Here is a 115343-nt window from a genome sequence, read left to right on the forward strand (position 1 = left end):
CCCAGTAGGTGTAGGTGCGCGTAAATCAGCAACAAAATCTGTAATCGTGAAATCTGTCTCATGGCCAATCGCAGAAATAATCGGAATTGTAGATTGAAAAACGGCCCTTACAACTGGTTCCTCATTAAAAGCCCAAAGGTCTTCAATTGAGCCTCCTCCTCTTCCTACAATAAGTACATCAATATCTTGACGATTATTGGCAGTCTGAATCGCTTCAACGATTGATTTTCCTGATTGCATTCCTTGCACGAGGGCAGGAAGTAAGAGGATTTCTCCCATAGGATAGCGTCTTTTGATGGTTGTGATGATATCTCGGACTGCTGCACCAGTAGGAGAAGTAATGATCCCGATTTTTTGGGGATAAGGTGGAATAGGCTTTTTATGAGAAGATTGAAATAGCCCTTCTTTGTCTAATTTTTCTTTCAGCTGCTCATAAGCAAGAAATAATTCCCCGATCCCATCCGGTAACATCTCTTGTACATAAATTTGATATTGACCCGATTGTTCATATACCGAGATATTCCCTTTTAGCAACACATGCATCCCATTTTCCGGAGCAAATTTCATGGCCTTAGCCGACCTCGAAAACATAACAGCTCCGATTCTTGCTTGATCATCTTTTAATGTAAAATATAAATGCCCGCTTGTATGTTTTTTAAAATTCGAAATCTCACCTTTTACAAAAACAGTCATTAAGTGGGGGTCTGCATCAAATTTTCTTTTTATGTATTTCGTTAAGGCTTGGACAGATAAATAGGACGGATTTTTCATTTCTTCACCTTCTACCAACAAGAAAAGCTGCACTCCAGTAGTCTGGATGACAGCTTTTCTCTTCACTTATTTCTATTCTACTCGTTTTTATTTTAAATTGCGATGATTTATTTTATTTTTTGCCGATTTCACGGTGTTATATAATAACATTGTAATGGTCATAGGACCAACACCACCTGGAACTGGTGTAATAAATCCAGCTTGATCGGAAACATCTGCAAAATCAACATCCCCACATAATTTTCCATTTTCATCGCGGTTCATTCCTACATCAATAACAGTAGCGCCTTCTTTCACATATTCAGATGTGATCATTTTTGCTTTTCCAATCGCGGCTACCAAAATATCTGCTTCTCTTGTATAGGAAGCAAGATCCTTTGTTTTGGAATGACAATAGGTTACAGTTGCGTTTTCGTTTAATAGTAACTGCCCCATTGGCTTACCTACAATATTACTTCTACCAACAATAACCGCATGCTTTCCGGAAATGGAAATGCCCTCGTATTTTAACATTTCCAAAATGCCAAAAGGTGTGCATGGAAAAAATGTATCTTGACCCGTCATCATTTTACCAATATTCACAGGATGAAAGCCATCAACATCTTTTTCTGAAGAAATCGTCTCAATTACTTTTGTTTCTGAGATATGCTTAGGAAGTGGCAATTGGACGAGGATACCATGAATATCATCACGATTGTTTAATTCCTCAATCTGATTCAATAACTCATTTTCCGTTACATAATCTGGAAGCTCAATTAGGATTGATTCTATTCCGATTGCTTTACAGCTTTTTTGTTTGTTTGTCACGTAGGTACGAGAGGCTTGATTATCTCCCACTAAGATTACGGCAAGACCAGGTTTGACCCCTGCTTCCACTAATTGATTTACTTCAATTTGCAGGTTTTTGCGTGTTTCCGCAGCTATTTTTTTTCCATCAATCAAATTGGCTGTCATCTTCTTTCCCCCTGAAGATTTTATCTCATTTGTTTCTTTTCGCTTTAGATAAGATTCCGTTAATAAATTTGCCTGAATGGTCGTCCCCAAAAATTTTCGCAATTTCAATGGCTTCATTGATCGCCACATTTTCCGGCACTTCATCATTAAATAAAAGCTCATACATCCCAATTCGTAAAATAGTAATGTCTACTTTGGCAAGACGATCTAACGTCCAATTTTCCAAATGCTTTTGAATTTCAGCGTCAATTTCTGGTAGATGTTGAATCGTCCCTTCTACCAATTGCTGCAAAAAAGAATCTTTCCGTTCTTCTCCCAGCACATTTTCAATTGCCTCTTCCGCTTCTATTCCGCTTATATTCATTTGAAACAAAGCTTGTAATGCTTTCTCGCGTGCAGTTCTTCTTTTCATGTAATATAAAATCTCCTTTAGGCCCGCAGGTTGCGGGTCAAAACGGCATTGCCACAGGATGTGGGTCAGAACAGCGTTGCGACGTACAGGGGCAGGCGAAGCACCAGGATGGTCCGTTTTGAGCCTGCCGCCAGGACGGCGCGCGCTTAGCTGTTCATCCTTAATTGCAGCCCTACATTATTGTTCTTCAAAATCAGTCTCTTGATCCGCTTTTTGCGTTTCAAATGTAACACCAACAATATGAATATTGACTTCTTTTGCTTCTAAAGCTGTCATATTGTAAAGTGTTTGTTTGATATTGTCTTGTACTTTTTGGGCAACCGTCGGAATCGACACACCAAAATCCATTAGGCAGAAAACATCCACTTTAATTCCCTCATCTGTTAATTCTACTCGAATGCCTTTTCCGTGATTTTTCTTCCCTAGTTTCTCAACAACACCGCTAGCAAAATTCCCTCGCATTTGAGCAATTCCATCCACTTCTGATGCAGCAATCCCTGCGATCACTTCAATTACTTCTGGAGCGATTTCAATTTTACCATGACTTTTTTCCTCATCTTGAATCATTTCCAACATATTCATTGTTTCTTCCATGCTTTGCACCTCCAATTATTTTGGACCCATTACATCATGGATTTCCAGAAACTTCGTATTAAAATCCCCATTTACAAATGTTTCATTCTCCAATAAATTTATATGAAATGGGATTGTGGTTTTAATTCCTTCAATCACAAATTCTTCTAGGGCACGCTTCATTTTTGCAATTGCTTCTTCACGAGTTTTCCCATAAGAAATAACCTTTGCTACCATTGAATCATAGTATGGCGGAATTGTATAGCCAGGATATACACCAGAATCTACCCTTACCCCTGGTCCGCCTGGGGGTAGATACATTTCAATCCGACCTGCAGACGGCATAAAGTTCTTTTCGGGGTTTTCTGCATTAATTCTACATTCTATCGACCAACCACGAAATTCAACATCTTCCTGTTTCACACGAAGTTTTTCCCCTGATGCTACACGAATTTGTTCTTTAATCAAGTCGATGCCCGTAACCATTTCTGTCACAGGATGCTCCACCTGAATTCTCGTATTCATCTCCATGAAATAAAATTCCTGGCTTCCACGGTCATAAATAAATTCAATCGTACCTGCTCCTGTATACTCTACCGCTTTTGCGGCTTGAACAGCAGCCTGCCCCATCTTCTCTCTTGTTTCCGCATTAATAGCTGGAGATGGTGTTTCCTCTAATAATTTTTGCAATCTCCGTTGGATGGAACAATCTCTTTCACCAAGATGAATGACATTCCCGAACTGATCTGCCAAAACTTGAATTTCTACATGTCGGAAATCCTCTATATATTTTTCTAAATAAACTCCTGGATCGCCAAAGGCTGTCTCAGCTTCTTGTCTTGTAATTTTAATTCCCTTGACTAATTCATCCTCCGTACGCGCCACACGGATACCTTTTCCGCCTCCTCCAGCCGTTGCTTTAATAATGACCGGATAGCCCATTTCATTTGCTAGATCAACAGCATCCTCAATATCCTCAATTATACCACGAGAGCCTGGAACAATGGGTACACCAGCTTCTTTCATAGTTTCTCGAGCTACATCTTTTGTTCCCATTTTAGAGATCGCATCTGGGCTTGGCCCAACAAATATAATATTGCATACACGGCATAATTCAGCGAAATCTGCATTTTCAGCTAAAAAGCCGTAACCTGGGTGGATGGCATCACAGCCTGTTAATTTTGCAACCCCAACAACATTTAATGTATTTAAATAACTATCTTTAGAGGCATTTGGTCCTACACAATAGGCTTCATCAGCAAGCTGGACATGGAGAGACTCTTGGTCTGCTTCAGAATAAACAGCAACCGTCTCAATATCCATTTCCTTGCAAGCTCGAATAATTCTTACAGCAATCTCGCCTCTATTAGCGATTAATAATTTCTTTATCATAGACCATACTCCTTACTTTTGCTTGACCAAGAATAATGGTTGACCATATTCAACCAATTGACCATCCTTGACAAGGATCTCAACGATTTCACCTTCAACTTCAGCTTCAATTTCATTAAATAACTTCATTGCTTCTACGATACAAACAACCGAATCTTCATTAACTGTTGAACCTACTTCAACATAAGCAGGAGTATCAGGAGAAGATGCCCGATAGAAAGTTCCTACCATTGGAGAAACAATTTTATGATACTGGTCTGATTGAACTTGTGAAGAATTTTCTTGTTCACTATTTGGTTGAGCTGTTACTTCCGTTGCTGGTGCAGGAGTAGATGGCTGAGCAACAACTGCGGAAGCGGGATGAATAGGTTGTGCCTGAACCGGTTGAATACTGGATCGTTTTTTCAATTCTACTTTAGAACCTTCATGTTTATACACAAATTCTTCTATAGAGGATTGATCAATTAGTTTGATAATCTCACGAATTTCTTCTATTTTTAACATAATGACACTCCTTAAAATTTATGAGTAGCTACTAATATCATAATATAATACCTAATAAAAATTCAATCCTTCCTTCCCTATTCTTAAAAAAACATTAAAGTGCCTGTTCAAAAAGGAGGATAAAAAGGACCAAGTCGGCTAAAGGCGCTGACGTCCTGTCAGCAACGCCGACACTAGTACATCCTGTACGTCGAAAGTTCGAGACGGCGCAGCCTTCGAGCAGCAGAATGTATGCATTTAGATACATGAGCAGCGGAGAAGCAAGCCAACGAAGAAATTCGCAGTGTCATTTTTACCGGACTTTTTGAACATCCTCTGAAAAAAGAAATGGGACGGATGGGATTCTCCCCTCCGTCCTCGGCTTATTTTGTATCAAATTCGATTTTTGGCACATAATTCGTGCTAATTTCATCTCTTACAACTTTAAGGATACTTACAGCGTCTTTCTTTGAATGCTCTTCTGCTTTTACCAAAATATTTACTGTTTGATCTTCTATCTTAACCAATGCATCACTGTATCCTAATCCTTTTATACTTGTTTCAATAATCTGTTCCTTTGCCGCCAGTTCATCAATTTTTTCCATTTCATCATACAATTTATTTTTTTCATCTGCTGTTAATTCTTTCTCACCTAATTGGCTTTGCAAGCCCAGTTTTTGCTCGCTACGTTTATCTTGCAAATCCATGCGGATCGCTTCATAAACATCATCACCGGCTGCTTGAGTCATAATTTCTAAATCTTTACCACTCATTTGGTCGCTAGTATTTTCTGCATCCTTTTTGCCATTTGCTGCTAAATCATTGGATGGTGGGTCCTGTAAAACATAATAGACTGATAATACGACCACAAGACTTAACATTGTTAATAGCCAAACTGTTTGCTTTTTCAAAAGCATTAAGATTCCCCCTTAGATTTTTTTGGAATAACTGCAACTTTATGAACAGGAACATTTAAAGATTTTGTCACAGCCTCTCGAATCCACTTTTTCACTTGTATATTTTCTGCCCCTTCCGCAACAACCAAAACACCTTGAATATCCGGCTTTTGTGTCTCTGAGGTCAGAGGTGTTTCTTTATCCCCGTTTTGAATAATGACAATCTCGTCTTCTTTCGATTGATCTTCTACTTGCCTTGTTCCCCCATTTGTATCCTCTTCTTTCGTCGTCTGATTTCTTAAAACTGTATTTTTCTCGTATACTTTTCTTTCAGTTGCAGATACATTGATAAAAACAGTTGTACTGCCAACCCCCACAATCGATTCTAACGCCTCTTTTAACCGCTGCTCATATTGATCTTCAAATAATTTCATCCCTTCATTTGATTCCGATTGATTAGATCCAAATGTCTCAGAGCTTTCATCAGAGGCTGTTTTATCTAAAACGGCTGCTGGTTGTTCATCTACATCATTTTTCCATATGTTGCCCATAACCATAAATAAAGCTCCTAAGGCAAGTAATATGAGAAGATAAGAAGTTTTTCCGCCGTTTTTTCCGGGAGGCTTTAGTTTAAGCTTCTCTAGTTTTTCCTTTATCCATTGAAAAGGATGATTATGATTCCCCATCTTTTGCTGGTTCCTCCCCCGAAACAATTTCAATGCTCTCTTCAGGAATTTCCCATCGTTCAGACAGTAGTGTTTTGATTTCACTATTTTGATGACTGCTCTCTTTCGGCTTTTCTTCCTTTGTATTAATCACAATCGGTTCTACAATCTCTATTTCATTTTCGGAAGGGGCTACATGAACCAACACGTGATTGATCTGTTCTTCTGGTTGATCCATATTGGCATCGGCAGAGATTTGAATGTTCTTAATTACAACTTGATAATGATCCATCAACTCCTTTTCCACTTCCTTTTTCATTTGGACAGCCATCTGCTCTAATGTATATGCATGTTGTGAGGCTTGTATCTCTATTTTTTTCTTTTCTAGCAAATTTCCTGTAGATTGTTCACTTGCTTCTATCTTTGTCGTAAAAGAAGCCAATACTTTTTCATAATCACTTGATAGTAATTGAAATAAGGGAGTCATAATGATCGAAATCAGTAGCAATCCTGTCACAAGTTTCACATATTTCCGCATATTATTTGCTGGTAACAGCATGTCAATAATCATGGCTAGAAGCAGGAATATAATGATATTAAGAATCCAACCTTTTATAAATTCCATATCTATCCCCTTTCAAGTGCGTGTTCAAAAAGGAGGATAAAAAGGACCCGTCGGCTAAAGGTGCTGACGTCCTGTCAGCAACGCCGACACTAGCACATCCTGTGCATCGAAAGTTCGAGGCGGCGCAGTTTCGAGCACAAGGAAAGCTTCCCTGAATCCGCATCGCACGAAGGAAAAGTGGTTTTCTTTTCCGAGGAGCTGACTTGTACAGGATGTACTGACTTCTGCGTTGCCCACAGGACGTGGGCAGGGTTAGCAGAAGAACTTTTATCCTGATACATGAGCAGAGAAGAAACAAGCCAACGAAGAAATTCGCAGAGTCATTTTTACCGGACTTTTTGAACATCCCCTTTCTATCGAACCATCATCGTAATATTGCCAGATGTAATAATAATCGTCACACTAATAAAAAACATGAAAGAAACGATAGCTAGTGACGCAAAAACATAAATCATACTATTGCTTACAGCGTTTAAACAAGCAATGACTGGTCCATCGCCAAGAGGTTGCAATAACGCTGCAGTAAGTTTGTAGATAAATGATATAATTAATATTTTCATAGCTGGAAAAGCAGCAATCAACAGCACAATGATCACTCCTGCAATCCCAACGGTGTTTTTTAATAAGACAGAGGCCGACAGCACCGTATCAGCTGCGTCTGTGAACATTTTCCCTACAACCGGAACGAAATTGCCTGTCACAAACTTAGCTGTTTTAATCGCCACCCCATCGGCAACCGCAGAAGCTGCCCCTTGTAAGGACATCACGCCTAGCAAAATCGTAATAAAAGCGCCTAGCAATCCAACACTCGCTTTCTTGAGTAAGCCAGCTAATTGGGATACTTTTATTTCTCCATTCAATGCATTGGCGATACTTAATAACGTAGAAAGAAATAGTAATGGTAAAACACCGTTTTTAATAATCAAACTGCTAATATTGACTAAAAAGACAAGGATTGGATGATAAAAACCTGAGGACGTAACTCCTCCAGAAGAGGCAATTAAGGCTAGTAAAAGTGGTAATAAAGCCAAAATAAATTGACTCATATGATCAATTGCCTCGATTGCATATTCACTTGCTACCCGAAAACTATTTAGTGCGATGATGATAAGAACCATAAAAATAATGGAATAGGCAACCTTACTGACAGCACCTTGTTCAAAGGCATTATGGAGAGACTGTAAAAACACACTAAAAATAGTCAAAAGCATAAGGGTACCTAAAAGTTTTAAATTCAACGATATTTCTTGAATGATAAAGGCGATAATGCCGTTAACCCAGGCTTGTATCGAGGAAGACCCATCCCCTTTTACAAATTCAATAAGTGTCCCTCTTTTACTTTCTGGTAAATAATTCCCGTAATCCTCAACAACCTTGTCCCAGTATTGATTTAATTCTTCTAGTCCCAAGTCATCCATGTAACGATCTAAAGTACTCTCTTTTTCACTTTCTACAGGTTGTCCCTCTTGGGCGCTGACTTGACCTGGGCCAATCAACAGCAGCATAAAGAATAAGCAGATGATCCCATGCCGGAATTTCATCTATTTCCACTCCGTTCCACAACGCATTTTAGGCAGGCATTAGAGCAAGGATTGTTTCAATTAGAACTGTTAAAATTGGCACTGCCATCGCTAATATTAATATTTTTCCAGCTAATTCTACCTTTGCCGCAAGAGAACCTAGACCAGCATCTTTGCTAATATGGGAGGTGAATTCCGCGATATACGCAATGCCAATTATTTTCAAAATTGTTTTTACATACATAGAATTCACATTGGCATTGGCTGCAAGCGTATCGATCATCATAATAATTTTCTGAATTTGATCAACGAGAAATAGAAATATTCCTGTTCCTGTAAATAATATAAGTAAAAAAGCAAAACCAGGCTTTTGCTCCTTGATCGCTAATACAAGAAATGTTGTAATCAGGGCAATCCCCGCAATTTGCAACATAACAATGACGGACTCCCCCTATCACTGAAATAAAAATACGGAACGGATTTTCTGAAAAAGCCCGTCAACGATTGTGACAACCATAAATAAAATATAAATAAAACCAAAAAGGGTGACCCACTGGGCATATTCTTTTTTCCCCACTTGGTCAAGGATCGTATGCAAAAAAGCAACAACGATGCCTACTCCAGCAATTTTGAAGATGACATCTACCTCTATGCCCATTCTTACAACCTCCTATTTATTTAAAGCGTAGGAATCGCGTGTGACGTTTGAAAACATGTAGGCGTTTTATACCAGCAAAATAATGATCAGAATTCCAATCAAAACCCCTAAATTCCTTGCCATTTTTTCGTAAATCTTTTGTTTTTCCCTTGCTTCCTTCTCTTCTCTTCCCAAATGATTCAATGTTAGGATAATCTGTTTTTGTTGAGATTCACGATCATGCTTCCCAAGATTAGCACCGAATTGTTGAAGGATTTCAAATTCATTTTGTTTTAATTCTGTTTGTTTCCATGTTTCTTTTAATGCTGCCTCCCATGCTTGGTATACGGTTATTTCCTCCTTCGTAAGGAAGTGGGCGAATTTTGCGTAATGATCAGAAACGGGATTTGGTAACTGGTTTGATATTTTCATGCATGCCTCTCCCAGTGGTGTATGACCATACATGATCTCAGTCTCTAACGTCTCAAGGGAAGCTGCGAACAATTGTAATTGTTTGGGCCTCTCACTTAACCTTCTTGCTATTTCAAACCCGATAAATGTTGTGGCACCTAGGATTAAGAGAGAGCCGATTATTTTAAACATGATGGACCAACTCTTTATTTTTAATTGGCTGTCCATTTGTATCCTTAATGGCTGCAATCGTTCCAGGGCCGTTTATACGAGACAATTCGATAAAGCGTTCAAATACCTGCGAATCAATAATCTCTTGCAGCAATGGTCTTTTCCTCACTTCCTCAAAGGAATTTCCATGTGTTGTCATCATTAAGGCGATCCCAGCATTGACCGCTTCCATAATGGCTAATCGATCTTCCTCTCGACCAATTTCGTCGACAACTAATACATTTGGACTCATGGCACGTATGAGCATCATCATCCCCTCTGCTTTAGGACATGCATCTAGCACATCTACCCTTTGACCAAATTGAAGTTGAGGAATCCCATGCACACAACCAGCAATTTCTGATCGTTCATCAACGATGCCAACTTTTGCAGAGGCAATCTTTAGGTGAGAAGAACCTGTAGAGATCATGCGAGCTATATCCCTTAATAATGTCGTCTTTCCCGTCTGCGGTGCGCCAATAATCATGGTGTTTTTCCAGTTTTCTTGATACAAAAATGGTAAATATTTCTCTGCAATTCCAATCTTTTCTCTTGCGATGCGAATATTAAATGAGGCTAGGTGGCGGATCGCCTTCACATGACTGTTTTCAAGAATGACCTTCCCAGCCAAACCAATTCGATGGCCGCCATCAATGGTGACATACCCTTTTTTTAATTCTTCATCAAGCGTATAAAATGAATGGTTTGCTAGCTTGGCAATAAATTGCTCCGCATCTTCTTTTGTAAATATATAGGAAAGAAAATGAGGTTTCCCTTTTGCCGCTATTTCCACTTGTCTGCCAATCCGCAATCTAATTTCTTCTATCTCATCCCATATTTGACTAGGAAGTTGTGTGATCAAATCACTGATTCGGCGAGGCATCATTTGCAACACAGCTCTCATATGTTCCTCCCCCTCTATCAATCCTCTAACTAATATGTATTCAGCTTGTCTCTAAATATGAAATAACCTATTAGAAAAAAGCAAAAAAACGACTCTACATTCATATTTCGAATGTCAGAGTCGTTTTTTACTGCTCAGTTTATTCTGTTTAACAATCAGAAGTATTTTCGGCGCCCTCGAAAATAGTTCGTTTATGCTCGTGAGACATAACTTGCATCAGCTGTATTAATAACTAAACGGTCTCCTGAATTAACAAAGAAAGGAACTTGTACCGTTAGCCCCGTTTCTAATGTCGCTGGTTTCGAACCACCAGAGGCTGTATCTCCTTTTATACCTGGTTCTGTTTCAGTTACCTCAAGTTCGACGGTATTCGGTAAATCAACACCTAAAGTCTCCCCTTGGTACATGATAATATGAACTTCCATATTTTCTTTCAAAAATTGTAATTCATATTCAATTTGTGCTTCTGGTAATTCAATTTGTTCATATGTTTCATTATCCATAAAAACATGCATATCACCATTTGCATAAAGGTATTGCATTGTTTTATTATCAATTTGTGCCCTTTCGACCTTTTCACCGGCACGGAATGTCTTTTCTTGGATCGCGCCAGTTCGCAAATTCCTTAGCTTGGATCTTACAAAGGCCGCTCCTTTGCCTGGTTTTACGTGTTGGAAGTCAATCACACGCCAGATTCCTCCATCTGTTTCAATTGTAAGCCCTGTACGAAAATCATTTACTGAGATCATCTTTATTCCTCCAAGTTCCCATTAAAGTATAATTAAATCTTTCGTTGAATGAGTCAGTGTTTCATTTCCTTTATCGGTGATGAGTGTATCATCCTCGATACGCACCCCACCAACATTTGGCAAATAGATCCCCGGCTCTACGGTCACAACCATACCAGGTTGCAGTTTGATTTTAGAGCGTTTTGAAAGGCTGGGTCCTTCATGAACCTCTAATCCAATCCCATGACCGAGAGAATGCCCAAAATAGTCGCCATACCCTTTTTCCGTGATATAATCTCTAGCAATCGCATCCGCTTCGATCCCGGTCATGCCCGGTTTAATTTGTTCCATTGCTCGTAATTGCGCTTCAAGGGTCACATCATAAATTTCTTTTAAAGTAGTAGATGGCTCTCCTACTGCAATGGTACGGGTAATATCGGACACATACCCTTTATGAAGGGCACCGTAATCCATTGTCACGAAATCTCCCACTTCAATCTCTTTATCACTGGCAACACCATGTGGCATGGAAGATCTTTTTCCGGAAGCAACAATGATATCAAAGGATGACGAGGTGGCTCCACATTTTCTCATAAAAAACTCTAATTCATTCGACACTTCCAATTCAGTTTTTCCAGGTTCTATAAAATCAAGAATATGTTTGAAGGCTGCATCTGCTATATCAGCTGCTTCTTTAATCTTAGCGATTTCATCATTCGTCTTTATTAACCGCATTTCCTCCATCAAATTCGAAACAGGGACAAATTCTGCTGCGACAGCTTGATTGTATTTAGTCCAAGTAGAATAAGACATATAATCTTGTTCGAATCCTAATTTTATGATTCCTAACTCTTTTACCTTCTTCGCTACCTCATCCATGATCGGACCAGAGTGGATAGATACTTCATATTCCTGCGCTTGATTTTGAGCCTGTTCTGCATACCGAAAATCAGTAATAAATATAGCTCGGTCCTGTGAAATTAAAGCCAAACCGGCTGTTCCCGTGAAGTTGGTCATATAACGCACATTATATGGACTTGTTACAAACATTCCGTCAATTCCCAATGATTGGAAAGATGAACGGATTTTATCCAACTTACTCATTTTATCCTCTCCCTTGTATGTATTGCTTTAAAGCGAGAAGAGCTAATTCATAACCATATAGGCCAAAACCTGTAATTTGTCCGATTGAAACAGGGGCCGTTACGGATTTACTCCTAAACTCCTCCCTAGCGTAAACGTTCGAGATATGCACTTCGATAACAGGCAAATCAATGGCGGCAATTCCATCTCTTAAGGCAATACTATAATGCGTGAAGGCGCCTGGATTCATAATAATGCCCGCATACCCTTTTTTCGTTGCCTCATGCAATTCATCAAGAAGTGCTCCCTCATAATTAGATTGGAAGAGATCGACTTCCACTTCCTCTTTCTGACACAGATGATGAAGGTTTTTTTCCAATTGCTCTAATGAATCTTTCCCATAAATACCGGGTTCTCTTTTCCCCAACATATTTAAATTTGGGCCATTTAAAACAAGTATTTTCATTTTTCTCACACCCTAAAGCCAGAATCCTTTGCAAAAACATTCTACCATAAAAAGCCAACTAGCACCTAGTTAGAGTGTATAAAGTTCAATGTGATTCAGCATTCTGCCAATACTGCTGTTCATTGTACTCATATGAAATCGAATAGCCAATAAAAATTCCATACAAAATAAAAAAACTGGCTTCTGTTAAAATAGTGATTAGATTATATTTCATAATGAACTGAATGGTTGGAATAACTGGATAAAGCACAAAAAAAATAAGAAAAAAAAGGATTGCTCCATAAACCCCGCCCCAAATAATCGATTTTTTCTTTTTCAACAAAGTATAATAAATCAATGCAACAAGTATTGAAATAAAACCATAAATCAAACAAGATATCACAACACCAAGCCACCCGCCCTTCCAACTCCCCTTAAAAATGACTAAGATAAATGATGGCTTAATCTCGGTAAGATTAAAGTAATGGGCAGCAAAGCATAATAAAGCACCTCCCGCGCCTGCAACAAATCCTGTAAACACCGATAATTGAGTCAATGACATCGTATATTGATTGTTATATTCTTTATTTTCCACGATTTTCACCTCATCCATATCTTGCCCATTTCCAGCCTTTAAAATTATATCTGGTGAATTTTTTGTTTTTTTAGTAAGATATAGGTAAAGGATTGTTTAAGTAACAGGTTTCGGTGAAAAATGAAATTACATTTATTCTATTAATGGTTCATAATGGTATATTTGGTTTTCTTTTTGGGAATACTTTTCTATACTCCCGAGGAGGTGGCATTCTTGACCATACGGAATTGTTTGTTTGGAGGAATTATTATTTCCGCGCTGATTGGGTTAGGTACCTGGTTATATTATAATCCGGCAAGTCTGTTCCTTCAGCTGTTTTTTATGGTTTTAATCGCAGGCATTATTTTGCTAGTCATTCGACTATTTATGGGAAGAAAACAAGGCTACAAGGAAAGTAGATCCTTTGCAAAAGCAGCGAAGCTATCCAAGAAACGTTACCAGCAACCGCGAAAAAATGTTTATGTGAATACATCTGCTAAACGTCCGCTTCGCAAACGATCAACTGCCCATTTGACAGTAATCGAAGGGAAAAAGAATAAGAAAAAAGATCGTGCTATTTTTTGACTCTCTGTATTTAATAAGTCCATTTTTTTAGAAATTCTTTTGCTCTCATACGCCCTGTCTCAATTAGGGCGTCTTTTTTTTGACCAGATAGAGTAAACTCTGTCGTTAATCCATCTTCTAACGGAATAAAAATAATGTTCTTCTCATGTCTCCTTGAAATATAGCGCGCATCATGAACATCTTTCATCGTACTAAATAAAGCCTCAAATAATGATAAAGCATTTTTTATTTCTCTTTTTGGTTGTTCTTCTGCTTTATAGCTTAATTTAATGCCAATGATGGGACGCTTTTTCTTCCCTTTATCTTCATCAAACAACCAGATCGGAAAATTACTTAATACCCCTCCATCAACAATGATACTTTTCCCGGACAAGGAACGTAATTTCACAGGTTCAAAGAAGAAGGGAAGTCCACAACTCATTCTCACAGCCCTGGCAATAGGAAATGTTTCTTTTGGAATACCCAATCCCTCTAAATCATCTGGTAGCACTAGTAGCTTTCCTGCTGATAAATCGGATGCAATCAGTTTTAATTTCCCCTTAGGTAAATCTGAAAAAGTATACACCCCTTTATCCGCCAGTTTTTCGCGAATCCATTCCTCCAATGCTTTCCCTTGGTACAGGCCCATCCTCCAATATAGGCATAGCCATTTCGAGATAGGAAAGGGAATGAAGGTCTTTTTTTGATCTAAAAAAACGGAGATCTTTGTCTCATGCATAATTTTTAAAATTTCTTTGCTTGTATAACCAGCAGCTATAAAAGCTGCCATGATCGCCCCAGCACTTGTGCCCGCCAATCTATTGAAGCTGATGCCTTTTTCTTCTAAGACTTCATAAGCACCTAACAGGGCAAACCCCTTAATCCCACCACCTGAAAAGACGCCATCCACATCCATTCTTACCCCTCCCGCAGACAGTCTTTTTACTATTTTAAGGGACAAAAGGATATTTAGAACATAATACAAGCAGGAAATTAATCCATAAATAATGGACTTGCTCCTAATCGACGTTTTTACAATTTCCTTTAATTTCATGCAACATGAGGGCCTTTCTTCAGCAATTAAAAAATCCCAAATGCAAATTGATTTGGGATTTTTTTATGGTCTAGGAAATTATAAAATTCTCGACTTGTGGATAACTGTTTACGTTACGGTTTGACATCCAGCTCCAGCGCCCAGCGACTAGCAAACTTTCGGTGGCTTCCTACGATAAGTCAACATCGATTCACCCTTCGGGTTCATCGTGTTTCCTTTATCTCGTCAGGCCCCTAAAAAGTTTGTACGTCGCTAAACGGGCGCTTGCGCTTTTGTTCCATATAGCATCTGTAATCTTATAAGCCACATTTTAATTGAGCATTACAATTGTCGCATGTGTTGCAGCCGCCAATATCCTTTACATTTCCTTTCCGGCATACGGGACATGTGTCTCCAACCTCAGATCCAAATGTAACACTTGTTGAGCGGAGGTCTTGAATCGTATCTACCAGGACAACCGGTTCGCTGAATTGTAGTTGTTCAGTCGTTTCTGCTTTACTATCTTCTGCCTTCAAAGTAAGAACCTGTGAATCACGACTTCCATCCACATAGACTGTTCCACCTTTGGCTCCCCCTCGATAGAGTCGCTCATACACCTTTTGTACTTGTTCGACCGAATATCCTTTTGGTGCATTCACAGTTTTAGAAATAGAGCTATCAATCCAGCGTTGGATGACACATTGTACATCTGCATGAGCTTCAGGTGCTAGGCTCATCGATGTGACAAACCATTCTGGTAAATTGTCGGGATCCGTATCAGGATTGGCTTGCAAATATTCTTCCACAATATCTGCTTTTACCTCAATAAATTTACCAAGACGGCCACTACGGTAATAGGTAAAGGAGAAGTAAGGTTCTAAACCTGTACTTACGCCAACCATGGTTCCAGTGGATCCGGTAGGCGCAACAGTTAGTAGGTGTGAGTTACGAATACCGTATTCTAAAATATCTTCCCTTATATCCTCTGGCATCCGTTTCATATAACCCGTTTGAATAAAGGCTTGACGTAATTGATTCGCTTCTTCCTCTGTCTCCCCTTGTAAGAATGGGAAGCTTCCTTTTTCTTTGGCAATTTCAATCGATTCTCGATAAGCTTCTGTCGCAATCGTTTCAAATACTTGATCAACTAATTTGTTTCCTTCAGCTGATCCATATTCTTTTTCACAATAGATTAAGAGATCGGCAAGTCCCATGACTCCAAGACCGACACGTCTTTCGCCAAGTGCTTGGGTTTTATTGTCTTCCAAGAAATATGGGGTTGCATTAATCACATTATCTTGCATGCGCACGCCGATTTTTACCGTTTGTTTCAGTTTTTCAAAATCAACAGTTTTCTTCTCTTTATCAGCCATATTCGCAAGATTGACAGCAGCTAAATTGCAGACAGAATATGGTGCGAGCGGTTGTTCTCCACACGGATTTGTAGCAACAACTTTTTGTCCATATGCTTTCGCATTGGTCATGTCATTGGCATTATCGATGAAGAAAATGCCCGGTTCCGCTGAATAGGTGGCACAAATATTAATTAAATTCCACAATTCTTTTGCTTTGATTTTTCGGTATGTACGTACTTTATGACCTAGTTTTTCCCATTCACGTACATCCCCAACATTATGCCACTCTTCATTATAAATCTTCATGGCTTCTTCATCGTAATTTTCAACATCTGGGAAACGGAGCTCATATTCATCATCTGCATCAACTGCATCCATAAATTCTTTCGTTAAACAAACAGAAATATTAGCTCCTGTTAAAAACTCCGAGTTATGCACAGAATAAGTGCCACCTTCGTTTAACTTTTCCTCAGCTTCACGAAAAATAGACTCATCAAAGCCGCCGTATCCAGGCATATTACGATAGTTTAGAATTCCTTGGTACATCGCTTCTTCTGTTTGGGTTAAAGGAGTAAATTTCAATTTATCTTTCGCATGTTTTTTAATGATAGGGTCGTCCGTATTTTCAATCAAAAATCTTAAAATTCTTGGGTTTTGCATTTTGGAAATGATAAATTCAATAATATCAGGGTGCCAGTCGGCCAACATGATCATTTGAGCTCCACGTCTTGATCCACCTTGTTCAACTAAATGTGTAAGCTTTGCAATGTCATCGAGCCATGAAACTGATCCGGAAGATTTCCCGTTGACGCCACGAGCAAGTGTATTCCGCGGTCTTAGTGTGGATCCATTCGTACCAACTCCGCCACCCCTACTCATGATCTCCATTACTTGCTTACGGTGCTCAGAAATACCTTCTCTGGAATCTGGAACAAACGGCATTACGTAACAATTAAAGTAGGTCACATCTGTTCCAGAACCTGCTCCATACAGCACCCGTCCTGCTGGGATAAAATTTAAGCTTGAAAGCTCTTGATAAAACTTTTCAAACCATTCCTGTCTTTTTTCGGCTGTCTTTTCTACCGCAGCTAATCCGTTAGCATTTCTTTTGGCAATTTGTTCATAAAAAACTTCTAACGGTTTTTCGATGACATCAAGCGGACGAACAATAATTCCTGTCTTTCTCTCTTCTGCTTCGTCTAAAGAATTACGAAATTCTTCTTCTACAAGGACTTGCGCAGTATTCTCTTCCCAATCAATCGATTGGATAAAACCTAAACCTCTTGCCGGAAATTTCGGATCGTCCTTAATTGTTAAAACAATAAAGTCACCGGCTGCCAATGTTAATTTTTCTGTATCCTTGAAAGCATACCGATCAATCATAACGAGGCGAGATACTCCCTTATGTGTGATCTTCATGTCTGCTGTAATGGGAAATACCTGGTCGAACTGTCGAATATCCTGATTCAATCTTTCAATATCCAAATCTGAATATTGTTGGAAAGCTATTGCCATTTAACAAACTCCTCTCTACATCCTAAGAAATACTCAAATTCCCTATAAAACAATCACTATTAACACTATATATTGTTTCTAGTCTATTATCGACCACAATATATTGTAAATCAAGTGAAAAGACTTTGCCTTTTGTCAAATACAAAAATGAGGGATATCGTGAGAAAAACAAAGATTCTCCATGAAAATAACTAAAAAAACGACAATTTTGGACATTTTTACTTTAGTGCTTGTTTATTCCTCAACCTTGTTAAAATTTCCCACGATTCATATAAAAGTTTTGATAAAGGCCGCATTGAATAATATAATAAAAAATAGGCTTGTTTACCAGAGGGGGGAAGAAAAAAATTGACAGCTTTATACACATTACTTGTTATTCTAGGGATTATCATCATATTTTCCCTGTATAATTTTTTTCATCAAAAGAAAATTTTAAACACACTTTCAGAAGATGAATTTCGTTCAGGTTATCGAAAAGCACAGCTCATCGATGTACGGGAACCAAATGAATTTGATGCCGGCCATATTTTAGGGGCTCGCAATATCCCTATTTCACAATTAAAAAATAGAATGAAAGAAATTCGTCCTGATAAGCCTGTATATCTTTACTGCCAAAGTGGAATGCGCAGTGGGAGAGCCGGGCAAATGCTATACAAAAAGGGATACAAGCAGCTTTACCAACTACAAGGTGGATTTAAAAAATGGACAGGGAAAATAAAAACAACTAAGAAATATAACAGCTAATTCAAACACCGCAGATCACTTGATGTTCTGCGGTGTTTTTTAAAATCTTTTAGTAGAGTAGAACGTTGTGAAGTAAAAAAAAACAGCCGAGGATCTTGATCAACGATTTTGTTTCCCCTTCAGTCTCTCCCTTCACCCTTATTCGCCAAATATATAATTATTTTTTTGGACATACTAACTAATACAAGATACGTGTTCAAGTATCAATTTTATTCCCATCAATGTTTCATTGATTTGTAGGAGGTACTTATGTCCGTCAAAATACAATTCGACCAAAATTGGAAAAAAGGTTTTGTGGAAAGACTAGAAAAGGATGGTCCTTGGGCCAATTTAGAGCTATTTAAACTAGCGGTGAAAACCGAGAAGCATTTAACAATTCCTACTTTTGAAGGATTAGTTGCACCAAAATATTTACAGCAATTAACTCCATTACCCCATCAACTAGAAACCGCTCAACAAGTAGTTGAAAATATGAATGGAAAGGCGATTTTGGCTGATGAAGTGGGATTAGGGAAAACAATCGAAGCTGGATTGATTTTAAAGGAATATATGATCAGAGGCTTAGTAAAAAAAGCTCTAATTCTAGTACCAGCCTCTCTTGTTTCTCAGTGGGTTAGCGAATTGAACGAAAAATTTCATATACCAGCCGTTCCCCAAAAGAAAAGTTATGTATGGGAGCAATTTTCTGTCGTCGTATCCTCGATTGATACGGCTAAACGCAGCCCCCATCAAGAAATAATCGCTGAACAAAATTACGATCTTATTGTGATCGATGAAGCCCATAAATTAAAGAATCCTAAAACGAAAAACTATCAATTTGTCCAGTCCCTTAAGAAAAAGTTTTGTCTTTTATTAACGGCTACACCGATTCAAAATAGAATTGAAGAAATTTTTCATCTCGTCTCCTTACTAAAGCCTGGGCATTTAGGATCGGAAAGCGGCTTCTTAGACCAATATAAAAATAAAAAAACATCACTTCAAGACGATGAATATTTAAAAGAGTTAGTGAATAAAGTGATGATCCGAAATAGAAGAGGTGAAACAGGAGTAGAATGGCCGGAGCGTCATGTAGAAAGTATTTTGATCAATTTTTCAAAAGAGGAAAAGGCATTATATCAAGCCATCGATACACTGAAAAATGCTGAAGACGGGTTCGTTGCGCATGGATTCTCCCTTCTTACCCTTAAAAGAGAAGCATGCAGTAGTAGAGAAGCTGTGTTTATGACCTTAAAAAATATGTTTAATAAAATCGAAAATCCTTCTCCAGCTATTGTAGAGAAGATTAATTTTGTTAAGCAAAAAATAGATGGGGTTCAACAAAACTCGAAAGCTGAAAAAGCTTTAGAATTAATTCAAACGATCAATGATAAGGTCATCATCTTTACAGAATACCGCGCAACTCAATTATATTTACAATGGTTCTTGCAAAAAAATGGCATTCGTTCTGTTCCTTTCAGAGGTGGGTTTAAACGCGGTAAGAAAGATTGGATGCGCGAACTGTTTAAGAATCATGCTCAAGTGCTGATCGCAACAGAAGCGGGTGGAGAAGGAATCAATTTACAATTTTGCTCGCACATTATTAATTTCGATTTACCTTGGAATCCGATGCGACTTGAACAACGAATTGGGCGAATTCACCGTTTAGGACAAGAAAATAATGTTCACATCTACAATTTCTCGATCAAGGGTACAATCGAAGAACATATTTTAAAACTTCTTTATGAAAAAATAAATTTATTTGAACGAATTGTCGGGGAGTTAGATGAAATTCTCACCAGATTTGACCATTTAAATATGGAGGAATATGTAAAAGATATTTTTCAAACATCTCATTCTGAAGGTGAAATGAAAATAAAAATGGAGAACCTCTCGTCCATCATCCAGTTCGCTGATTCAATAAGAAAGGATGGAGAAAACATTGCAGCAGAGTGAAATTCACGATTATCTCGAAACTTTTTTTACAGAAAATGATTGCCAAATTGAAAAAAATGAATCAGGGTATATAACCGTACAACTTACCATTGACATGGATAAAGCGTTGATGAACCGCCCTTTTTACTGGACTTATTTAGAAAAAACTGGTGGGACACCGAATCCAATGAAAATTCATTTAATCACGGATCCAAAACAAGCACCAGAAGATGTAAAAGGCGAGGTGATTCATTTCGGTGCTCCACGTTTGCATCAGCTCTTCGCAATCACGAAGCAAAGGGCTGGGTTCATACGCCTTTATGAAAATCCCGCTAAAGGAAATATAGATAGGCAGATCCCCTTACACCCGTGGTTAATGCTGAACATTAAAATCTCTTATGAATGTGACAGAAAGAAAGATATTTTAAGATCGCTTGGATTAAATTTAATTAATGGCGTTATGATCGACCATTTTTTCGATAAAATGGACCAGACAGATCTCCAGCCAAAAATTCCTGACTATTGCTTTACGGTTTCCCCGATCATTAAACCAGAAAGTGGCTTAAAAAGAATGGAGACCTATCTAGAAAAAGAACTTCATTCGTCAGACCATACGTGGGCTGAAGAGGCAAAATTACGTTGGGCACAAGATCTAGATCTGCTCGATCATTTCTACGAAGACCAGGAAGAGAAACCCGAAACCTATGAAGTTGAAAAAAAGGCACTTCAGGATCAATACGAGCCGATAATAAAAGTCGAAATTATTAACGGGGGCATTTTTTATTTAAACGCTCTTTCTTAAGAAAAAATGACCAACGGATAAAAAGTTTGTCAATGCTTAGGTTATTTTAAATCCATCGGTTAAGTTTTTCAAAAAAGATAGACCCCCTCTTGATCGTAGAAGGGGTCTATCTTTTAAATATCATCCGAATCGAATAAGGCATTAAACCGAACCATTGATATAATTTTGGTGGACTCGACTCTTTACGCTTCAGCCTTATTTGTTTACGCTCCGCTTTCGGTCGTTCAAAATGTTTAATAAAGGTTTCCGTCATATACCTCATATAATCATCAAACGACATGGCTTTCACCTTTTCTTTACAATTTAGGAAATAGTTGGGAAAACAACTTCCTTTGTAAAGTATAACCAAGTGAGTTAGTAAACATTCATTTCTTTTAGAATAGTCTGGGCTACCTCTTCAATAGATAAGTCAGTTGTATCCACCACAGAAGATGCGCATTCCAAGTAATAAGGCAGTCTAGTTTGATACATATATGTGACCTCTTCTAGACTCTTGTTTTGAATAAGTGGTCTACCGCTATCCAATCCAACACGTTCAACAATCGACTGAGGATGAGCCTGCAGGAAAATAGTTTTCCCTTTTTTTAATACATCCCGATTGGCTTCTTTTAAGATGATCCCTCCTCCCGTCGTGATGATAACAGCCTCTTGCGATAACTCTACTAAAACTTCAGATTCAATCCTTCGAAAATGCCCCTCTCCACACTTGTCGAAAATTTGCGGAATCGCCATCTTCATCTTTCTCTCAATTTCTTGATCGGTATCCACCACGGAACATCCGCAAATTTCAGCTAATTTTTCGCCAACGGAGGTCTTCCCAGCCCCCATGAATCCAATTAAAAATAGTGGTTCTTTTATGTCCAAATTGAAGTTCCCCCTTGTTACACTCTCCTCTAAAGCTATTTTATCATTAATTTTTCTGTATTTTGCATTTGGGGTTCATTTTGTTGAATTATTTCCTTTATTTCTCTTTGATAAAAGGATTGGATTTCGTTTATATATCCCCACTCCGCTACATAAATATGAACCATTTCACCGATAAAAATTAAAACAAGCGCACTAACGAGCATAACAAGTGGATAAATGGCTCCTTTTTCTTGCTTTAAAATGACCCTTCCTCCTTGATGGCAAATCTCGATTCATCCATTATTCCATCCAAAAATTCAACCTGAATAAGCACTTCTTCTTCATTCAATATAAATTCAATACTATGAATTTCTTGAAGTACAATTTCATGGCCAAGTTTATTCACTTTTCTACGCAATGATTGACCATATGGCTCATAGGTAATCACTTGATTTCTCTTTTCTAAGATGAGGCTTGTTTTCGCATTTAATTTCATGACATTGATTTGCTCAGCTTCTTCTAGCTCCTTCCGCAACCCGATAATAAATAAATTCCATTCATAATCTTGATCCGTCTCCAAAAGGCGATCTAACGTATGAATCGTTTGAAAAATGAATGGCATTATCGACATAATTAAAGTAATGAGCATTATTGAAAATAGGGTTTCTAATAAGGTAAAGCCAGATTGCTTACTCAACACATTTTTGATGATCTTCATAACGAAAGCACGCTCTCCTGTTTTCAGCATTTTCTTCATAAAATAATTCATACTGAATTCCTTGGCTCAATCTTGTTTGTTTCAAAGGATATTTCGATACTGGATATTGCTCTACATATTCATATAAAAGTCGGTATCCAATCATTTCTTTTTTCCCATCAGACAACTTATTCATCATTGAAAAGACGATAGGAAATAAAGTTATACAGATTAAAAGAAGAAAGGAAAGGGAGAGAAGCCCTTCCAAAAAGCTAAAACCTCTCTCATTCTTCAATGATAAAACGCCCCTTCCCAATATAAAATTTCAACTTGATCGCATGCTGATTTTGCCGAAAAATAATGGTGCCAAAATTAGAGACATTTCCATCAGCATTAATCACAAAGCTTGCGATATTACTCTCTTGAATATAAATCGTTGAGGGGAAGCTTCTCTGCAATAATGTTTCGCTAGAATGAAGATCCGTAACCTTATATTCTTTCTTTATTGGTGAGAACTGGACCTGAACTTTCTCCCTTCTGTTTACGGCATAAGCATGAGCATAATATAGATCTGCTTCAAGTTGGGTAATAAATAACTTTTTCTGTATCATGTCTGAAAATGATTGATACGTGAAAATACTAAATAACAATATGATTGATACAACGGATAAAACTATCAGCATCTCCAACAAGGTAAAGCCTTTACTTGAGCGAAAATATTTCACGACTCTGGCTTCTTGATTGGCTGTACTTTTCCATTTACAATTTCCAATTTACTGCCATCTGGACAAGCTACTTGTTCTGATTCAAGATAGCCCGCCTTGTCAAGCTCTTGAAAGTCCTTTGGATATTGATTTTTCTCCATATGATAAGCCTGCACCTGACCTTGCAGCATAGATACCAAAGCTTCACAGCCTTTTCCATGAATATTTTTATTATGCTTAGTGACATTTGGTAAAGTAATGAGCAATATCACGGAGATGACAAGTAAAACGATCAGCATTTCGATTAATGTAAATCCCTTTTGATTCCGAATATATTTCATCATACTGGTCTCCCTCTTCCATTAAATAGAATCCATCATTTGAAACATTGGAAAAAAAATCGACATATAAATCACTGCAACCATTAGTCCGATCAAGATAAATATCAATGGTTGAATAATCGACATAAAGCGCAACATTTTCTCTTCTAATATCTCTGTACAAATTTGGCTATAATAAAGTAATTCACTGCCCAATCGATTATTTCTTTCCCCATGGGCAACAATGATGACCATTTCATTCGCAATAAAATCCAGCTTAGAAAGCGCATTAGGAAAAGAGCTTCCTAAAATCAGTTCCTTTTTCAAATATTCTCCAACCTCTTGCATAAGCGGGCGAAAGTTTTGGGTTTCCATCATCTTGATAATTTCATTTAAGGAATGCCCACTTTGGAATAGTAAGCTCCATTCTCTTGCAAGAAAAATTGTTTGGTATAGTTTGTAGAAAGATTGGTAAAAAGGAATGGAAGATTGGAGTGCCGCTATTTCAATGGCTGTTCTTTTGTGAAAATATCTTTTCATACATAAAAAGATTAGAAAACAAAAACAAATAGAAATAACGAAATATATGGGGATATGGTCAACCAGATGAAGGATGATTTGTGTAATCCCATTTGGTTGAAAGCCAATTGTACGATAGAGAAGTTGAAACTGTGGTAATAGTACGGTTTTTAAAATAAATGTTACAAACAACAAAGCAAAGATTAATAAACATGGATATTGAATTAACTTCAATAATTTTTTCTGTTGCTGTTCTTTTTTCAGTAAATACCTCCCGCTCTCCTGAAAAGATTTTGCAAGAAATCCGTGTCTTTCCGCAAAATAAATCGTTGCACATGCTTGATTATCAAAACCATGCTGGTTGAAAACCTCGTGGATGGCATTGCCTTCTTGTAAATCTTTCATCATGGATGCAAAAAGTGAGCGCTGTTTCTCTTGAATATTCATAAAGAATTGAAAGACTTCTGCAAAGGTATAGCCATTTTCCAGCATATCACTCGCTCTAATAAAAAATTGTCCTTGATCTTTTATCGATATTTTTTTCATCGATAATCCACTTTTCATATTCCTCATCTGAAATATAGCCAAGCGCAACCCCTTTCGCAATAAGTTTTGGTAAAGATAATGGCGGAGAGAAAAGCTCTCCTCCTTTTAATTCTTTCATGGCCGCTTGTAAGGATCGACTGTGTAAAAGTTCATAAACCCCTGTTCTCTTCGATACTTGGGAACGAATGCAATATTTAGAACACGCAAATCCACAGAAAGGACATCTTAACTTTACTAATCTTTGGGACGTAACAGCGAGTAAAGTCTGCTCTAAATCATGATGTTTTACACCAAATTCTATTAAGCGATACAAAGCCCCCTTTGCATCTCGCGTATGCATAGTCGAAAGAACTAAGTGACCTGTCATAGCCGCTCGTATGGCAATAAACGCTGTTTCCGCATCACGAATTTCTCCTATTAAAATCACATCAGGGTCATGTCTTAAAACGGCCTTCAAGCCATTATGAAAACTCATCCCTGCTTTTTCATTCACTTGAACTTGAACAAAATGATCATTTTGTTGCTCAACAGGATCTTCCAATGAAATAACCCGCCGATTCAATTGTTTAGAACAATAATCAGCTAACGAAAACATGGACGTGGATTTCCCACTCCCAGTCGGTCCAGTGAATAAAATTAAACCATGTGCTTGTGTCATAAAATTTTGCAAGATCTGGATACTTTTTGGAAATAGGGATAATTTTTGATGAGAAAGGGTTTTTTTATGATGAAGGATGCGGATAACAATACTTTCTTTTGCCTTTGCGGTAGGTAAAGTGGAAATTCTCAATGAAGTCAAAATTCCGGAGAAATAAGCTTGTAGTGAACCACTTTGCGGCTTTCTTTTTTCGCCGATATCCATGGAAGCTAAAAATTTTAAATGAGAAATGAATCTTTCTCCCATTTGAATCGGTATTTTTTTATACGATGTCAAGATACCATGGATCCGAAATTGCACCAAATAATCCTTTGAACGAGGCAGAACATGAATATCTGTAGCCTGATAATACAAAGCTTGTGATAACAAGGAGTCTGCAATTTTCTCAATGCTCATTTTTCAATAAAACACCACCTTCCATACCTTTCTCTAACTAACAGATTCGACACGTTTCCTTTTTTTCCTGCATAAATTCGAAAAAATTTTTTAAAAAATAAAATCCAATCGACAAAGGATGATCTCGACCTTTCTAAGGTATACTATCTTTAAGTCGGAAGATGAAGAATCTCACCTATTTGACACAAAGTTACCCAGCTCATATATTTACATTTCAGTCGATCTTCCTATATAATAAGGTATTGATGGATGAACGCTAAAAAGGAGGGAATACATATGGATCGCATGTATAGAGTATTAGGTTTTTGGACCGGTATATTTGCCATTATGCTGTATCTTGGTGATATGGAAAAAACGGCATTATTATTCTTGGGACAAACTGGATTTTTTGTTCTTCTTAGTTACTTAAAATTATCTGAACGTATGTATATGTATGTATTCGCCGCATATTTAACCGTATTTATGTGCGGATTTACATACTATACCTTATTCCTAATGCCTCCTGGTGGTGGATTAGGGTAACCTAAAAAAGACTGCAATCTATATAAGAATGCAGTCTTTTTTATGATAATGGAAAATTTCTTTATGCACTAAAGAAAGGGATTTTCCCTTTTTTCATCCCGAATGGTTGTGGTTGGTCCATGACCAGGGAATACTTTCGTTTCCTCCGGCATTGTTAACAATTTGTTTTGAATACTTAACAGTAATTGACTATGACTCCCCCCTGGTAAATCCGTTCTACCTATACCTCCAGCAAATAAAGTATCCCCTGCGACAACGGCTTGAACCTCTTTTATATAATAAGAAAGACTTCCTGGCGAATGACCAGGTGTATGGAATAGCTCAAAGGAGAATGCGCCTATCTTCAATTCCCCTTCCTCTGTAATAAGATGTTCTGCTGGCTGTGCAGTGATGTCTTCCCCGAAACGACCCGAACCGTTCAAAGATGGATTAGATAACCATTCTCCCTCTAATTCGTGAAGGTAGACGGGGAGTTTCCACTGTCGTTTAACGTGATCAACAGCTCCGATGTGATCAAAGTGTGCATGGGTTAAAAGTATGGCCAATGGTTTGAGCTGTTGTTCTTCTAAATAATGATTTAATTCTTCACCTTGACTACCAGGATCAAATATAATGCATTCTTTATTGTCATTTACAAGAAGATAGCAATTTGTTTGTAATGGCCCTAGTGGGATCTGGATCCATTTCAATATTCTTCGCCCCTTTATTTTTTGGATATATATACTGAATGAGTTTGTTCATCCACGTATATACTATTCATAACATAGCTTTCAAAGAAGTGTCACTTTTATCGCTCGACAAATCCACAAAAAAGCTATAAAATAGATGTGAGTATGAGTAGTCAATACATAAAAAATGGAATGGTCCTACAGAAAGGAGTTTCTTATACATGGGTACAGCTATTATCTTTTTGTTAGTTGCATTATTAGCCGTTTTCGCAGTCATTAGTGCCTTGAAAAACAAGAATATCCTTGGATTTTTATTCGGTTTTGGAACTTTAGTTGTTTTTGGTTTTTTCGCGATTGCAACCCTTATCCATCTTCCTGATTCTTTACCTAAGTAAAATGAATAAGAGCAATAAAAAGGTGCAGGATTGATGTCCTGCACCTTTTTATTTTACTGTTATTATTTTTTTACTCTCTTCTTTTTCTGCTAAAGGGGATAGTACCAGCCTATCTCCCGTTTCTAAGTTGATTACTTCTTCCAGTTGGTAGCCGTATAAACATAACTTCCCATTAGGCGAGCAAGAAATTGGCTTATTTTCCATGTGATCAAACATTACTTCTGCATTTTGCTTTTGGAGGTCGTATGCAATAAGTTGAAAGCCTTCAGCATACGTATCGGCACTTCCATGATGTTTTGGTACAAACGTGAGAAATACCTTTTCCGTCTCGAGATAATCATAGTAAGGTATTAACCAATCTGAATACTGCGTTAAGTTAGGTACCTGAATAGAAGGAACCATTTCCTCTAACGACGAGTCATAAAACTGGTACTCCATTTGTTCAGAATCCACACCAGCAACATCGATTGCCATCAGCACATTTGAAAAAACATCAAATCGATACAGATGATCGATAAGAGTTTCTTTTTCCTTTGGATTGGTTAGAGATTGTTTAACAAGGGGAGCGAAAACGTTTGGCTTCTCTGGATCCCATTCTTGTACTAGAATATGGTCTTCTCCAAACCACTTGATAAAGGGTTCCATTCCTTCCCTTTTCTGAATAGAATGATCACCAATATCAAATTGTAAACTTTCATAAGACCAATCTTCGAAAAATGCTGTCATCATCACCAAATCGGAGTTTTCTTCATTCCATTCTGCAGCAATCTCATATGAATCAACGGATGTGGAAAATTTAACATTTCCTACTAAATCGATGAAATAAAGCTTTGCAGAATGTGAATTTTGTGAAGTATGTATAAGAAGTAGCTCTTTGTCGTAATGAATTAAACAATCGTTGAAAGGAGATTGAGAAGTAAAAATCACTTTCGATTTTCCCTCATAAAGCTGATAAGTTGCTAATTGATAAGTACCTTTGTGCACAAATGAATATATAATCGTTTGATCATCAATCCAACCATATATTTTTTCAAATTCGTCACCAGCGTCTAATTGAAGTGGAGTGGGATTTGGTCTTTCACCCTCATTTTCTCCAGCTTTAGGAGGAAGGTCTTTTTCAACTTCTGGAGAAACAAAATCACTCTGCAACAAAGTACAGCCCGTTAATACCATAAATATAAGTAACATCATGAATATCAAAAAAAGTCTTTTCCGCACTTCCACTCCCCCTCCTTCTTTCTAAAAAACTCCCACAACACCAGTTGGGGAGTTGAAAATTATATCCGATTCTATTAATAGTCATCTTCATAAAATCGTAATAAATCACCATTAATAATACTATCGGAGTAACCCAAATCTTTGCTTGCCTTTTCTTTGTATGGTTCACAGAAAGTCTCTTCAACAGGTTCTTCCGTTTCTTTGGAATAACAAGTATTTCTCGTATATACGTATTCACTTGTAATAAAGCTACCATCCCTAAATACAATAAAATCGCGATGGTCAGGTGACAATAGATCACTCCCAAAAGCAATATCATTTTTTGAATGAATCCCCATTAAATGAAGGAGTGTCGGTTTTAAGTCAATTTGGCCGCCTATTTTCGAGATGGTTTTTCCTTTTCCTTGATCTGTAACGCCTGGGATATGAATATACAATGGAACTTGTTGCAACTGGGCACTCACATATGGCGTTACCTCTTTTCCTAAATACTGTTCCATTGCTTCATTATGATTTTCCGAAATCCCATAATGATCCCCGTACATCACAATAATGGAATTTTCATATAAACCTTCTTCTTTGAGTTGCTGAAAAAAGTGACGTAAGGCTTCATCCATGTAACGAACAGTTTGGAAATAACGATTCAATGTTCCACTTTTCGAATCGTATTCATCAATAAATTTGTCTTCTTCATCCAATTTAAATGGATGGTGATTCGTTAAGGTAATCATTTTCGTATAAAATGGTTGTTCCATTGTACTCATTAGATCGACAGATTGCTCAAAGAATGGGATATCCTTCATGCCCCAACCAACAGAATTATCCGGCGTAATGTCATAATCCTGTGCTGAATAAAAGTAATCATATCCGATCGACTCATACATAATATCACGATTCCAAAAACTTTTATTATTCGCATGCATCGTTGATGTGTAATATCCTTTGTCACCGAGTTTACCTGCCAATGAATTCAATTTATTACCGGAATGGGTGAAAAATACGGCTCCACGTCCTAAAGGATACAGAGAGTTTTCTAACAAAAATTCCGAATCAGATGTTTTCCCTTGCCCGGTTTGGTGGTAAAACTGATCAAAATAATAACTATCTTCCATTAGTTCATTTAAAAATGGAGTAACCATTTCACCGTTCATCTCTTGATTAATCACAAAGTTTTGTAGTGATTCTAGTGAAATAACAATCAAATTACGATCTTCCGCAATCCCAAACATCTCAGGATCTGGTTTCACATATTTCGCATTCACATGGTTTTCGATATCCACTAATTGACTTCCATCTGCCATTGCTCTTTGTGCAGAAGATTTTGATTGTAAAAAGATGTCATATAAATGATAGTTATATGTTCCTAAATTTTTCACTAACATTTCTCTATCAAAAGTTCTTGTAAGAAGCTGTGGACGTTCTGCTTCTGCAAGGCCGATATTGAGAAATAATACCGCTGCTGAAATAAGAAAATAGGCACGACGACTTGATTTTTTTACAGGGGTAAATTCTGCATATTTTCGGTAATAGCGAGTAAGATAATAGACAATCGCGACATCTAAAAAGTAAAGAAAATCGTACCAATGGATTTCGGTTGCAGCACTATCACCCAAATCAGCAAAATTATTCGTTTGGAACAAAACCGGTAAAGTTAGGAAATCCGTAAAGAAACGATAAAAAGCAACATTCGCATATAAAATAAAGCTAAGAATAAGACTTGTTAACACAATATAACGTGATTTACCTTTTTCCGTTTTAAAAAATAGCGAGAGACCGAATATGAATAACAAAAAGCTAATCGGATTAATCAATAAAATAATCTCTTGCATGAAGTTTTCAATCGTAATGGAAAAACTTGTTTTATAAACAATATATGTTTTGATCCAGAGCAAAAAGGCAGCTATTACTGGAAGCAATATATTGGCCTTTTTCAACTTACTCACTTTCGTTAACCTCCCTAAAGATTCCAACTCTTGTTTTCCGAATATTGGAAACTTCCACATCTTTCACTATTATCATTGTTTTACTGTGAATAAAGCAATCATAGAAGACACAAAATTAGTTTCGTCCCTTCTTTGTCAATACAACACCTTATTAAAAAGCATCATAAATCTACTTACTCCTATATAGACGTTTTTAATGCTAAAAAGTTTCACCTAAAATCTCATTTTCCTCATTATTCATATTTTAGACATATATAGAGCAACATGACGTCGCAGATTGAACCGTAGTTCGATCCTTAGTTAGTATATTTTACTTTATATATACACATGTTTATAGCAAACAGGAAGGGCGAGAATGTATTCATCTCGCCCTTTATACAATCTTCATATATTTAATCTTTTTGTTACAATAGTCATTTATTAGTTGATCAATAGTTTATAACCTATCAAATTTTGTTTGCAGCTAACCACCCTGCGCCAACAATACCGGCATCGTTTCCAAGTTGTGCTAGAACAATATCAGTTGACTGAGCGACCGGTTTAAATGCATAGCGAACAAATGCCTGCTTAATTTCATTAATTAGGAAATCCCCTGCTTTTGAGACACCGCCACCAACGACAATCCTTTCCGGATTAAAGACACTACCGATATTTGCAAGTGCTAGCCCTAAATGATCCGCTAATTCCTCAACTGTTTCCTTAGCTAAAGCATCTCCTGCTTTTGCAGCGTCAAATATGTCTTTTGCAGAGATATCGCTATTTGCTTGTAGCTTCTCTTTTAGAACAGATTCTCCTTCGTATATAGCTAAATGATCTTTTGCGGTTCGGACGATTCCTGTGGCGGATGCGACTGTTTCTAGACAACCCGTTTTGCCACAATTGCACATATAGCCATTTCTTGGTACAGATGTAATATGGCCGATTTCACCAGCAGCCCCATTCGCACCGTGAATAATGTCCCCTTTGACAATCACACCGCCACCAACGCCTGTGCCAAGTGTAATACAAATTAAATCCTTTGCACCAGCTCCTGCTCCCTTCCACATTTCACCAAGAGCAGCGGCATTCGCATCATTTTCGATCACAACGGGAACATTTAAGGCTGTTTGCATAAGGTCACGGAGCGGAAAATTGTCTTTCCAGCCAATATTGACAGCCCCATCCAGAATTCCCTTTTCTATATCAACAGGGCCGGGGGCACCAACACCTGCTGCCTTTAAAGCTTCATAAGGAATTTGCAGCTCAGCTAATTTTTCTGAAATTGCCTTTTTTACATCAGTAAAGATCCCTTTTCCACCATCTGTTTTATCGGTAGGGATTTCCCATTTTGTGAGGATGTCCCCTTCCTTTGAAATAAACGCTAACTTAATTGTGGTACCACCGATATCAATTCCTGCTAAAATCTCGTTCATTTTAATCCCCTACTTTTCATTCTTTTCTTTTTTTCTTGAACCCTTTCGTTTCTTATCACCAATAAGGCGTCATGCATCTCCTCCTTGGTAATAAGACCCGACAAATATAGTTCCTTTATTTCTGTTTCCATCATTTCCATATCAAGCATTCGGTCACCCATATAAAGAAAATGACCAAATCTCTTTAACAATTGTTGAACATCATAAAATGTTTTCATTCTTCATCCCATCATTATAGTGTTCAAAAAGGAGGATAAAAAGGACCCGTCGGCTAAGGGCGCTGACGTCCTGTCAGCAACGCCGACACTAGCACATCCTGTGCGTCGGAAGTTCGAGGCGGTACAGCTTCGAGCACAAGGGAAGCTTCTCTGAATCCGCATCGCACGCCGGAAAAGCGATTTTCTTTTCCAAGGAGCGGACTTGTACAGGATGTACTGACTTCCGTGTTGCCCACAGGACGTGGGCGCTTTTAACGGAAGATCTTTATCACCTGATACATGAGCACAAGGAAAGCTTCCCCGAATCCGCATCGCACGCCGGAAAAGTGGTTTTCTTTTCCAAGCAGCGTAGAAGCAAGCCAACGAAGAAATTCGAAGTGTCATTTTTACCGGACTTTTTGAACGTCCTCTATTAATAAATAACATGATAGCCGTAGTATAACATGAAACTGGTCAAGAGCCCTAGTATTATCATGAAAGTTATCTGGTTTTTCACTTTTTTATTGTTCGGAAGGTGAACAAGACCAGCTGCAAAAAATCCTCCGACTAGCCCACCAATATGTCCATGATAATCAATTCCCGGTACAATGAAACCAAATATTAAATTGAGACCAATTAAAAACAGGACATTTTTGCCAATCGTGCGAAAGAATAATTGCGGAAAAGCAAAACCAACATAAAGCAAAGCCCCGAAGCAACCGAAAATCGCGCCACTTGCGCCAGCAGCTAAGTTTTGATTTAATACAAAACTAAAAAGCGTTCCCATAAAACCGGAAAATAAGTAAATCCAGATAAAGCGAACTCTGCCAAAAATCCGCTCAACGGCTGTTCCTAAATAATAAAGAGCAAGTGTATTCATCAGCAAATGCAGAACACCAATATGAAGAAAAATCGGCGTGATCAAGCGCCACCACTCCCCCTGAATAATAAGAGGAGAAAATTTAGCTCCGTAGTGAATCAAAGTCTCGGGGTTGGTACTCCCGCCATGCAGTTCTAAAAAAATAAACATCAGCACCTGTATCATAATCAATATATATGTAAATAAAGGAGAAGATGCAGAAAAAAATTGTTGATCCGCTTTCTCCTGTTGAGATGCCTTATTCAGAACGGCTTGTGCTAAAAGAAGTACATTTGCCTCTTGATAGTTGTCTATTAACCGCACGTCTGGCTTCTTTCCGATAAAACCTGCTAATTTGCTTGTTGAAACATCAAGGTCTTCTCTAGTCATAAATAAGGTTGATACCTTTGTTTTTCCATTTGTTTCTTGATCGTGGAGTAACTCACCAACCGGTGGATATTCCGTTATATATAGATTTACTATATTTAATTTTCTAGTAAATAAATGTTTCCTAAGCCTCTCTCCTTGCTCTGCAGCCTGCTGTTGATCACGATGGAAGCGGTTAGACCAAGCCATATTCGAAAGAACGAGCCGAATAATGCGAGCTGAATGATTTTGGCTATTTTCGAACCACATTTCTGTATGATTTTTATTGATCCGCATCAAACGATAGTCACATTCATTCATAAAGAAATAGGCCAATTGCCAAAACAAAAAATGCTCTCGTCCAGTCAAACCGTTTTCCCTTCTTTCATCTAACCTTAGATACTTTTTCTTAACTTTTACTATATCAGAAATAAAAAGAAGTGAACAATTTTTAAAAATAAAGCCAGCCATACAAGGCCAGCACAAAAATGTTTTGCTTTAACTAGACAATTTCATCCAAAGATTCATCGCTAGATTTCTAAAATAACGGTTATATCTGATCGTATGGATAATCTTTTCTCGAAATCGAATGATAATCGCAGCAAGTATAAAGACAGCACAAAAGCGAAATAACGCATTCATCATGATAATCCCTCCTCAGGCATTATCATGCGATGAAACCTCGTTTTTATTCTTTATTTACACAATCGATCAGCGCACTTTCCGTGACAATTTTTTGCACGGGCAGATCATATGGCTCAGTTGGTATTTTTTCTTTTATTTGATTGGTAAAGGCCAGGGCTATCGTATAACCTTGATAATCACTTAGAAAGCGGTCATAAAAGCCTCCTCCAAAACCAAGACGATCACCTTTCATTGTAAATATCAGCCCGGGCACAATTAATAAATCGATCTCTGATTTCGGAAAAAGTCTTGTTTCTTTTGTAATCGGTTCATATAGATTAGAGTATCCCTTTTCCATTTGTAAAAAGGTTTTGATTTGATAAAACGACATTTCCTTTTGAATAGGGCTACTCTTGGGAATCGTGACTACTTTCCCCTGTCTCCAAGCCATACGAATAATCGACCATGTGTCAATTTCAGGAAAGCGTGATACCGTGATACCTATCGTTTGCGCATTTTTCCATTCCGTTGTTTGATATAATCGTTCGCCAATTTGAAAGGATCGTTGCGCATACTGCAAGGAATCTAACTCCCGTAAGTCCTGCATCATTTTCCTTCTTAATATTTTTTTCTCCATACATTATCACCTATTAGCATGAATCTTCCATCCTTCGATAAAAAAACGCCAGGATCACTGGATATCCAATGGTTCTGACGTTTTTTACCAACAATTATTTTGTTTCCCTGTGCAAAGTAACACGTTTTTCTCTGGGACAATATTTTTTCAACTCAAGACGGTCAGGGTTATTACGCTTGTTTTTTGTTGAAATATAATTACGCTCACTGCATTCTGTGCAAGCTAATGTGATATTAACGCGCATGTCTTTCCCTCCAAACTAAGTACATTCTCACTGTCCATACGACTTTTATATAATAGCACTAAAACCTGAGAAATTCCAGTTTCATTTTAGCAAAGTTTTGATTTTTATGGGGCAGTAGCTCTTTTTTCGAGCTAATTTTGTTCAAGATTAAGGGAGGTGAATTTAAGAAATGGAGGATTTTGTCGATATATGGTATAAATAGAACAAAGAATTAGTTGAGGTGAATTATGCATACCTTGGTCATTATTTTACTTTCTCTATCTATCCTACTCTTCCTCATCTCGCTGTTTCAGCCTGATCGAACAAAGGCATTGGAAAAAGAGCTGGAACAATTATCGATGAAGCTTTTACAAGAAAATTATTTACTTAAAAAAAGGGTGAAGGTATTAGAAGAAGAATTGCTAACGCCAGATTTCCAAGAATCTTTCTCTATGAAGGAACCCAGCAATAAACCGAATGAAATATTGAAAAACCAAGTGATTGCCCTGTACCATCAAGGACTAAACCTTGGGCAAATTTCGAAGCAATCCTCTCTACCGATCAACAAGGTTCAGCAGATTATTTCAACCTATGAGTCAAGCTTAGGAGGAGATCAGCGTGGATAAAAGAGGAACGAGAGGAATAGCCATCGGCCTCCTCCTATCAGCGATCTGTTTATTCGGTTTCCAATATTTTAATCCTGAAACAAATGAGCGAGCAAAACCTAGTAATCCATCGAACAAGACGGACCACAATTCAGCTGAGCTTGAAAGGTTACAAAATGATGTGGAGGATTGGCAAACAAAATATGAAGAACTAGAAAAAAAGCAAATGAGCGAAGGGAAAAAAGAACAACCTGAAACATCCAAAGAGCAACCAACAAGTTTTGAATTAACCATTAAAGAAGGTATGTCTTCTAAGGAAATCAGCGACCAATTAGAAGCAGCGGGAATCGTAAACGACTCTGAGGATTTCAATGATTTTTTAGAAGCAAAAGAATTGCAAACCAAAATTCGCACTGGTACCTATAAAATGGATAAGAATATGTCCTATCAGGAAATTTCAGATATCCTGACGAAGTAAAAATAGGCGTTAACACAGAAGAAGCCTGTCACCACAAAAGTGGATGGCAGGCTTCCTTTTATTTCTCTCTTTCCTTTTGTAGATCGAAATAGGCTTTCATTACACGTTTTCCGATATCAGAATTAATTTTATTCTCAGGGCCACCATCCAAATAGGCGGAAGGAACAATAATCGACATCGCAATTTCTGGGTTTTCATATGGAGCATAAGCGACTAAGGATAAATTCCATACACCTTGACCCTGGTCAAATGTTTCCGCAGTCCCGGTTTTAGCAGCAATGCGAAGGTTTTTATACTCTCCTGATCCTAGCGCTGTTCCGGTTCCTCCACTGGAATGGACAACCCTCCAAAAACCTTCTTGCACACTTTTAATTTCATTATCTGTTGCATCGATGCGGTTTAAAACTTTAGGTTGAATCTCTTGGGCAATTGGCCCAAGTTTTTCATCCTCATTCCCTGGTTCTCGGATTTCTTTGACAATATGTGGTTGCATTCGATAGCCACCATTGGCAATCGTTGACACATATTGAGCAAGCTGCAAATTAGTAAAAGTATCAAATTGCCCAATAGCGAAGTCAAGAGCTTTACCCGCTTCATTATTTTTGGGATCTCCCTTATACCCTGGCATTTCTCCCGGCAAATCAATGCCGGTCATGGCACCGAGTCCAAATTGGCTAAAATAATAGCGCATCTTTTCAAAAGCCTTATACTTATCAATACCAAGGTAATCACCACGTTGATATTGATATCCACCAATAAGCATTGCCGTTTTAAACATATATACGTTCGATGATTTCATTAAGGCCGTTTTTTCATCCATAGATTGATTACAACAACCATTATTAAACCAAGAACTCTTTCTTGTCCCATCTTTAAAAACTATTGGTTCATCATATATCCATTTACCCGGGGAATTAACACCTGTCATAAATCCTGTTAACACCGTTGCACCTTTCACCGCAGATCCCGGTACATAAGCCGTTGTGAAATTACCGGAAGCAAAGTCGCGAAATACATATTTCTTTTCATCTTCATCATATACATATTGCTTCCCAGACAGGGCCAGTATCTCACCTGTGTAAGGATCCATTAAGGTAACAAATGCCCGATCTAATAAATGGGTTCCGTATTTTGCTTTTGTTTTTCTTAATTCTTCTTCAATAATTTGATCGACCTTTTGCTGTAATTCCATATCCGTTGTGAGTACAAGGTCTTTGCCACGTGCTCCTTCTGAGACAAGTTCTGTTTCCAAGATTTGTCCGGATTTGGTCACGTTTTTGACTTTTTCTTTTTGTCCTTGTAAGACATCTTCATACTGTAATTCCAAATAACTTTTGCCAACCCGATCACTCCGGCTATAGCCATGAGCTTCATAGTAATCTAATTGTTCTGCGGGTAGGCCGTTGTTAACATTTCCTAAAATCGTACGTAATGTATCCTCAAATGGATAGGTTCTTTCCCAATCCATCGTTGTGTCTACTCCAGGAAGCGAGTTTAAGTTTTCACTTACGCGCGCAAATTCCTCAAGCGAAACATCCTTATTTTTGACAATTTGCCGATCAAGCGCATACCCCTTCGTAAATTCCCGATAAATGGCCAATACTTCCAAATCATCATCGGAAAGCATCTCCAAATCTTTTTCTGTCACTCGTTCCCTTTGTAATTTGGCTGCTTCGTCTTCCTTTAAATCTCCCCATTCTTTCTCCGACAACTTCGCCTTTGCCTCATCAGGATGAAGTAAGATCCAAAAATCAATCTTATCTCTTTCCGTAATTTTATCGGTTTTTTGCTCAATTAATTTAGCTAATTTCTGTGCCGTTTTTAGTGTTTCTTCTTGGTCAAACTTTTTCGGAGCTGTGTATGTAATGGCTCTTTCTGCTTGATTCTCAACCACTGGCCGATGATCCCGATCATAGATTAAGCCTCTTGGTACACTTGTTTTAACCGTTACATCTTCTGTTCGATCTAGCTCTCGTTTGGCATCTTCTCCATGAACAATTTGGACATACCCTAGACGAAATATTAACGCAGCAAAGAGAATAAAGACAGCAAAGAACAATAAATTAATCCGAAGTGGAATATGTGTCTTTTTCTTCTTATTCTTTCCCAACTGATCCAACCCTTCCCCTTATAATTTCTCCCTTTATTGTAAAAGAAAAATGCAAGAGAAGCCAGCTTTAAATGATTCAAAGTCTTTTTTGAACATCCTCTTTTAGTTTAATTCCAGTTTCTGTAAAAGCAAGGCGGCCAAGGTATGACCAATTCCAAATATTAACAGCAAAGCTGGAATGGCAGTCGTCGGATTGATCAAGTTTATCGCAATGATAAAGAGGATAATCGAGATGACTCTTCCTGAATTTAAAAATAATTCTTTGACAACGACATATTCAATTCGCATTTCTGCAGCATCCCGACTTTTTCCGATCACATCATAAGTGATAGAAGAATAAGGAACAAGCATTAATGGATAAGCGATTCCGATGACCACTCCATAAATAAGTAATCGAATATAAGTGGGATCGTTAAAGATTAAAAAAATTGCGGCATATAAGATCACACCACCAACCATCATCACTTTCTTTCTTTTGTCCTTTTTTATAAATTTTGTCGCAATCGAATACATAATAAAAGCGGTCCCAGCGTGAATCATCCCGTAAGTGCCTAAAGCTAATTCATTCTTCGTTGCAATAAAGAGATAGACCGATATGACAAATACGAAAGTACCTTCTCGAATGCCTTGCAATAAATGAGCATTTGTAATAAGTTTCCAGTTCTTATTTCGTTTCCTTTCCTGAAACACTTTGACAAATAAATACTGACCAGAAGAAGGTCGTCGCTGCAGGAAAAAACTTGTCACCACTGCCGCCGAAAATAACACTAGGGAAATCGCAAATATAATGGTGTAACCTGTATTCGATGTAAAGCGAGTAATAATAAAACCAGCCGTAATCGGGCCAATGATTCCTCCTGAAGAAGATAAGGCCCCCATAAAGCCATTAAAGAAATCTCTCGTTTCCGGCTCTGTAATTTCAAATGTTAATACATTAAATGCTAACCAATAGAAGCCATAGCCAATCCCCAGTAGGCCGCCTAAAACGACTAAATAATCATCCGCTTTTTCTCCAAAAAATAAAACAGCGATAAAAAATAACGCTAAGAAAATCACGCCAATCCGTAATACAATCACTCGATCGATCTTTTTCGCCAATCTTCCAGCTAACAAAAAAGTGATGGGTTGCATGACAACAACTGCAAGATTATATATCGCCAAATCCAGATAACTTCCTGATTGCTTCCACAAATAAACATTCACAAAAGTATTGGACAGCGCGATACTAAGTGAATATAAGCCACCTACAACTAATAACAGAATTAAGTCTTTGGTTATGTCCATTCCGTTATAAAGGTTTTTGAGTTTCAACATAGAAGAACTCCCCTTTTCTTCTTCTTAGCTTTGGTGAAGAAAAGAGAATTATACTTTAAAAATTAGAGAACTTTTTCTTCTTTTCAGATGCAATTACAATAAAAAGCTGCCGAGATCAACTCGACAGCTTTTTACGTAACGAAATTATTTATCCCGCATTAACTGGCAGTAAGATTCCTTCTTCGTCAATTTAAGTTTAGTAAGAATTGTCAGTGAAGGATCAACTGCCAGTAAATGCCCGATTCGTTCAGGCCTGCAGGACGCAGGTCACAAAGGCGTTGCAACAGGATGTTGCGAATTTAGCCTTTGATCCTTCCTTTTCGGCGGGAATTGATAAAGCCCCCACCGATTGAAGTTTCACTTTATTTTGCCGCATCATATTGTTTTTGAACAGCATCCCAATTGACAACATTCCAGAATGCGCTCATATACTCGGGGCGACGATTTTGATATTTTAGATAGTAGGCATGCTCCCATACATCAAGGCCCAAGAGTGGTTTTTTACCTTCCATTAGTGGATTGTCTTGATTAGGTGTGCTCGTAATTTCAAGTTCACCATTATTGACTACAAGCCAAGCCCAACCAGAACCAAAACGGCCAGCACCAGCTGCTTGGAAGTCTTCTTTGAATTTATCGAAGCTGCCAAATTTGCTATTTATCGCTTCAGCTAAAGAGCCTGTTGGTTCTCCACCACCATCAGGAGACATTAGTGTCCAGAACAATGAATGGTTTGCATGACCACCACCATTATTTCTCACAGCTGTACGAATGGATTCAGGAACTGAATCAAGATCTGAAATTAAATCTTCAACAGATTTGCTTGCTAAATCCTCATGCCCTTCAAGTGCTTTATTCAAATTCGTCACATATGTGTTATGGTGCTTCGTATGGTGAATGTTCATTGTTTCCTTATCAATATGCGGCTCCAATGCATCATATCCATAAGGTAATTGCGGTAATTCGTATCCCATTCATAATTCCTCCCTATGTAATATTTTGAATCATATTGTGATTCAAGGTTTCCAATTTAAGGTTATCAAAACCGGAAACCGGATTCAATTAATTTGCTCATAATTTTTTCACAATCCTTTTTCTTGAATACTGCAGCAATCCCGATGATAATATCTTTAGTAATGAAAGAAAAAGAAATGAGCGTGACTTTAATGAGAAAAATATCCATTTATAGCTTATTTTATAAATCCATTTATTCCTTCAAGGATTTAGCAAAATTTCGTTTTCTCGATATTGGGAAAACAATCAAATATGTTTTTGTACTAGCCATTATTTATTTTTTGCCTGCCATTATTAAACTATTACTAATTGATCGAGATTTTTCTCATTTGACTACGAATTTTGATAAGGGGAGTTTAGTGATCATCATCCCTATCTACCTTATTTTTACCTACGTTCTCTATTCTGGTCTACTCTTTATAAAAATATCTTTTTTAGCATGGATTGCTAGTTTGCTGGCAAAGGGGGTAAAACGGACGTTACCTTATCGAAATGCTTGGCGATTGACGGCTTTTAGTATAACCCTGCCAACAATCCTATTCGGCTTATTCCCATTATTTAGGATTGATATTCCGTTTGGGATTTTGTATGATCTTGCCGTTTCTTTGATTTATATCACGTTAGCGATATTCAAAATGCCTCGGCCAAAAAAATAATCATAACCTTACCCTTTCTATCATAAAGTGAATTAAGATGATAGAAAGGGTTTTGCGCAATGAAAAAAATAATCGCTTTATTCACTAGTCTTGTTATTTTATATAGTGTCTATCATGACTTAACGGTCGGGGTACTGCCCGCTCTGTCTGCCAACTCCACAGAACAAGAAGAGTCATCTGGTCCTATCAAAGAAGAAAATGATTTGTTTACGAAAAAAATAAAGCCAGGGGATACCGTTCTCTCGATATTAGAAGCACATCAGCAAGGCCCCCTGCCTGTAGCTATCGAGCAAATTGTGGCCGATTTCGAACGTTTGAACAATGGCGTAAAGCCTGAACAAATTCAAATGGGAGAAACCTATAAATTTCCGATCTATCTTAAAGAAACAGATTAAATCAGCGAAGAATGTTGTCAAATAGACTAAAAGATTGCTACAATGGAGTGGTAAGAGTTTTTACAGTTGTAAATAGGTTTATTTATTTTTCTGATGTAAAAGGAGAGAAGAACCCTTGGGTGAAATTATACATCGTACGAAAACACGCCCCGTCAAAGTTGGAAATTTAACAATCGGTGGCGCTGACCAAGTCATTATTCAAAGTATGACCACAACCAAAACACATGATGTTGAGGCAACTGTACGCGAAATTAATCGTTTGGAAGAAGCCGGCTGCCAAATTGTGCGTGTCGCTTGCCCGGACGAACGAGCAGCAAATGCCATTTCTGAAATCAAAAAGAGAATTAATATTCCACTTGTTGTGGATATTCATTTTGATTATCGCCTTGCCCTGAAAGCCATTGAAGGTGGGGCTGATAAAATCCGGATCAATCCTGGGAATATCGGGAAACGGGAAAGAGTTGAGGCTGTTGTTAAAGCCGCTAAAGAAAAAGGGATCCCAATCCGCATCGGTGTCAATGCGGGAAGTCTTGAAAGAAATATTTTAAAAAAATATGGATATCCCACTGCTGATGGGATGGTTGAAAGTGCCCTTCACCATATTAAAATATTAGAAGATCTTGATTTTCATGATATTATCGTTTCCATGAAAGCCTCTGATGTGAATTTAGCGATTGAGGCCTATGAAAAAGCAGCGCAAGCCTTTGACTATCCTTTACATCTTGGTATTACCGAGAGTGGAACCTTATTTGCAGGAACAGTCAAAAGTGCAGCTGGTCTTGGAGCCATTCTAAGTAAGGGAATCGGAAACACATTAAGAGTCTCCCTAAGTGCTGATCCAGTTGAAGAAGTAAAAGTAGCGAGAGAATTATTAAAATCTTTCGGCCTGATTGCGAATGCTGCCACATTAGTTTCTTGTCCAACTTGCGGTAGAATCGAAATCGACCTTATCAAAATCGCGAATGAGGTCGAGGAGTATTTACAAACCATTAAGGCTCCTATCAAGGTCTCTGTATTAGGTTGTGCTGTCAATGGTCCTGGTGAGGCGAAAGAAGCTGATATCGGCATTGCCGGCGCACGTGGCGAGGGACTGCTCTTTAAAAAAGGGAAGACCGTAAGAAAAGTACCTGAAGCTACAATGGTCGATGAATTGAAAAAAGAAATTGATAAAATGGCCGAAGAATATTATAAGAAACAAGAAGAAGAAAATCAAAAAAACACAGCTGATCTTGAGGTGAAAGAGGGTGTCTAAAGACAGCCTCTTTCTTAACACAAGAACAAAAGCGCAAGCGCCCGTTTAGCGACGTACAAACTTTTTAGGGGCCTGACGAGATAAAGGAAACACGATGAACCCGAAGGGTGAATCGATGTTGACTTATCGTAGGAAGGCACCGAAAGTTTGCTAGTCGCTGGGCGCTGGAGCTGGATGTCAAACCGTAACGTAAACAGTTATCCACTAGTCGAGAATTTTATAATTTCCTAGACCACAAGGAATATCACTTGGATAAATGGAAGGAGATTTCATGAAGAAAAGATTTGGTATAGATATAGATGGAACCGTTACATGTCCAACATCACTCATTCCTCATATTAATAATGCGTTTCAATTAAATATTACATTGGATGATCTTACAGAATATGAACTTACGGATTGTTTGCCTTTACCGAAAGAAGCTGTTTATGAATGGTATATAAAAACAGAAGCAGATATATGTGCTCAGTCCCCCCTTGCGGATGGGGCAAAATCTGTTTTAACCGATTGGTTTCAAGCACATGAGTTATATTTTATTAGTGCTCGCCGTCATCAAGTGATGGACGTAACAAAGTCATGGTTTCTTGAGCAGGAAATTGATTTTCATCATATTGAATTGATTGGCTCTCATGATAAAGTGAGCACAGCGAAAAAATACCATGTGGACTTATTTTTCGAAGATAAGCACGATAATGCGGTCGCGATCTCGGAGGAGCTCGATATCCCTGTTATCTTATTTGACACACCGTATAATCGCAAACCCATACCCGAAAAAGTAATTCGTGTACAGAATTGGCAAGAAGCGAAAAACTGGGTTGATCAATGGCTTGCTTTGAATAATGAAAGTAATATCATTCCATCGCTTTAACATCGCAAAAAGGTTTAGCTTCAGTTAAAAACTTGAGCTAAACCTTTTTGTATGTTTATCACACACATTTCGGGCATTTACCATAGATCTCAAATTTATGGTCAGCGACTTCAAATCCATTTAAATCTTCTGTGACAAAATCCATCGGACAAGCTTCAATGGCTTTGGTTCTACCGCATTTCATACAAATAAAATGATGATGGTGATCATGCGTAGCACAAGTGTAGCGAAAATGCTTTTCACCACTCAATTCTGTTGCTTCAAGAATTCCTAGTTGATGAAACAAAGACAGATTGCGATAGATCGTATCAAAGCTGAGCTGCGGAAAATCTTCCTGCATCTCAGATAATACCTCTCTTGCTGTTAAATATTTATTATGATCCGCAAAAATGTTCAGCATATGCTCCCGTTTGTCCGTTATTTTATAGCCTTTATTTTTCAACATGTCAATCGCTTCGGTCACATTCATGCCCTCTCACCTCTTACATTCCATAATACACCTTTTGTACGCAGACGTTTTAACAGAATGGTGATAAGTAAAATAAAAATAGATAAAACAACAATCGTTCCACCAGGTGCCAGATCCAAATAATAGGCACTGATTAAACCTCCGATAACAGAAATTTCCCCGAATAGAATGGATAGCCAAATCGTTTGCTTAAATCCCCTCGCAATCCGCATGCTTGCCGCAACCGGAAGGGTCATTAGAGCCGAAACAAGTAAGATTCCCACGATCCGCATCGAAGCCGCAATCACCAGGGCTGTCATCAACATAAAGAGAAAATGGAGAAATTTCGCTGGTATCCCCGCTACTTTCGCATGTTCTTCATCAAAGGATAATAAAAACCATTCTTTATACAAAAGTATAATGATTATTCCTACGAAAATGGCAATCCCTAAAATAAGGTATAAATCCATCCTTGAAACAGCACTAACACTCCCAAATAAATAACTAAATAAATCGGTATTAAATCCATCCGCTAGTGAAATAAAAATCACACTAACGCCGATTCCGCCAGACATAATAATGGGAATGGCTAGTTCCTGATAATGCTTATAAACGAGGCGCAGTCGCTCAATCAAAAGCGAGCCGATGACGGAAAAACCAATCCCAAAATAAAGAGGATTCATTCCAGCAAAAGGAAGGAATGTTTTGCTGAAAAATAAGCTTGTTGCAATTCCCGCTAGTGTCACATGGCTTAATGCATCCGCGATTAAGGATAATCTTCTCACCACAATAAATGTTCCTAATAACGGGGCAATGAAACCAATTAACAAACCCGTTATAAAGGTATTACGCAAAAACTCATATTGAAAGATCGCCTCGATCATACTTTTGCACCTTCTTGCTCATGAGAATGATCGTGGAATAATACATGCACATCATGATTGTAAATAGCGGACAAATCATCCGAATTGAACTTTTCAAACTCTCCTACATCCCCATGAAAATGCAACGTTTTATTTAAACAAGCAACATGGGTTACTTTATCCGTCATCGTCCCAATATCATGGGTGACTAAGATTAAGGTGATCCCTTGTTCTTGATTTAATTTAACTAACATATCATAGAAGGAACGAACATTTCTCTCGTCAACGCCGACTGTTGGTTCATCCAGTATAAGAACATCCGGTTTTGACACTAAGGCTCTAGCAATAAAAACGCGTTGTTGCTGTCCACCTGATAACTCACCTATATTTCGTCGAATAAATTTCTCCATACCAACAGCTTCAATCGTTTCTAGAATCAATTTTCTGTGGCGATCTTTTAAAACGCGAAATAAACCGAGTTTCCCTGTTAATCCACTTGCAACAACTTCAAACACAGTGGCAGGAAATCCGCTATTAAAGGAATTGGCTTTTTGGGAAACAAAGCCAATTCGATTCCAGTCTTTAAATTTCTCTACCGGCTCATGAAAAAGCGATATTTCTCCTGCTTGCGGCTTGATTAGCCCAAGGATTAATTTTAATAAAGTCGATTTTCCCGATCCATTTGGCCCCACTAATCCTAGAAAAGCCCCTTTTTGAACAGATAGATTAATTTGATCTAATACCCATTCACGTTCATAACGAAAGCTTACGTTTTTTATATCAATCACTGACTCAGTCATCTTTTACATCCTTTTCTCAATAAGAATCATTCCGATTTACCATACGAAGTATACCATAATTTTATTCTATTTGTAAACAAAGTTTCTTCTAAGCTAACATATTAGAATTCTTCCAAGACAAAAAAATACGAAATTATTTTTAACAGATTTACGTTTTGGTAAACAGGCACATTTGTCGTGATAAAACATACATAATTTATGGGGAGTGATGAACTTGAAAATGATAAAAAATATGGTTAATTTTAAGGTGAATATGATTACGAGTGAAGAATTACTAAAATATGCAAAACAATTTAATTTTGAGGTGTCAAAAGATGAGGCAGAAAAGATTGCCACTTATTTAAGGGGGAAAAACTTAGATATTTTCGATGATCGAATTCGCTCACAAATTATTCGCGAGGTTGCCAAAATTTCAGGCCCAAAAACAGCAAAAGAATTAAATAAATTATTTATTCAATTTACAAAGTAAGGAACAAAAGCGCAAGCGCCTGTTCAGCGATGTACAAATTTAAAGACTTCTGACGAGATAAAGGAAACACGGCGACGAAGGAGCCGATGTTGACTTATCGTAGGAAGAAGGCGTAAATTTGCTAGTCGCTAGGCGCTGGAGCTGGATGTCAACCGCGACATAAACAACGTATACACAAGCTAGAATTTTATAGTTTCCTAAAGCATAAAAATAAGGTATGTCCCTACTGATTCCAGAGACATACCCTCTTTTTTAATCTGCCATGATTTCTTCTAACAATCGCTCATTAAATTCTCCACTTTTGATCATGCTAATTTCATGTTTATAAGGCGCCTTTTTATTTTTCTTATCTGTCCCTACATAAGGTGTTTCTAAAATTTTAGGGATCTCCTTAAGTTGTGGATGCGTAATAACATAATGGAGGGCATCAAAACCAATATGACCGAAGCCGATATTTTCATGCCGGTCTTTTCGTGCACCACACTCATTTTTACTATCATTAATGTGCAATACTTTGATACGGTCAATTCCAATAACGCGATCAAATTCTTCCAATACTCCATCAAAATCATCGACAATATCATACCCCGCATCATGAGTATGGCAAGTATCAAAGCAAACCGAAAGTTTATCATTTAAGCGCACGCCATCGAAAATTCTCGCCAATTCATCGAAAGAACGACCACACTCAGAACCTTTTCCAGCCATTGTTTCAAGCGCAATTTGGACATTCTGATCAGCTGTTAATACTTCATTCAGTCCTTCAATGATCTTCTGAATTCCTTTCTCTGCCCCTTCTCCCACATGGGCGCCCGGGTGTAAAACAATTTGTTTGGCTCCAATTGCTTCAGTTCTGTCAATTTCAGAACGGAGAAAATTGACACCTAATTCAAATGTTTCCGGTTTTATGCTATTACCAATATTAATAATATAAGGTGCGTGAACAATGATTTCTTCTATTCCATGCTCCTTCATATGGGCTTGTCCCGCTTCGATGTTTAATTCTTCAATCTTTTTTCTTCTTGTATTTTGTGGAGCCCCGGTATAAATCATAAAGGTGTTGGCTCCATAAGAAACGGCTTCTTCACTTGAAGCAAGTAACATTTTCTTCCCACTCATTGATACATGTGATCCAATTTTCAACATACCCACTCCCCTTATTTCTTTCGTTGTTTCACTTTTTTCTCTCGTCTCATAATCTGTTCTCTTTGTTTCTGCATTTTCTTTTTATAACCAGGTTTTATTTGTTTAGGTTTTCTAACAAGTTGCGTGGCTTTTTTCTCTTCCTCTGATGCTGTCTTCAGACGTTTTTTCCTCCGATTTCGATCCGGAGTTTCTACCCAGCTACCTTGTTCAAAATCTAAATAGGAAAATGAAATTCCCATTTTTTCTAATTTTACTAACGCATCTTCATCACTTGGCTGATAAAGGGTAACCGCAATTCCTTTATTACCCGCTCTTGCGGTTCTTCCAGCCCGATGGATGTAAAAATCGAGGTCCTTCGGCAACTCATAATTAATAATATGACTGACACCTTGAATATCGATTCCTCTTGCTGCTAAATCTGTTGCAACAATGTATTGAAAATCAAGCTGGCGGATCTGCTTCATCATCCTTTTACGTTCACGGGGACTAATATCACCATGGAGTCGGCCTACCTTCAATCCTCTCTCGATAAGTTGGTCAGCTACAATATCAGCCATCTGTTTTGTATTCACAAACACAATGGCCAAATATGGATTATATGATTGCAGCATGTCATGGATCAGTTCTACCTTTTCCCGACTTTTAAGTGGGACTAAAATATGTTCAATGTTTTCGGCCGTTATATTTTCAGGATTCACTTGTTCAAATTTCGGATTTTCCATATATTTCTTTAAAAAAGGTTTTATTTTTTCAGGAATGGTGGCCGAGAACACAAGCATTTGCAAATCTTCTGGCATTCTGGCAGCAACTTGATCTACATCGTGTAGGAAACCCATATCAAGCATAAGATCAGCTTCATCCACTACGAGCATGTTTGCTTTATGAACATAAAGAGCATTTTCTCTAATCAAATCGTGAATTCGCCCCGGCGTCCCCACAATAATATGCGGCTGCTCCTTTAATCTTCCTACATCCCTTTGTTTATCTGTACCACCAATAAAACGCTTGGCGGTAATAGACTCTGTTTCATCATATTGCAAAATATTTAAAATCTCTTGATATATTTGATCAGCTAATTCTCTAGTTGGTACCGTAATAACAGCTTGAACATGTTTTTGCTCCGGTTTGATCGAATGTACAATAGGCAAGAGATAAGCATGTGTTTTCCCTGTACCTGTTTGGGACTGACCAATGGCGCTATGTCCCTGTAAAATGAGAGGAATCATTTTTTGCTGGATTTCGGTAGGTTGGCGAAATCCGATTTTCTCAATGGCGCGTATAATAAATGGTTGCAAATGAAATTGCTTAAAGTCATGGTTCATTTTTTCACTTCCTAATAAGGATCATCTCAAAGAGATAATTATAAACGATTAACAAGAGATTCACAAATATTGGCCTTTAATGCTGGCGATTATCCAAACTTTTCTTGGATAGTTGCATAAATTAGCTGTAGGAAGGAGGTCATTTATTTGGCATTACGTAATCCGGGTCCGATGCCCCCAACAAGAATGGGTTGGCCTGCACGTGGTATCGGTCAATCAGGAATGTTTGGTCCAGGTCCTAGAGGGATGATGAGAGGGATGCCGTCTTTCGGTCAGCAACCAGGCTTATCAGCAAATAGAGGGTTATTAGCAAGATTATTCTCCAGACAGGCTGCACCTGAAGCCGCATCCATGTTTACCAGGGCTGGAGGAGCTCAACCATCCCTACTTCAGGGGCTTACGAATCCGCAAACGATCGGTAATTTCTTAGGGAAAACTCAGAATGTGTTAAATACAGCGCAACAAATCGGACCAATTATACAACAATACGGACCAATGGTAAGAAATCTTCCCGCAATGTGGAAGATTTATCAAGGGTTAACATCATCCGGGAATGATGAGGCTAAAGATGAATCAACCACTACAGAAAAACAATCAATAGATGATATACTACTAGATGAAAGCTCAAATGAAAGCACAGATGAACAGAAAAAAGAAAAAAGTAAAGAAGCAAAAACGGAAAAAAGTAAGAAAACAGAAACGGTCCCCCGTGAGAAAGAGCGGAAGAAGGGAGAATCGGTACCAAAATTATATATCCCATCGTAATAGCGTTTTAAGGATGAATAAGGATGAATAAGGATGAACTGCGCCGGCCTGGCGCTTCGTCTGCACTCATACATCCTGTATAACGCTATTCTAACCAACATCCTATTGGCCTCCTGAGTTTGGCTTTTTTATAGATGTCCTTTATAATAGGGATGAAGTTTAATAGATTACAGGCTAAAGCCTCAGTCAGGAGGATTGGGATGAAAGTTATTAAGATTACCCCACGAGGTTATTGTTATGGTGTTGTTGATGCCATGGTCATTGCTCGTAATGCTTCTTTGGATAAGACGTTACCGCGTCCCATCTACATTTTAGGGATGATTGTTCATAATAAACATGTCACTGACGCATTTGAGGAAGATGGAATCATTACATTAGATGGACCTAATCGGAAAGAAATCTTAGAAAAAGTGGATCATGGCACTGTTATTTTTACTGCTCACGGAGTTTCCCCGGAAGTGCGCGAACTAGCGAAGCAAAAAGGACTCACAACCATTGATGCAACCTGTCCTGATGTAACGGTCACCCATGACTTAATCAAAGAAAAAGAAAAAGAAGGCTATCACGTCATTTATATTGGTAAAAAAGGACATCCAGAGCCAGAAGGAGCTATTGGTGTTGCTCCCCATATCGTCCATCTAGTTGAAACACTGGAGGATGTAGAAAAATTAGACATTCAAAATAAAAAAGTTATTGTAACGAATCAAACGACAATGAGTCAATGGGATGTTCAAGCGATCATGAATAAAGTGCGAGAAAAATATCCACATGTCGAACAGCATAAAGAAATTTGTCTTGCCACCCAAGTAAGACAAGAGGCAGTGGCAGAACAAGCAGGTGAAGCGGATGTACTGATTGTAGTCGGTGACCCAATGAGTAATAATTCGAACCGCTTGGCACAAGTATCGAAAGAAATCGCCGGCACACCTGCCTACCGAATATCAGATGTCTCAGAAATTCAAATTGAATGGATTTTAAATGCCGAAACAGTAGCGATTACGGCTGGAGCCTCTACTCCGACACCAATAGTCCGTGAAGTAATGAAGTTCGTAGAACAATTTGATCCCTCTGATCAGACTACATGGGAGCGCGAACACAAAGTACCTTTAAATAAAATCTTACCAAGAATTACAAAAACATCACTTACTACCAGGTGATAGAAAAACACAAAATTCGTTATGAATTTTGTGTTTTTGTTTTGTGATCGGGAATTTTCATAAAAAAACAAATGGGTTTGTGTCTTCCTCAGATGGAAATATGTTCACATCAAGTTGACTACTTTCACATTCTTTCCTGAGAATTTCCGATACACCCTTCTTCATAATTTTTTCAACGTTGTGACCAGGATCGACAATATTTAAGCCCATATTCATCGCATCATGAGCTGTATGATAATAGAAGTCGCCTGTGACATACACATCTGCCCCTTTAAATTTCGCTTTAGAGAAGTATTTGTTGCCATCTCCGCCCAATACAGCCACTTTTTCTATTTTGTCATCAAGATTGCCTACTACTCGCACTCCAGGTGAATCTAAAACTTCTTTAGCAAACAGGGCAAAATCTCGAAGGGACATTGCTTCTTTTAACTCCCCGATTCTTCCCAGTCCAAGCTCCTCCCCTTTTAAAGCAAGGTTGTAGAGATCGTAGGCTGGTTCCTCATAAGGGTGTGCTCTCAACATGGCTGAGATAATTTTTTTCTCCGTTTCAACAGGATAGACAGTCTCTATTTTCACTTCTTGAACAGCCTCTAACTTCCCTTGCTGACCAATATGTGGGTTTGTATGATCGCCTGGTAAAAATCTCCCCGTCCCTTCTGCTGAGAAGGAACAATGACTATAATCCCCAATTGCTCCAGCTCCGGCTTCTCCCAAGGCAACACGTACTTGCTCCTCATGTTCAAACGGTACATATACAACTAACTTTCTTAATTGCTGTTCATAGGTTGGAACAAGAACAGAAGTATTTTCAAGCTGTAGAGCTTGAGCTAACATATCATTTACGCCACCCTTTGCTATATCTAAGTTTGTATGGGCGGCATACACTGTAATATCATGTTTTAGAAGCTTTTCCACCACTCTACCTTGTGACTGATCCGTTTGAATCTTTTTCATCGGTCGAAAGATCAGCGGATGATGAGCAATAATCAAATCAACCGCTTTTTCAATCGCCTCGTCGACAACATTCTCTAACACATCTAAAGCGATCATAATATTTTTCACAGGCTTCTGAAATGAACCCACTTGTAAGCCGATTGGATCCCCTTCAAACGCATACTTCTGAGGAGAAAACTGTTCAAATAATTGAATAATCTGGCCTACTTTCACTTCCTTCATATTAACTCCTCCTTCACCATTTTTATTTTTTGGATTAATGCTGCCTTTTTTGCTTCTGTTTCTTCATTCTTTTCTGCCTTGTTCAATTCTTGTAATACTTTTTCCCAGATTCGTAACTCAGCCTGCCATTTTTCCTTAAAATGAATGTTTCTCTTTTTCAATAAGTATGGTCCCAATAAAAATTCCTTGCTTAAATTCGTATAAGGAAGCGTCGGGTTACCAGGTTCCGCTACAAGAATTTCATAATATTTTCCTTCTTCTTCAATTAACCGTTCATCTACAAGCTGCCAGTTTTGCTCATAGAGCCACTTTCGTACCTTTTCGGCTGCTATGTTAGGCTGAAGGATCAAACGGCTTACAGAAGCTAATTTTTGCTTCTCAGCCCCTAATATCTCTGTAATTAAAGCGCCACCCATACCAGCAATGACAATACAATCTACTTGATCAGTGGATTGGAGAACTTCTAAACCATTTCCTTTTCGGACTGAAATTCTATCCGTGAGGTTGGCCGCCTCTACTTGTTTAAGGGCAGATTGATATGGTCCTTCAACGACTTCCCCAGCAATGGCATAAGGAACAATGCCCTTTTTCACAGCATAACATGGCAAGTATGCATGATCTGAACCAATATCGGCAATTTTCATATTCGGTTTAATAAAAGAAACAACTGTTTCCAATCTTTTGGAGAGTTTTTCAATATTCATTCCATCACCTTATATATAAGATCAAAGGCTAAATACGCGACGTCCTGTCGCAACGCCTTTGTGACCTACATCCTGTAGGCCTAAGATCAAAGGCTAAATGCGCGACGTCAATCACTTCGCCTTTGTGACCTGTGTCCTGCAGGTCTAAAGTTAAAAGAGTTCTTTGCAAAATGCAAAGAACTCTTCTTATTCATTATTTTAGATTTGAGACATATTCGGCCATTGCATCAATATTATCCGGAGGAACCAACCCCGCTGGCATTGCACTGCCTTTACCATTTTGTAAAATATCGGCGACTTCTTCTTTGGAAAGTCCAGTTCCATGAAGGGAAGGACCGCTGGCACCTTCTAGATTTTCTCCGTGACAACTAATACATGTTTTATTTGCAAATTCTTCAGGTTCAAAAGCGACTTCTTCTTCGCCGCCCTCTTCTCCTTCATTAGCTATTTCTTTAGCATCCCCAATCCCTTTAATCCCGAGGAAAAAAATGATAACAAATCCCATTGCGAAAATTAAAAAATAGGGAACGAGTGGATTACGTTTCACTACTTAAGCCCTCCTTGTCAGATCACTATGTATATAATATAAATTATGCTTCAAACAACTCTATTTTACTCGAAATAGGCAAAAAGTAAAAGCTTTTGCAGTAAAATTCATGTATTATTCAATATTTAGCCCAAAAAGGCTACCCTAAATGATAATTAATAGGATTAAAAATACCATGGCAATAAAACCTGATAAAGTAAAGAATAGCTTTTTTCCGACTAACCCACTGATCATCCAGATGATACAATTTGCTAGTAGAAGCCAATATAAGCTCATTGTCTTATTTTCAAAAAAAGCTCCATTGATTTGAACGGTATAAAAAAGTAATAAAAAAGCGGCTGTAATATAGACGAGCATAGGATTTAGATTTTTTTTACGAAAATAAAACCAACTAAAAATAAGGATGACGACAAAAATAGACAAGAAAAGCGTTTGCATTCCAAATGAAATAGCTGTAATATATGTTATTACAGCCATTCCTACAATACAGATTAACAGTAATAATGGCAAAATAGCTTCCCACTGAAATATTTTCTTGTTTCTTTTTCGTTTTTTCGGCTGTTGGCTTTCATCTCCTTGTGTATACAACGCGATAAGATAATCACAGTAATGCTCTGGAAGAATTTTATTTTCCTTCCAGAAATGGATTTCATTTAAAAGGACGGTTTTTTTGTCATCCTTCATAAGGAGTTGCCCCCTTTTTATGTTATTGTTAGAAAAGGGGAAATGAGCAAAAGTCTAAAGGTAAAAAAGTTTTTTAATTAACTAGATATATCTGTCTCGATTGGAGCATAACAATCCATTTCTTTTTTTCCTTAGTTCTGCCCATCCTCCTTAGCAAAGAAAAAGTTTACTTCCGAACCAGAAGTAAACCTGTCAAATGATCGGGATTATTCTAAAAAGTCTTTTAGTCGCTTGCTTCTGCTAGGATGTCTTAATTTTCTAAGGGCTTTGGCCTCAATTTGTCTTATACGCTCCCTTGTAACACCAAAAACTTTCCCTACTTCTTCAAGCGTGCGTGTACGACCATCATCAAGTCCAAAACGAAGTCTTAGCACATTTTCTTCTCGGTCTGTCAATGTGTCTAATACGTCCTCTAGCTGTTCTTTCAAAAGTTCATAAGCAGCATGCTCTGATGGTGATGTTGCTTCTTGATCTTCAATAAAATCACCTAAATGGGAATCATCCTCTTCTCCAATTGGTGTTTCTAAGGAAACAGGCTCTTGTGCTATTTTCAATATTTCACGGACTTTATCTGGTGTCATATCCATTTCTTCAGAAATTTCTTCTGGAGTTGGTTCACGGCCTAAATCCTGTAATAGCTGACGTTGCACCCTGATCAGTTTATTGATTGTTTCAACCATATGCACAGGAATCCGAATCGTTCTCGCTTGGTCGGCAATAGCTCTCGTAATAGCTTGACGAATCCACCATGTTGCATAGGTACTAAATTTGAAACCTTTATCATAATCAAATTTCTCAACCGCCTTAATGAGACCCATATTTCCTTCTTGGATCAAATCTAGAAACAGCATGCCGCGGCCTACGTAACGCTTTGCAATACTTACAACAAGTCGCAAATTCGCTTCAGCTAACCGTTTCTTAGCTTCCTCGTCACCTTGTTCGATCCGCTTAGCCAACTCAACCTCTTCTTCTGCTGACAGAAGGTCTACACGTCCTATTTCTTTCAAATACATTCTCACAGGGTCATTAATTTTCACACCAGGAGGAACACTTAAATCATTTAAATCAAATTCTTCCTCGTTTTCTTTTTGAATATCACTAACATTTGGATCCTCATCTTCAGCGGAATCCTCGACTAATTCTACCCCTTGATCCGTTAAATGCTCATAAAATTCATCCAGTTGATCAGAATCTAAGTCAAAATGACCTAGTTTCTCTCCAATTTTTTCATATGTTAAAGTTCCAACTTTTTTACCTTGTTCAATCAATTGCTCTTTCGCTTGATCTACAGTAAGTTCAGTTTCAGTGGAACGAGCTGATTTTTCAGCCATGCATTTTCCTCCTTCCAACATTAAGGCTAACATGGTGCTTCATGCGTAGATTAATGCCATTTTAGCTTTGTAAAATTCTTTTTAACAAAGGTTTGCTCTTACAGCGTAAAATATATTGTTTACTCATTGAAGTAAGGTATTAAGCAAAATAAAGTTAAAGAGATCGGCGTAATTCTAGGATTTCCTTAGCCAATTCTATTGCTTTTCCAAATTCTTTCTTTCGTTCAGCCGCTTTTTGTTCTGCTTGCTTTTCTTTTATCATTAACAATTTAGGATATTTCAACACATGGCTCACGTAATCATTTAACTCTTTCTCACTATATTCATGATCAACAGCCAACATCTCTATTTCAGAAACAATTTTTTGTAATTTTAAATCTGGAAGATAATTCATAAATAGACTAGAGTCAGGTTTATTTCCTTCCTCATAATAGCCAAGCAGATAGGTAACAATCGCTTGATGCTCGTCATAATGAAAAGCTCCATCCCCCATCATTTCCATGATTCGGTAAACTAATTCCTCTTGTTGCATCATTTTGGCAATGAGTTGCCTTTCAGCTAATGCGATTGCTGGCAATCGTTGTTGCCTAGGAAGATCTGCTTTTGGAGGTTCCGATCGTCGCTCCTCTGCCTGTTGCTTCTCCATTTCTTTCATGGCAGTGGGTTGGACCCGCTCATTTAGTTGGGACATTAAAGCTTCAAGAGACAGAGTAAATTCTTCAGACAACTGTCTTATATACATATCCCGTTCTACAGCGTTCCCTAGCTTGGCTATTTCTATGATGGCCCTATCGATAAAATCAAGTAAATCCCCCTCATTTTGAAGGTTTTTTCCTCTCCGAAAATAAAACAACTTAAAAGCCATCCATGTTTGGGCATTCCCTATTACATCCTCACGGAACTTTTCCGCTCCGTATTGCTGAATGTAATCGTCAGGATCTAATTTATCAGGCAATTGAGCTACGGTCACATTCATGCCGTACTTTTCTAGTAAAGAACCTGATTTAAAAGCAGCCTCCACCCCTGCATCATCCGAATCCAGACAAAGGACAATTGTATTCGATAATCGTTTCAACAACTGAATATGTCTTTCCGTTAAGGCTGTACCCATAAGGGCTACCCCATTGGAAACTCCCGCTCGATCGGCAGATATTACATCCGCAAAACCTTCAAATAATACTGTATATCCAAGCCTACGGATATGACTCCTTGCTTGATAGAAATTGTACAAAAGTGAGCTTTTATGAAAAAGTACTGTCTCTGGAGTATTTAAATACTTTGGATGATCTTCGTCTGAAAGGGCCCTTGCTGAAAATGCAACAATTTTCCCTTTTTCATTTAGCAGCGGAAACATAATTCGATTACGGAATCGGTCAACAAAAGCTTGATCTTTATTCCGCCGAGCTAGCAATCCGGCTTTTTCCATAGTTTCCAAGGAAAATCCATGCTTTTCTAAATAATTCACTGCGAAATTCCATTCAGGCAAAGAATAGCCAATATTAAATTTTTGGATACTCTCCTTGGTAAAACCTCTTTCAAGTAAATGATGAAGAGCATCGGTTCCTTCATTGGTGTTCAAGAGCAGATGATGGTAGAATTTAGTCAGCAATTCATGTGCCTTTATCATCTCAGCTTGATCGGGAGGTAAAGAACTTTGATTATGGTTATAAGTGTTGGGATCTATTTGAAGTTCTATATTTCCCTTAGCAGCAACCTTTTCGGCCGCTTCTTGAAAAGAGATCCCCTCCATTTCCATAATAAAAGAAAAAGCATTTCCTCCCATTCCACAACCAAAGCAATGAAAGATTTGCTTGTCCTGTGAAACAGAAAATGATGGAGTATTTTCACCATGAAAAGGACATAGTCCAAAATAATTACGGCCTTGTTTTCTTAGCTGAACGTATTCACTAATCACATCAACGATGTCAACCGATTGTTTTATCTCGGCAATCTTATCCTCAGGAATCCTTGCCACAAAGTCCATCTCCATCTATTAAAATTAAACTTATTATCTCTTCAAGAGGATGTTCAAAAAAGGATGAAAGGGATGATGAATTTTTTCATTTTTATCTAGTCTTCAAACATCCTCCATGGCAATGAAAATAGCAAAATAAATGTTTTCGTCATTTAATATTAATTCGACTTAAATGCTGATTCTCCTTCAAAATTCGACAACAATTCACAAAGAGTTTTTATGAACCTATTCCGATCATCATCAGTAAACATTTTAGGCCCCTTACCGTAGTTCCCTTTTTTTCTCTCCAATGCAGATAAGTAGCGAAAATCAAGGGCAGTTTGAATAGAGTCTTCTTTAAAGGTTTTCCCACGTGGTGAGATCACATGAACATTTCTCACGATCGCTAGGCTAGCTAAACCTATATCCTGTGTAATCAACAGATTGTTCGGATGAATATGATTTAAAATATAGAGATCCGCGGAATCTCTTCCAGGATCTACAAACACCCAATCTTCTCTATCATTTAAATCAGTTGGTTTATGATCATAGGAAGCAACAAAGCAAACATGCCAACCGTATTGATCTGCAGCTTTCTTTATTTCTGTTTTAACAGGACATGCATCTGCATCAACAAATATGCGTTTACTCTCTATAATTCTACATCACTCCGTTGATTCCTTCTTATTATGAAAAGTATTTAAGGAAACATGTCGTTTTTTCCCGTCCTAGGTAATTTTCCATTGTCCCTAGTGTATTCCTAAAAGTTTAGCTCTAAACCTTTTTCCAAGTATTTATTAAACACAAATTTATATTATAGCTTAAATTTAGTTGTTTTGCCATGATTAACAACTGAAGAGTCTAGCTTTTTTTGTGATTCATATAACTAATAATCAGATTAGCGGTTTCCTCAACCGCCTTATTCGTAACATCAATAATCGTGCATCCGATTTTTCGGGAGATTAAATCAAAATACTCCAACTCTTTTTTTATTCTTTCGATGTTCGCATAACTTGCATTATCATTTAATCCTAACGCGATTAATCTCTCTCGGCGGATATGATTCAATTTTTCTGGACTAATTTTCAAACCAATACATCTTTTAGGATCAACAGTAAATAACTCTTTTGGAGGATCTATTTCAGGAAGAACTGGAACATTGGCTACTTTAATGCTTTTTAAAGCTAAGTGTTGGGATAAAGGTGTTTTTGAGGTTCTTGAAACGCCAATTAGAATAATATCAGCCCTTAATAATCCCCGAGGGTCACGTCCATCATCATATTTAACGGCAAATTCAATCGCTTCAATCCGTTTAAAATAATCTTCATCTAACTTTCTTACTAAACCGGGTTCATTTAATGGAGCTCTTTCAAACTTCTTTTCAAATTTATCCATTAGGGGACCCATAATATCAATGCCATTAATCTGATGAAGGTGGGTCATCTTTTTCATATATTCTCTTATTTCTGGTTTCACTAGTGTATAAACAATCATGCCTTGATCCTTTATAGCTCTTGAAATGATTTGATCAATATCCTCCGTATTCTCGATATATGGATAACGTTTAATTAAGGCGTCCGAACCATTAAACTGCCTTAAAGCAGCGATTGTTACAAGTTCAGCTGTTTCCCCTACAGAATCCGATACTACATAAATGATAGGTTCTGTCACCTATTACACATCCCCTTTGAAAGGCTATCACCACATGGTGATAGCCTTTAATTTAGCTTTTGGCATTACTTCACGATTATTTTGTTCATATCTGCGAATTGATAGATGAGTTTAGCTAAGTTTTTCATTTGCGCCAAGCGATTTCTTTTCACTGATTCGTTTTCTGTCATGACCATTGTATGATCAAAATAGCTTGAAATCATCGGTTCTAGTGCGGCTAGTGCTTGATAATGAGCTTCCACAGAGTCTGCATGTTTTATAAGATCTTCTACCTGTTGCCATTCTTTATACAATGTCTTTTCATATTCGTTTTCAAAAAGCTTTTGATCAACGAATGTGGTTTCTTCTGCTTTACTTGCAATATTTAATACTCTTGATAACGACTCAACAACAGCTTTAAAATCTGGTTGCTGGCTGTTGCTCTCCAGCACTTCAGCTCTTTGCAGGATTTGTGGAATACTAGTCCACTCGCTGTCTAATATAGCTTCCACAATGTCATAGCGAATTCCTTTTTCTTCTAATAAATAGTTCAATCTTAGTCTGAAAAACTTTTTAAGTTGTTGGTAAACTTCTTGATTATTTTCTTGTTGACTCCCTTTTAGGGCTATTTCTAAAAGGGCTGGTAAGGTCACATTCCAGTTTTTTACCTGTAATATTTTTACAATCCCTGCCGCTTGTCGTCTAAGAGCATAAGGATCCTGTGAACCAGTTGGAATTAAGCCGATTGAAAAGGAAGAAACGATCGAATCCAATTTATCCGCTATGCTTATAACTGAGCCAATCATCGAACTAGGAACTGGATCTTCTGGATGAATTGGTTGGTAGTGTTCCTTGATCGCTTGAGCGACCTCGGGTTTCTCACCTTGAAGCAAAGCATATTTTTCACCCATAATTCCCTGTAATTCCGGAAATTCGTCAACCATATTCGTCACTAAATCAAATTTGCTAATTTCAGCTGCTCTGCTAATTAAAGCGTGCTCCACGTCTGTAACATCTAGTGTATGAGCGATTTCTTTTGCAATCCATGTTACTCTTTTTACTTTTTCTGAAAGTGTTCCAAGCTTTTCATGGTAAACAATATGATTTAACTTCTTTAGTGCTTGCTCAATCGTCAGTTTTTGATCTTCATGATAGAAGAAGTCCGCATCTTGCAAACGAGCCCTCAGTACTTTTTCGTTCCCCTTCATCACTTTTTCCAATTCTCGATGATCACCATTTCGAACAGCAATAAAATAAGGGAGTAAATGATGATCTTGATCTTCTACTGGAAAATAGCGTTGGTGTTCCTTCATAGACGTAATTAAAACTTCTTTCGGCAATTCAAGGAAACTTTTTTGAAAAGAGCCATAAAATGCCGTTGGATACTCAACAAGATTTGTAACCTCTTCTAATAACGGTTGGTCAATTGGAATAACCCATTGATGTTCTTCCGCTAGTTTGGCGATTTGTTCTTCGATTGCTGTTTTTCTTTTTTCATAGTCTGCGATCACATATTGGCTAAGTAATAATTGCTCATAATCTTTTGGTGATGTTAAATGAATTTCATTCCCTAAGAAACGATGTCCATACGTTTTGTTACCCGCATCTATATTTGCGATATTGAAAGGAATCACATTTTGGCCAAATAAAGCTACTATCCAGCGGATGGGGCGAATATAGCGCATGCTTAAATTACCCCAATGCATATTGTTTGGAAAATGAAGCGAAGTAATAATTTCTTTCAGATCCGGTAAGATTTGCTCTGTTGCTTGCCCCTTTTCAAATTTCTGGACGAAAGCATATTCCACACCTTTTATTTCTTTAAAGAAAATATCATCTACTTGGGCTCCCTGAGATTTTGAAAACCCTACTGCTGCCTTTGACCAATTCCCCTCCTGATCAAGAGCTATTTTCTTTGTCGGTCCCTTCACTTCTAATTCCGTATCTTGTTGGGATTCAGCAACATGGGATACGAGAACCGCTAATCTTCTTGGGGTCGAGAATGCCCGAACTTCGCCAAATTCTATTTTTCTTTCCGTTAACCATTCTTTTATTTTTCCCTGTAATTGGTCAATAGCATCTAATACAAATCTGGCAGGAATTTCTTCAAGACCAATTTCCAGCAATAAATCACGACTACTCATGACGGGCTTCCTCCTTTTGCTTTAGAATTGGAAAACCAAGTTTTTCCCGTTCCTCATAAAAGGTTTTGGCAACTTGTCTAGCCATATTTCTCATTCTCCCTATATACCCTGTTCTTTCTGTTACGGAGATAGCTCCTTTTGCATCCAGTAAATTAAAAACATGGGAACACTTTAGAATATAATCATAAGCAGGATGTACTAAACCATGCTCCATTTGCTCTTTAGCTTCCGCTTCATACGTGTTAAACAGATCAAATAACATTTTTTGATTCGATGTTTCGAATGCATACTTGGAATGTTCAAATTCTGGTTGATAAAAGATATCTCGGATTGTAAAGCCATTCGTCCATTCCAGATCAAATACATTTTCTTTATCTTGAATGTAAGAAGCTAACCTTTCGATGCCATAGGTTAATTCCACTGAGACTGGTTTACACTCCAATCCACCCACTTGTTGAAAATAAGTAAATTGCGTGACTTCCATCCCATCGAGCCACACTTCCCATCCAAGACCGGCACAACCGAGAGAAGGATTCTCCCAATTATCTTCTACAAAACGAATATCATGTTCTAATGGATCAATCCCAAGCGCTTTTAAAGAATCTAAGTACATTTCTTGGATATTGTCTGGAGATGGTTTCATAATGACCTGAAATTGATGATGTTGATATAATCGATTTGGATTTTCTCCATAGCGACCGTCTGCTGGTCTTCTAGATGGCTCTACATAGGCCACATTCCAAGGCTCAGGGCCAATAGCCCTTAAAAAAGTATAAGGACTCATCGTTCCCGCTCCCTTTTCTACATCATACGCCTGCATAAGAATGCATCCATAGTCTGACCAATGTTTTTGTAAGGTCAAAATCATTTCTTGAATATTCACTACTTTTCAGCCTCCATTTAAATTAGTAAAGCGTAAGCGCCCGTTTAGCGACGTACAAACTTTTTAGGGGCCTGACGAGATAAAGGAAACACGATGAACCCGAAGGGTGAATCGATGTTGACTTATCGTAGGAAGGCACCGAAAGTTTGCTAGTCGCTGGGCGCTGGAGCTAGATCATGCATTAGCCAAAATTTTATACTTCCTATTCAATTTAGAAAGTCCAGTCTAAATATCAAAAAACTCCCATCCTCTATGCTTCTTAAGCATAGGGACGAGAGTTTACCCGCGGTTCCACCCTATTTGCTACATCAGTAGCCAACTTTTTCAATCGCTGTTCAGGAATGCCGTTCACAGAAGTTTCATACCCGGCTTTCACCATCCCGGGGTCGCTAAAATGAAATCGTTTCTGCTACTTTTTTCCTTCTTCACAGCCTGAATAATTTTTCTTATAAGAAGAAAATAGCTGAAATTTGCGTAAAAGTCAATATTTACTCATTTTGAGATTAGAAAATTAGTCACTTAATTGATTCTTCCAACTCCCCAATTGATCTAAAAAGCGTTTTGTTTTCAAGTTTAGACCAGAATATTCATCATAATAAGTGGAAATAACGTCTCGAAGTTCTTTTTTCGTTCTCTCTTTTACTGAAATGGATCCTAGTCGATGGATATCAAAGAAATAAAATAATCTTAACAACTTTATCGTATTTTGTGAGACAGGAAAAAAATGGGGATCCTTTTGAAAACAGTCTTGGCAAATTAACCCATTTTCTTTAATAGAAAAACCAAATTGAGATTCAGTATTTCCACAAAGAACACAGTGATTCATCTCAGGGTATAATCCAAATACATTCAGCATTTTCATTTCGAATATATTCGTGACAATGTCAGGATCATACCCTTCATTAATGTAGATCAATGTTTGATAAAGTAACTCAAATAAAAATGGATTACTCTCTTTTTCTTCGGTACCCTTATCAAGCAGATCGACAATATAAGAGGCATAAGCTGTTTTAAAAATATCTTCTCTTATATAGCGAAGGGATGAAATCATTTCTCCTTGTTGAATCGTTCCTAAACCTCTTGTTCCGCTAATAACAAAATATCCGTATGTAAAGAGCTGGGAAACGCTGGATAACCGATTACTCGGTTTCTTAGCTCCCCTAGCCATTCCAGCGATTTTTCCAGCCTCTCTCGTGTAGATTGTCACAATTTTATTTGATTCCCCATAATCTGTCGTTCGAATGACAATACCTTCAAATTTATTGACCATTAATTGTTTATCCCCTTTCACTGTATTCACAGCATTCTGGGATAATTCACACGCTTAAGTCACTTGTGTGCAGTCTGCTTCGTCCGGATTTTCCCCACATGGCAGAATATTCAAATGCTCTTCTTTTTCAAGTTCTTTTAGAAGCAGATACGTATTGACATTACCTGTTTCTTTGAAAACTTTCCACGTGAATTCATACATTTTAAAATTCCCGCCTTTCCAAGTGATCAATCATTTTTCGCCTTCTCTAAAGATAAAGCCGAATAAGATTATTTTCTCATTATCTCTTAAAGCCATACTGCATAAAATTTGTCAAAATGATCAATGTGTCTCAATATTCCTCTTCTGTAAAACCATAATCACGTAAATGGAACGCTTTATTTCGCCAATCCTTTTGAACTTTTACCCACAATTCTAAATAAACTTTTGAACCAAGTAATTTTTCGATATCCTCTCTGGCTCGCATACCAATTTCCTTTAACATATTCCCTTGTTTTCCGATAATAATTCCTTTTTGCGAATCTCTTTCAACAATAATTGTCGCCATGACATCAATCATTTCTTTTCCTTTACGACTTTCCATTTTATCAATCATAACAGCAAGGGAATGTGGCACTTCTTCTCTCGTTAAATGAAGCGCTTTCTCACGGATCAATTCCGATACAATGAACCTTTCGGGATGATCAGTAACCTGGTCTGCAGGATAAAATTGGGGACCCTCGTCAAGTCGCATCTGAATTTGTTCGAGCAGACGTTCAACATTATTTCCTTCGATTGCGGAAATCGGAATAATTTCTGCGAAATCATATTTTTCTTTATATGTGTCTATAATGGTTAAAAGCATATCTGGAGAAATCAAATCAATTTTATTGATCACAAGAAAAACTGGCGTTTGGATTGCACTTAGTTTTTCTAAAATAAACTCTTCTCCTCGTCCAAACCCTTCTTCGGCATTCACCATAAATAAAATGAGATCTACTTCTTTTAAGGAACTCACTGCAATTTTCATCATGAAATCGCCTAATTTATGCTTTGGCTTATGAATACCTGGGGTGTCTATAAAAATCATTTGCGCATCATCTGTTGTTAAAACACCTTGCACTTTATTTCTTGTCGTTTGTGGTTTATCACTCATAATGGCAATTTTTTGACCGATGACCCGATTTAAAAAAGTCGATTTCCCTACATTCGGTCTACCAATGATAGAAATAAAACCAGATTTAAAAACTTTTTTTTCTTCATTACGATTCATCGTGCATATCCTCCGCTGTAAATGCAAATGGCAATAGTTCCTCGACTGTTGTTTGTTGTTGATCTCCTTGGAGATTGGTTAAAATAACGATCATATCCCTTGGACAGAACTCCGCTAAAACTTGACGACATGCTCCGCATGGAGGCACAGGCCGGGCCGTGTCGGCAATTACAAGTAATTTAGTAAATTCTGTTTCACCTTCAGAGATTGCTTTAAAAATCGCTGTCCGTTCTGCACAGTTCGTCATCCCATAAGATGCATTTTCAATATTGCATCCTGCAAAGACCTTTCCATCTCTGGTTAAAACAGCTGCTCCAACCGCAAATCGAGAATAGGGAACGTAAGCTCGTTCTCTTGCCTGACTTGCTGCTTCTACCAATTGTTCCATATTCAAATAGTTCTCCTCATCTTTCATAACTTATTTTACTACAAATCGATCAAAAAGTTATCATTTTCAAGAAAGTTTTTTGAACATTTCCATTTCATCGCCGGAAATGACCGTAAAATTATTTTACCGCACCTGCTTAACACATTCAAATTCTTGCATCGGTTTTTTTATCCTGAAGACGGAAATTGTGTGAATGTACCAGTTAAAGCGTGAATATAGTCTGGGAAATTCATTCGTAAAGGGTTTTCCTTTTAAAAAAGTGTAGACAAAGTCAAAATTGACTTTGTCTACACTTAGGAGTTCTAATAAAAGAGCTGGATCATTTTCGGACCTAAGATAAGGACGCCAATTAAAACGGCCATGAGCGTATAGATTAACACCGCAGCAGCCGCTAAGTCTTTAGCCTGCTTTGCTAAGGGATGGATTTTGTCCGTCGCTAAATCAACAGCCCTTTCCATCGCAGAATTTACTAATTCTAAAGCCATTACGCCGAAAATAGAGATCATCATAAAAATCCACTCGATTTTATCAAGTCTTAGAAAAAAAGATAGCATGATCACAACCGATCCAGCAAAAAGATGAATTTGAAAGTTTTTTTCTGATTTAGCTGCATATTGAATCCCTTGTATCGCATACTTAAAGGCAGATAATAATCGGATTAGAGAAAAACTCCCCCTATCTTTCAAGACCAAAACCTGCCAATATTTCATTCTGCTTATTGAACATGAGCTCCTCATCCTCTTTGTTCATATGATCATATCCAAGCAAATGTAAAAAACCATGAACAGCTAGAAAGCCTAATTCTCGTTTAAAGGAATGTCCATATTCACGGGCTTGCTCCTCTGTTCGGTCTAGAGAGATAATGATATCACCAAGAACACGTGGTAGTTGTGTGCCTTGAATCATAACCTCTCCTTCTAAACTTTCCTCAAGTGCAAAAGAAATCACATCTGTCACTTGATCTTTCCCGCGATATTCCTTATTTATTTCTTGTATTTTTGGGTTGGAAACAAATATTAAAGAAACTTCTGCTTCTTCATCAATTTCTTCCACTTCAGCTGCATGCGTTAAAAGTTTCTCTATCATCCCTAAGTTTTCTTCTGTTAGTTGCCCCGTCTCATCTATAGCATCAATTAGGAGTGCCACCATCAATCACCTTCTGTTGTTTTATGTCAGGATACTCAATCCGTGAATGAAATATGCCATTTAAAGTCTCGCAAAACACCTTTTTCACCTTTTCAATTTCTTTTAAAGTCAGATCACACTCATTAAACTGTCCGTCGAGCAATTTATCTTGGGCAATTTGATGAACAAGTGTACGAATCTCTTCTGGTGTTGGATTTGTTTTTGAACGAACAGCCGCTTCAACACTATCTGCCATGCTAATTATGGCGATTTCTTTTGTTTGCGGCTTTGGTCCTGGATATCTAAACTCATTTTCAGTCACTTTTTCATTCTCTTTTTTCGCCTTATAGTAAAAGAATTTTAAGAGGCTCGTACCATGATGTTGTTCAGCAATGTCGACAATTTCTTTCGGTAGTTTATGTTTCCTTAATTCCTCTGCCCCATCTGTTGTATGTGCCAAAATAATATCCCGGCTTGTTTCAGGAGGAAGTTGGTCATGGGGATTTTCAATGTTCAATTGATTTTCAATGAAAAAAGGCGGTCTTTTTGTCTTTCCAATATCATGATAATAACAACCAACCCTTGCTAAAAGACCATTTGCCCCAATCGCTTCACAAGCAGATTCTGCTAAATTGGCGACCATCACACTATGGTGGTAGGTGCCTGGCGTTTCCGTTAATAACTTTTTCAATAATGGATGGTTTGGGCTTGATAGCTCAATTAATCTCATTGTTGATAAAATGCCAAATCCAGCCTCAAAGAATGGTATTAATCCAATAGTAAAAACGGCCGAAAGTAGCCCAGAAACGACTGCATATAATGCGTAATATAAATATTCTGTTGGCGCATATTGTCCATTTCCACCGAGCATTAAAAACAAAATTAGCAGCAAGTTAATAAGGGATACGAAAATCCCTGCACGTAAAATATGATTTCTTTCATTATGACCTGATAAAAACAAAACACCTGCTAACCCACTAAAGAGTATATAGACGGCGACCTCAACATTAATGGTTCCTGCGATCCCATCATGAAACAAAATACTCCCACAGACTGCGAGCAAAATCGCCATAATCAGGGCAAACCGTTCATTCATCAAAATTTTGATTAACATCGGTGCCATCGCTGCTGGGAAAATAAAGGCTATATCATTTAGTTCTACGTCGATAAGGCCTACAATCTTCATCACGACTAAGGATGAGATGAAAATGAAACTTGATAGTAACAGGTAATTTTGCTTCTTATCTTCAGGTAAATCGACTTTTGAAAAATAGATATAAATTACTCCGATGACAAGGGCAACAAATAAAACAAGTCCAATTAAAGGCTTTATGGTAGGATTACTTTTTAATAATCCTAAAAGTTCCAATTGGCGATATGTATCCCGATCAATTAAATGTCCTTCTTGTACCACAATTTGACCTTGCAAAATTTTGACTGGTTCAACCTCCGCCATCGCTTGGTTCTTCCGTTCCTCTGTTAAATCTGGATCATATAAATCATTTGGGACAATGGCATATTGTCCCAACTCTTCTCCTGCCTTTTCCAATGGCTCAGGCAAACCTGCCGATCTAATTTGTTTCTGCACAAGCTTTTTCGCATCATTTAGGCCATCATCACGGATTTTTTCCGTCATCGCTGATTCCACATGTTGGATCACGACATTTTTAGTTGTTTCCAAATCAGACTCGTTTGCCTGCAAAAGTGAAATTAATATCGAATCAGAAATGGCATCTGTAATATCTTCCGACACATTTCCCGTTAATTTCGATTTTAATACCTTCAATCTGTCTTGTATGGCAACTTCTTTTGACTTATCTTTTTTATCCTCCTCTTTTCCATCTTGAGTTGATTCATGGTTTGTTTCCGAAACAAAATCAAAAATAGAGGTTAGTAAAGAAACGCGATTTTGTGCCATCTCTTTTTTAAACACATATACTTTATCAACAGCTTCTGCTGCCTTTTCTCTCTCTTCCGCAGTCTTCATTTCATCTTCTATCGTCTTAGGCGAACGAATCGTTTTATCAGCAACTTGGAATTTTTCCATATCATACGTCTCTGGCTTCATATTCTGGTACAGAATTAACAAAAGCACCAAAGCTAATAAACAATAAATCAATGCTGTGAACACTTTATAACTTAGAAAAGAACGAATTTTACTGATGTATGCGTGAAATTTCATAACGGCCTCCATACCCCTTAATGGCTGATGGATATTCAGCTTACTAAAATGATAGCAGTTTTTTAAAATGAAAGCATTATTTTTTTAGGATTCCTTATAAAAAAACGTTTTACCCTTTGGGGGCAAAACGGTAAGATGACTCGATTAAGAGCGCGGTAATGGATCATTGCGTTCATAGGCTTGGATAATTTGAGAAACAAGAGGATGGCGAACAACATCACTTTGATTCAAATGAATGAAAGAAATTCCTTTTACATCTTTTAAAATAATTTCTGCCGTCATCAAGCCAGATGTTACGCCTTTCGGTAAATCCACTTGACTCGAATCCCCGGTAATCACCATTTTCGACTCAAAACCAAGACGCGTCAAGAACATTTTCATTTGCGCTTGAGTCGTATTCTGTGCCTCATCTAGAATCACAAATGCATCATCTAATGTTCGCCCTCGCATATAAGCAAGAGGAGCGATCTCGATCGTTCCACGGTCAATCAAACGTTGGGTATGCTCTGCCCCTAAAACATCGTTAAGTGCATCATATAAAGGACGTAAATAGGGATCAACCTTTTCCTTTAAATCACCTGGCAAAAAGCCGAGACTTTCTCCTGCTTCGATTGCTGGACGCGTTAAAATGATTTTATTCACATGATTCTTTTTCAACGCATTCACAGCCATCACGACGGCCAAATAGGTTTTTCCGGTCCCTGCAGGCCCAATACCGAATACGAGGGCGTTTTTACGAATTGAGTCTATATATTCGCGTTGTCCCAAAGTCTTTACGCGAATAGCTTTTCCCTTCGTATTTCGTGCAATCTCTTCGTCGAAAAGATCAGCAAAATATTCAACTTTTCCAGCCTTAGCCATTTTAGAAGCGTAAGTTACATCCCTTTCGCTCACTCGAATACCTTTTCGAATAACTTTTAATAATTGCCTAAGTGTATGCTCTACTAATTCAATATTTGTCGTTTCTCCTGAAATCGTTATCGTTTCCCCACGAGTGACAATCGATACATTCCATTCTTCCTCAAGTAATCGAATGTGACTGTCCGCATTTCCTAATAAAAGATAGGCTTCTTCTGCATTTTCTAATGCAATCTTTGTTGTTGTTTTTTCTTCAGACATTCGTCAGTCTCCTTGAATGATTGGTTTTTCAATAGCTATATTCTCTAAAACCTGAAAATTAATGGATAATGTAACTTTACCATTCTCCACTTTGTCTTGCAAAATTATTTCTTTATCGATACTAGCGTCTGGGGGGATTTTCATTTTTAAGTCCCTTCTAGCCAGTTCTTTTGCCGCCTCTAATGCTTCTTTTTTATTTAAATTCCTTTGAATTGCTTCTTTTTCTCGTATCGTCTTTTTTGAATATTGTATGGGAAGTTTTTTTCCTAAGAAAAAGATATCGTTATCTTCTATTTCCGTTTCATATTTAGGAAATTGAATTTTAGCGAATCCCCAAACTGGCAATTGTAGCTTGCCCAAATTCAAAAAATACTTTCTCATTTCCTTTCCACTCAAAACCTCAAGAGGCGTATCAAGCGGGAAGCTAACTTTAGTATTATACCACGTATATCCCCAAACTTCCCCCTCGGCAATAATCGGCATTGGCTTTTCTTCCTGGCCAATTTCACCTGAGACAAGAATTTGCCCTTTTTCAACAAATTGGTCTTTTTTCACGAGTGCTTTTCCTTTTTCAACAAACATTTTCGCAATTACAGCTTTTTTATTGGCCACTAAATGCCGAGGGCTTGCCTCCTCTATATTTTCAGGCTCTGTTTTCTGCACAACTTGAAAATGATAAGTTGTCCCTCTTAACTCGACGCCAACCCATGTAATATTTTCGATTCTTTCTGTAAGTTTTTTTTGGATCTTATCTGGTTTGTCAGAAAACAAATGCATGGATCCTTTGACAATTCCAAGGTTTGATAATTCTTTTCTTATTTTATGCTCTGTTTCTGGATCAGCACCGTTGATTTGAATCCCCCACGTAATATTGGATAAAAATAAAATAAGCACAAAGAAAAGTAAAATCCCTATAGGAAATCCGCTATTTTTCAACGTTCTTTTCCATAGGAAGGGCAATCCCTCCCCACGGATAAAATAAAAGGAGCAATCAGCTTTCCTTGCCGCATGGCGTAATTTATGAAGATCAGGCCATGTAATATAAAAGAACACTGTCCCTTCATGGTTTCTTCTCACGTTCCATATACTGAGTCCGGAACGCGCAAGTCGATTAATAAAACGTTCCATTCCTTGTCCTGTTGCCTTCACTAATACTCTACCTGTCAAAAAAGTGATCCATTTATTTTTCAACCAAAGCCACTCCCTATTCATTCAAATAAAGAACTTCTTCTATATATCCTTCAAGTAAGATTTCTTCTGGTAGAATAGTTTTTAGTACAAAAGATTTCCCTTTTATCAATAATTGCCCCTGTTTAAGGAGTAATCGCAATTCGTTATCTTTAAATACAAGAAGGCCTTTATGATTTTCAATGTAAATATGTAAATTTCCGACCATCGTGACTCTTGGAAGATCCATCATAATATCCGCAGGAAGTTCCATTCTCGATGTCATCCAATTTTTTATTTTCTTTGACCACTTTTTACTCACATTAAAGAGCCCCCTTTCCACTCATGTGTATGAATTTTTTTAAAGATATATGTATAATCACTTGATATAATTGTCCTTGTGAGATTATATTTGGGTGGAAATACGACTATGATAAAAAAACGTTGGGGTATATCTTAGAATTTAAAGGGAATATGGAGAAGGTAGAGGCACTCTTTTTTCACATAGAACGATTGCAGAACGGTAGAAAATAAGCCACGATTCAAAACCGTGGCTTATCTGCTTGTATTTTTTCATGTTCCGAGCAATTTGAATTTAGGTACATTAACCTAACCTAGTGCATAGGATAATTTGATAAGCTGTGAAGGGATTGAGAAAAATGTATTACTATCCAAATATGTATCCACATCAATATCCTTATTATGCTAATGTACCATTGAATAACTATGGTAGACAGTCTGTTTATTGGAATAATCCTGTTGAGGAACATGCAAACAGTTCTTTTCACAATGGTGATACCAGAATTTCATTAAAAGATTATGGAGCAAAACCGTTTGTCGTTAATATCAATGAAGCTGCAAAGAAAAACAATACGTACCGTACCGCATTGTGGACAGGAACCCATTTGCAAGTTACCTTAATGAGTCTGAACGTTGGCGAAGATATCGGTTTGGAAATACACCCAAACGTTGACCAATTCTTACGTATTGAACAAGGTCAAGGTATTGTTCAAATGGGCAAAAGAAAAGATAAATTAAATTTTAAAAGCAAGATCTATGATGATACTGCAATAATGGTACCTGCTGGAACTTGGCACAATATAATCAATACAGGTAATATTCCGCTTAAACTTTACTCAATATATGCTCCTCCTAACCATCCGTTTGGTACTATTCATGTAACAAAACAAGATGCAGTGGCTGCGGAAGAAGGTTATGGGCATGGCAATAGAAATGGCAGGACTCCAGAGTATGCATACCCTTGGAATGGATGAGCGTGGTATTCATATCGATAAGCAGAGCAGTAAAGACTTCAATAGACCTCAATACCAAGCTGCTGTGGAAGCAATGGAGAAGTCAAATATCGGTAGGTTAAGGAATATGAAGTAAGCTAAAGAGACTCCCCATTCAGGAAGTCTCTTTTCTTTTACAATTTATATGGGGTAGGTTGCTACATTTCCACCTAAAGATGCGTTTTAGCTTCTTCTGCTGCTGTAAGGTTTTCTCGCCCTCGGAGGACCTAAGACCTCAGACATAATGATCCCGTTTAGGATATCTTTTTGTTTTAACTCGAATTCCAGCTGCGCCTCTTCATCGTATCCTTCGGTATTTATAGCTTCTACCTTTTTACGATGAAGCTTTTCTTCTCGATTGAGATCTCGTAATTTCTCTTCCATCTCTTCTTGATGTTTATAGAAATTAGGCTGATCTTTCAGGTGATCTGCAGCTTCTTTTAAGGTTCTAGCTTTTGTAGTTTGCTCCCTAGGAGAAGGCTCTTCCCAGTCTTCTTCCTCCTCCATTTGCAGTGGAGGCGTTTGGACAGGTCGTGGATGATCAGATTGCTGCCGTTGATTATTGAATTTACTGCGATTAAAAAGTAAGCCGACGACCGCCACAATGATAAAAATGATAAATTGTTCCACAGGAATTTCCCCCTTTCACTAGGGTTATTGCTGGTCCTTATGGTCATTCTTTGGTTTGGACATTTTTCCAATGGAATCTCTCATATCTGTATCAGCATCGATATTCTTCAGTGAGTAATAATCCATGACACCCAATTTCCCTGATTTAAGCGCCTCTGACATTGCTAATGGTACCTCTGCCTCTGCCTCGACAACTTTCGCTCTCATCTCTTCAACGCGGGCTTTCATTTCTTGTTCATTGGCTACAGCCATTGCTCTTCTTTCTTCTGCTTTCGCTTGAGCAATCTTCTTATCTGCTTCCGCTTGATCTGTTTGCAACTGCGCTCCAATATTTTTACCAATATCCACATCCGCAATATCAATGGAAAGAATTTCGAAAGCTGTTCCTGAATCTAACCCTTTTGTTAAAACCGTTTTTGAAATCATGTCCGGGTTTTCCAGAACTTTTTTATGGTTATTGCTTGAACCAATCGTCGATACAACCCCTTCACCTACACGGGCAATGACTGTATCTTCTCCTGCACCACCGACAAGTCGGTCAATATTGGCTCGAACGGTGATACGTGCTTTCGCCTTTACCTCAATCCCGTCCATCGCTACACCCGCGATAAACGGTGTCTCAATGACCTTCGGATTTACACTCATTTGGACAGCTTCTAATACATTTCGACCAGCTAGATCGATCGCTGCAGCACGTTCAAACGTTAACTCAATATTGGCACGTTGTGCGGCAATCAGGGCGTTGACGACTCGATCCACGTTACCACCTGCTAAATAATGACTCTCTAATTGATTGGTTGTAACTTGAATCCCTGCTTTATGTGCTTTAATGAGTGGGTTCACAACTCTACCCGGAATAACGCGACGCAATCTCATTCCAATTAATGTTACAATTCCAATTTTAACTCCAGCTGCTAAAGCTGAAACCCATAGTCCAATCGGTACAAAGGTAAATAACACTAAAAGAACAATAATACCTACGACAATGGCTCCCAGCAAAAGTATCATATCTATCGACATATGCTTTCCTCCCTAAATCAATGTATTTATGCTATATTTCGCGAACAACAATTCTTGAACCTTCTGCTTTGATAATTTTAACCTTTGTTTTGGCTTCAATATAACTTCCTTCTGCCACTACATCGATCCGCTCATCATCCACCACAACTGTACCGGATGGCCTTAGATCGGTCAATGTAATTCCTTCTCGACCAATCAAATCAAGTCGATTAACATTTGAGACATAGCCGCTCTCCGTATTTGTAGAATCTGTTAAAATGAGTTTTTTGAAAAATTTCATTCGTTTACCAAACACCTTTATCATAATAATGATGGCCACCGCAGCAAGGAATAGTGCAATGATTACGGAAATCGCCATATAGACAGTATCCTGCCCCGCCATAATAATACTGCCGATGATCGCTACAGCTCCCAAGAGACCGGCAATTCCTCCTGGAAGGAAAAACTCTGCAACAATTAAGATGATTCCGAGAACAAACAAGATCGTGGTTTCATACCCCGCTAGACCAGCGATATAATGCCCGTAGAAGAACAGGATGAGGGCTGTTAATCCCATCCCACCAGCGACACCAAATCCTGGTGTATAAAGTTCTAATACAAGACCTAAGCTAGCAATTGATAATAGTATGGGTACAACAACCGGATTTGTCACTAACTTTGCTAACGACTCCGCAAAGGTACTTGGAACTGTCTGCGTATCTGCTCCTTCATATCCTAATGTCGTTAAAAGCTCATCCATATTTTTAATCGTACCCTTTGAATAACCAACTTTCAAGGCATTTTCCGTATCCAAAGTCAATAAATCGCCTTCTTTTTTGAGCTCCGGAAGGGAGACATCTCCGATCGCCATCGCTTTCGCAATTTCAGGATCACGCCCCTTTTGTTTCGCAGCCCCTTCCATTGCAGCAACCCACATACTTTCCGCTTTTTCTCCGGCTGTATTGCCATCTTGATTGATTATGGCGGAAGCGCCCATCGTCGCATTGGATGTCATATAAATTTCATCCGTATGAAGGGCGATATACGAACCGGCCGATAAGGCTCGAGAATTGATAAATGTGACGGTTTTTATATCAGTATCTAATATAAGATTACCAATGTCCATTGCCGCATCTACGGCACCACCCGGGGTATTCATATCAAAAATAATGACATCCGCATTGGCTTCCTTCGCTTCATTGATTGCACGATACAAATATTTCTCGAGACCTTTTGTCACATCTTCCTTGATCGGTATGACATAAACATTAGGGTTTTCCCCCTCTGCAGATGCAGGCACAAACGCGAGAATGGCAGCTAAAGAGAGACATACGGCAATCAAAACTTTCCTCATCATTTTTCCCCCTTTCCAAAGCATATCTATCTTTCATACGACTAAGACTAAGAAAAGGATTCAAAAATACTTTTTTTGCAGGTATTATATGCAAAAAGCTTTACGTGATGATAACCGAGGATTTTCGATGCAAAATAGGTGAAAAAAAGCTGACAAGCTATCGCTTATCAGCTTTTTCAGGCGACCCACAAGATGTGGATCTGAACGGTCTCGCTACAGAATATGTGACGAATTTGGCCGTTCATCCGTAACGTCGATTCCGCCTTTGGGTTTCATTATGATAAATGTTTTTGAACAAGTTTGCTAACCAATGAGCCATCCGCTTTGCCTTTTACCTTTGGCATTAGTACACCCATGACCTTACCCATATCTGCTTTCGAAGAGGCATTTGTTTCTGCAATAACAGCAGAGACAATCGCTTCCACTTCCTCCTCACTCAGTTGAGTAGGCATGTATTCTTGTACAAAAACAAGTTCGCTTTGAATTTTTGCTACAAGGTCGTCACGACCTGCTTTTTCAAATTCATGGAGGGAGTCCTTGCGTTGTTTCACTTCACGAGAAAGAACTGTCAATTCTTCATCCTCGGTTAATTGTTTTTTTCCGAGCTTAATGGCTTCATTTTGAATAGCTGCTTTCAGCATTCGAATGACAGATAACCTGTCTTTTTCTTTGCTTTTCATCGCTTGTTTCATATCTTCATTTAATTTGTCATGAAGACTCATGATCGCACCCTCTTTAGAACTTACGTTTTCTTGCTGCTTCAGACTTCTTCTTACGTCTTACGCTTGGTTTTTCATAAAATTCGCGCTTTCTATATTCTTGCAAAGTACCAGTTTTAGAAACTGTACGTTTAAAGCGGCGAAGAGCATCTTCAAGCGATTCGTTTTTACGAACAACTGTTTTTGACATTTCTCTTTCCCTCCCTCCGAACATTACAATCACATGTCCATACACGGGAAACCCATGTACCATGCAATTATATAATAACGTGAATATATGGTCAACAATCTTTCATTTAATCATTTAATTATCAGTACATCATTCTTGTTGGCATGTCTTCCCTATTTCGCCCATATCATAGTCTTAAGGGGGATGGACATGCTGCATTTATTGATTTTCGCTTTATTAGCGGGTACATTTCTATTAGGTATAACATGGATGAGAATGGGACTTTTTAATTTGTCAGGTAGCAAAATGGAAATTTGGCTAAAAAAGTTCACAAACTCTCCATTTATGGGAATGCTAGCAGGAATTGTTATGACGGCCATACTTCAAAGTAGTTCCGCCGTCACTGTCATTGCGGTGGGGCTTGTCTCAGCTAGAATCTTAACCTTTCCTCAAACAATCGGAATCATTCTTGGTACGAATATCGGGACGACCGTCACTTTAGAGTTTCTTACCTTTGATTTGAATCATTTGATTATCCCTTTCATTATTGGAGGAGTCCTCTTACAATTCTTTAAAAATACGAAACTGAAAAGCTGTGGTTATATTTTTCTAGGGATCGCCATCATTTTTGCCGCTATGAACGGATTTGAAATATTAGCCAACTCCATAGAAGATGTTCCAATGATGGAAAAACTCATTGAATTAATGAAGAATAATATCGCTATTTCATTTCTCACCGGAACTTTTTTAACCGCGATCATTCAATCAAGCACCGCTATGACAGGAATTGCCATGACTTTTTTAACTTCTGGTACTTTTGACTTAAATACAGGCATTGCGATTATGATCGGCGCAAATATTGGTACCTGTGCCACCGCATTATTGGCAAGTATCGGAGCCGGAAACGAAGCAAGACTTACCGCCTACGCTCATATCTGGCTAAACTTAATAGGTGCCGTCATCTTTTTACCTTTCATCTCCATTTTAGGCCAGGCAAGTTCTATGCTTTCAGATCTACCAGCTACACAACTAGCTCATGCAAGTGTACTTTATAATACAATCGTTTCTTTTCTTATCTTGCCATTTGCTCGAAAATTCGGACAGTATATTATCTGGCTTCATGGTAAATAACAATCAGCCTTGGACGATGGCGACTCCGGAACTTGTGCCAATACGGGTCGCCCCTGCTTGCAACATTTTATACGCATCTTCCTTCGTCTTAATTCCACCAGATGCCTTGATTCCCATTTCTTCTTCCCCTATGACAGAACTCATTAATTCTATATCTTCGACCGTTGCACCGTCACCTGAAAAGCCCGTAGAGATTTTGACAAAGAAGAAGCTATCCGCAATGGGATAGCTTTTTCTTTACATAGCCATAGAATCTTTTTCTTGTACTTCGTCCATTTCTCTAACGAATTTCCCCTCATTGTATGGGTAACCCGCTTTCGTAATTTTGACGCGAATTAATTTCCCGATCATATCTTTTGTTGCCGGGAATACTACTTTCATGTAATTATCCGTATATCCTTCATATAACCCACTCTTAGGAGCTTCCTTATAAGGCTCTTCAGGGATCACTTCAAGAACTTCATTCTCAAAACGTGAAGCATATTCTTTTGCGAGCTGGTCTGATAAGGAAATCAATCGATGGACGCGATCATTTTTCACATCTTCATCAATTTGATCGGTCATTCTTGCAGCGGGAGTTCCTGTCCTCATGGAATAAGGGAAGACATGAAGCTCAGAGAACTTATGTTTTTTTATAAACTGATAGGTTTCCATAAATTCCTCTTCTGTTTCTCCTGGGAATCCAACAATCACGTCCGAAGTAACGGCTAGGCCTGGTAAAGCCTTTTTCAGTCTTTCAAGTCGTTCAGCATAAAAAGCCATTGTATATTTTCTACGCATTCTTTTTAATACGGTGTCAGAACCGGATTGAAGCGGAATATGCATATGGCGAACAACAAGTTTTGATTTCTCCAGTACCTCAATCACTTCGTCTGTTAACTGGCTTGCTTCAATAGAGGAAATACGTAATCTTTTCAGTCCCTTAACCTGTGATTCAAGGTCGCGTAATAAGGCTGCCAAATTATAGTCCTTTAAATCTTCTCCATATCCACCTGTATGAATGCCTGTTAAAACAATTTCTTTGTAACCTGCATCCACCAATTGTTGAGCTTGGCGTATGACTTCTTTGGGATCACGGGAACGCATTAAGCCACGGGCCCATGGAATAATACAGAAGGTACAAAAATTATTACATCCTTCTTGGATTTTCAAAGAAGCTCGAGTCCGATCTGTGAAAGAGGGAACATCCAATTCTTCATAAACACGGTTTTTCATTATATTGCCGACACCATTGATCGGTTGTCTTTCTTGTTTATATTGCTCAATATATTCAAGCATTTTGACACGATCCTGCGTACCGACGACAACGTCGACTCCAGGAATCGCCATGATTTCAGCTGGAGATGTTTGCGCATAGCATCCAGTTACACAAATAACAGCATCAGGATTTTTTCGAATCGCTCGCCTGATCACTTGACGACTTTTTTTATCTCCAGTATTTGTTACTGTACAAGTATTAATGACGTATACATCTGACCTACTTTCAAAATCGACACGTTCATACCCTTGTTTTTGGAACAATTGCCAAATAGCTTCTGTTTCATAATGGTTTACTTTACAACCTAAAGTATGGAAAGCAACACTAGACATATCTTCACCTCAATAATTCAAAATGATAAGAAATGGCCGCCAAAGTGTATAACGGCGCTGTTTCTGTTCGTAATATTCTCGGGCCAAGTCCACAAATTCTAAAGTCATTTTCCAAAAGAAATTCCGTCTCTTGATCTGTTATGCCACCTTCCGGACCAAAAACAATTAAAATCCGATCTCCTTGTTTCATTTCCGAAAGGGTCTGAGCAAATTGACTTTTCTCCCCTTCTTTTGCCGCTTCTTCAAAAGCAAGGATCTTCCAATCAAAATTTTGACTGTATGTAACAATCTCCTTTAATTTTACCGGAGATTGAACTAAAGGTAAAAATTGTCGATGAGATTGCTCAGCAGCTTCTTTCGCAATCTTTTCCCATCTTTGCAATTTCTTTTTTGCCTTTTTCTCTTCCCATTTTACTACGGACCTTTCTGCAATAAAAGGAGTAAATTCTACTGCACCCAGCTCTGTTCCTTTTTGAATGATCCATTCCAATTTATCAACTTTCGGCAAGCCACTCGCAATCGTTACACGGACAGGAAGCTCTTTGTCCTCTCTTTCCCAGTCCATAATCCTTGCCTCTATCGTTGAATCACTGATTGATTCAAGTGCTACTAATGCCGTTTTTGAATCGGAGAAGACAACCCAAAAGGTGGCTCCTACTTTCATTCTCATAACATGAGTAATATGGTGATAGTCATCATCTGAAAGGATAACCGATTTTTGTCCATTATATGTTTCCTTTAAAAAGTATCTTTGCATAATTTTACTCCATCATCTTTTTGTTGCAATGAAAGTGACCCAATCTTCCATTACGAGTGTTTCAACAATATCAAATCCGGCTTCATCCAATGCCTGTTTAACTTCTTGTCTTTTAGCTAGGATAATACCTGATGTAATAAAATATCCACCCTTACGAACAATAGATGAAGCGTCCTTTGCTAAACGGACAATGATATCAGCCAATATATTGGCTACAAGGACATCTACATCTTTCACCGTTAAACCTGTCAATAAATCACCTTTTCGGACTTCTACTTTTCCTTGCAGGTGATTTAATTGAATATTTTCTTTGGCTGATTCCACTGCGACTTCATCTAAATCAAGAGCAATAATGTTCTTTGCGTCTAGCAAAGCCGCCGCAATACTTAGAACACCGGAACCTGTGCCAACATCAACGACTGTATCACCCGTTTTTACTGTTTTTTCCAAGGCCTGAATGCTCATGACAGTAGTTGGGTGTGTACCAGTACCAAAAGCCATCCCAGGATCTAACTCAATAATGAGCTCATCACTTTCCACCTTTTGATAATTTTCCCAAGTAGGAACAATGGTAAATCGCTTGGAGATCTTGGCAGGGTGATAATATTGTTTCCAAGCCGTTTCCCAGTCCTCTTCTTTTACCTCTGTTGTGGTAACATGGTTCTTTCCAATATCAATATCATACTGAACCAAGTCAGAAATTTCTTTTTTGATGGAATCAATTGTCTCACCAATAAAGTTATTAATGGGCAAATACGCCTTAATGATTACCCCTTCTTCGGGATAATCATCCGGGTTCAATTCAATGATTTCCCCAAACCAGTTATCACGTTCTTTCGTTAGTTCTAGAGGATCCTCAATGACGACTCCACTTGCTCCCGCTTCATGGAGAATATTACTTATTGCCTCCACCGCTTCATTGGTTGTATGAATACAAATTTCATTCCACTTCATTAAAAACCGCCTCGTTCCCTATCATCAGCTTTTAAAAGCTCGTTTCACTTTATCGAAAAAACTCTCGTGCTGCTCATCAGGTGTATTTCCACTAAGTTCAGCAAAATCACGGAGAAGTTGCTTTTGTTGTTCAGTTAACTTAGTCGGTGTGATTACTTTTACTTGAACATGCTGATCCCCTGTACCATAACCACGAACATTCGGTACTCCTTTTCCGCGTAAACGGAATGTTGTTCCTGTTTGTGTTCCTACCGGAATCTTTAGTTTTACTTTTCCATAAAGTGTAGGAACTTCAATTTCATCGCCTAAAGCAGCTTGAGCGAAGGTAATCGGCATTTCACAATAAATATCATCGCCTTCACGTTCAAAAAACTCATGGTTTTGCACATGGAATACCACGTATAGATCTCCAGGTGGTCCACCATTCGTACCTGGTTCACCTTCACCAGCTACACGCATTTGTTGGCCTTCATCGATTCCTTTAGGAATTTTGACATTAATCTTTTTCCGCTTTTTAACTTTTCCGTCGCCACCACAAGTTGTACATTTATCTTTAATAATTTTTCCTGTTCCCTGACAATATTGACATACTCGGCGATTCACAATTCTGCCAAAAGGAGTATTTTGTTCTACATTTAGTTGTCCAGTCCCGTTACAATGGGAACACGTTTCAGGAGAAGTTCCTGGTTTCGCACCACTACCATGACAAGTTTCACAAGTTTCTTCTCTTGGGATTTCAATCACTGTTTCCTTCCCAAAAACCGCCTCCTCAAAAGATAAAGTCATCGTATATTGAAGATCAGCCCCTTGTCTCGGAGCATTAGGATCACGGCGAGTTCCACCACCAAAAAATGTATTAAAAATATCTTCAAATCCACCAAAGCCAAAGTCGGCGTCTCCACTGAAGCCACCACCGCCGCCAAATCCTTGTGGTCCGGCATGCCCAAATTGATCATATTGAGTCTTTTTTTGGTCATCGCTTAATACTTCATATGCTTCTGTTATTTCCTTGAATTTCTCATCTGCCCCTGGTTCTTTGTTAATATCAGGGTGATATTTCTTAGACAAACGTCGATATGCTTTTTTGATCTCATCTTTTGATGCACCTTTTGATACACCTAATACTTCGTAATAATCCCTTTTGCTCATCTAAACACACTCCCGGATCTTTTCACATAAACTTTATTCTAACATATTTAAATTGTGAATTAAAAGCATACATCATAACAAACCTTATAAGAAAAGCCAAAGCCGATAATGGGCTTTGGCTTTTCTCAAACCAATTCTTTTATTTTTTCTCTTCGTCGTCCTTAACCTCTTCATATTCAGCATCTACAATATTATCATCGTTGTTTTCTTGTCCAGCTTCGCCTGCTTGGTTCTCTTGTGCTTGCTTAGCTGCTTCTTCATATAGCTTCATAGAGAGATTTTGGACAATTTCTTGTAATGCATCTTTCTTTTGACGCATTTCTTCAAGGTCATTTTTTTCAATTGCCGATTTCAATGCATCTTTTGCTTCTTCCGCTTTTTTGACCTCTGCCTCATCCACTTTTCCTTCAAGGTCTTTTAATGTTTTTTCCGTTGTAAAAACGAGTTGATCTGCTTCATTGCGAAGTTCAACTTCCTCTTTACGCTTCTTATCCGCTTCAGAGTTTTCTTCCGCTTCTTTGACCATTCTTTCTACTTCTTCATCTGATAGACCGGAAGAAGACTTGATTGTGATATTCTGCTCTTTACCAGTGCCAAGATCTTTCGCACTCACATTCACAATACCGTTTTTATCAATATCAAATTTCACTTCAATTTGTGGCACACCACGTGGTGCTGGCGGGATATCCGTTAATTGGAAACGACCTAATGTCTTATTATCGGCAGCCATCGGTCTTTCCCCTTGTAGTACATGAATATCAACAGCCGTTTGATTGTCTGCTGCAGTAGAGAATACTTGAGATTTTGCTGTTGGGATCGTTGTATTACGTTCAATTAGTTTTGTAAATACGCCACCCATTGTTTCAATACCTAGGGATAATGGTGTCACATCAAGTAGGACAACATCTTTCACATCTCCTGTAAGGACTCCACCTTGAATCGCAGCACCCATAGCAACTACTTCATCAGGATTCACACCTTTATGTGGTTCTTTACCAATTTCTTTACGGATCGCTTCTTGAACAGCTGGAATTCTTGTCGATCCACCTACTAAAATGACCTTATCAATTTCAGAAGCAGTTTTACCCGCATCTTTTAAAGATTGACGAGTTGGCCCCATTGTTCTTTCTACAAGGGATGATGACAATTCTTCAAATTTTGCACGAGTTAAATTAATCTCTAAGTGAAGAGGACCAGCATCTCCTGCCGTAATAAATGGTAGAGAAATTTGCGTTGAAGTGACTCCTGAAAGATCCTTTTTCGCTTTTTCAGCGGCATCTTTCAATCGTTGTAAAGCCATTTTATCATTAGAAAGATCAATACCATTTTCTTTCTTAAATTCTTGTACAAGGTAGTCAATAATCACTTGGTCAAAATCATCGCCACCAAGTTTGTTATCACCAGCAGTAGCTAGAACTTCAAACACGCCATCTCCCAGTTCCATGATTGATACATCAAATGTACCTCCACCTAAGTCATAAACCAAAATAGTTTGATCATCCTCAGTTTTATCAAGGCCATAAGCGAGAGCCGCAGCTGTTGGCTCGTTAATAATTCTTTCTACTTCAAGACCCGCGATCGTACCAGCATCCTTCGTTGCTTGGCGTTGCGCATCATTAAAATAGGCAGGAACTGTAATAACAGCCTTGTCAACTTTTTCACCTAGATAATCTTCTGCATATGATTTAAGATATTGCAAAATCACAGCGGAAAGTTCTTGTGGTGTATAATTTTTCCCTTCAATTTCCGTCTTAAAGTCGGACCCCATATGACGTTTAATCGACATTACTGTATTAGGGTTCGTAATCGCCTGACGTTTAGCGACTTCACCTACTTGCCGTTCTCCATTTTTAAATGCGATAACAGATGGGCTTGTTCTATTTCCTTCTGGGTTTGGGATAACTTTAGGTTCTCCACCCTCTAAGACTGACACACAAGAGTTTGTTGTCCCGAGGTCAATTCCGATAATTTTGCTCATAATATTACCTCCTGTTAGATTATGTAGGATTTAGCGATTTATTGATTTACTTTAACCATAGATGGTCGGATTACGCGATCTTTTAAGATATAACCCTTTTGAAATTCTTCCACGATTTCGTTAGGTTCAAACTGTTCCTCAGAAGTTTGCATGACAGCTTGATGATAATTGGGGTCAAATTGCTTTCCAACCGCATCAATTTGTTCAGCGCCAGCCTTTTTAAGTGCATCTATAATCGAGCGATAAACCATCTCAACACCATTTAATAAAGCTTTTGATTGCTCATTTTCAGGTTCAATGGCTAGAGCTCGTTCAAAGTTATCAATAGCTGGCAACAACTCTGTGATCAGTGTTTGCGATTTATATTTTTCACTAGCTTCCAATTCCTGACGTGCACGGCGGCGAAAGTTTTCAAAATCGGCATATAATCTTAAATAACGGTTTTCAGCCTCTTCAAGCTTTGCTTCTAATTCCTTAATTTTACTATCCTCTTCGGCCGTTTCTTGTTGAACATCTTCTATCTTTTCTTCAGTTTGTTCAACCGTACTCTCAGCATTTTCATCAACAAATTGGGTGTTTTCGCTAGTTTCATTCGCTAGTTCATCTTCAAATTCTTTCTTATCAGCTTGCTTATTCGTATGTTGTTCCATCACAGTCACCTCCTTAAAATAATATCTACCATACAAAACCCTCAAGGGGAATGGTTCATAGCTCTAAAGCTAGGTTTTAATACACTGACCCACTTTCATAATCTCTACGTTTTTATAAAACAGAAATGGGAAATCAGCAGAAATCGAGCTGATTTCCTTCTTGAATCAATCGTTTGTGCATGATCGAGCGCATTTTCCTTAGCGATATAATTTTGTCATGGCTGAAGTCATATCTTTACTCAAGAAATCTAATAAACTAATGACCCGCGAATATTCCATCCTAGTTGGACCTACAATCGCAATCGTCCCGACATTTTCATGCGCTATAGAATAGGTTGCTGTAATTAGGCTACAGTCTTCCATCATCACGTTATTATTTTCCTTGCCAATTTTAACATTAATTCCTCTAGGAGTGTGCTTGAAAAGTTCGTATATTTCTTTCCCTTCCTCTATCATGTCCATGAACGCACGAATTTTTTCAATATCATTGAATTCAGAATGATTGAGCATGTTTAATTTTCCACCAAAGAAAAGTCGTTCCGTAGCTGGTGAATCGACTGTATCCAAAATAATTTTAAAGAAATAATCATACCGCTCTATATGCTTCTTAAGGAGACTTGCCACTTCTTTATGGATTGTTTGCCTTAATTCAGAAATAGGAACCCCAGAAAGCTTCTCATTTAAAATATTGACCAACTTTTCAATTTCCCCAGCCGCAATATCATCAGGCAAGGTGAATAGTCGATTTTCAACATGCCCTGTGTCTGTAATGATAATAGCAACAGCTCTATTGTCATTCAAAGGGACTATTTGTAGACTTTTCAAGCGATTTTCTTGTACAGCAGGGCCTAATAAAATAGCCGTATAATTTGTTAGCTCTGATAAAATTTGCGCCGATTTTTGGGCAATATTTTCCAGCTCGTAAAGTCGTTCACTGAATATCGAATGAATTTTATTTATATCTTCCATCTTTAATTCTTGTGGTGATAATAAATGATCCACATAATAACGATATCCTTTTTCAGAAGGTACTCTACCAGAAGAGGTATGCGTCTTTTCGATAAATCCGCACTCTTCTAAGTCAGCCATCTCATTTCGAATCGTTGCCGAGCTAATTGGAAAAGGAATATTCTGGGATAATTTTCTTGAGCCGACAGGTTGGGCAGATCGAATAAAGTCATCAATAATTACCTGCAATATCAATAATTGACGATCTGTTAACAACTTTCATCACCTCTATTAGCACTCTATAAGCATGAGTGCTAAATCTATAAATAAAGTATCAAAATGCCTAGATGATGTCAACGATTTATACTCAAAGGACACAAGAATTTTTAGAGAGGATAAGAAAATAAAATTTGGCTAATACTGGATCTAGCTTCAGCGCCCAGCGACTAGCAAACTTTCGGTGCCTGCTTGCGATTAATGTCTAGCTGCAGGCGGTAGGGGCTCGAGGTCAAATAACCTTGAATCCTGGAAGGGAAGAACGCCCTTCCAGGATTCAAGAACATTTGCTTGTCGCCCCTGAACAACCGCCTTCCGCTTTTCTTAGAGAAGAAATGCTTGGAAAACTTCATTTCCTAAGAAACGTCCTTTTTCCGTTAGGCGAATATGGTCATCATGAATTTCAAGCAAGTCTCTTTCCGTCATTTCCTTAATAGCGGGCCGAAATGTCTGGAAAGGATCCAAGGAAAACTTCCTTTGGAAATGGGAAACGGAGACTCCTTTTGTTTTTCGCAGACCAAGAAACATTTCTTCTTCCAATTTCTCTTTTATTGATGGGGTATTTTCAGAAAAGACAGGGCGCCTGCCTTCCGAAATAGGCTCCATATATTTTTTCAATGGTCCAGCATTGGAATATCTTGTACCCTGTATATAACCATGTGCTCCTGCTCCAAAACCGTAATACTCTTCATTATTCCAGTATATTAGGTTATGTTTACTCTCGTATCCCTTTCGTGAAAAATTACTAATCTCATATTGATGGAGCCCCTTCTTCTCCATTTCCTCTATTAATAAGCGATACATATCAGCCTCTTCGTCTTCACTTGGGAGGGGTAATTTACCTTTTCTCATTAGATTATAAAATATCGTCTTCGGCTCAACAATCAAGGAGTATCCAGAATAATGGGGTAAATCTAACGCAAGGGCTTTTTGTAGAGTATCTTGGAAATCATCTATTGTTTGTCCCGGTAGCGCATAAATCAAGTCGATACTGATGTTTTCAAATCCCACTTCTTGTGCCTCTTCAATAGAGCGATATACATCTTGTACTCGATGGGAACGACCTATTTTTTCAAGTAATTGATTGTTAAAGGATTGCACACCAAAGCTTAAGCGATTCACTCCATAGTCAGCCAGAATTTCTAATTTCTCTCTGGATAAATCACCCGGATTCGCCTCAAACGTAAATTCACCCTTTGTAAAAGGAAGACCTTCTCTAATACCTTGACAAAGGCTCTCAAGTTGACGTTCATCTAACGCTGTAGGAGTGCCCCCTCCCACGAAAATGGTTTCTAATTCTTTCGTTGACGTTTGATCGATGGTCATCTTAAATTCTTGAAAAAGTGATTGTAAATATTCGTCAACAGGTTGACCCTTCAAGAAAAATTTATTGAAGTCACAGTAGTAACATATATGTTCGCAAAATGGTATATGAATATATGCAGCTTTCATCTTATCACACCTTATCTATGAAGGGCTTTACACTTAAAATTCGCCACTTCCTAATTACGAAAAAAAGGAGTTAGCCCTTTATGGGCTTATCTCCCTTGGCAGCTCCTATTTTCCGTCTTCATCTCGTCTAAGTACCGCCATGAACGCTTCTTGTGGAACTTCAACTGACCCCACTTGTTTCATTCGTTTTTTACCCTCTTTTTGCTTTTCGAGTAATTTACGTTTTCTCGAAATGTCCCCGCCGTAACATTTTGCTAATACATTTTTTCCCATGGACTTTATCGTAGAACGCGCAATAATTTTTTGACCAATTGCTGCTTGAACAGGTACTTCGAATTGTTGACGAGGAATTAAATCTTTTAATTTTTCAACAATTGATTTCCCTCTCTCATAAGCAAAATCACGGTGAACGATAAAGCTTAAAGCATCTACTTGTTCACTATTTAATAGAATATCCATCTTTACCAAATTCGAAGGTTTATACCCAATCATTTCGTAGTCAAAAGAAGCATACCCTTTTGTATGAGATTTTAGCTGATCAAAAAAATCAAAAACAATTTCAGCAAGTGGAATTTCATAGATGACATTTACTCGAATATCATCTAGGTATTGCATATCGACGAAGTTCCCTCTCTTCGCTTGAGAAAGTTCCATTACAGCTCCTACATAATCGTTTGGCACCATCATCGAGGCTTTTACATAGGGTTCTTCCACATGATCAATTTTTTGTGGGTCAGGCATATTGGAAGGATTGTCCACCTTTAGTTCCGACCCATCTGTTAAATAAACTTTATATACAACGCTCGGTGCGGTCGTAATCAGGTCAATTTTAAATTCTCTTTCAATTCGTTCTTGGATAATCTCCATATGAAGAAGACCCAGGAATCCACAACGGAAACCGAATCCGAGTGCTTGTGAAGTTTCCGGTTCATAACTAAGCGCTGAATCATTTAGCTCTAATTTTTCTAGGGCTTCCCTGAGATCATTAAATTTATTGGAATCAATGGGGTATAGTCCGCAAAATACCATGGAATTTAATTTCCTGTAACCTGGTAGTGGTTCCTCTGCAGGATTGTCTACTTTCGTGATCGTATCCCCTACTCTTGTATCTGTTACATTTTTAATAGAAGCCGTTAAAAAACCGACATCACCAACCGTAAGTTCTTCGACTAGCATTGGTTTTGGAGCGTGGACACCGACTTCTAATACCTCAAATTCTTTCCCAGTGGCCATCATCTTAATTTTGTCTCCGGGTTTGACTGTCCCTTCCACAATTCGTATAGAGGCAATAACGCCACGATAAGCATCATACACCGAATCGAAAATCAGTGCTTTTAAAGGAGCATCAGGGTCACCTGTTGGAGCTGGTACCTTCTCCACAATTTGTTCCAAAATATCCTCAATTCCTATTCCTGCCTTAGCAGATGCCAGTACAGCTTCACTTGCATCAAGCCCAATAACATCTTCCACCTCTTGCCTAACTCTTTCTGGATCAGCAGCAGGAAGATCAATTTTATTAATAACAGGCAAAATTTCCAAGTCGTTATCTAATGCTAAATAGACATTTGCCAATGTTTGGGCTTCGATTCCTTGAGCCGCATCCACAACCAGTATAGCCCCTTCACAAGCAGCTAAACTGCGTGACACTTCATAGGTAAAGTCTACATGTCCTGGTGTATCGATAAGATGAAAAATATAGTCTTCACCATCTTTAGCTTGGTACTGTAACTGAACCGCATTTAATTTAATGGTAATGCCCCGCTCTCTTTCCAAATCCATGGAATCAAGAAGCTGTGCCTTCATCTCTCTAGCTGTTAAAGCTTTTGTTTTTTCCAATATTCTATCAGCTAAGGTGGATTTTCCATGATCAATATGAGCAATGATAGAAAAATTCCTTATCCGTTCCCGTCTCTTTATCTTCTCTTCACGATTCATTCCGTTCACTCCTGTTAATCGACACATGATTGCTAGGCTAAATTATAACAGCAGTATTAGCAAAAGTGAAATGGAAAAGCGCTTCTTCCTCTTTTCTTTATGAATATAAAAAAGAACATCAGTAGATTGAAAAGATAAACTTCCTTCAACCTTCACTCATGTTCTACTTAGTTTGACCCACTCGAAAACAGGTCCCCATTTACTATGTTAACTTAAAAAAGACTAGCAAAAAAATTAATAACTGCTTGGGCAATACTAGAAACTACATCAGCCACTAACTTGCCGATTTCCGAAAAAAAGTTAAATGATTTTGCCTTTTCCAACTTCTCCTTTTTCTCATCCAAATTAAAAGAGGAAAATTCGTTTCCTAATACAGCTGCATTGAGAGAACCCTCTTCCGTTGTTTGTATATTCACAGGCGTCTGGAATGAGGAATCGCTGTAACCTCTCATATCATTCATACCTTGATTCGCTTTGTTCATACCAATTAGAACACCCACAAATAAAAATATCAACATGAGTAATGATTTAAATACAAATTTCCCCATTCCTTCCACCTCACTATCATTATCTCTACTAAATCATATGCAGTTTTAAAAAATAGTAGAACAAAATTATCTTGTTTTAAATCCAGTATCTGTTTGGTCAACCGCCGCATGTAAAGCCGCATTTAAGCCAGTTGCCAATAAATTAGCCATATCCTCAATGAATACATCTACTTCTTTAGGTGTTACCATTAAATTATGACCTAATGGGGCCAGCACCTCTGAAATCAATCCCCTCTTCTCCTCTTCATCCAGGACACCTAACATTCCCAAAAAAGTTTGCCTTTCACTCTCTCCGGGTAAATCTTCTTCGGTTAGCTTCTTCTTTTCCCCAAACGTCATACCAGCAGGGGCTAAGGATCTTGAGGGGCGCCCTGATTCTTTTAATTCCTTACCAAAATGCTTTAAAATAAAATCAATCGTATCACTTGTAATCGTCACAGCATCTACGACAGTTGGAACTCCAATTGAAATAACCGGGACCCCTAGTGTCTCTTTACTTAATTCTTTTCGTTTATTCCCTACCCCAGATCCTGGATGGATACCTGTATCTGAAATTTGAATAGTAGCATTCACCCTTTCAATGGATCTTGAAGCAAGTGCGTCGATCGCAATGACAAAATCCGGTTTGGATTTCTCTATAACCCCAAAAATAATGTCACTTGTTTCGATTCCGGTAAGCCCCATTACGCCGGGAGCAATCGCACTAACAGCGCGATAGCCTTTCTCCACATTTTCTGGTTGTAATTGAAATAAATGCCTGGTTATGATTAAATTCTCACAAACACTTGGCCCTAAGGCATCTGGTGTGACATTCCAGTTTCCTAATCCGACAACTAAACAACTAGCATCTTTAGAAATTTTCAGCATTTGCAGAAAAGAGTGAAACTCACGAGTAAATACCTTTTGAACTTCTTGTTGTGTGTGACTATCTTGTGAGCGAATTCCTTGTATTTCAAGGGTAAGATAATGGCCTTGCTTTTTCCCAACACGCTTTTCTCCTTCAGCCGTGACTGTTGCCATAGAAATCTTCATGTCATTTTCCATTTTTTCTTGGATGATGACACCTTCAATTTCCTTGTTCTCAACCTTGTTCTTTCTCTTTCCAGTTAATTGCTCTAAAGCTATTTCAAAAGCTTCTGTTGCGAGGTCTGTCCGCACAGAATATTGATTTAAATCTATGTCTTTTTCTGTCATTACAAGCTCCTCCGTTCTATTCCTTTCTTTTTCACATCATTTCCTTCCTTGCCAAATTTCATTCAGAAGTATTGCAATCCGGCAGTCTGTTTGATAAAATATCCTTTGTTCTTATCGTTTATAACGGTATTGGTCGAGTGATATAGAATCTCGATGCTATACAGGAGGTGAAAGGAATGCCAAACATTAAATCAGCTATTAAACGCGTAAAAGTGAATGATGCAAAAAGCGCACAAAATGCAGCAGCAAAATCTGCTATGCGTACTGCCATAAGAAAGTTTGAAGCAGCTACGGAAGCGAATCAAGAAGATGCAAAAGAATTATTTAAAACTGCCGTAAAACAATTAGATAAAGCAGCAACAAAAGGTTTAATCCACAAAAATACTGCTAATCGTCAAAAAGCTCGTCTATCAAAAAAATTGAGCCATATGGCATAATCAGGAAAAGCGTAAGGCACCACCTATCGGCGACAAGCAAATGTTCTAGGACAAAGAAAGGCGTTCTTTGCCTTTCTTTGTCCCAGGTTATTTGACCTCGAGCCGATGGTGCCTGGAGCTAGATCGACCGCAACATCATGCAAGTTATCCACAAGCTAGAATTTATAAATTCATAATCAAAAAAACGCCCCGTTTGGGACGTTTTTTTAATCTTCATTTACGTTTCCTAATTGAAGTAAAAACAATTCTAAAGCGACCTCTCTCCCCGCTCCTCCAGTTTTAAGTTTTAGGTCTGTTTGTGATAAAAGCTTGATAATTTCCGCTAATTCCGCTTCAGAAAAAGACCGAGCTTGTCCGACGGCAAGCTTTATCCGAAAAGGATGGACTTTTAATGTACTGGCAATCTGGGTTTGTCCATAGCCACGTTTAACCAATTCTTTTACTTGATAAATCAAACGAAATTGACTTGCAATTAAGGCTAAAATTTTGATCGGCTCCTCATTTTGCTTTCGTAAGTCATAATATATTCTGAAAGCTTGGTCCATTTTCCGTTGGACAACTTTATCAATTAGATCAAATATATTTTGTTCTAATGACCGGGAAGCCAATTTTTCTATTGTTTCAATATGAACTTCCTTCTCTGGTTCAACATACAAAAATATTTTCTCAAGTTCTGAATGAAGACGAGTTAAATCGGGACCAACTAAATTTACTAATAAATCAACGGCGGATTGGTCCATTTTCACTTGCCGATCTGCTGCTTGTTGTTGAACCCAGACAACTAACTCTTTCTCGTTTAGTTTTTTCCCTTCCACCACTTCTGCATGTTTCTTTAATAATTTCGTTATTTTTTTCCTTTCATCTAATTTTTCATAATCACCCGCAAACACTAAAATCGTATAAGGCGCTGGCTCTAGTATATAGGTCTCTAATTTTTTCAGATTATGTTCCACTTTCTCCTTTGACTTTTCTGAGGTAAGAAAGATCGGGTTATGTAAAATCACCAATTTTTTTTCTCCAAAAAAGGGGAATGTTTCTGCATCCTCTAATGCCTGTTCTATTGGAGTTTCCTCCATATCGTAAACAGATAAATTAAAGTCCATTTCCTCATCTGTTAACACATTTGTCACTATTTTTTGCTTTGTTTCATTGATTACATAACTTTCTGTTCCGTATAATAAATACAAAGAAGCAAATTGTTTTTTTTCTAATTGATCCCAAATTTTCATGTTCTAGCCCTTCTCTCATTCATCTTCTTATTATATCGTAAGAAAGCTGGGCTCATTTGACAAGTGCAAAGAGACAAATCAACATAAGTCGATTTGTCTCAGATCTATGATGAACGCTACAAGGAAAAGTCCTAGGAGTCTTTTCCTGTAGCGGAACATAGCGCATGCGCTTCTTACTTGTTGGTTATCATTCTGCAGAATATAAGAAGTATCTTCTTGTATCTATATTGTGACCTCGTTACTAAAAAGTATGGGTGTAAACTCTTGACAACAGTGGTAATGGAAAAAGTGGATTTTTTTTAAGTCTTCGTCTATACTATAAGTGGAAACAGGAGGGATAGAAGTGAACGAATTTGAAAAAAATGTACAATCGAAACGAAATGACGCGATAGACTCAGGTGTTGGTTTTGTCGTTTCTTTTGTTTTCTTCGCTGCTATTTTTGTATTAGGAACGGTTATTGAAATTGTAGGAAAGTAATTTTTTAAAGAAAGTTTGCTCTCATGCAGACTTTTTTTGTTTAGGCAAACCATTGCTACGCGGGTATGTTATATTTTTTGTCGCTTTACTATATCTTATTGAGGGATGGTTTGAAACGTTCCACCCTTATGTGAAAATTTATAATGTAATGCCCCCTGTTCATCGATCCGAAAAACCTTCACATTGAATTTTTGCAGATTTTCTAACACATCGGGATGTGGGTGTCCGTAACGATTATTCCTACCGGCAGATATTATCGCATATTTAGGCTTGATTCTTTCTAATAATTCAATACTTGTTGATGTCTTACTCCCATGATGACCAACCTTTAAAACATCCGTTGGCAATTCTCCAAAAGTCTGTAATAATTCCATTTCTCCTTCTACCTCTAAGTCACCCGTAAACAACCACTTCAATCCACCAAAATCTGCTAGCAAAACAAGTGAAGAATTATTATCTAGATACTTTTCATCTAAAGGATAAATGAATGAAAATGAACCCGATTTATTTGCCCATTTCTCCCCTGCCTTACTAACCGTGATCTTTACATCTTTTTCCTCTGCCTTCATAAGAAAAGCTTTCATCATTGGTTTTTCCCAAGAGTTCGGGGGGATATGAACTTCCTTTATCTTTATTTGATTTAAAAGCTCCTCACCTGCTCCCATATGATCAATATCTGCATGTGTTAAAATTAATTTATCAATTTTCTGCACCCCTTTGCTTTTTAAAAAAGGAAGCAAAATATCCTTCCCAGTATCAAATGGACTTTCCCGCACTCTCCATTCATCTTTCGGAAAATCAATCTGCCCTCCAGTGTCAATTAGATAAGTCCCCCGATTATAGGGCAATTGAATAAAAATACTATCCCCCTGCCCGACATCAATAAAAACCACTTCTCCCTTTGTCGAGTAATGTAATCCCCCAAAATAGATGATGAAAATGATTAGGAGGGGAAAAATGGCAACTACCCGAAACTTTTTCTTTTCCCGCAAAAGAAAATAGACCCCAATTCCAAGGATGATGAAGAATAAGGCAATGCCGCTTGGTTTTCCCGTAATAACAGAAGAAAATTTCCATGAGCTTACATGCGTCACAACATGTTCGAAAAAGATCAAAATCTTTGATAAAACATTGGTAAAAAATATAAAGATCTTATCATCTACAAATTGTAACACCCAAGTAAAAATCGCAGCAGGAAGCACGATCAATGAATAAAACGGAACAAAAAACATATTCGCAATAAGACTCACGATCGAGAATTCATAAAAGTGCCACACTAAAATGGGGAGAGAAACGAGCATTGAAGTAAGAGATGTTTCAAACAAAGTCTTAAGAAATGAAGTTTCTTTCGAAAAGCCATTTGACATCATAACTAATCCCATTGATACAGCAAAGGATAATTGAAAACCCGCTTGATAAATAATATAAGGATGAAACAAAATAAAGAGGATAAAACTGATGGCAACCGTATCCATTGTAGTAAGCGGCAGACGCCACTTTTTTGATGACAGAAGAAACAGCATCATCAGCACCGCCCTAATAACCGGAGGGTTGGCACCCGTTATCATTGCATACAGTGGCAAGAAACCAACAAAAACCCAGTACGTGACTTCTTTGGTTAAACCGATTCTTTTAAAGAAGTAATAAAGAAAGCCCATTATGAACCCAACATGAAGGCCAGAAATGGCCAATAAATGGATAATGCCCAAACGCTGATAAGCATTCAATAGATCTTCATCAAAAAAGGTTCGTTCGCCAAAAATAAGGGCGTTCACATAAGGGAGAAGTGTGGTGGGAAAGTTTTCCTCAACAAGACGAATTCCTTGTTCGCGAATATTGATGATGTAATGGGCAAGTGATTTTTTGCTAGAGGCACAATTTTGAAGCGCATTTTTCGAGGGCTGGAGAATCCAATGGATATTATGCCTTTTTAAATACTTAGCATAATCAAAGGCATGTTCATTCGTATTTTGCATTGGTTCGAGCAATTCACCTGAGATTTTGCAAACAGTACCAGCTTGAATCGACCTTTTTAAGAATTCCTTTTCTTGCTCAGTTTGGATAAGATACTGTAACTGGAGTTTCTCGTGATTGGTGACGACGATCGCCTTTAACCGATCTCCATCAATGAGAGGGAATTGTTGAAATGTAATGGTCGTGGTCATGTCCCCTTGATTATAAATGGAGCGATTATTTTTTTCTTTGAGGAAGCCAATGCTCGAAAAAATCAAAAGACATACACAACAAGTTAACAAAAGCTTGATATTTTTTTCAAGTATGACTCTGATCATGAGCAAGAGTGTCAATAAAATAGAAAATAAATGGAATTCAAGCGTGATTAAGAGGCCCGTAAGTGAAGCAAGTGCTAAAAAAATCCATCTACCTGTAAACATAGCATCTCCTTTATTCAATATCATTGCATAATGAAGGAGCTGTCCGAAAAGTCCCTATCCAGTTACCCTAAGCTTTTGGACAGGCTCCTAGAAAAAGCCTATTAGACACTCTCCGCAAATGATAGGAAGACGTCCTTATCGAGGGGAACTTTCTCTGTTTTCACATTTGCTTGTTCAAGAAGTTCTAGGGCATATGGGTGATTTTTATAATCTTCAGCATAGTAAACAGCTTTTATTCCCGCTTGAATAAGGGCTTTACAGCATTGTAAACACGGAAAATGTGTGACATAAATTTCCGCTCCCTCTGTTGCTACTCCGAATTTCGCACATTGGAGGATGGCATTCATTTCAGCATGAATCGTTCGGACACAATGATTATCGACAATATAACAGCCCTCATCCGCACAATGAGTGCCACCTGCAATGGAACCGTTATAACCGCCTGCGATCATCCGCTTATCTCTTACAATCGTAGCGCCAACCGCTAATCTTGTACAAGTACTGCGAGATGATAGTAATTGACTTTGTGCCATAAAATATTGGTTCCAGGATATTCTTTTCATGTTTTTACTCCTCTACTTTTTTCTCATTATAACAGATTACCAAAAAATCACGTTTGATTCAGTATATTTCTCCTATGTTATTGAACTTTAATTTGTTCCTTAAATTTTTCAAATGTCTTTTCGCCGATACCAGATATATTCATAAGCTCTTCTATCTCTTTAAATAAACCGTTTTCTTCACGATATTGTATAATAGCGGCTGCTTTACTTGGACCTATCCCTGGCAATGTTTCTAATTCATCTGCATCTGCCTTATTAATATTCACTTTCTCGTCGTTACTAGAATTCATATTGTTTAAATCGGCCATTTCCGTTTCTACTTCACCGATTTCCGGAATATAAATCACCATTTCATCATATAACTTCATCGCAAAGTTAATTTGTTTTTCATCAGCCGTCTTTAGTAAGCCGCCTGCCTTTTCTAGCACATCATGTACTCGCTCTCCTGCTACTACTTTGTATAACCCCGGTTTTTTAACTGCTCCTTTCAAATCGACAAAAATATTCTCAGGTGCCAACTCTTTCTCTTGTTTTTCCACTTCTAATTGATCTGACTCCTGTTCCGTCCATATTGGATCATTTAACCCTCCCTCTTCCTTCTGATGAAACTTAAATAAAAGCAGAGAAAGTATAATAATCGCAATCACTACAATCATAATCAATTGTTTATATTTTTCAAACCAAACAGGCAATTTTTTATCCACCTCACATCTTTATGAATATTTTTTGGGCACCAGCATACATTTGTTAAGAGTAATGGATGAAGGAGGGAGAAACGTGAAGGTCGGAATTATCGGAATCGGAAATATGGGTACTATTCTTTCTGAAGCACTTCTCACAGGAAAGGCCATATCTCCTTCAAACCTAATGATTATCAACCGCACAAAGGCAAAAGCTGAGAGCCTTAGAGATAAATACAAGGGAATCACCATCGCAAATAGTCCCAAAGAGTTAATTGAAACGTCTGATCTAATCTTTCTTTGTATGAAGCCGAAGGATTTTTACGATTTTCTTCATCAGAACAGGCAATATTTTAGAAAAGAGCAGTGTCTTGTCTCTATTACAAGCCCTATTCAAACAGCTTGGTTAGAAAAAGTGGTTTCCAGTTCTTGCGCACGCGCCATTCCAAGCATAACAAATCGTGCCCTTTCAGGAATTACATTATTTACTTTCGGAGAGCAATGTACAGATAAGTGGAAGAATGAATTACTTGAAACCTTTTCGATGATCTCTACCCCTCTTATTATTTCCGAAGAGATCACAAGAGTATCTTCAGATATTGTGAGTTGCGGACCAGCGTTTTTTAGTTATATGACGAGGCGATTCATTGAAGCGGCCGTAACAGAAACGAAAATCGATGAAAAAACAGCCGAAAAATTATTTGAACATATGTTGATTGGCTTAGGCGATCTACTGAAAAAAGGGTATTATTCCTTATCTGAACTAGAAGAAAAGGTATGTGTGAAAGGCGGAATTACCGGAGAAGGGATTCGGGTATTAGAAAATGAATTGGAAGATACATTTGAAAAGGTTTTTCAAGCAACACATAAAAAATATGCACAGGAGGTCCAAGAATTAAAAAAGGATTTTGTCGATTAAATAAGCTTTCGACAGATTTTATAATAATCCTGCTTTTTTTTAAAAAATTTTTATTTTCATACCAGTGGGGGTAGATTTATCCCCACTGGTCATCTTACATTTCTTTTTGACAGACAAAAAAGATCCGCTCCGATTTCTCCTTTGGAGTGTCCTTCGTAAAATCTGCTGTAATCGATAAAATTTTGAATCCCGCTTCTTTTAACCATTTTGTATAATCTTCTACTAAATATGTCCTTTGCATATGAACCTCATCAAATCGTTCATATTGACTCGTATCATCATCTTTCAGAAAAAAAGTAAGATCATGTTCTACTGTATAAGGTGTCTTTCCTGAATAACAATCCCATATATAAGAAACTTCTTCATCCACATAAGAGAAAGTTTGATCCATAAAGACTTTTTCTATTTTATACGGAGAATGGATGTCAAATAGAAATAAGCCGTTTGGATTCAAATGGGCACGGACACGATCGAATGTGCTTATAACCTGTTCTGGTGACTGCAAGTAATTTAAAGAATCACAAAAAATAGTCACGATATCATATTGACCCAAACCTTCCAATTTGGACATATCTTGCTCATAAAACGTAATGTTTTCATTCATTCCTTTTGCTTTTTCATGAGCAACCATTAACATATCCGAGGACAGGTCCACTCCAGTTACTTCATAACCGTTTTGAGCAAGTAATACAGATAATGTACCAGTCCCACACGCAATTTCTAAAATCTGTTTCCCTTTTACTTGATTGGCCTGCTTTTCTCGTTCTACAAATTGAAGCCATTTATTATAGGGGACATCACTCATTAATATATCGTAAACATAAGCGAAGCGGCCATACATTAACGATTCACCCTACTTATTACATCAATCATTGGTGCATCTCCCCAGAGTTTTTCCAAATTATAATAGCTACGTTCATCTCGATGGAAAATATGGGCGATGACATCCCCAAAATCCATGAGAATCCATTTTCCCTCATCAAAACCTTCAATTTTTTTAACATCAGTTCCTATTTCTTCAGACCTATCCTTCATTTCTCTTGAGATTGCTTGAACTTGTTTACCTGAATTGGCGTGGCAAATGATAAAATAATCTGCAATCAAGGATAAACCTTTCATATTAAGAACAACAATATCTTCCGCTCTCTTATCATCAGCGGCTTTTACAAGAGTGTCTAATAGCTTTTCCGTATTCAAAAACGAATTCCTCCCTTTTTTACTAAATCATTATAGGCTTCGAACGTATCAGGATAAATAGCAGACTTTTTCGTTAATAAAAACGCAATCGTATTACTTAACGCTTTTACCATGGCTTCATCCAAATTTTTACAAGCTAGTTCTCTCGTTTCATCAATCCCTGGAAAATCTCTTTGTGGTTCAATGTAGTCCGCCAAAAAAATAATTTTTTCAAGTCGAGACATATTGGCCCGTCCCGTTGTATGATAACGGATCGCATTTAATACGTCCCTATCCTCGATCGCAAATTCTTGGTGAGTCAAATAGGCTGCCACTGGTCCATGCCACAATTCGGAATGATAATCGACTAACCTTGAGTCCTCCTTTGCTTTCAAAAGCCATTTTTTCAAGTCATCAATTGACATCAGTTTCGCGTAATCATGGAAGATCGCTGCTAGTTCAACTTTGTTTACATCTTCCCCAAACCGGTCAGCTAATGTAATTGCCGTTTCTAGCACCCTGAGGGTATGTTGATACCTTGGACCGGTCCCTAATGATCTCTGTACAATTTCTAAAGCTTGATTACGATTCATATAAACCATTCTCCTCAATATAATGAATGACATTATCGGGTAAAAGATATTTTATGGAGAAGGACTTTTTACATCTTTCCCTAATGAGCGTAGAAGATATATCCATTTGAGGAACTTCTATATATTGAACGGGATATGGACTTTCTAGCGCATAGTCCGGACGATTCACCCCTATAAAAGTAACAAGCTCTGCTAATTCTTCAATGCCGTGCCATTTGGGTAAATACTCTACCATATCTGCTCCAATGATAAAATAATACTCAACATCTGGGTTTCTTTCTTTTAACATTTTTATTGTATCAAGTGAATAGGATTTTCCTTGCCTCTCCAATTCAATTTTTTCAATGACAAAGAAAGGGTTATCCCTTATGGCTAATTCTAACATCCGAACCCTGTCAGACTCGGTTGTGCCACTTTTTCTTACCTTATGAGGAGGCTCTTGATTAGGCATAAAAGCAATTTGATCTAATTTTAGAGTATGTAATACTTCATTCGCGATCACTAAATGGCCAAGGTGTGGAGGATCAAAGGTACCACCTAAAATGCCTATACGCTGTTTTTGCATACTAGAAATCTCCTCGTATTATGGTAATTCAAGTTGTTTATTATCTTGCGATTCTTTATATAAAATAATCGTATTCCCGATAATTTGAACAAGTTCGGCATTTGCACCTGCAGATAAAGCGTTGCCGACCGTTTCCCGATCTTCCTCACAATTTTGTAAAATGCTAATTTTTATCAACTCCCTTGCTTCAAGGGCTTCCTTTATTTGCTTAATCATATTATCATTTACTCCACCCTTCCCTACTTGGAAAATCGGCTGAAGGTGATGAGCTGTTGATCTTAAAAAGCGTTTTTGTTTTCCGGTTAACATATATTTCCTCCTAATTGTCTGATTACTGTCTCGGTCATTCTTTCTATATTTGGCATTTTCCCTGTCCACTTTTCAAATGCTAAAGCACCTTGGAAAACGAACATACCTAATCCATTTTGTATTTGGGCCCCTTGGCTTTCAGCATGCTTAAGAAAAGCTGTTTGAAATGGATTGTAAATAATATCAGATACAAAGGCTTGAGGATTTAAGCGAGCTAGCGATAGTGGAGATTGATCGATTTTTGGATACATCCCTATAGACGTAGTTTGGATGACCAACGTGTACTCATTTAGTTTATCTTCTGCCTCAGCAAAAGATAAAGCAGAAGAATAACCTTTATAAGGGCAACTATTTATAAGATTTAGCGCTCGTTCAACCGTACGATTACAGATATCAACGTGCTTAATACCTTTCGATAATAATGTATAAAAAATCGCTTTTGCTGCCCCTCCTGCCCCTATAATTAATACTCGTTCATTCTCTAATTCCTCTTTCCATTCTGCTTGTAAAGCTCTCATGAACCCTTCTCCATCTGTATTGAAACCAATCCATTGATCATTTTCCCTTACTACCGTATTAATTGCGCCAATAGCCTGAGCCAATGGGTCGATTTGATCTAAGTAAGGGATAATTGCTGTTTTATGCGGGATCGTGATATTGAAGCCTTCCACCCCGATCGCTTTCATTCCTTTAATTGCTGTTTCCAAGTCTGCCCCTTTAATATGAAATGGGTGGTAGTGAGCGTTCATTCCTAATTCTTTAAATTCTCGATTATGCATCACAGGAGATAGAGAATGTCCGATAGGATCCCCAATCACTCCATATAATTTCATCGTCAACATATCCCCTTTTTCTCTCTATTAAATAAGTGATTTTCGTAATAATACATGAACACCTTTCGGAACATAGGCTGCGACTTTTGCTCCAGCTTCTGGTATAGTCACCCAGCCCAAGCCTGAAAAAACAATATCTGTTTTCCCTTCGCGAATGGTAAAATCATGGCGAATGAGTTCCGGGAAAGTTTCAAGCTCATCCTTTCGTGGTGGTTGCAGCATGTCTCCAAGATGATTTTTATATAAAGCATCCGCATTTTCTAATTTAGTCCGATGAATGTCTAGCTCATTTCCCATATAACATACGAGGGAACGCCGGCCGCCTTTTTCATAATCTAGCCTAGCTAATCCACCAAAAAACAAAGTTTGTTGTTCATTTAATTGAAACACTCTAGACTTAATTTCTTTTTTCGGTGTAATGATCTTCAAATCCTTTTTGCCAACATAGTGAGCAATTTGGTGATGATTGATAATACCAGGAGTATCAATCAATGATCGGCCATCATTTAAAGGAATTTTGATCATATCTAATGTGGTTCCAGGGAAATGAGAAGTCGTAATAAGATTTTCTACTTCTGCTGCCTCATGCAAGATGCGATTAATCAATGTTGATTTACCAACATTTGTACAACCGACTACATACACATCTTTTCCATCTCGATAATGATCGATTTTCTCAAGTACCTCTTGAATATGAAATCCTTTTTGCGCACTTGTCAGAAGAACATCAATGGGTCTAAGCCCTAATTGCTTTGCCTCATTCTTCATCCACTGAATCACTTTACTCGATTTCACTGATTTGGGGAGTAAATCCGCTTTATTTCCAATCAGTAAAATCGGGTTTTTCCCTACAAAGCGATGAAGCCCAGGAAGCCAACTTCCGTTAAAATCAAAGATATCAACAATTTTGACAATCAGACTATCCGTTTTTGCCAACTGATTTAAGATATTCAGGAAGTCTTGATCTGTAAGTGATACATCCTGGACCTCATTATAATGCCTTAGCCGAAAACATCTTTGACAGATAATCTCTTCTTTTGCTAAAGACGAGCTTGGTGCGTAACCGACTCCTTTAGGATCCTCCGTCTGAATCGTAACACCGCACCCATAACAAATATATTCTTCGGTATTGCTCAATTTGATTCCTCCCAATCAATCAAGCCTTTTCGCTTGAAATTCGCCATTATCTTACGTTCAATTTTACGATTGAATTGAGTAAAAAAACCATCTGAACTAGCAACGGGAACAACCAAAATCGTGTGTAAACCCAGGCGGTTTCCACCCAATATATCTGTTAATAACTGATCTCCAATAATGACCGTTTCTTCCTTTTTCAAATTCATTGTTAGTAGAGCCTTTTTAAAAGCTGTACTTAGTGGCTTTCTCGCCTTTGAAATGAATGGTATTCCCAGTGGATCTGAAAAAACTCTCACTCGTTCTTCATTATTATTTGACACGATCGTAATTTTAATCTGATGCTGCTTGATTTCATTTAACCACTCAATTAACGTTGGTGTCGCATTCGGTCGATCCCACTCAACTAATGTATTATCAAGGTCTGTAATAATACCCTTGACCCCTTTTTCTTTTAATACGCTCGGAGAAATATGATAAATACTTTTGACATATTCTCCAGGCAGGAATTTTTTTAGCAATGATTTGCACCTCTATTAAAAAATATATGTAAATGTATCTTACCTAATTTTTGACAAAATCGCATCTTTTTTGTTAATACCAAATACTTTTCGACATTTTCTAACATCTTTTCATCTGTGGATAACTTTATTCACTTTATTAAAGTGTTTACATCAAGTCTTAGCGGATTTTTCCATAAGTTGCCCACAAGTTATCCACTCCTCCCTGTGGATAACGGAACACTTGTTCCAAACAACTAATTTTGTTAAAGTAATTATAACGTTTAGACAAACTATTATTTTATGAAGGTGTTTTGCTTTTATACTTAAAATTGCTGGAGGTGAAAGCTGATGAATAAGCTATCAGACGAACTATTGATTGAATCTTATTACAAGGCTAAAGAACTCAAGTTGAGTTACGACTTTATTCAGCTAATTGAAATGGAGCTCCACCGGCGATCATTACAACTAGAACAGTATACGAAAAAAGTAACCTTAAATTAATGCAATTGGATTTTAATGACAAAGCGTCCGTAAACTTCATTTATGGTGCTTTGTTTTTATTTTCCCAATCACTTCTCCATATTTCACGGGGACAGGCAGGGCTTGTTGTAACTGTGGCTCAAAAGTCGCTTTTGGGAACAACAATATAACTGTCGAACCAAAGGAAAAGTAGGCAATTTCCTCTCCTTTTTCCCAAGTTTCATTTTGATTTATCACTTCAACCGAGTTAATCATCATCGCTCCAACTTTTACCATCGCCAGACGAACATCTTCGTGTTGTAATATCGTGATGATTCGATAATTGGTCGCTAAAGTTGCTCTCCCGTATTTTAATCCTAATGAATTAACTGGAAAAGAACGTTTGCCAAGGCTGTATTGATTGAGTTTTTTCACAAATAATGGAGAGTGAATGCGATGATAATGGGATGGACTTAAATAGATGATCATATACGTCCCCTCTACAAATTGTTTGGCTTGCTCTTTTCCACCAAGCATTTCCGCAACGGAATATCTTTTCCCTTTTACCGTGATATCCTGGTTTAAATTAACCGTCCCCATATCCTCAATCACACCATCAACTGGGCTGATCACCGTATTAAATTGTTCATCTATAGAGCGTATACCAGCTTTTAACTTCCTTATGAAAAAAGCATGCAAATTTGGATAGGATTTCCACTGACCAGCCATTTCATCCTGATTGATTCGGAAAATTTTTGCATACGGCTTAATAAATGGTCGACTTAAACTTGATTGAGCAAACCGCGAAATAATATTTGAAAAAGTGGGACCATTCGTCGATCTAATCAAAGCTCGATATAATCGTTGTTTCAAAATTTATTCCTCCGATAAAAATTTTGTTAACATTTTTGTTGGAAAGCTTTATAATTATAATGATCCGTACTAAAAAGGAGGTGCTGTAATGTTAACCAATGTAATGGATATGACTATTCGTTTATTGAAAGCAAATGCTGCAAATGTTTTAACTCTACTCAACTTAGGATTGGGCGGATTTGCCATCATCGCCTGTATAAACGGTCAACTTCATTTAAGCTTACTCTTCATATTTATTGCCGCCCTTGCTGACCGCTTCGACGGAATGATTGCTCGAAAGTTTCATATTGAATCGGATCTAGGAAAACAACTTGACTCAATGAGTGATATAATTTCTTTCGGGGTCGCTCCTGCCTTGTTATTATATCAGGGAATTCTTCATTTGTTTGGTTTTCCAGGAATATTTTTTACTATTTTCTATATCGCTTGCGGGGCTTTTAGACTTGCTCGATTTAATATTGCTGAAAATGATGGATATTTTACGGGACTCCCCATCACTGCCGCTGGATGTTTGCTAACATTAAGTTATCTCACGATTTCATACCTACCATCGTACTCTTTTATTCTTATTAGTTTTCTATTATCCATCATGATGATTAGTAATTTTACAATAAAAAAAGTTTAATAAAAGCCGGTTCACCTCGAAAGAGTTGACCGGCTTTATTTTACGTCGCTGAGCAGGCGCTTACGCTTTTCTTGTCCAGCTACAGCGCCTAGCGACTAGCAAATTTACGGCTTCTTCCTACGATAAGTCAACATCGATTCACCCTTTGGGTTCATCGTGTTTCCTTTATCTCGTCAGAAGCCTTAAAATTTGTACGTCGCTGAGCAGGCGCTTACGCTTTTCTTGTCATGTGCATAAATTCTTTGACATCTTGGATGCACAGTTGGATGCCTTGTTCCCAGAAGTCCTTTTTGGTTAAGTCAACATTCAAATGTTTCTGTGCAAGTTCTTCTACTGTCATGGAACCGGTATCCTGCAGAAGCGCGATATATTTCTTTTCATAACTTTTGCCTTCTTTTAATGCCTTCGCGTAAATCCCTAATGAAAACAAATAACCAAAGGTATAAGGAAAATTATAAAATGGAACATCTGTAATAAAGAAATGTAATTTTGACCCCCAAAACAGAGGATGATATTCTTTTAAGGCATCCCCATAGGCCTCTTTTTGTGCTTCTGTCATCAACTCATTAAGGCGATCTTTACTAACAATTCCGTTTTTACGTTCCTCATAGAAACGAGTTTCAAATAGAAAGCGAGCATGAATATTCATTAATAGAGCAACAGATCGTTGAATCTTATCTTCCAAGAGAGCAAGTTTTTCATCTTCATTTTGAGCTTCTCTTACAGATGCATCAGCAACGATCATTTCCGCAAATGTCGAAGCTGTTTCAGCCACATTCATCGCATAATCGCGGTTAAAAGGATTAACTTCTTCTAAAACATGAGAATGAAACGCATGACCTAATTCATGAGCAAGAGTTGAAACATTTCCGGGGGTTCCAGAATAGGTCATAAAAATCCTTGATTGCTTACTGTTTGGGAAGGACGTACAAAAACCCCCTGGTCGTTTTCCGGGTCGATCCTCTGCTTCAATCCACCGTTCTTCAAAAGCTTTTTCTGTAAAACTGGGTAAATCATCTCCAAATTCACTGAAGTGCTTTAGAATGAAATCTGCGCCTTCTTGGTAACTATATGCCTTATTGGCTTTTCCAATCGGTGCATCTAAATCTTGCCAACTTAACTGTTCAACACCGAGAATTTCTGCCTTGCGATAAAGAAAATCTACAAATGGTTGTTTATGGTCAGAAATAGCCTCCCACATCACATTTAAGGTTTCTTCACTCATACGATTATAAGTTAAAGCTTCCTTCAAAAAGTCATCCCATTTTCTTTGGTTATAAACGGATAGTCGGAAACCAGCAAGATGATTTAGCGTATCGGCTAAAAGATCGGATTCTTGCTCCCATGCTTTTTCCCAAGCCGTGAAGATTTGTTGACGTACTTGTGGATCAGGGGAGGAAAATTTATTGGCAGCTTGCCCAACAGATAGTTCGGTTTTTTCTCCTTTTTCCTCAAAGGGAATCTTTATTTTGCTAACAATCGTATCATACAATTCTCCCCAACCATGGTAACCATCCACACTTAATGCATGAATGAGGGATTCCTGTTCTTTCGGCAATTTTTCAGATGCCTGTTTTCTTTTCTCATTCAATACAAATTCAATTTCTTGAGTATCAGGTCTCTCTAATAAGCTTAACCAAACATTCTCTTCAATCGCGGAAAGTTTTTCATCAAAAAGTGTATGTATTGAATCCAATTTAGCCTGCAGTGTTGTGACAATCCCCCGCAATTCATTCGCTTTTGAATCATTTGAATTTTGTGCCTGTAAACAACTTACAAATGCTCCTGCTTGTCCCGTATTATCAGAAATTTCCTGCATTTCTTCCAGTAATCCTAACAGGGATGTATCTTGCCCTGTTGTAGGAATTTTCCAATTCTCAATTTCCTCTTCAAATTGGACTAATTGTTTTTTGATGCTTTGTAAATGTTTTGCAAATTGTGGAGAATCACTTCCCCCAGCGAAAAAAACATCTAAGTCCCATGTCTCTTCATAATGACTTCTCAATCTGATTCCTCCTATCAACTTTGTCCTCTTTTTCATTATAAAAGACTTATCCTATTTTTCATAATTTTAGGGGTTCTTTAAGTGAGTGTTCAAAAAGGAGGATAAAAAGGACCCGTCGGCTAAGGGCGCTGACGTCCTGTCAGCAACGCCGACACTAGCACATCCTGTGCGTCGGAAGTTCGAGGCGGCGCAGCCTTCGAGCAGCGCAATGTATGCATTTAAATACATGAGCACAAGGAAAGCTTCCCCGAATCCGCATCGCACGAAGGAAAAGTGGTTTTCTTTTCCGAGGAGCGGAGAAGCAAGCCAACGAAGAAATCCGCAGCGTCATTTTTACCGGACTTTTTGATCATCCTTTTTAAGTTTTTGGGCGAGACAAGCAAAACTATTCGGGAACTCTCATATACATGTGATATAGGCAAAAGCGGAGATGGAGGTGAAGGATTTGTCTGGGTTACTTACAGCAATTGGCTATTTATTCAAAGAGCTAATGTTCCTTGTTTCATATGTTAAAAATAACGCCTTTCCACAACCTTTGTCCCCTGAAAAAGAAAAACTTTACTTAGAACAAATGGCAGAAGGAGATGAAACAGCGCGTAATCTTTTAATCGAACATAACTTACGGCTTGTAGCTCATATCGTGAAAAAGTTTGAAAATACCGGTGAAGATGCGGAAGATTTAATTTCCATCGGAACAATCGGATTAATTAAAGCGATTGAAAGTTATTCCTTTGGTAAAGGAACCAAACTCGCTACTTACGCTGCTCGTTGTATAGAAAATGAAATCTTGATGCATCTGCGAGCATTAAAAAAAACAAAAAAAGATGTTTCACTACACGATCCAATTGGGCATGACAAAGAAGGGAATGAAATTTCCTTAATTGATGTTTTGAAATCAGAACTGGAGGATGTATTTGACACGATTCAATTAAATATGGAATTAGAAAGGGTCAAAGAATATATTGATGTTTTAGATGAGAGGGAAAAACAAGTCATTGTTGGCCGATTCGGTTTGAACTTAAAAAAAGAGCGAACGCAAAGAGAAATTGCCAAAGAGTTAGGAATATCGAGAAGTTATGTATCACGCATTGAGAAACGGGCGCTTATGAAAATGTTCCACGAATTTTACAGGGCTGAGAGAGAAAAGCTCAAAAAGACACAAGATGATGAGTAAGAATGAATGATCATCGTACCTATTTTTCCATAACAATAGGGCAATCGCTTTGGATTGCCCTATTGGGATTTCACGAAATATTCTTGATCATTTCTACTACAAGCTCGGCTGAATGAATCGCAGCCGTTTCCAGGAATTGATCAAATGAAATATTTGAATCTTTCCCCGCAATATCAGATAAAGACCTGATGACAACAAAAGGAACAGCAAATTGCCATGCTACTTGCGCAATAGCGGCTCCTTCCATCTCAACGGCATAAAGATCTTTAAATTGCCGACGTACGAACTCCACTCGTTCAGGATCATTCATAAATGAGTCCCCTGTTGCAATAAGCCCTTTTGCTGTCTGAATGCCTTCCAGTTTCTCTGCTGCTGTTACAGCCTTTTCTACAAGGAAAGGGTCTGCCTTAAAAGCAGGCGGCATTTGCGGAACTTGACCATATTCATACCCAAAAATCGTTGCGTCTACATCGTGGTGTCGAACCTCTGTTGAGATGATTAAATCCCCTACATTTAAATCTGGGTGGTAACCACCAGCTGAACCAGTATTTATGACAATGTCTGGTTTGAATCTCTCTAGTAAAATCGACGTTGACATGGCGGCATTCACCTTACCAATGCCTGATTTCAACAAGATCACTTGCTTGTCCTCTATTTGTCCAACTGTGAACTCACAATTAGCTATAGTTTCTGTTTCTTTGTCTATCATTTGATTTCTTAATATGGACACTTCTTCTTCCATTGCGCCGATGATTGCAATGTTCATCCTTACATACCCCATTCATAGCTTTTCTTATTCTTGTCCGCGATCATTTTCGATCAATTTCTTTACTTCTGTAGGTTTCCAACCCTTGCCGTCAATCCACTCAAGATAAACCCTATACGCTTCATTAGGTTTACTTGCTTCAGATACCGTCATAACCGCTTGATTTCCTAGATCATCCCCTTTTCTAGTCCACCAATTCGTCATATTATCCGGAGAAATGCCAATGGCATAGGCAGCGGCCTGCTCTTTTTCATTCCAATCTATCGTTCCCATTTCCGCAGAATATTGATGATCACCTGTTTGTTCTGTGCCAATTGGTTCCCATGAAGGATCATTGATCACTTTTTCGACATTCGGTTCATCACTATCCTCTTCAATTACTTCTTGGTCATCTGAATTCTTGTTGGCTTCATCCTCTTGGTTCGTTTCTTTCTCTTCGTCTGTTTTATCTTGCTTATTATCCGATTGTTGTTTTTCGGCTATTTGTGCCTCTGTTTTAGCCGCTTCTTTCGTTTCTTTCTCCGTCTTGCTGTCAGTTAAGAAAATACTGCCACCAACTATGAGAATAAGAATGATCACGATCGCAATCAATGTATTTAATATAATATTTGTCTTCCTTCGTTTTGCACGCTGCTCATAACGTGAATTGATACGGTCAAATTTATCTGGCATATAATCCACTCCATTTCCATTGTCTTTATCATATCATGGACGAGAAAAAACGTGAATTAAATTTACCTTTATTTTTGTAATCTATTGTTCTTCTTCATAAATCATTTGAACTAGATCAGCATAAAGACTCGTAACCGAACCTTCATCTTCTTTTACACCTAAATTAACCGTTACAAGCGAATATCTTGGGCTTTCAAATGGAAAATAACCAGCAAACCATTTGTTATACAATGGATGCCGTTCAGATTCAATACCTGTTTCGCCTGTGCCGCTCTTCCCTGCTACCTCATAAGGTAGATTTTGAAAATAGGCACCCGTTCCTTCAGGATCTGTCACAACCTTCCTCAGTAGTTGTTGCATTTTTTGTGCAGCAGCAGTCGAAATAAATTGTTCCTTTTTATCTTGCTCGGGAAATTCAAACATTGCTCCACCATCCGCATATTGGATCTCTGAAGCTACTCGAATCGATTTTCCCTTTCCTCCTCTTGCAATGGTCGCCATCATATTCGCTACTCCGATTGGTGAGACACGAACCTCATGCTGTCCAATTCCAGTTTGCGAAATAAAATTATGGTCAACTAGCTTTTGATCCTGTAGAAATATCCTCCCGGGTGAAGAAGTAAATTGCTTAAAATCATGAAGATAAAAAACATCTCCTTCCCAGCTTTGTGAGCCAATTAATCCTAATTTTTCGGCATACGTTTCTAATAAGTGAGGATCTTTATCTTGAACCTTGTTAGCTAGCTCAGCAAAGGTACGATTACAACTACGCGCAAAACTATCCTCCAAATTTAACTCACCTAAAGGGCGTGTCGCCATTTCTCCTCTAATATTCAGATCGCAATTAAAACGGTCCGAATGACTGATTAAACCTTCTTCAATCGCCGCTGTAGCGACAACCGTTTTAAATACAGAGCCAGGAATATGTGCTTCAAACATCTGATTGATCGACCCTTTATCATCAAAAGGTCTTTCACCATTTAGAGAAGGGCGTGAAGCATTTGCGATAATTGTCCCTGACTCAATATCCACTAATATGGCACCACCATTTTCAACTTGGTGCTTTTCCAATAATTCTTCCATTTTTTCTTGTATTGTGCGATCGATCGTCGTTTTCACATTAAGGGGATAATATGGGTTATTTTCTCCGGTATATTTCACATTGACGCCAAACAAAGGATTCCCAATCGCATCTACATGAAAAATTAATTTCGTTGGTGTATCAGGTAATAAAAACTCATCAAATTGCTCTTGAAGCCCCGTAACACCTATTTTTAAATCACTCATATTTTTATCCGGGTATTTTCCCCTAAATTTCTCATTATTTTCACCAACCACCCCAATCAGTTGGGCTGCTGGTAAACGATTGGGAATCCACTTCCGTTTCAAAGAAACAACACCAGGAATATTTAATTCATTAATTTTATTTGCTTGTAAATCACTTAATTCCCCATAGATAAAAGGAGATGTAGCATCCTCTATTTTCGCTGTTAATTGCTTTGATGGGACTTCTAAAATTTCAGCTAATCTTTTTCGATCCCACTCAATCCCTTTTAAAAAAGGGAATAAAACAAGAACCGTTTCTTCGCGATGTGAAAGTGGTTTACCCTCTGAATCTAAAAATAGACCTCGACCATCGTCAATTAATACTTGTTGTGTCCTTTGCTTCACACTTTCCTCAAAAAGATTAACCCCGTGCTTCGAAAAATGTTCTGTTTGAAACAACTGAATTTGCATTAATCTCCCTAATAATAAACTTAATCCCAGTAAAATGCTTATTGTTAAAAGTACTACACGCCTCTTGCTCATGCAACCACCTCAAAAACAGTGTTGCCTTTTTTACAATTTATCAACCAATAATGGCACAAAAAAAGAGCTCCCAAAAATCAGTTTATCGACCTTTGGATAGCCCTTCTTTAGCTTTTATTTAATTGAAACAAGTCTTACTCTCATTTCCCCACCAGGCGTCTGAACATTGACTTCTTCATCTACCTTGTGGCCCAATAAACTTTTGGCGATCGGAGAATCATTTGATATTTTCCCTTCAAATGGATCCGCTTCGGCACTACCAACAATTGTGTACGTTTCTTCATCACCATCAGGAAGTTCAACAAATGTGACCGTTTTCCCTAATGTGACAGTATCTGAATTTAGCTCGTCATCCTCGATAATTTTCGCATTACGGATCATATTTTCTAAAGTTGTGATGCGCCCCTCTACAAAAGCTTGTTCTTCTTTTGCAGAATCATATTCCGAGTTCTCTGATAGATCTCCAAAACTTCGAGCAATTTTAATACGTTCCACAACTTCTTTTCTTTTGACCGTTTTTAATTCTTCTAGTTCCTGTTCAAGTTTTGCTTTACCTGCTTCTGTCATTGGGTAAACCTTTTCGACAGCCATTCCCTTCACTCCTTATCTGTTTAAAACCTCTATATATTAATATTGGATGTATACATGAGAACGCGCCTCGAATGGGCGCGCACCTTCTTCATGTGAGTACATATATATAGTATCTATGCTATATTATTACAAAAAAGACTTTTGTTCAAGAGGCCTGCAGGAAGCAGGTCACAAAGGCGTGGCGATTGTTGTCACGAATTTAGGCCAACAGGATGTTGGTCACTAAGGCGTTGCGACGTACAAGGATGTACTAGTGCAGACGAAGCGACAGGACGTCGCGGTTTGAGTCTGCCGCCAGGACGGCGCGCCTTTAGCCTTTGATCCATAGCTTAGCCGATTATCCTTTGTTCATCCACTTGATCCTTACTTTTTGAACATCACTTATACTTTTCGGCTTACTGCCAGGCCATCCCCTACTGGGATAATAACTGTTTCAAATTCATTATGGCTCATTAACCATTGATTAAAACCTGCTAGTTTCTCCGCTATTTTTGCCAATCTTTTATTATCCCGAGCAGTTGGATCTGCTACTAGTCCTCTGAATAAAACATTATCTACATAAATGCAACCTGAGGCTGGTAGAAACTTACTGTACATTTCGAAGAACTTCTTATATTGGCCCTTAGCAGCGTCAATAAAAATGGCATCAAACGGAGCGAATGACCTAACAGTCTCTAATACATCTAATGCATTCCCATGTATAATGCTGATTCTCTTTTCAGCACCAGCTTGCTGGATATAATGCTGGGCTTTCTCTATTTTTGATTCATCGATTTCTATTGTGACAATCTGACTATCCGGTAAAGCCTCTGCCATTCTAAGAGCGGAATACCCAATTGCTGTCCCAATCTCCAAAATTCGTTTTGGTTTTTGGATCTTCATCATTTGTAACATTACTTCTATTCCGGTTGATTCCATAATAGGAACATGTTCCTCTTTGGCATATTGCTCCATCTCATAAAAAATACTTGGACGATCTCCAATAAGAGAATGGAGATAATTTCTTACCGATTCATCTATCACTTCGAAGCTTCCTTCCTTTTATCTGTTATATGTTTTTTCTTTAAAGCATTATGTTCTTCTAATGTTTTTGCAAAGTATACATCCCCTGTCCCATATTCTGCTAGGAAATAAAGATAATCGGTATCGGCAGGGTTCAAAACAGCTTCAATCGACTCCTTACCAGCATTCGCAATAGGACCAGGTGTTAATCCCTTATGCACATACGTATTGTAGGGGGAATCTACTTTCAGATCTTCATACATTGTTCGTACTTGGTGCTCCCCTAAGGCATATGCGATTGTCGGATCTGTTTGTAGAGGCATGTCCTCGTCTATTCGATTAAAAAAGACACTGGCAATCTTTTGGCGATCCGCTTTGGCTGTTGCCTCTTTTTCAATTAATGAAGCCAAAGTCAGCAATTCGTGAACACTCATTTTTTTCTCAGACAGAGCTCCATCATAGTTCGCTAATACCTTCTCGGTTTGTTTTATCATTGGATCAATAATAGCTTCTAGTGATGGATTTTCCTCATAAAAAGAGTAAGTAGCTGGATATAAGTATCCTTCAAATGGATGCTTAATATTTTTAGCTTTCATATCATCTGTAATGATTTCAGGATATTTTTTCGCAAATTCTTCTATTGTCTTCGGATCATCTAATTTCTCCATAATCTCTTTTGCTGAATAATCCGTTTGTTTAGCTATTAAATCGGCAATTTGCTCTAGTTGAAATCCTTCAGGCACAGTAATCTTGAAGACCTCTTTTTGGACTAACTTTCCAGATTGAAGCGCATTTGTTATCTCGGCTAATGTCATGGAAGGTGAAAACTTATAATTTCCCGCCTGGAATCCAGATATATTTTTAAATTTAACATAATATTTAAAAATGGTTCCATTTTTTATAATATTCTTTTCTTCCAATAATTGTCCAATAGAGGACGTTGAGGAACCAATAGGCACTTCAATCTCTTTTTGCTTTTGATTGTCTGGATCAAGTGGTTTCAATGCTGATTCGATATATAGATATCCTCCTAACAGCGTTGCCCCAGCAGCCAATACGAAAACCAGTGTGATAATGGCTACAATTTTCCTAATGATTCTCGCCTCATTTCCTCTCTCAATTAAATGATTTTTAATGATCGTCTTTTTGGTTAATTTATTGTCTTTCTCGCGACTTTTATCCGCCACGTACAATCCCCCTTATAAAGCAAAAAAGCTATTCGATCTTTTTCTCGTCCATTATACTACAAAAAATGTCTAATTTACTTGTAAAATAAAATATACATTAAAAACAGGATAAAAAAAGGAATTCCTTAAACATTTGCAGCCTTTTTATTGGACAAATTTCTTAAGCTTGTGATGTGAAAAAATTAAAGCGAAAAACCTAGCCTGATTTATGGGCTAGGTCTTTCTTTATCGCTATTTGGGAGGTTCTTTCTATTCTTCTTCTTCAGCCAGAAATGTGTTTAACATTTCTTCAATCATATCCCATTCTTCTTCTGTTTCAATGGGTTCAAGATTTCCCCCATCACTTTCATTATTTTGGTTGTAAGCAGACGCATGAATTTCGATATCCTCATGCTCATCTTCTTCTGCTCCTGCAGGGAAGTATAATACATACGATTTATTGAATTCCTCTGAATCAAAGGTAAATAAAATTTCATGTAGCTGTTCGTTTCCATCTTCATCAACAACTGTGATAAACTTTTCACCGTTTTCCATATCTTCACCTCATTATTGTTGGCTATCTAAATAACCTTGTAAAATCATCACGGCGGCCATTTTGTCGATAACCTTTTTTCTTTTTTTTCGACTTACGTCTGCTGCAAGTAATACGCGTTCCGCCGCCATTGTGCTTAAACGCTCATCCCATAATAAGACCGGCAACTGGAATTGTGTTTCCAGTTTTTCTGCATACGATTTTGAAGCTTGTCCCCTTGGACCAATCGTGTTATTCATATTTTTTGGGAAGCCGACGACAATTTTTTCCACGTGGTATTCTTCAATGACTTGTTTGATTCGATTAAAACCAAGATTATTTTTCTCCTCATCAATTGGGATGGTCTCTATCCCCTGAGCAGTCCATCCCATTTCATCACTTATCGCTACGCCAACCGTCTTGGACCCTACATCTAAACCCATGATTCGCATATATTATTCCTCACGATGCTGTTTTAAATACGATTTAACTAGCTCTTCAATGATTTCGTCCCTTTCAAGCTTTCGCATCATATTCCGTGCATCCTGATGACGTGGAATGTAGGCTGGATCTCCGGAAAGTAAGTAACCAACGATTTGATTAATCGGGTGATACCCTTTTTCTTGAAGAGCTCCATATACCTGTAATAGGACCTCTTTCACTTCCTGCTCCATCGGATCCTCATGAAAATCAAATCGCATTGTTTTATCAAAAGAGCTCAATATATAACACCTCTCTTAAGACTACCATTAAAGTGTGTGTTCAAAAAGGAGTTTTACCGGACTTTTTGAACATCCTCTTAAGGATAGGTCCAATTGTTAAACATTACCTATATTGTACATGATTTCGACTTGGAATCAAACGGATTTCACCCAATCCTTGACATAGTTTAACGCTTCTTCCAATTTTTCGGGGTTTTTCCCTCCAGCCTGGGCCATATCTGGACGACCACCACCACCGCCACCACAAATCTTTGCTACTTCTTTTACTAATTTGCCGGCATGATATTTTTCCGTTAAATCCTTTGTGACAGCTGCAATAATGTTCACTTTTCCATTTTGGCTTGAAGCCAAAACAATGATTCCTGAAGATATTTTTTGTTTTAAATCATCTACCGTGGTTCTCAACGTATTCATATCTGTTGATTGTACTTGATTCACTAAAACTTTCACACCCTCAATCGTTTCTACTTGATTGAGCATTTTTCCTGCTTCTTGATTTGCCATTTTGGCTGATAGAGATTCATTTTCACGGTGAACATCCTTCAATTCACTTAGTAAGGATTTCACTCTATGAACCAGATTCACCGGCTTTGTTTTCAATAGTTCTGCAATCGTATCAAGCCTTTTTAATTCGTCACTTACTATTTCATAGGCAGCTTTACCTGTTACAGCTTCTATTCTACGAGTACCAGCCCCAATTCCACTCTCAGATAAAATTTTGAAGAAGCCAATGGAGGCACTGTTTCCTACATGACATCCACCGCATAGCTCAAGGCTGTAATCACTAATGGAGACAACGCGAACCACATCACCATATTTTTCACCAAATAAAGCCATAGCCCCTTTTTCTTTCGCTTGATCAATCGGCATCGTCTCAGTGGTTACAGGTAAGGATGCCCAGATCTTTTCATTGACAATATGTTCGATTTCTTCTAATTCATTTGGCTTGACTTGACCAAAATGAGAGAAGTCAAAACGTAGGCGATCCGGACCAACATAGGATCCAGCTTGGTTTACATGCTGGCCAAGGACATCTTTTAGAGCTTGATGTAATAGATGGGTAACAGTATGATTTTTCTCCGTTTGCCGGCGCATCGTTTCATCCACTTGAGCATGCACTGTCATTCCTTCTTTTAAGACACCTGCGTTTACTTTTGCCTTATGAAGATTTTGTCCATTTGGCGCCTTTTGAACTTCTGTCACTTGAACAAGAAGACC

General features: G+C 38.0%; 128 protein-coding genes and 1 pseudogene (2 of these 129 cut by a window edge). 23 read left to right on the forward strand and 106 right to left on the reverse strand.

Annotation, left to right across the window (positions count from 1 at the left end; translation table 11 throughout):
- The 18 genes from xseA to KI363_RS00380 all read right to left on the reverse strand — a co-directional run.
- Positions 1-837, reverse strand: the 5' portion of a protein-coding gene (gene xseA, locus KI363_RS00295) for an exodeoxyribonuclease VII large subunit (protein ID WP_306345133.1). It extends 600 nt beyond the left edge of the window; 837 of the gene's 1437 nt are visible here — the first part of the coding sequence; its start codon is at positions 835-837; its stop codon lies off the left edge, out of view.
- 21 nt (positions 838-858) lie between these two features.
- Positions 859-1725, reverse strand: a complete 867-nt coding sequence (gene folD, locus KI363_RS00300; RefSeq protein ID WP_158322749.1) for a bifunctional methylenetetrahydrofolate dehydrogenase/methenyltetrahydrofolate cyclohydrolase FolD — start codon at positions 1723-1725, stop codon at positions 859-861.
- Between the two features lie 25 nt (positions 1726-1750).
- Complete coding sequence (gene nusB, locus KI363_RS00305) at positions 1751-2137, reverse strand: transcription antitermination factor NusB (protein WP_158322747.1); 387 nt, start codon at positions 2135-2137, stop codon at positions 1751-1753.
- A 177-nt stretch (positions 2138-2314) separates the two neighbouring features.
- The gene (locus tag KI363_RS00310; RefSeq protein WP_191967504.1) at positions 2315-2731 is read right to left on the reverse strand and encodes an Asp23/Gls24 family envelope stress response protein; all 417 of its coding nucleotides are present in this window, start codon (positions 2729-2731) and stop codon (positions 2315-2317) included.
- A 15-nt stretch (positions 2732-2746) separates the two neighbouring features.
- Positions 2747-4102 carry an acetyl-CoA carboxylase biotin carboxylase subunit gene (gene accC / locus KI363_RS00315; protein WP_158322745.1) on the reverse strand — a complete coding sequence of 452 codons (1356 nt, stop codon included), beginning with the start codon at positions 4100-4102 and terminating at the stop codon, positions 2747-2749.
- Between the two features lie 12 nt (positions 4103-4114).
- Positions 4115-4606, reverse strand: a complete 492-nt coding sequence (accB, locus tag KI363_RS00320; RefSeq protein WP_158322744.1) for an acetyl-CoA carboxylase biotin carboxyl carrier protein — start codon at positions 4604-4606, stop codon at positions 4115-4117.
- 362 nt (positions 4607-4968) lie between these two features.
- The gene (locus tag KI363_RS00325; RefSeq protein WP_158322742.1) at positions 4969-5502 is read right to left on the reverse strand and encodes a SpoIIIAH-like family protein; all 534 of its coding nucleotides are present in this window, start codon (positions 5500-5502) and stop codon (positions 4969-4971) included.
- The gene (spoIIIAG, locus tag KI363_RS00330) at positions 5502-6167 is read right to left on the reverse strand and encodes a stage III sporulation protein AG (RefSeq protein WP_158322740.1); all 666 of its coding nucleotides are present in this window, start codon (positions 6165-6167) and stop codon (positions 5502-5504) included. The genes KI363_RS00325 and spoIIIAG overlap by 1 nt, the downstream gene beginning before the upstream one ends.
- On the reverse strand, positions 6154-6771 hold the full coding sequence (spoIIIAF, locus tag KI363_RS00335; RefSeq protein ID WP_158322739.1) for a stage III sporulation protein AF: 618 nt from the start codon (positions 6769-6771) through the stop codon (positions 6154-6156). The genes spoIIIAG and spoIIIAF overlap by 14 nt, the downstream gene beginning before the upstream one ends.
- A gap of 353 nt (positions 6772-7124) precedes the next feature.
- Positions 7125-8312, reverse strand: a complete 1188-nt coding sequence (gene spoIIIAE, locus KI363_RS00340; RefSeq protein ID WP_158322737.1) for a stage III sporulation protein AE — start codon at positions 8310-8312, stop codon at positions 7125-7127.
- A gap of 28 nt (positions 8313-8340) precedes the next feature.
- Positions 8341-8724, reverse strand: coding sequence for a stage III sporulation protein AD (gene spoIIIAD / locus KI363_RS00345; protein WP_057983260.1), 384 nt, complete (start codon positions 8722-8724; stop codon positions 8341-8343).
- A 21-nt stretch (positions 8725-8745) separates the two neighbouring features.
- Positions 8746-8949 (reverse strand): stage III sporulation protein AC, encoded by a 204-nt coding sequence (gene spoIIIAC / locus KI363_RS00350; RefSeq protein ID WP_057983258.1) that lies wholly within the window; start codon positions 8947-8949, stop codon positions 8746-8748.
- Between the two features lie 66 nt (positions 8950-9015).
- Complete coding sequence (spoIIIAB, locus tag KI363_RS00355) at positions 9016-9531, reverse strand: stage III sporulation protein SpoIIIAB (protein ID WP_158322735.1); 516 nt, start codon at positions 9529-9531, stop codon at positions 9016-9018.
- Positions 9524-10453, reverse strand: a complete 930-nt coding sequence (spoIIIAA, locus tag KI363_RS00360) for a stage III sporulation protein AA (protein ID WP_158322734.1) — start codon at positions 10451-10453, stop codon at positions 9524-9526. Before spoIIIAA ends, spoIIIAB begins: the two co-directional genes overlap by 8 nt.
- Positions 10454-10644: 191 nt before the next feature.
- On the reverse strand, positions 10645-11202 hold the full coding sequence (efp, locus tag KI363_RS00365; protein ID WP_158322732.1) for an elongation factor P: 558 nt from the start codon (positions 11200-11202) through the stop codon (positions 10645-10647).
- Between the two features lie 21 nt (positions 11203-11223).
- On the reverse strand, positions 11224-12285 hold the full coding sequence (locus KI363_RS00370) for a M24 family metallopeptidase (RefSeq protein ID WP_158322730.1): 1062 nt from the start codon (positions 12283-12285) through the stop codon (positions 11224-11226).
- A 1-nt stretch (position 12286) separates the two neighbouring features.
- Positions 12287-12730 carry a type II 3-dehydroquinate dehydratase gene (gene aroQ / locus KI363_RS00375; RefSeq protein ID WP_158322729.1) on the reverse strand — a complete coding sequence of 148 codons (444 nt, stop codon included), beginning with the start codon at positions 12728-12730 and terminating at the stop codon, positions 12287-12289.
- 85 nt (positions 12731-12815) lie between these two features.
- Positions 12816-13304, reverse strand: coding sequence for a YqhR family membrane protein (locus tag KI363_RS00380; RefSeq protein WP_246516636.1), 489 nt, complete (start codon positions 13302-13304; stop codon positions 12816-12818).
- Between the two features lie 213 nt (positions 13305-13517).
- Between KI363_RS00380 and KI363_RS00385 the strand changes: the two genes are divergently transcribed.
- Positions 13518-13868 (forward strand): SA1362 family protein, encoded by a 351-nt coding sequence (locus KI363_RS00385; RefSeq protein WP_158322725.1) that lies wholly within the window; start codon positions 13518-13520, stop codon positions 13866-13868.
- Between the two features lie 10 nt (positions 13869-13878).
- On the opposite strand, the gene KI363_RS00390 is transcribed toward KI363_RS00385, so the two are convergent.
- Both KI363_RS00390 and KI363_RS00395 read right to left on the reverse strand, forming a co-directional pair.
- Positions 13879-14763, reverse strand: coding sequence for a patatin-like phospholipase family protein (locus KI363_RS00390; RefSeq protein WP_158322723.1), 885 nt, complete (start codon positions 14761-14763; stop codon positions 13879-13881).
- Positions 14764-15197: 434 nt separating this feature from the next.
- Complete coding sequence (locus tag KI363_RS00395; RefSeq protein WP_158322721.1) at positions 15198-17750, reverse strand: vitamin B12-dependent ribonucleotide reductase; 2553 nt, start codon at positions 17748-17750, stop codon at positions 15198-15200.
- A 348-nt stretch (positions 17751-18098) separates the two neighbouring features.
- Between KI363_RS00395 and KI363_RS00400 the strand changes: the two genes are divergently transcribed.
- From KI363_RS00400 to KI363_RS00410, 3 genes are all read left to right on the forward strand, one after another.
- The gene (locus KI363_RS00400; protein WP_158322719.1) at positions 18099-18494 is read left to right on the forward strand and encodes a rhodanese-like domain-containing protein; all 396 of its coding nucleotides are present in this window, start codon (positions 18099-18101) and stop codon (positions 18492-18494) included.
- Positions 18495-18743: 249 nt separating this feature from the next.
- The gene (locus KI363_RS00405; RefSeq protein ID WP_212964823.1) at positions 18744-20426 is read left to right on the forward strand and encodes a DEAD/DEAH box helicase; all 1683 of its coding nucleotides are present in this window, start codon (positions 18744-18746) and stop codon (positions 20424-20426) included.
- Positions 20413-21207 (forward strand): YqhG family protein, encoded by a 795-nt coding sequence (locus KI363_RS00410; protein WP_158322716.1) that lies wholly within the window; start codon positions 20413-20415, stop codon positions 21205-21207. The genes KI363_RS00405 and KI363_RS00410 overlap by 14 nt, the downstream gene beginning before the upstream one ends.
- Positions 21208-21313: 106 nt before the next feature.
- Here KI363_RS00410 and KI363_RS00415 read toward each other — a convergent pair whose 3' ends face one another.
- The 8 genes from KI363_RS00415 to comGA form a co-directional block, all read right to left on the reverse strand.
- The gene (locus tag KI363_RS00415; RefSeq protein ID WP_158322714.1) at positions 21314-21487 is read right to left on the reverse strand and encodes a YqzE family protein; all 174 of its coding nucleotides are present in this window, start codon (positions 21485-21487) and stop codon (positions 21314-21316) included.
- 74 nt (positions 21488-21561) lie between these two features.
- A complete protein-coding gene (locus tag KI363_RS00420; RefSeq protein WP_212964825.1) occupies positions 21562-22071 on the reverse strand; it encodes a shikimate kinase in 510 nt (169 codons plus the stop codon).
- Positions 22072-22309: 238 nt separating this feature from the next.
- Positions 22310-22771: a competence type IV pilus minor pilin ComGF gene (gene comGF / locus KI363_RS00425; RefSeq protein WP_212965059.1), complete on the reverse strand. Its 462-nt coding sequence runs from the start codon at positions 22769-22771 to the stop codon at positions 22310-22312.
- On the reverse strand, positions 22743-23045 hold the full coding sequence (locus tag KI363_RS00430) for a hypothetical protein (protein WP_212964827.1): 303 nt from the start codon (positions 23043-23045) through the stop codon (positions 22743-22745). The genes comGF and KI363_RS00430 overlap by 29 nt, the downstream gene beginning before the upstream one ends.
- Positions 23035-23475: a competence type IV pilus minor pilin ComGD gene (gene comGD / locus KI363_RS00435; protein WP_212964829.1), complete on the reverse strand. Its 441-nt coding sequence runs from the start codon at positions 23473-23475 to the stop codon at positions 23035-23037. Before comGD ends, KI363_RS00430 begins: the two co-directional genes overlap by 11 nt.
- On the reverse strand, positions 23472-23795 hold the full coding sequence (gene comGC / locus KI363_RS00440; RefSeq protein WP_212964831.1) for a competence type IV pilus major pilin ComGC: 324 nt from the start codon (positions 23793-23795) through the stop codon (positions 23472-23474). The genes comGD and comGC overlap by 4 nt, the downstream gene beginning before the upstream one ends.
- 21 nt (positions 23796-23816) lie before the next feature.
- Positions 23817-24839 carry a competence type IV pilus assembly protein ComGB gene (comGB, locus tag KI363_RS00445; RefSeq protein ID WP_212964833.1) on the reverse strand — a complete coding sequence of 341 codons (1023 nt, stop codon included), beginning with the start codon at positions 24837-24839 and terminating at the stop codon, positions 23817-23819.
- On the reverse strand, positions 24796-25893 hold the full coding sequence (gene comGA / locus KI363_RS00450) for a competence type IV pilus ATPase ComGA (protein ID WP_212964835.1): 1098 nt from the start codon (positions 25891-25893) through the stop codon (positions 24796-24798). The genes comGB and comGA overlap by 44 nt, the downstream gene beginning before the upstream one ends.
- Positions 25894-26169: 276 nt before the next feature.
- Here comGA and KI363_RS00455 point away from each other — a divergent pair, with 276 nt between their 5' ends.
- Positions 26170-26415: a DUF2626 domain-containing protein gene (locus KI363_RS00455; RefSeq protein WP_057983290.1), complete on the forward strand. Its 246-nt coding sequence runs from the start codon at positions 26170-26172 to the stop codon at positions 26413-26415.
- A 68-nt stretch (positions 26416-26483) separates the two neighbouring features.
- Here KI363_RS00455 and KI363_RS00460 read toward each other — a convergent pair whose 3' ends face one another.
- Positions 26484-27104, reverse strand: a complete 621-nt coding sequence (locus tag KI363_RS00460) for an MBL fold metallo-hydrolase (protein ID WP_212964837.1) — start codon at positions 27102-27104, stop codon at positions 26484-26486.
- Between the two features lie 200 nt (positions 27105-27304).
- Here KI363_RS00460 and KI363_RS00465 point away from each other — a divergent pair, with 200 nt between their 5' ends.
- Positions 27305-27478 (forward strand): DUF2759 domain-containing protein, encoded by a 174-nt coding sequence (locus tag KI363_RS00465; protein WP_158322699.1) that lies wholly within the window; start codon positions 27305-27307, stop codon positions 27476-27478.
- Between the two features lie 48 nt (positions 27479-27526).
- Here the strand turns inward: KI363_RS00465 and KI363_RS00470 are convergent, their stop codons facing one another.
- The 8 genes from KI363_RS00470 to rpmG all read right to left on the reverse strand — a co-directional run bounded on the left by KI363_RS00470 (position 27527) and on the right by rpmG (position 34978).
- Complete coding sequence (locus KI363_RS00470) at positions 27527-28696, reverse strand: YqgU-like beta propeller domain-containing protein (protein ID WP_158322697.1); 1170 nt, start codon at positions 28694-28696, stop codon at positions 27527-27529.
- Positions 28697-28770: 74 nt separating this feature from the next.
- Entirely contained in the window at positions 28771-30639 is a 1869-nt protein-coding gene (locus KI363_RS00475; RefSeq protein WP_246516638.1) for an LTA synthase family protein, read from the reverse strand.
- A gap of 446 nt (positions 30640-31085) precedes the next feature.
- The gene (locus tag KI363_RS00480) at positions 31086-32051 is read right to left on the reverse strand and encodes an ROK family glucokinase (protein WP_212964848.1); all 966 of its coding nucleotides are present in this window, start codon (positions 32049-32051) and stop codon (positions 31086-31088) included.
- Positions 32048-32269: a YqgQ family protein gene (locus tag KI363_RS00485; RefSeq protein WP_158322692.1), complete on the reverse strand. Its 222-nt coding sequence runs from the start codon at positions 32267-32269 to the stop codon at positions 32048-32050. The genes KI363_RS00480 and KI363_RS00485 overlap by 4 nt, the downstream gene beginning before the upstream one ends.
- 412 nt (positions 32270-32681) lie before the next feature.
- A complete protein-coding gene (locus KI363_RS00490) occupies positions 32682-33842 on the reverse strand; it encodes a rhomboid family intramembrane serine protease (RefSeq protein WP_212964850.1) in 1161 nt (386 codons plus the stop codon).
- Positions 33843-33971: 129 nt separating this feature from the next.
- Positions 33972-34118, reverse strand: coding sequence for a hypothetical protein (locus KI363_RS00495; RefSeq protein ID WP_191967499.1), 147 nt, complete (start codon positions 34116-34118; stop codon positions 33972-33974).
- Positions 34119-34161: 43 nt separating this feature from the next.
- On the reverse strand, positions 34162-34734 hold the full coding sequence (locus KI363_RS00500) for a 5-formyltetrahydrofolate cyclo-ligase (RefSeq protein WP_158322689.1): 573 nt from the start codon (positions 34732-34734) through the stop codon (positions 34162-34164).
- Positions 34735-34828: 94 nt separating this feature from the next.
- Positions 34829-34978, reverse strand: coding sequence for a 50S ribosomal protein L33 (rpmG, locus tag KI363_RS00505; protein WP_082881210.1), 150 nt, complete (start codon positions 34976-34978; stop codon positions 34829-34831).
- Positions 34979-35205: 227 nt separating this feature from the next.
- On the opposite strand from rpmG, the gene KI363_RS00510 reads away from it, so the two are divergent.
- Together KI363_RS00510 and KI363_RS00515 are read left to right on the forward strand one after the other, a co-directional pair.
- Positions 35206-35583 carry a hypothetical protein gene (locus tag KI363_RS00510; RefSeq protein ID WP_158322687.1) on the forward strand — a complete coding sequence of 126 codons (378 nt, stop codon included), beginning with the start codon at positions 35206-35208 and terminating at the stop codon, positions 35581-35583.
- Complete coding sequence (locus KI363_RS00515) at positions 35576-36040, forward strand: endolytic transglycosylase MltG (RefSeq protein ID WP_158322685.1); 465 nt, start codon at positions 35576-35578, stop codon at positions 36038-36040. The genes KI363_RS00510 and KI363_RS00515 overlap by 8 nt, the downstream gene beginning before the upstream one ends.
- Before the next feature lie 58 nt (positions 36041-36098).
- On the opposite strand, the gene KI363_RS00520 is transcribed toward KI363_RS00515, so the two are convergent.
- From KI363_RS00520 to sodA, 3 genes are all read right to left on the reverse strand, one after another.
- Positions 36099-38150 carry a peptidoglycan D,D-transpeptidase FtsI family protein gene (locus KI363_RS00520; RefSeq protein WP_246516640.1) on the reverse strand — a complete coding sequence of 684 codons (2052 nt, stop codon included), beginning with the start codon at positions 38148-38150 and terminating at the stop codon, positions 36099-36101.
- A gap of 102 nt (positions 38151-38252) precedes the next feature.
- Positions 38253-39464 (reverse strand): MFS transporter, encoded by a 1212-nt coding sequence (locus tag KI363_RS00525; RefSeq protein ID WP_158322682.1) that lies wholly within the window; start codon positions 39462-39464, stop codon positions 38253-38255.
- A gap of 362 nt (positions 39465-39826) precedes the next feature.
- The gene (gene sodA, locus KI363_RS00530) at positions 39827-40435 is read right to left on the reverse strand and encodes a superoxide dismutase SodA (protein ID WP_158322680.1); all 609 of its coding nucleotides are present in this window, start codon (positions 40433-40435) and stop codon (positions 39827-39829) included.
- Between the two features lie 144 nt (positions 40436-40579).
- On the opposite strand from sodA, the gene KI363_RS00535 reads away from it, so the two are divergent.
- The 4 genes from KI363_RS00535 (at position 40580) to KI363_RS00550 (ending at position 43646) form a co-directional block, all read left to right on the forward strand.
- Positions 40580-41131, forward strand: a complete 552-nt coding sequence (locus tag KI363_RS00535) for a DUF1189 family protein (RefSeq protein WP_158322678.1) — start codon at positions 40580-40582, stop codon at positions 41129-41131.
- Positions 41132-41190: 59 nt separating this feature from the next.
- Entirely contained in the window at positions 41191-41526 is a 336-nt protein-coding gene (gene yqfZ / locus KI363_RS00540) for a protein YqfZ (protein WP_158322676.1), read from the forward strand.
- Between the two features lie 115 nt (positions 41527-41641).
- A complete protein-coding gene (gene ispG, locus KI363_RS00545; RefSeq protein ID WP_158322674.1) occupies positions 41642-42778 on the forward strand; it encodes a flavodoxin-dependent (E)-4-hydroxy-3-methylbut-2-enyl-diphosphate synthase in 1137 nt (378 codons plus the stop codon).
- A 271-nt stretch (positions 42779-43049) separates the two neighbouring features.
- Complete coding sequence (locus tag KI363_RS00550; RefSeq protein ID WP_212964852.1) at positions 43050-43646, forward strand: 5' nucleotidase, NT5C type; 597 nt, start codon at positions 43050-43052, stop codon at positions 43644-43646.
- Positions 43647-43704: 58 nt separating this feature from the next.
- Here KI363_RS00550 and KI363_RS00555 read toward each other — a convergent pair whose 3' ends face one another.
- Genes KI363_RS00555 through KI363_RS00565 form a run of 3 tightly spaced genes read right to left on the reverse strand, consistent with a single transcriptional unit; the run spans position 43705 to position 45757 of the window.
- Positions 43705-44115, reverse strand: a complete 411-nt coding sequence (locus KI363_RS00555; protein WP_158322900.1) for a Fur family transcriptional regulator — start codon at positions 44113-44115, stop codon at positions 43705-43707.
- Positions 44112-44978 carry a metal ABC transporter permease gene (locus tag KI363_RS00560; protein ID WP_212964854.1) on the reverse strand — a complete coding sequence of 289 codons (867 nt, stop codon included), beginning with the start codon at positions 44976-44978 and terminating at the stop codon, positions 44112-44114. Before KI363_RS00560 ends, KI363_RS00555 begins: the two co-directional genes overlap by 4 nt.
- Positions 44975-45757, reverse strand: a complete 783-nt coding sequence (locus KI363_RS00565) for a metal ABC transporter ATP-binding protein (protein ID WP_158322894.1) — start codon at positions 45755-45757, stop codon at positions 44975-44977. The genes KI363_RS00560 and KI363_RS00565 overlap by 4 nt, the downstream gene beginning before the upstream one ends.
- A 214-nt stretch (positions 45758-45971) precedes the next feature.
- On the opposite strand from KI363_RS00565, the gene KI363_RS00570 reads away from it, so the two are divergent.
- Entirely contained in the window at positions 45972-46226 is a 255-nt protein-coding gene (locus tag KI363_RS00570) for a DUF2624 domain-containing protein (RefSeq protein ID WP_212964856.1), read from the forward strand.
- Positions 46227-46478: 252 nt separating this feature from the next.
- Here the strand turns inward: KI363_RS00570 and KI363_RS00575 are convergent, their stop codons facing one another.
- A complete protein-coding gene (locus KI363_RS00575; protein WP_212964858.1) occupies positions 46479-47372 on the reverse strand; it encodes a deoxyribonuclease IV in 894 nt (297 codons plus the stop codon).
- A gap of 11 nt (positions 47373-47383) precedes the next feature.
- Complete coding sequence (locus KI363_RS00580) at positions 47384-48694, reverse strand: DEAD/DEAH box helicase (RefSeq protein ID WP_212964860.1); 1311 nt, start codon at positions 48692-48694, stop codon at positions 47384-47386.
- Positions 48695-48841: 147 nt separating this feature from the next.
- Between KI363_RS00580 and vrrA the strand changes: the two genes are divergently transcribed.
- Complete coding sequence (gene vrrA, locus KI363_RS00585; protein WP_212964861.1) at positions 48842-49459, forward strand: VrrA/YqfQ family protein; 618 nt, start codon at positions 48842-48844, stop codon at positions 49457-49459.
- 200 nt (positions 49460-49659) lie between these two features.
- Positions 49660-50616, forward strand: coding sequence for a 4-hydroxy-3-methylbut-2-enyl diphosphate reductase (locus KI363_RS00590; RefSeq protein ID WP_212964862.1), 957 nt, complete (start codon positions 49660-49662; stop codon positions 50614-50616).
- Positions 50617-50673: 57 nt separating this feature from the next.
- Here KI363_RS00590 and KI363_RS00595 read toward each other — a convergent pair whose 3' ends face one another.
- The 20 genes from KI363_RS00595 to yqfC all read right to left on the reverse strand — a co-directional run bounded on the left by KI363_RS00595 (position 50674) and on the right by yqfC (position 70514).
- Positions 50674-51792: a Nif3-like dinuclear metal center hexameric protein gene (locus KI363_RS00595; protein ID WP_212964865.1), complete on the reverse strand. Its 1119-nt coding sequence runs from the start codon at positions 51790-51792 to the stop codon at positions 50674-50676.
- Positions 51789-52496 carry a tRNA (adenine(22)-N(1))-methyltransferase gene (locus KI363_RS00600; RefSeq protein ID WP_212964867.1) on the reverse strand — a complete coding sequence of 236 codons (708 nt, stop codon included), beginning with the start codon at positions 52494-52496 and terminating at the stop codon, positions 51789-51791. Before KI363_RS00600 ends, KI363_RS00595 begins: the two co-directional genes overlap by 4 nt.
- Positions 52497-52689: 193 nt before the next feature.
- Positions 52690-53043: a cytochrome c550 gene (cccA, locus tag KI363_RS00605; RefSeq protein ID WP_158322881.1), complete on the reverse strand. Its 354-nt coding sequence runs from the start codon at positions 53041-53043 to the stop codon at positions 52690-52692.
- Positions 53044-53187: 144 nt separating this feature from the next.
- Positions 53188-53727, reverse strand: coding sequence for a hypothetical protein (locus KI363_RS00610; RefSeq protein WP_212964869.1), 540 nt, complete (start codon positions 53725-53727; stop codon positions 53188-53190).
- Between the two features lie 206 nt (positions 53728-53933).
- Positions 53934-55058: an RNA polymerase sigma factor RpoD gene (gene rpoD, locus KI363_RS00615; protein ID WP_158322878.1), complete on the reverse strand. Its 1125-nt coding sequence runs from the start codon at positions 55056-55058 to the stop codon at positions 53934-53936.
- 154 nt (positions 55059-55212) lie between these two features.
- Positions 55213-57042 (reverse strand): DNA primase, encoded by a 1830-nt coding sequence (gene dnaG, locus KI363_RS00620; protein WP_158322876.1) that lies wholly within the window; start codon positions 57040-57042, stop codon positions 55213-55215.
- 149 nt (positions 57043-57191) lie between these two features.
- Positions 57192-57671, reverse strand: coding sequence for a YaiI/YqxD family protein (locus tag KI363_RS00625; RefSeq protein WP_158322874.1), 480 nt, complete (start codon positions 57669-57671; stop codon positions 57192-57194).
- 202 nt (positions 57672-57873) lie between these two features.
- Positions 57874-58683 carry a pyruvate, water dikinase regulatory protein gene (locus KI363_RS00630; RefSeq protein WP_158322873.1) on the reverse strand — a complete coding sequence of 270 codons (810 nt, stop codon included), beginning with the start codon at positions 58681-58683 and terminating at the stop codon, positions 57874-57876.
- A 65-nt stretch (positions 58684-58748) separates the two neighbouring features.
- A complete protein-coding gene (glyS, locus tag KI363_RS00635; RefSeq protein ID WP_212964871.1) occupies positions 58749-60806 on the reverse strand; it encodes a glycine--tRNA ligase subunit beta in 2058 nt (685 codons plus the stop codon).
- A complete protein-coding gene (gene glyQ, locus KI363_RS00640) occupies positions 60799-61689 on the reverse strand; it encodes a glycine--tRNA ligase subunit alpha (protein ID WP_212964873.1) in 891 nt (296 codons plus the stop codon). The genes glyS and glyQ overlap by 8 nt, the downstream gene beginning before the upstream one ends.
- A 511-nt stretch (positions 61690-62200) precedes the next feature.
- Positions 62201-62959: a DNA repair protein RecO gene (gene recO / locus KI363_RS00645; protein ID WP_212964875.1), complete on the reverse strand. Its 759-nt coding sequence runs from the start codon at positions 62957-62959 to the stop codon at positions 62201-62203.
- Between the two features lie 54 nt (positions 62960-63013).
- Complete coding sequence (locus KI363_RS00650; protein WP_082881215.1) at positions 63014-63160, reverse strand: YqzL family protein; 147 nt, start codon at positions 63158-63160, stop codon at positions 63014-63016.
- Positions 63161-63290: 130 nt separating this feature from the next.
- Entirely contained in the window at positions 63291-64211 is a 921-nt protein-coding gene (era, locus tag KI363_RS00655; RefSeq protein ID WP_212964877.1) for a GTPase Era, read from the reverse strand.
- Positions 64201-64599 carry a cytidine deaminase gene (locus KI363_RS00660; protein ID WP_373306692.1) on the reverse strand — a complete coding sequence of 133 codons (399 nt, stop codon included), beginning with the start codon at positions 64597-64599 and terminating at the stop codon, positions 64201-64203. The genes era and KI363_RS00660 overlap by 11 nt, the downstream gene beginning before the upstream one ends.
- Positions 64600-64901: 302 nt before the next feature.
- Positions 64902-65285: a diacylglycerol kinase gene (locus KI363_RS00665; RefSeq protein WP_246516645.1), complete on the reverse strand. Its 384-nt coding sequence runs from the start codon at positions 65283-65285 to the stop codon at positions 64902-64904.
- Positions 65275-65745, reverse strand: a complete 471-nt coding sequence (gene ybeY / locus KI363_RS00670) for an rRNA maturation RNase YbeY (RefSeq protein ID WP_158322905.1) — start codon at positions 65743-65745, stop codon at positions 65275-65277. The genes KI363_RS00665 and ybeY overlap by 11 nt, the downstream gene beginning before the upstream one ends.
- Complete coding sequence (locus tag KI363_RS00675) at positions 65729-67906, reverse strand: HD family phosphohydrolase (RefSeq protein WP_212964878.1); 2178 nt, start codon at positions 67904-67906, stop codon at positions 65729-65731. The genes ybeY and KI363_RS00675 overlap by 17 nt, the downstream gene beginning before the upstream one ends.
- Before the next feature lie 144 nt (positions 67907-68050).
- On the reverse strand, positions 68051-69025 hold the full coding sequence (locus KI363_RS00680) for a PhoH family protein (RefSeq protein ID WP_212964879.1): 975 nt from the start codon (positions 69023-69025) through the stop codon (positions 68051-68053).
- Positions 69026-69028: 3 nt separating this feature from the next.
- Positions 69029-70216 carry a sporulation protein YqfD gene (yqfD, locus tag KI363_RS00685; RefSeq protein WP_158322858.1) on the reverse strand — a complete coding sequence of 396 codons (1188 nt, stop codon included), beginning with the start codon at positions 70214-70216 and terminating at the stop codon, positions 69029-69031.
- A 13-nt stretch (positions 70217-70229) separates the two neighbouring features.
- Entirely contained in the window at positions 70230-70514 is a 285-nt protein-coding gene (gene yqfC, locus KI363_RS00690) for a sporulation protein YqfC (protein WP_158322857.1), read from the reverse strand.
- A gap of 337 nt (positions 70515-70851) precedes the next feature.
- Between yqfC and KI363_RS00695 the strand changes: the two genes are divergently transcribed.
- Positions 70852-71466, forward strand: a complete 615-nt coding sequence (locus KI363_RS00695) for a cupin domain-containing protein (protein WP_212964880.1) — start codon at positions 70852-70854, stop codon at positions 71464-71466.
- 201 nt (positions 71467-71667) lie between these two features.
- On the opposite strand, the gene KI363_RS00700 is transcribed toward KI363_RS00695, so the two are convergent.
- The 5 genes from KI363_RS00700 to rpsU form a co-directional block, all read right to left on the reverse strand.
- A complete protein-coding gene (locus KI363_RS00700; RefSeq protein WP_212964882.1) occupies positions 71668-72114 on the reverse strand; it encodes a YqfB family membrane protein in 447 nt (148 codons plus the stop codon).
- Between the two features lie 24 nt (positions 72115-72138).
- Positions 72139-73134 (reverse strand): flotillin-like protein FloA, encoded by a 996-nt coding sequence (gene floA / locus KI363_RS00705; protein ID WP_158322852.1) that lies wholly within the window; start codon positions 73132-73134, stop codon positions 72139-72141.
- A gap of 31 nt (positions 73135-73165) precedes the next feature.
- On the reverse strand, positions 73166-74467 hold the full coding sequence (locus KI363_RS00710; RefSeq protein ID WP_212964884.1) for an NfeD family protein: 1302 nt from the start codon (positions 74465-74467) through the stop codon (positions 73166-73168).
- Between the two features lie 275 nt (positions 74468-74742).
- Positions 74743-75189, reverse strand: coding sequence for a GatB/YqeY domain-containing protein (locus KI363_RS00715; protein WP_158322848.1), 447 nt, complete (start codon positions 75187-75189; stop codon positions 74743-74745).
- A 13-nt stretch (positions 75190-75202) separates the two neighbouring features.
- Positions 75203-75376 carry a 30S ribosomal protein S21 gene (gene rpsU / locus KI363_RS00720; protein WP_057983047.1) on the reverse strand — a complete coding sequence of 58 codons (174 nt, stop codon included), beginning with the start codon at positions 75374-75376 and terminating at the stop codon, positions 75203-75205.
- A gap of 189 nt (positions 75377-75565) precedes the next feature.
- Here rpsU and KI363_RS00725 point away from each other — a divergent pair, with 189 nt between their 5' ends.
- Complete coding sequence (locus tag KI363_RS00725) at positions 75566-76486, forward strand: Na/Pi symporter (protein WP_158322847.1); 921 nt, start codon at positions 75566-75568, stop codon at positions 76484-76486.
- A gap of 3 nt (positions 76487-76489) precedes the next feature.
- On the opposite strand, the pseudogene KI363_RS00730 reads toward KI363_RS00725, so the two are convergent.
- From KI363_RS00730 to gpr, 12 genes and pseudogenes are all read right to left on the reverse strand, one after another.
- Positions 76490-76690, reverse strand: a pseudogene (locus tag KI363_RS00730) (deoxyribose-phosphate aldolase); the annotation flags it as partial.
- Between the two features lie 33 nt (positions 76691-76723).
- Complete coding sequence (mtaB, locus tag KI363_RS00735; protein ID WP_212964886.1) at positions 76724-78076, reverse strand: tRNA (N(6)-L-threonylcarbamoyladenosine(37)-C(2))-methylthiotransferase MtaB; 1353 nt, start codon at positions 78074-78076, stop codon at positions 76724-76726.
- A 4-nt stretch (positions 78077-78080) separates the two neighbouring features.
- Positions 78081-78833 (reverse strand): 16S rRNA (uracil(1498)-N(3))-methyltransferase, encoded by a 753-nt coding sequence (locus tag KI363_RS00740; protein WP_212964887.1) that lies wholly within the window; start codon positions 78831-78833, stop codon positions 78081-78083.
- 12 nt (positions 78834-78845) lie between these two features.
- On the reverse strand, positions 78846-79787 hold the full coding sequence (gene prmA / locus KI363_RS00745) for a 50S ribosomal protein L11 methyltransferase (RefSeq protein ID WP_212964889.1): 942 nt from the start codon (positions 79785-79787) through the stop codon (positions 78846-78848).
- A gap of 24 nt (positions 79788-79811) precedes the next feature.
- A complete protein-coding gene (gene dnaJ, locus KI363_RS00750; RefSeq protein WP_212964891.1) occupies positions 79812-80936 on the reverse strand; it encodes a molecular chaperone DnaJ in 1125 nt (374 codons plus the stop codon).
- A gap of 139 nt (positions 80937-81075) precedes the next feature.
- Positions 81076-82914 (reverse strand): molecular chaperone DnaK, encoded by a 1839-nt coding sequence (gene dnaK / locus KI363_RS00755; RefSeq protein ID WP_212964893.1) that lies wholly within the window; start codon positions 82912-82914, stop codon positions 81076-81078.
- A 38-nt stretch (positions 82915-82952) separates the two neighbouring features.
- Positions 82953-83564 (reverse strand): nucleotide exchange factor GrpE, encoded by a 612-nt coding sequence (gene grpE / locus KI363_RS00760; RefSeq protein WP_158322834.1) that lies wholly within the window; start codon positions 83562-83564, stop codon positions 82953-82955.
- 198 nt (positions 83565-83762) lie between these two features.
- Complete coding sequence (gene hrcA / locus KI363_RS00765) at positions 83763-84788, reverse strand: heat-inducible transcriptional repressor HrcA (protein ID WP_158322832.1); 1026 nt, start codon at positions 84786-84788, stop codon at positions 83763-83765.
- Between the two features lie 324 nt (positions 84789-85112).
- Complete coding sequence (gene hemW, locus KI363_RS00770) at positions 85113-86240, reverse strand: radical SAM family heme chaperone HemW (RefSeq protein WP_212964895.1); 1128 nt, start codon at positions 86238-86240, stop codon at positions 85113-85115.
- A gap of 105 nt (positions 86241-86345) precedes the next feature.
- On the reverse strand, positions 86346-88175 hold the full coding sequence (lepA, locus tag KI363_RS00775; protein WP_212964897.1) for a translation elongation factor 4: 1830 nt from the start codon (positions 88173-88175) through the stop codon (positions 86346-86348).
- 212 nt (positions 88176-88387) lie between these two features.
- Complete coding sequence (locus KI363_RS00780; RefSeq protein ID WP_246516647.1) at positions 88388-88723, reverse strand: DUF3679 domain-containing protein; 336 nt, start codon at positions 88721-88723, stop codon at positions 88388-88390.
- 66 nt (positions 88724-88789) lie between these two features.
- The gene (gene gpr, locus KI363_RS00785) at positions 88790-89917 is read right to left on the reverse strand and encodes a GPR endopeptidase (protein WP_212964899.1); all 1128 of its coding nucleotides are present in this window, start codon (positions 89915-89917) and stop codon (positions 88790-88792) included.
- A gap of 176 nt (positions 89918-90093) precedes the next feature.
- Here gpr and rpsT point away from each other — a divergent pair, with 176 nt between their 5' ends.
- On the forward strand, positions 90094-90354 hold the full coding sequence (gene rpsT / locus KI363_RS00790) for a 30S ribosomal protein S20 (protein WP_158322822.1): 261 nt from the start codon (positions 90094-90096) through the stop codon (positions 90352-90354).
- 206 nt (positions 90355-90560) lie between these two features.
- Here rpsT and holA read toward each other — a convergent pair whose 3' ends face one another.
- Complete coding sequence (gene holA, locus KI363_RS00795; protein WP_212964901.1) at positions 90561-91583, reverse strand: DNA polymerase III subunit delta; 1023 nt, start codon at positions 91581-91583, stop codon at positions 90561-90563.
- Between the two features lie 343 nt (positions 91584-91926).
- Between holA and KI363_RS00800 the strand changes: the two genes are divergently transcribed.
- Complete coding sequence (locus KI363_RS00800) at positions 91927-92061, forward strand: YqzM family protein (protein ID WP_158322818.1); 135 nt, start codon at positions 91927-91929, stop codon at positions 92059-92061.
- A 95-nt stretch (positions 92062-92156) separates the two neighbouring features.
- Here KI363_RS00800 and KI363_RS00805 read toward each other — a convergent pair whose 3' ends face one another.
- The 3 genes from KI363_RS00805 to KI363_RS00815 all read right to left on the reverse strand — a co-directional run bounded on the left by KI363_RS00805 (position 92157) and on the right by KI363_RS00815 (position 95709).
- Positions 92157-94478: a DNA internalization-related competence protein ComEC/Rec2 gene (locus tag KI363_RS00805; RefSeq protein WP_306345136.1), complete on the reverse strand. Its 2322-nt coding sequence runs from the start codon at positions 94476-94478 to the stop codon at positions 92157-92159.
- Between the two features lie 77 nt (positions 94479-94555).
- Entirely contained in the window at positions 94556-95017 is a 462-nt protein-coding gene (locus KI363_RS00810) for a ComE operon protein 2 (protein WP_158322815.1), read from the reverse strand.
- A gap of 77 nt (positions 95018-95094) precedes the next feature.
- Complete coding sequence (locus KI363_RS00815; RefSeq protein WP_212964905.1) at positions 95095-95709, reverse strand: helix-hairpin-helix domain-containing protein; 615 nt, start codon at positions 95707-95709, stop codon at positions 95095-95097.
- An 85-nt stretch (positions 95710-95794) separates the two neighbouring features.
- Between KI363_RS00815 and comER the strand changes: the two genes are divergently transcribed.
- On the forward strand, positions 95795-96616 hold the full coding sequence (gene comER, locus KI363_RS00820) for a late competence protein ComER (protein ID WP_212964907.1): 822 nt from the start codon (positions 95795-95797) through the stop codon (positions 96614-96616).
- Positions 96617-96710: 94 nt separating this feature from the next.
- Here comER and KI363_RS00825 read toward each other — a convergent pair whose 3' ends face one another.
- The 8 genes from KI363_RS00825 to KI363_RS00860 are packed head-to-tail and all read right to left on the reverse strand — an operon-like array spanning position 96711 to position 101747.
- Positions 96711-97457 carry a class I SAM-dependent DNA methyltransferase gene (locus KI363_RS00825; RefSeq protein ID WP_212964909.1) on the reverse strand — a complete coding sequence of 249 codons (747 nt, stop codon included), beginning with the start codon at positions 97455-97457 and terminating at the stop codon, positions 96711-96713.
- Positions 97457-97813 carry a ribosome silencing factor gene (gene rsfS / locus KI363_RS00830; protein ID WP_212964911.1) on the reverse strand — a complete coding sequence of 119 codons (357 nt, stop codon included), beginning with the start codon at positions 97811-97813 and terminating at the stop codon, positions 97457-97459. The genes KI363_RS00825 and rsfS overlap by 1 nt, the downstream gene beginning before the upstream one ends.
- A complete protein-coding gene (gene yqeK, locus KI363_RS00835; RefSeq protein WP_212964913.1) occupies positions 97810-98385 on the reverse strand; it encodes a bis(5'-nucleosyl)-tetraphosphatase (symmetrical) YqeK in 576 nt (191 codons plus the stop codon). The genes rsfS and yqeK overlap by 4 nt, the downstream gene beginning before the upstream one ends.
- Positions 98375-98950, reverse strand: a complete 576-nt coding sequence (locus KI363_RS00840) for a nicotinate-nucleotide adenylyltransferase (protein WP_212964916.1) — start codon at positions 98948-98950, stop codon at positions 98375-98377. Before KI363_RS00840 ends, yqeK begins: the two co-directional genes overlap by 11 nt.
- 18 nt (positions 98951-98968) lie before the next feature.
- The gene (gene yhbY, locus KI363_RS00845; protein WP_158322796.1) at positions 98969-99259 is read right to left on the reverse strand and encodes a ribosome assembly RNA-binding protein YhbY; all 291 of its coding nucleotides are present in this window, start codon (positions 99257-99259) and stop codon (positions 98969-98971) included.
- On the reverse strand, positions 99253-100092 hold the full coding sequence (gene aroE / locus KI363_RS00850; RefSeq protein ID WP_212964918.1) for a shikimate dehydrogenase: 840 nt from the start codon (positions 100090-100092) through the stop codon (positions 99253-99255). Before aroE ends, yhbY begins: the two co-directional genes overlap by 7 nt.
- A 27-nt stretch (positions 100093-100119) precedes the next feature.
- Positions 100120-101229 (reverse strand): ribosome biogenesis GTPase YqeH, encoded by a 1110-nt coding sequence (gene yqeH, locus KI363_RS00855; RefSeq protein WP_246516649.1) that lies wholly within the window; start codon positions 101227-101229, stop codon positions 100120-100122.
- On the reverse strand, positions 101226-101747 hold the full coding sequence (locus KI363_RS00860; protein ID WP_158322790.1) for a YqeG family HAD IIIA-type phosphatase: 522 nt from the start codon (positions 101745-101747) through the stop codon (positions 101226-101228). Before KI363_RS00860 ends, yqeH begins: the two co-directional genes overlap by 4 nt.
- 330 nt (positions 101748-102077) lie before the next feature.
- Between KI363_RS00860 and KI363_RS00865 the strand changes: the two genes are divergently transcribed.
- On the forward strand, positions 102078-102230 hold the full coding sequence (locus KI363_RS00865) for a sporulation histidine kinase inhibitor Sda (protein WP_158322788.1): 153 nt from the start codon (positions 102078-102080) through the stop codon (positions 102228-102230).
- 36 nt (positions 102231-102266) lie between these two features.
- Here KI363_RS00865 and KI363_RS00870 read toward each other — a convergent pair whose 3' ends face one another.
- Positions 102267-103061: a phosphatidylserine decarboxylase gene (locus tag KI363_RS00870; protein ID WP_212964928.1), complete on the reverse strand. Its 795-nt coding sequence runs from the start codon at positions 103059-103061 to the stop codon at positions 102267-102269.
- An 88-nt stretch (positions 103062-103149) separates the two neighbouring features.
- Between KI363_RS00870 and pssA the strand changes: the two genes are divergently transcribed.
- Positions 103150-103686 carry a CDP-diacylglycerol--serine O-phosphatidyltransferase gene (gene pssA, locus KI363_RS00875; protein ID WP_212964930.1) on the forward strand — a complete coding sequence of 179 codons (537 nt, stop codon included), beginning with the start codon at positions 103150-103152 and terminating at the stop codon, positions 103684-103686.
- Between the two features lie 211 nt (positions 103687-103897).
- Here pssA and KI363_RS00880 read toward each other — a convergent pair whose 3' ends face one another.
- Positions 103898-105691, reverse strand: a complete 1794-nt coding sequence (locus KI363_RS00880; protein WP_246516651.1) for a M3 family oligoendopeptidase — start codon at positions 105689-105691, stop codon at positions 103898-103900.
- A 430-nt stretch (positions 105692-106121) separates the two neighbouring features.
- Between KI363_RS00880 and sigK the strand changes: the two genes are divergently transcribed.
- Positions 106122-106865 carry an RNA polymerase sporulation sigma factor SigK gene (gene sigK, locus KI363_RS00885; protein ID WP_191967526.1) on the forward strand — a complete coding sequence of 248 codons (744 nt, stop codon included), beginning with the start codon at positions 106122-106124 and terminating at the stop codon, positions 106863-106865.
- 70 nt (positions 106866-106935) lie between these two features.
- Here the strand turns inward: sigK and mtnN are convergent, their stop codons facing one another.
- From mtnN to alaS, 10 genes are all read right to left on the reverse strand, one after another.
- The gene (gene mtnN / locus KI363_RS00890) at positions 106936-107631 is read right to left on the reverse strand and encodes a 5'-methylthioadenosine/S-adenosylhomocysteine nucleosidase (protein WP_212964942.1); all 696 of its coding nucleotides are present in this window, start codon (positions 107629-107631) and stop codon (positions 106936-106938) included.
- Between the two features lie 27 nt (positions 107632-107658).
- A complete protein-coding gene (locus KI363_RS00895; protein WP_212964944.1) occupies positions 107659-108303 on the reverse strand; it encodes a YrrS family protein in 645 nt (214 codons plus the stop codon).
- Between the two features lie 81 nt (positions 108304-108384).
- Entirely contained in the window at positions 108385-110112 is a 1728-nt protein-coding gene (locus KI363_RS00900) for a peptidoglycan D,D-transpeptidase FtsI family protein (protein ID WP_212964946.1), read from the reverse strand.
- 114 nt (positions 110113-110226) lie between these two features.
- A complete protein-coding gene (gene greA / locus KI363_RS00905; RefSeq protein ID WP_158323329.1) occupies positions 110227-110703 on the reverse strand; it encodes a transcription elongation factor GreA in 477 nt (158 codons plus the stop codon).
- A 381-nt stretch (positions 110704-111084) separates the two neighbouring features.
- Positions 111085-111726 carry an O-methyltransferase gene (locus KI363_RS00910; RefSeq protein ID WP_306345138.1) on the reverse strand — a complete coding sequence of 214 codons (642 nt, stop codon included), beginning with the start codon at positions 111724-111726 and terminating at the stop codon, positions 111085-111087.
- Positions 111723-112892 carry an endolytic transglycosylase MltG gene (gene mltG / locus KI363_RS00915; RefSeq protein ID WP_212964947.1) on the reverse strand — a complete coding sequence of 390 codons (1170 nt, stop codon included), beginning with the start codon at positions 112890-112892 and terminating at the stop codon, positions 111723-111725. Before mltG ends, KI363_RS00910 begins: the two co-directional genes overlap by 4 nt.
- A gap of 249 nt (positions 112893-113141) precedes the next feature.
- Positions 113142-113426, reverse strand: coding sequence for a DUF1292 domain-containing protein (locus tag KI363_RS00920; protein ID WP_158323331.1), 285 nt, complete (start codon positions 113424-113426; stop codon positions 113142-113144).
- A 12-nt stretch (positions 113427-113438) separates the two neighbouring features.
- Positions 113439-113855 (reverse strand): Holliday junction resolvase RuvX, encoded by a 417-nt coding sequence (gene ruvX / locus KI363_RS00925; protein ID WP_158323332.1) that lies wholly within the window; start codon positions 113853-113855, stop codon positions 113439-113441.
- 3 nt (positions 113856-113858) lie between these two features.
- Positions 113859-114125, reverse strand: coding sequence for an IreB family regulatory phosphoprotein (locus KI363_RS00930; RefSeq protein ID WP_158323333.1), 267 nt, complete (start codon positions 114123-114125; stop codon positions 113859-113861).
- Between the two features lie 135 nt (positions 114126-114260).
- On the reverse strand, positions 114261-115343 hold the 3' end of the coding sequence (gene alaS, locus KI363_RS00935; protein ID WP_212964948.1) for an alanine--tRNA ligase. The gene runs 1542 nt beyond the window's last position; 1083 of the gene's 2625 nt are visible here — the last part of the coding sequence; the start codon falls outside the window, past its right edge — the gene reads right to left on this strand; it ends in the stop codon at positions 114261-114263.

It is taken from the genome of Lederbergia ruris, assembly GCF_018332955.1.
Lineage (GTDB): Bacteria > Bacillota > Bacilli > Bacillales > Bacillaceae_C > Lederbergia > Lederbergia ruris.

Coding starts and splice junctions, on each gene's coding strand:
- folD (WP_158322749.1), bottom strand. CDS start 1,725: ATGACAGCCAATTTGATTGATGGAAAAAAAATAGCTGCGGAAACACGC.
- nusB (WP_158322747.1), bottom strand. CDS start 2,137: ATGAAAAGAAGAACTGCACGCGAGAAAGCATTACAAGCTTTGTTTCAA.
- KI363_RS00310 (WP_191967504.1), bottom strand. CDS start 2,731: ATGGAAGAAACAATGAATATGTTGGAAATGATTCAAGATGAGGAAAAA.
- accC (WP_158322745.1), bottom strand. CDS start 4,102: ATGATAAAGAAATTATTAATCGCTAATAGAGGCGAGATTGCTGTAAGA.
- accB (WP_158322744.1), bottom strand. CDS start 4,606: ATGTTAAAAATAGAAGAAATTCGTGAGATTATCAAACTAATTGATCAA.
- KI363_RS00325 (WP_158322742.1), bottom strand. CDS start 5,502: ATGCTTTTGAAAAAGCAAACAGTTTGGCTATTAACAATGTTAAGTCTT.
- spoIIIAG (WP_158322740.1), bottom strand. CDS start 6,167: ATGGGGAATCATAATCATCCTTTTCAATGGATAAAGGAAAAACTAGAG.
- spoIIIAF (WP_158322739.1), bottom strand. CDS start 6,771: ATGGAATTTATAAAAGGTTGGATTCTTAATATCATTATATTCCTGCTT.
- spoIIIAE (WP_158322737.1), bottom strand. CDS start 8,312: ATGAAATTCCGGCATGGGATCATCTGCTTATTCTTTATGCTGCTGTTG.
- spoIIIAD (WP_057983260.1), bottom strand. CDS start 8,724: ATGTTGCAAATTGCGGGGATTGCCCTGATTACAACATTTCTTGTATTA.
- spoIIIAC (WP_057983258.1), bottom strand. CDS start 8,949: ATGGGCATAGAGGTAGATGTCATCTTCAAAATTGCTGGAGTAGGCATC.
- spoIIIAB (WP_158322735.1), bottom strand. CDS start 9,531: ATGTTTAAAATAATCGGCTCTCTCTTAATCCTAGGTGCCACAACATTT.
- spoIIIAA (WP_158322734.1), bottom strand. CDS start 10,453: ATGAGAGCTGTGTTGCAAATGATGCCTCGCCGAATCAGTGATTTGATC.
- efp (WP_158322732.1), bottom strand. CDS start 11,202: ATGATCTCAGTAAATGATTTTCGTACAGGGCTTACAATTGAAACAGAT.
- KI363_RS00370 (WP_158322730.1), bottom strand. CDS start 12,285: ATGAGTAAGTTGGATAAAATCCGTTCATCTTTCCAATCATTGGGAATT.
- aroQ (WP_158322729.1), bottom strand. CDS start 12,730: ATGAAAATACTTGTTTTAAATGGCCCAAATTTAAATATGTTGGGGAAA.
- KI363_RS00390 (WP_158322723.1), bottom strand. CDS start 14,763: ATGGATGTGGATGGCGTCTTTTCAGGTGGTGGGATTAAGGGGTTTGCC.
- KI363_RS00395 (WP_158322721.1), bottom strand. CDS start 17,750: ATGGCAATAGCTTTCCAACAATATTCAGATTTGGATATTGAAAGATTG.
- KI363_RS00405 (WP_212964823.1), top strand. CDS start 18,744: ATGTCCGTCAAAATACAATTCGACCAAAATTGGAAAAAAGGTTTTGTG.
- KI363_RS00415 (WP_158322714.1), bottom strand. CDS start 21,487: ATGTCGTTTGATGATTATATGAGGTATATGACGGAAACCTTTATTAAA.
- comGF (WP_212965059.1), bottom strand. CDS start 22,771: ATGAAGATCATCAAAAATGTGTTGAGTAAGCAATCTGGCTTTACCTTA.
- comGC (WP_212964831.1), bottom strand. CDS start 23,795: ATGAAATATATTCGGAATCAAAAGGGATTTACATTAATCGAAATGCTG.
- comGB (WP_212964833.1), bottom strand. CDS start 24,839: ATGAAAAAAATATCGATAAAAGATCAAGGACAATTTTTTATTAGAGCG.
- comGA (WP_212964835.1), bottom strand. CDS start 25,893: ATGAGCATTGAGAAAATTGCAGACTCCTTGTTATCACAAGCTTTGTAT.
- KI363_RS00455 (WP_057983290.1), top strand. CDS start 26,170: ATGGATCGCATGTATAGAGTATTAGGTTTTTGGACCGGTATATTTGCC.
- KI363_RS00465 (WP_158322699.1), top strand. CDS start 27,305: ATGGGTACAGCTATTATCTTTTTGTTAGTTGCATTATTAGCCGTTTTC.
- KI363_RS00480 (WP_212964848.1), bottom strand. CDS start 32,051: ATGAACGAGATTTTAGCAGGAATTGATATCGGTGGTACCACAATTAAG.
- KI363_RS00485 (WP_158322692.1), bottom strand. CDS start 32,269: ATGAAAACATTTTATGATGTTCAACAATTGTTAAAGAGATTTGGTCAT.
- KI363_RS00495 (WP_191967499.1), bottom strand. CDS start 34,118: ATGATGAATGCGTTATTTCGCTTTTGTGCTGTCTTTATACTTGCTGCG.
- KI363_RS00500 (WP_158322689.1), bottom strand. CDS start 34,734: ATGGAGAAAAAAATATTAAGAAGGAAAATGATGCAGGACTTACGGGAG.
- rpmG (WP_082881210.1), bottom strand. CDS start 34,978: ATGCGCGTTAATATCACATTAGCTTGCACAGAATGCAGTGAGCGTAAT.
- KI363_RS00510 (WP_158322687.1), top strand. CDS start 35,206: ATGCATACCTTGGTCATTATTTTACTTTCTCTATCTATCCTACTCTTC.
- KI363_RS00525 (WP_158322682.1), bottom strand. CDS start 39,464: ATGTTGAAACTCAAAAACCTTTATAACGGAATGGACATAACCAAAGAC.
- sodA (WP_158322680.1), bottom strand. CDS start 40,435: ATGGGATACGAATTACCGCAATTACCTTATGGATATGATGCATTGGAG.
- KI363_RS00535 (WP_158322678.1), top strand. CDS start 40,580: ATGATAATATCTTTAGTAATGAAAGAAAAAGAAATGAGCGTGACTTTA.
- yqfZ (WP_158322676.1), top strand. CDS start 41,191: ATGAAAAAAATAATCGCTTTATTCACTAGTCTTGTTATTTTATATAGT.
- KI363_RS00550 (WP_212964852.1), top strand. CDS start 43,050: ATGAAGAAAAGATTTGGTATAGATATAGATGGAACCGTTACATGTCCA.
- KI363_RS00555 (WP_158322900.1), bottom strand. CDS start 44,115: ATGAATGTGACCGAAGCGATTGACATGTTGAAAAATAAAGGCTATAAA.
- KI363_RS00560 (WP_212964854.1), bottom strand. CDS start 44,978: ATGATCGAGGCGATCTTTCAATATGAGTTTTTGCGTAATACCTTTATA.
- KI363_RS00565 (WP_158322894.1), bottom strand. CDS start 45,757: ATGACTGAGTCAGTGATTGATATAAAAAACGTAAGCTTTCGTTATGAA.
- KI363_RS00575 (WP_212964858.1), bottom strand. CDS start 47,372: ATGTTGAAAATTGGATCACATGTATCAATGAGTGGGAAGAAAATGTTA.
- KI363_RS00580 (WP_212964860.1), bottom strand. CDS start 48,694: ATGAACCATGACTTTAAGCAATTTCATTTGCAACCATTTATTATACGC.
- KI363_RS00590 (WP_212964862.1), top strand. CDS start 49,660: ATGAAAGTTATTAAGATTACCCCACGAGGTTATTGTTATGGTGTTGTT.
- KI363_RS00595 (WP_212964865.1), bottom strand. CDS start 51,792: ATGAAGGAAGTGAAAGTAGGCCAGATTATTCAATTATTTGAACAGTTT.
- KI363_RS00600 (WP_212964867.1), bottom strand. CDS start 52,496: ATGAATATTGAAAAACTCTCCAAAAGATTGGAAACAGTTGTTTCTTTT.
- KI363_RS00610 (WP_212964869.1), bottom strand. CDS start 53,727: ATGAAGGATGACAAAAAAACCGTCCTTTTAAATGAAATCCATTTCTGG.
- rpoD (WP_158322878.1), bottom strand. CDS start 55,058: ATGGCTGAAAAATCAGCTCGTTCCACTGAAACTGAACTTACTGTAGAT.
- dnaG (WP_158322876.1), bottom strand. CDS start 57,042: ATGGACTTTGTGGCAAGGATTCCTGAGGATAAGATTGCCGAGATAAAA.
- glyS (WP_212964871.1), bottom strand. CDS start 60,806: ATGAGTAGTCGTGATTTATTGCTGGAAATTGGTCTTGAAGAAATTCCT.
- recO (WP_212964875.1), bottom strand. CDS start 62,959: ATGGTCAATAAATTTGAAGGTATTGTCATTCGAACGACAGATTATGGG.
- KI363_RS00650 (WP_082881215.1), bottom strand. CDS start 63,160: ATGTATGAATTCACGTGGAAAGTTTTCAAAGAAACAGGTAATGTCAAT.
- era (WP_212964877.1), bottom strand. CDS start 64,211: ATGAATCGTAATGAAGAAAAAAAAGTTTTTAAATCTGGTTTTATTTCT.
- KI363_RS00660 (WP_373306692.1), bottom strand. CDS start 64,599: ATGGAACAATTGGTAGAAGCAGCAAGTCAGGCAAGAGAACGAGCTTAC.
- KI363_RS00675 (WP_212964878.1), bottom strand. CDS start 67,906: ATGAAATTTCACGCATACATCAGTAAAATTCGTTCTTTTCTAAGTTAT.
- KI363_RS00680 (WP_212964879.1), bottom strand. CDS start 69,025: ATGTCTGAAGAAAAAACAACAACAAAGATTGCATTAGAAAATGCAGAA.
- KI363_RS00695 (WP_212964880.1), top strand. CDS start 70,852: ATGTATTACTATCCAAATATGTATCCACATCAATATCCTTATTATGCT.
- floA (WP_158322852.1), bottom strand. CDS start 73,134: ATGTCGATAGATATGATACTTTTGCTGGGAGCCATTGTCGTAGGTATT.
- KI363_RS00710 (WP_212964884.1), bottom strand. CDS start 74,467: ATGAGGAAAGTTTTGATTGCCGTATGTCTCTCTTTAGCTGCCATTCTC.
- KI363_RS00715 (WP_158322848.1), bottom strand. CDS start 75,189: ATGAGTCTTCATGACAAATTAAATGAAGATATGAAACAAGCGATGAAA.
- rpsU (WP_057983047.1), bottom strand. CDS start 75,376: ATGTCAAAAACAGTTGTTCGTAAAAACGAATCGCTTGAAGATGCTCTT.
- KI363_RS00725 (WP_158322847.1), top strand. CDS start 75,566: ATGCTGCATTTATTGATTTTCGCTTTATTAGCGGGTACATTTCTATTA.
- mtaB (WP_212964886.1), bottom strand. CDS start 78,076: ATGTCTAGTGTTGCTTTCCATACTTTAGGTTGTAAAGTAAACCATTAT.
- KI363_RS00740 (WP_212964887.1), bottom strand. CDS start 78,833: ATGCAAAGATACTTTTTAAAGGAAACATATAATGGACAAAAATCGGTT.
- prmA (WP_212964889.1), bottom strand. CDS start 79,787: ATGAAGTGGAATGAAATTTGTATTCATACAACCAATGAAGCGGTGGAG.
- dnaJ (WP_212964891.1), bottom strand. CDS start 80,936: ATGAGCAAAAGGGATTATTACGAAGTATTAGGTGTATCAAAAGGTGCA.
- dnaK (WP_212964893.1), bottom strand. CDS start 82,914: ATGAGCAAAATTATCGGAATTGACCTCGGGACAACAAACTCTTGTGTG.
- grpE (WP_158322834.1), bottom strand. CDS start 83,564: ATGGAACAACATACGAATAAGCAAGCTGATAAGAAAGAATTTGAAGAT.
- hemW (WP_212964895.1), bottom strand. CDS start 86,240: ATGAAAGCTGCATATATTCATATACCATTTTGCGAACATATATGTTAC.
- lepA (WP_212964897.1), bottom strand. CDS start 88,175: ATGAATCGTGAAGAGAAGATAAAGAGACGGGAACGGATAAGGAATTTT.
- KI363_RS00780 (WP_246516647.1), bottom strand. CDS start 88,723: ATGGGGAAATTTGTATTTAAATCATTACTCATGTTGATATTTTTATTT.
- gpr (WP_212964899.1), bottom strand. CDS start 89,917: ATGACAGAAAAAGACATAGATTTAAATCAATATTCTGTGCGGACAGAC.
- rpsT (WP_158322822.1), top strand. CDS start 90,094: ATGCCAAACATTAAATCAGCTATTAAACGCGTAAAAGTGAATGATGCA.
- holA (WP_212964901.1), bottom strand. CDS start 91,583: ATGAAAATTTGGGATCAATTAGAAAAAAAACAATTTGCTTCTTTGTAT.
- KI363_RS00805 (WP_306345136.1), bottom strand. CDS start 94,478: ATGATATTGAATAAAGGAGATGCTATGTTTACAGGTAGATGGATTTTT.
- KI363_RS00810 (WP_158322815.1), bottom strand. CDS start 95,017: ATGAAAAGAATATCCTGGAACCAATATTTTATGGCACAAAGTCAATTA.
- KI363_RS00825 (WP_212964909.1), bottom strand. CDS start 97,457: ATGTATGGCCGCTTCGCTTATGTTTACGATATATTAATGAGTGATGTC.
- yqeK (WP_212964913.1), bottom strand. CDS start 98,385: ATGAATCGTAATCAAGCTTTAGAAATTGTACAGAGATCATTAGGGACC.
- KI363_RS00840 (WP_212964916.1), bottom strand. CDS start 98,950: ATGCAAAAACAGCGTATAGGCATTTTAGGTGGTACCTTTGATCCTCCA.
- yhbY (WP_158322796.1), bottom strand. CDS start 99,259: ATGTTAACCGGAAAACAAAAACGCTTTTTAAGATCAACAGCTCATCAC.
- aroE (WP_212964918.1), bottom strand. CDS start 100,092: ATGAAATTATATGGAGTGATTGGGGATCCTATCGGACATTCTCTATCT.
- KI363_RS00865 (WP_158322788.1), top strand. CDS start 102,078: ATGAATAAGCTATCAGACGAACTATTGATTGAATCTTATTACAAGGCT.
- pssA (WP_212964930.1), top strand. CDS start 103,150: ATGTTAACCAATGTAATGGATATGACTATTCGTTTATTGAAAGCAAAT.
- sigK (WP_191967526.1), top strand. CDS start 106,122: ATGGAGGTGAAGGATTTGTCTGGGTTACTTACAGCAATTGGCTATTTA.
- mtnN (WP_212964942.1), bottom strand. CDS start 107,631: ATGAACATTGCAATCATCGGCGCAATGGAAGAAGAAGTGTCCATATTA.
- KI363_RS00895 (WP_212964944.1), bottom strand. CDS start 108,303: ATGCCAGATAAATTTGACCGTATCAATTCACGTTATGAGCAGCGTGCA.
- KI363_RS00900 (WP_212964946.1), bottom strand. CDS start 110,112: ATGAGCAAGAGGCGTGTAGTACTTTTAACAATAAGCATTTTACTGGGA.
- greA (WP_158323329.1), bottom strand. CDS start 110,703: ATGGCTGTCGAAAAGGTTTACCCAATGACAGAAGCAGGTAAAGCAAAA.
- KI363_RS00920 (WP_158323331.1), bottom strand. CDS start 113,426: ATGGAAAACGGTGAAAAGTTTATCACAGTTGTTGATGAAGATGGAAAC.
- ruvX (WP_158323332.1), bottom strand. CDS start 113,855: ATGCGAATCATGGGTTTAGATGTAGGGTCCAAGACGGTTGGCGTAGCG.